Annotated in this window: 99 protein-coding genes and 5 pseudogenes (1 of these 104 running past the window's edge); 63 read left to right on the forward strand and 41 right to left on the reverse strand. The window is 59.0% G+C overall.

All coding sequences use genetic code 11. The features are described 5' to 3' along the window. On the reverse strand, positions 1-156 hold a 156-nt coding region (locus KHO41_RS21500; RefSeq protein WP_211955400.1), incomplete at its 3' end, for an IS4/Tn5 family transposase DNA-binding protein. Positions 157-483: 327 nt separating this feature from the next. Between KHO41_RS21500 and KHO41_RS41285 the strand changes: the two genes are divergently transcribed. Both KHO41_RS41285 and KHO41_RS21510 read left to right on the forward strand, forming a co-directional pair. Then, positions 484-1,125, forward strand: a complete 642-nt coding sequence (locus tag KHO41_RS41285) for a methyl-accepting chemotaxis protein (protein WP_407065383.1) — start codon at positions 484-486, stop codon at positions 1,123-1,125. Between the two features lie 1,172 nt (positions 1,126-2,297). Continuing rightward, positions 2,298-2,522 carry a hypothetical protein gene (locus KHO41_RS21510; protein WP_211955316.1) on the forward strand — a complete coding sequence of 75 codons (225 nt, stop codon included), beginning with the start codon at positions 2,298-2,300 and terminating at the stop codon, positions 2,520-2,522. 511 nt (positions 2,523-3,033) lie between these two features. Here the strand turns inward: KHO41_RS21510 and KHO41_RS41700 are convergent. The 3 genes and pseudogenes from KHO41_RS41700 to KHO41_RS41300 all read right to left on the reverse strand — a co-directional run bounded on the left by KHO41_RS41700 (position 3,034) and on the right by KHO41_RS41300 (position 3,794). After that, complete coding sequence (locus KHO41_RS41700; protein WP_280519709.1) at positions 3,034-3,285, reverse strand: SDR family oxidoreductase; 252 nt, start codon at positions 3,283-3,285, stop codon at positions 3,034-3,036. 67 nt (positions 3,286-3,352) lie between these two features. Next, a pseudogene (locus KHO41_RS41295) lies at positions 3,353-3,583 on the reverse strand (biotin carboxylase); the annotation flags it as partial. After that, on the reverse strand, positions 3,471-3,794 hold the full coding sequence (locus tag KHO41_RS41300) for an ATP-binding protein (RefSeq protein ID WP_244873955.1): 324 nt from the start codon (positions 3,792-3,794) through the stop codon (positions 3,471-3,473). The gene KHO41_RS41300 and the pseudogene KHO41_RS41295, both read right to left, overlap by 113 nt. Before the next feature lie 61 nt (positions 3,795-3,855). Between KHO41_RS41300 and KHO41_RS21525 the strand changes: the two are divergent. Together KHO41_RS21525 and KHO41_RS21530 are read left to right on the forward strand one after the other, a co-directional pair. Further along, positions 3,856-4,618 (forward strand): annotated as a pseudogene (locus tag KHO41_RS21525) (integrase); the annotation flags it as partial. A gap of 361 nt (positions 4,619-4,979) precedes the next feature. After that, a complete protein-coding gene (locus KHO41_RS21530) occupies positions 4,980-6,623 on the forward strand; it encodes an ISL3 family transposase (protein WP_211955317.1) in 1,644 nt (547 codons plus the stop codon). A gap of 370 nt (positions 6,624-6,993) precedes the next feature. On the opposite strand, the gene KHO41_RS21535 is transcribed toward KHO41_RS21530, so the two are convergent. Beyond that, positions 6,994-7,905, reverse strand: a complete 912-nt coding sequence (locus KHO41_RS21535) for a LysR substrate-binding domain-containing protein (RefSeq protein WP_211955318.1) — start codon at positions 7,903-7,905, stop codon at positions 6,994-6,996. A 96-nt stretch (positions 7,906-8,001) separates the two neighbouring features. Between KHO41_RS21535 and KHO41_RS21540 the strand changes: the two genes are divergently transcribed. Next, the gene (locus tag KHO41_RS21540) at positions 8,002-9,078 is read left to right on the forward strand and encodes a tartrate dehydrogenase (protein ID WP_211955319.1); all 1,077 of its coding nucleotides are present in this window, start codon (positions 8,002-8,004) and stop codon (positions 9,076-9,078) included. Positions 9,079-9,160: 82 nt separating this feature from the next. On the opposite strand, the gene KHO41_RS21545 is transcribed toward KHO41_RS21540, so the two are convergent. Next, complete coding sequence (locus KHO41_RS21545) at positions 9,161-9,931, reverse strand: IclR family transcriptional regulator (protein WP_211955320.1); 771 nt, start codon at positions 9,929-9,931, stop codon at positions 9,161-9,163. Between the two features lie 240 nt (positions 9,932-10,171). On the opposite strand from KHO41_RS21545, the gene KHO41_RS21550 reads away from it, so the two are divergent. The 11 genes from KHO41_RS21550 (at position 10,172) to KHO41_RS21600 (ending at position 22,921) form a co-directional block, all read left to right on the forward strand. Beyond that, on the forward strand, positions 10,172-12,202 hold the full coding sequence (locus KHO41_RS21550) for a hydantoinase/oxoprolinase family protein (RefSeq protein WP_211955321.1): 2,031 nt from the start codon (positions 10,172-10,174) through the stop codon (positions 12,200-12,202). A 45-nt stretch (positions 12,203-12,247) separates the two neighbouring features. After that, positions 12,248-13,909: a hydantoinase B/oxoprolinase family protein gene (locus KHO41_RS21555; protein WP_211955322.1), complete on the forward strand. Its 1,662-nt coding sequence runs from the start codon at positions 12,248-12,250 to the stop codon at positions 13,907-13,909. 58 nt (positions 13,910-13,967) lie between these two features. Beyond that, positions 13,968-15,104 carry an ABC transporter substrate-binding protein gene (locus KHO41_RS21560; RefSeq protein WP_211955323.1) on the forward strand — a complete coding sequence of 379 codons (1,137 nt, stop codon included), beginning with the start codon at positions 13,968-13,970 and terminating at the stop codon, positions 15,102-15,104. Positions 15,105-15,133: 29 nt separating this feature from the next. Then, complete coding sequence (locus KHO41_RS21565) at positions 15,134-16,009, forward strand: branched-chain amino acid ABC transporter permease (protein WP_211955324.1); 876 nt, start codon at positions 15,134-15,136, stop codon at positions 16,007-16,009. Between the two features lie 31 nt (positions 16,010-16,040). Further along, on the forward strand, positions 16,041-17,015 hold the full coding sequence (locus tag KHO41_RS21570) for a branched-chain amino acid ABC transporter permease (RefSeq protein WP_211955325.1): 975 nt from the start codon (positions 16,041-16,043) through the stop codon (positions 17,013-17,015). Next, positions 16,988-17,767: an ABC transporter ATP-binding protein gene (locus KHO41_RS21575; protein ID WP_211955402.1), complete on the forward strand. Its 780-nt coding sequence runs from the start codon at positions 16,988-16,990 to the stop codon at positions 17,765-17,767. Before KHO41_RS21570 ends, KHO41_RS21575 begins: the two co-directional genes overlap by 28 nt. Then, positions 17,754-18,464, forward strand: a complete 711-nt coding sequence (locus tag KHO41_RS21580; RefSeq protein ID WP_211955326.1) for an ABC transporter ATP-binding protein — start codon at positions 17,754-17,756, stop codon at positions 18,462-18,464. Before KHO41_RS21575 ends, KHO41_RS21580 begins: the two co-directional genes overlap by 14 nt. A 69-nt stretch (positions 18,465-18,533) precedes the next feature. After that, on the forward strand, positions 18,534-19,850 hold the full coding sequence (locus tag KHO41_RS21585; protein ID WP_211955327.1) for an aspartate aminotransferase family protein: 1,317 nt from the start codon (positions 18,534-18,536) through the stop codon (positions 19,848-19,850). Between the two features lie 93 nt (positions 19,851-19,943). Then, positions 19,944-20,888 (forward strand): cupin domain-containing protein, encoded by a 945-nt coding sequence (locus tag KHO41_RS21590; protein WP_211955328.1) that lies wholly within the window; start codon positions 19,944-19,946, stop codon positions 20,886-20,888. 129 nt (positions 20,889-21,017) lie between these two features. Continuing rightward, a complete protein-coding gene (locus KHO41_RS21595; RefSeq protein ID WP_376989718.1) occupies positions 21,018-21,908 on the forward strand; it encodes a BKACE family enzyme in 891 nt (296 codons plus the stop codon). Between the two features lie 71 nt (positions 21,909-21,979). Continuing rightward, complete coding sequence (locus tag KHO41_RS21600; RefSeq protein ID WP_211955329.1) at positions 21,980-22,921, forward strand: DMT family transporter; 942 nt, start codon at positions 21,980-21,982, stop codon at positions 22,919-22,921. Positions 22,922-23,031: 110 nt separating this feature from the next. Here the strand turns inward: KHO41_RS21600 and KHO41_RS21605 are convergent, their stop codons facing one another. The 6 genes from KHO41_RS21605 to KHO41_RS21630 all read right to left on the reverse strand — a co-directional run bounded on the left by KHO41_RS21605 (position 23,032) and on the right by KHO41_RS21630 (position 29,072). Next, the gene (locus KHO41_RS21605) at positions 23,032-24,006 is read right to left on the reverse strand and encodes a 2-dehydropantoate 2-reductase (protein WP_211955330.1); all 975 of its coding nucleotides are present in this window, start codon (positions 24,004-24,006) and stop codon (positions 23,032-23,034) included. A 113-nt stretch (positions 24,007-24,119) separates the two neighbouring features. Next, complete coding sequence (locus tag KHO41_RS21610) at positions 24,120-25,142, reverse strand: DctP family TRAP transporter solute-binding subunit (protein WP_211955331.1); 1,023 nt, start codon at positions 25,140-25,142, stop codon at positions 24,120-24,122. 20 nt (positions 25,143-25,162) lie between these two features. Beyond that, complete coding sequence (locus KHO41_RS21615) at positions 25,163-26,452, reverse strand: TRAP transporter large permease (protein ID WP_211955332.1); 1,290 nt, start codon at positions 26,450-26,452, stop codon at positions 25,163-25,165. Between the two features lie 10 nt (positions 26,453-26,462). Beyond that, positions 26,463-27,008: a TRAP transporter small permease gene (locus KHO41_RS21620; protein ID WP_211955333.1), complete on the reverse strand. Its 546-nt coding sequence runs from the start codon at positions 27,006-27,008 to the stop codon at positions 26,463-26,465. Positions 27,009-27,046: 38 nt separating this feature from the next. Then, positions 27,047-27,838, reverse strand: a complete 792-nt coding sequence (locus tag KHO41_RS21625; protein WP_211955334.1) for a class II aldolase/adducin family protein — start codon at positions 27,836-27,838, stop codon at positions 27,047-27,049. Positions 27,839-27,932: 94 nt separating this feature from the next. Continuing rightward, positions 27,933-29,072: an ABC transporter substrate-binding protein gene (locus KHO41_RS21630; RefSeq protein WP_211955335.1), complete on the reverse strand. Its 1,140-nt coding sequence runs from the start codon at positions 29,070-29,072 to the stop codon at positions 27,933-27,935. Positions 29,073-29,574: 502 nt separating this feature from the next. On the opposite strand from KHO41_RS21630, the gene KHO41_RS21635 reads away from it, so the two are divergent. Together KHO41_RS21635 and KHO41_RS21640 are read left to right on the forward strand one after the other, a co-directional pair. Beyond that, positions 29,575-30,339, forward strand: coding sequence for an IclR family transcriptional regulator (locus KHO41_RS21635; RefSeq protein WP_211955336.1), 765 nt, complete (start codon positions 29,575-29,577; stop codon positions 30,337-30,339). A 78-nt stretch (positions 30,340-30,417) separates the two neighbouring features. Beyond that, positions 30,418-31,231 (forward strand): annotated as a pseudogene (locus KHO41_RS21640) (putative hydro-lyase). A 61-nt stretch (positions 31,232-31,292) separates the two neighbouring features. Here the strand turns inward: KHO41_RS21640 and KHO41_RS21645 are convergent. From KHO41_RS21645 to KHO41_RS21670, 6 genes are all read right to left on the reverse strand, one after another. Continuing rightward, the gene (locus KHO41_RS21645; protein WP_211955404.1) at positions 31,293-32,408 is read right to left on the reverse strand and encodes a porin; all 1,116 of its coding nucleotides are present in this window, start codon (positions 32,406-32,408) and stop codon (positions 31,293-31,295) included. A gap of 467 nt (positions 32,409-32,875) precedes the next feature. Beyond that, positions 32,876-34,195: an MFS transporter gene (locus tag KHO41_RS21650; RefSeq protein ID WP_211955337.1), complete on the reverse strand. Its 1,320-nt coding sequence runs from the start codon at positions 34,193-34,195 to the stop codon at positions 32,876-32,878. 98 nt (positions 34,196-34,293) lie between these two features. Beyond that, positions 34,294-34,770: a RidA family protein gene (locus tag KHO41_RS21655; protein WP_211955338.1), complete on the reverse strand. Its 477-nt coding sequence runs from the start codon at positions 34,768-34,770 to the stop codon at positions 34,294-34,296. After that, the gene (locus KHO41_RS21660) at positions 34,767-35,834 is read right to left on the reverse strand and encodes a DUF4392 domain-containing protein (protein WP_244873943.1); all 1,068 of its coding nucleotides are present in this window, start codon (positions 35,832-35,834) and stop codon (positions 34,767-34,769) included. Before KHO41_RS21660 ends, KHO41_RS21655 begins: the two co-directional genes overlap by 4 nt. A gap of 32 nt (positions 35,835-35,866) precedes the next feature. After that, positions 35,867-36,865: a threonine/serine dehydratase gene (locus tag KHO41_RS21665; RefSeq protein WP_211955339.1), complete on the reverse strand. Its 999-nt coding sequence runs from the start codon at positions 36,863-36,865 to the stop codon at positions 35,867-35,869. A 229-nt stretch (positions 36,866-37,094) separates the two neighbouring features. Next, complete coding sequence (locus tag KHO41_RS21670) at positions 37,095-38,009, reverse strand: LysR family transcriptional regulator (protein WP_211955340.1); 915 nt, start codon at positions 38,007-38,009, stop codon at positions 37,095-37,097. Positions 38,010-38,290: 281 nt separating this feature from the next. On the opposite strand from KHO41_RS21670, the gene KHO41_RS21675 reads away from it, so the two are divergent. Together KHO41_RS21675 and KHO41_RS21680 are read left to right on the forward strand one after the other, a co-directional pair. Continuing rightward, positions 38,291-39,694: an FAD-binding oxidoreductase gene (locus KHO41_RS21675; protein WP_211955406.1), complete on the forward strand. Its 1,404-nt coding sequence runs from the start codon at positions 38,291-38,293 to the stop codon at positions 39,692-39,694. A 472-nt stretch (positions 39,695-40,166) separates the two neighbouring features. Next, positions 40,167-40,739, forward strand: coding sequence for a reverse transcriptase domain-containing protein (locus KHO41_RS21680; protein ID WP_376989717.1), 573 nt, complete (start codon positions 40,167-40,169; stop codon positions 40,737-40,739). 14 nt (positions 40,740-40,753) lie between these two features. Here KHO41_RS21680 and KHO41_RS21685 read toward each other — a convergent pair whose 3' ends face one another. Together KHO41_RS21685 and KHO41_RS41305 are read right to left on the reverse strand one after the other, a co-directional pair. Further along, positions 40,754-42,970 carry a recombinase family protein gene (locus KHO41_RS21685; protein ID WP_244873944.1) on the reverse strand — a complete coding sequence of 739 codons (2,217 nt, stop codon included), beginning with the start codon at positions 42,968-42,970 and terminating at the stop codon, positions 40,754-40,756. Further along, on the reverse strand, positions 42,960-43,124 hold the full coding sequence (locus KHO41_RS41305) for a hypothetical protein (RefSeq protein WP_244873945.1): 165 nt from the start codon (positions 43,122-43,124) through the stop codon (positions 42,960-42,962). The genes KHO41_RS21685 and KHO41_RS41305 overlap by 11 nt, the downstream gene beginning before the upstream one ends. Positions 43,125-43,436: 312 nt before the next feature. Here KHO41_RS41305 and KHO41_RS21695 point away from each other — a divergent pair, with 312 nt between their 5' ends. After that, positions 43,437-44,285, forward strand: coding sequence for a reverse transcriptase domain-containing protein (locus KHO41_RS21695; RefSeq protein WP_244873946.1), 849 nt, complete (start codon positions 43,437-43,439; stop codon positions 44,283-44,285). 412 nt (positions 44,286-44,697) lie between these two features. Here KHO41_RS21695 and KHO41_RS21700 read toward each other — a convergent pair. The 12 genes and pseudogenes from KHO41_RS21700 to KHO41_RS21755 all read right to left on the reverse strand — a co-directional run. Continuing rightward, a pseudogene (locus KHO41_RS21700) lies at positions 44,698-44,940 on the reverse strand (IS701 family transposase); the annotation flags it as partial. A gap of 778 nt (positions 44,941-45,718) precedes the next feature. Next, entirely contained in the window at positions 45,719-46,564 is an 846-nt protein-coding gene (locus tag KHO41_RS21705) for an alpha/beta fold hydrolase (RefSeq protein ID WP_211955342.1), read from the reverse strand. Between the two features lie 120 nt (positions 46,565-46,684). Then, entirely contained in the window at positions 46,685-47,590 is a 906-nt protein-coding gene (locus KHO41_RS21710) for a Bug family tripartite tricarboxylate transporter substrate binding protein (RefSeq protein WP_211955343.1), read from the reverse strand. A gap of 123 nt (positions 47,591-47,713) precedes the next feature. Further along, the gene (locus tag KHO41_RS21715; protein WP_211955344.1) at positions 47,714-48,703 is read right to left on the reverse strand and encodes a tripartite tricarboxylate transporter substrate binding protein; all 990 of its coding nucleotides are present in this window, start codon (positions 48,701-48,703) and stop codon (positions 47,714-47,716) included. 211 nt (positions 48,704-48,914) lie between these two features. Beyond that, positions 48,915-49,718 carry an enoyl-CoA hydratase/isomerase family protein gene (locus KHO41_RS21720; RefSeq protein WP_211955345.1) on the reverse strand — a complete coding sequence of 268 codons (804 nt, stop codon included), beginning with the start codon at positions 49,716-49,718 and terminating at the stop codon, positions 48,915-48,917. Between the two features lie 16 nt (positions 49,719-49,734). Beyond that, positions 49,735-50,508, reverse strand: coding sequence for an SDR family oxidoreductase (locus KHO41_RS21725; RefSeq protein WP_211955346.1), 774 nt, complete (start codon positions 50,506-50,508; stop codon positions 49,735-49,737). A 37-nt stretch (positions 50,509-50,545) separates the two neighbouring features. Further along, positions 50,546-51,721, reverse strand: coding sequence for a thiolase family protein (locus KHO41_RS21730; RefSeq protein WP_211955347.1), 1,176 nt, complete (start codon positions 51,719-51,721; stop codon positions 50,546-50,548). Between the two features lie 108 nt (positions 51,722-51,829). Then, positions 51,830-52,108: a muconolactone Delta-isomerase gene (locus tag KHO41_RS21735; protein ID WP_211955348.1), complete on the reverse strand. Its 279-nt coding sequence runs from the start codon at positions 52,106-52,108 to the stop codon at positions 51,830-51,832. A 53-nt stretch (positions 52,109-52,161) separates the two neighbouring features. Beyond that, positions 52,162-53,313: an acyl-CoA dehydrogenase family protein gene (locus tag KHO41_RS21740; RefSeq protein ID WP_211955349.1), complete on the reverse strand. Its 1,152-nt coding sequence runs from the start codon at positions 53,311-53,313 to the stop codon at positions 52,162-52,164. A gap of 44 nt (positions 53,314-53,357) precedes the next feature. Continuing rightward, positions 53,358-54,635 carry an MFS transporter gene (locus KHO41_RS21745; RefSeq protein WP_211955350.1) on the reverse strand — a complete coding sequence of 426 codons (1,278 nt, stop codon included), beginning with the start codon at positions 54,633-54,635 and terminating at the stop codon, positions 53,358-53,360. A 76-nt stretch (positions 54,636-54,711) separates the two neighbouring features. Then, on the reverse strand, positions 54,712-55,389 hold the full coding sequence (locus tag KHO41_RS21750) for a 3-oxoacid CoA-transferase subunit B (protein ID WP_211955351.1): 678 nt from the start codon (positions 55,387-55,389) through the stop codon (positions 54,712-54,714). Between the two features lie 5 nt (positions 55,390-55,394). After that, positions 55,395-56,108, reverse strand: coding sequence for a 3-oxoacid CoA-transferase subunit A (locus tag KHO41_RS21755; protein ID WP_211955352.1), 714 nt, complete (start codon positions 56,106-56,108; stop codon positions 55,395-55,397). Between the two features lie 327 nt (positions 56,109-56,435). Here KHO41_RS21755 and KHO41_RS21760 point away from each other — a divergent pair, with 327 nt between their 5' ends. The 5 genes from KHO41_RS21760 (at position 56,436) to KHO41_RS21780 (ending at position 61,057) form a co-directional block, all read left to right on the forward strand. Continuing rightward, a complete protein-coding gene (locus KHO41_RS21760) occupies positions 56,436-57,635 on the forward strand; it encodes an acetyl-CoA C-acetyltransferase (RefSeq protein ID WP_211955353.1) in 1,200 nt (399 codons plus the stop codon). Positions 57,636-57,655: 20 nt separating this feature from the next. Further along, on the forward strand, positions 57,656-58,546 hold the full coding sequence (locus KHO41_RS21765) for an alpha/beta fold hydrolase (RefSeq protein WP_211955354.1): 891 nt from the start codon (positions 57,656-57,658) through the stop codon (positions 58,544-58,546). Between the two features lie 15 nt (positions 58,547-58,561). Next, positions 58,562-59,482 (forward strand): MBL fold metallo-hydrolase, encoded by a 921-nt coding sequence (locus KHO41_RS21770; RefSeq protein WP_244873947.1) that lies wholly within the window; start codon positions 58,562-58,564, stop codon positions 59,480-59,482. A gap of 93 nt (positions 59,483-59,575) precedes the next feature. Further along, positions 59,576-60,496: a LysR family transcriptional regulator gene (locus KHO41_RS21775; RefSeq protein ID WP_211955355.1), complete on the forward strand. Its 921-nt coding sequence runs from the start codon at positions 59,576-59,578 to the stop codon at positions 60,494-60,496. A gap of 102 nt (positions 60,497-60,598) precedes the next feature. Then, positions 60,599-61,057 carry a nuclear transport factor 2 family protein gene (locus KHO41_RS21780; protein WP_211955356.1) on the forward strand — a complete coding sequence of 153 codons (459 nt, stop codon included), beginning with the start codon at positions 60,599-60,601 and terminating at the stop codon, positions 61,055-61,057. A 220-nt stretch (positions 61,058-61,277) separates the two neighbouring features. Here the strand turns inward: KHO41_RS21780 and KHO41_RS21785 are convergent. After that, positions 61,278-61,491: pseudogene (locus KHO41_RS21785) on the reverse strand (type II 3-dehydroquinate dehydratase); the annotation flags it as partial. A gap of 935 nt (positions 61,492-62,426) precedes the next feature. On the opposite strand from KHO41_RS21785, the gene KHO41_RS21795 reads away from it, so the two are divergent. From KHO41_RS21795 to KHO41_RS41915, 17 genes are all read left to right on the forward strand, one after another. Beyond that, the gene (locus KHO41_RS21795; RefSeq protein WP_211955357.1) at positions 62,427-63,641 is read left to right on the forward strand and encodes an ABC transporter substrate-binding protein; all 1,215 of its coding nucleotides are present in this window, start codon (positions 62,427-62,429) and stop codon (positions 63,639-63,641) included. 107 nt (positions 63,642-63,748) lie between these two features. Beyond that, positions 63,749-64,525, forward strand: a complete 777-nt coding sequence (locus KHO41_RS21800) for an ABC transporter ATP-binding protein (protein ID WP_244873957.1) — start codon at positions 63,749-63,751, stop codon at positions 64,523-64,525. A gap of 2 nt (positions 64,526-64,527) precedes the next feature. Further along, a complete protein-coding gene (locus KHO41_RS21805; RefSeq protein ID WP_211955359.1) occupies positions 64,528-65,271 on the forward strand; it encodes an ABC transporter ATP-binding protein in 744 nt (247 codons plus the stop codon). Between the two features lie 9 nt (positions 65,272-65,280). Further along, positions 65,281-66,168, forward strand: a complete 888-nt coding sequence (locus KHO41_RS21810; protein ID WP_280519710.1) for a branched-chain amino acid ABC transporter permease — start codon at positions 65,281-65,283, stop codon at positions 66,166-66,168. After that, a complete protein-coding gene (locus KHO41_RS21815; RefSeq protein ID WP_211955360.1) occupies positions 66,168-67,217 on the forward strand; it encodes a branched-chain amino acid ABC transporter permease in 1,050 nt (349 codons plus the stop codon). The genes KHO41_RS21810 and KHO41_RS21815 overlap by 1 nt, the downstream gene beginning before the upstream one ends. A gap of 377 nt (positions 67,218-67,594) precedes the next feature. After that, on the forward strand, positions 67,595-68,746 hold the full coding sequence (locus KHO41_RS21820; RefSeq protein WP_211955361.1) for an iron-containing alcohol dehydrogenase: 1,152 nt from the start codon (positions 67,595-67,597) through the stop codon (positions 68,744-68,746). After that, on the forward strand, positions 68,743-69,180 hold the full coding sequence (locus tag KHO41_RS21825) for an acyl-CoA thioesterase (RefSeq protein WP_211955362.1): 438 nt from the start codon (positions 68,743-68,745) through the stop codon (positions 69,178-69,180). Before KHO41_RS21820 ends, KHO41_RS21825 begins: the two co-directional genes overlap by 4 nt. A 37-nt stretch (positions 69,181-69,217) precedes the next feature. After that, complete coding sequence (locus KHO41_RS21830; RefSeq protein WP_211955363.1) at positions 69,218-70,762, forward strand: enoyl-CoA hydratase-related protein; 1,545 nt, start codon at positions 69,218-69,220, stop codon at positions 70,760-70,762. 11 nt (positions 70,763-70,773) lie between these two features. Then, positions 70,774-71,652 (forward strand): FAD binding domain-containing protein, encoded by an 879-nt coding sequence (locus KHO41_RS21835; protein WP_211955364.1) that lies wholly within the window; start codon positions 70,774-70,776, stop codon positions 71,650-71,652. After that, positions 71,649-72,170 (forward strand): (2Fe-2S)-binding protein, encoded by a 522-nt coding sequence (locus tag KHO41_RS21840; RefSeq protein ID WP_211955365.1) that lies wholly within the window; start codon positions 71,649-71,651, stop codon positions 72,168-72,170. The genes KHO41_RS21835 and KHO41_RS21840 overlap by 4 nt, the downstream gene beginning before the upstream one ends. 14 nt (positions 72,171-72,184) lie before the next feature. Continuing rightward, on the forward strand, positions 72,185-72,946 hold the full coding sequence (locus KHO41_RS21845; protein WP_211955366.1) for an N-acyl homoserine lactonase family protein: 762 nt from the start codon (positions 72,185-72,187) through the stop codon (positions 72,944-72,946). Between the two features lie 13 nt (positions 72,947-72,959). Next, a complete protein-coding gene (locus KHO41_RS21850) occupies positions 72,960-75,383 on the forward strand; it encodes a xanthine dehydrogenase family protein molybdopterin-binding subunit (RefSeq protein WP_244873949.1) in 2,424 nt (807 codons plus the stop codon). Next, positions 75,367-76,119 (forward strand): SDR family NAD(P)-dependent oxidoreductase, encoded by a 753-nt coding sequence (locus tag KHO41_RS21855; protein WP_211955367.1) that lies wholly within the window; start codon positions 75,367-75,369, stop codon positions 76,117-76,119. Before KHO41_RS21850 ends, KHO41_RS21855 begins: the two co-directional genes overlap by 17 nt. A gap of 63 nt (positions 76,120-76,182) precedes the next feature. After that, complete coding sequence (locus KHO41_RS21860; protein ID WP_211955368.1) at positions 76,183-77,739, forward strand: class I adenylate-forming enzyme family protein; 1,557 nt, start codon at positions 76,183-76,185, stop codon at positions 77,737-77,739. Positions 77,740-77,794: 55 nt separating this feature from the next. Beyond that, complete coding sequence (gene gabD, locus KHO41_RS21865) at positions 77,795-79,276, forward strand: NADP-dependent succinate-semialdehyde dehydrogenase (RefSeq protein WP_211955369.1); 1,482 nt, start codon at positions 77,795-77,797, stop codon at positions 79,274-79,276. An 82-nt stretch (positions 79,277-79,358) separates the two neighbouring features. After that, entirely contained in the window at positions 79,359-79,883 is a 525-nt protein-coding gene (locus KHO41_RS21870; protein WP_211955370.1) for a gamma carbonic anhydrase family protein, read from the forward strand. A gap of 65 nt (positions 79,884-79,948) precedes the next feature. Continuing rightward, the gene (locus tag KHO41_RS41915; protein ID WP_407065384.1) at positions 79,949-80,464 is read left to right on the forward strand and encodes a chorismate--pyruvate lyase family protein; all 516 of its coding nucleotides are present in this window, start codon (positions 79,949-79,951) and stop codon (positions 80,462-80,464) included. Between the two features lie 112 nt (positions 80,465-80,576). Here the strand turns inward: KHO41_RS41915 and KHO41_RS21880 are convergent, their stop codons facing one another. Next, positions 80,577-80,909, reverse strand: a complete 333-nt coding sequence (locus tag KHO41_RS21880; protein WP_211955372.1) for a hypothetical protein — start codon at positions 80,907-80,909, stop codon at positions 80,577-80,579. Between the two features lie 194 nt (positions 80,910-81,103). Between KHO41_RS21880 and KHO41_RS21885 the strand changes: the two genes are divergently transcribed. The 5 genes from KHO41_RS21885 (at position 81,104) to KHO41_RS21905 (ending at position 89,624) form a co-directional block, all read left to right on the forward strand. Then, on the forward strand, positions 81,104-82,927 hold the full coding sequence (locus KHO41_RS21885) for an AMP-binding protein (protein ID WP_211955373.1): 1,824 nt from the start codon (positions 81,104-81,106) through the stop codon (positions 82,925-82,927). Positions 82,928-82,982: 55 nt separating this feature from the next. Beyond that, positions 82,983-84,164, forward strand: a complete 1,182-nt coding sequence (gene bktB, locus KHO41_RS21890; RefSeq protein WP_211955374.1) for a beta-ketothiolase BktB — start codon at positions 82,983-82,985, stop codon at positions 84,162-84,164. A gap of 7 nt (positions 84,165-84,171) precedes the next feature. Further along, positions 84,172-86,493, forward strand: coding sequence for a 3-hydroxyacyl-CoA dehydrogenase/enoyl-CoA hydratase family protein (locus KHO41_RS21895; RefSeq protein ID WP_211955375.1), 2,322 nt, complete (start codon positions 84,172-84,174; stop codon positions 86,491-86,493). 72 nt (positions 86,494-86,565) lie between these two features. After that, on the forward strand, positions 86,566-88,308 hold the full coding sequence (locus KHO41_RS21900) for an acyl-CoA dehydrogenase family protein (protein WP_211955376.1): 1,743 nt from the start codon (positions 86,566-86,568) through the stop codon (positions 88,306-88,308). Between the two features lie 68 nt (positions 88,309-88,376). After that, positions 88,377-89,624, forward strand: a complete 1,248-nt coding sequence (locus KHO41_RS21905) for an ABC transporter substrate-binding protein (RefSeq protein ID WP_244873950.1) — start codon at positions 88,377-88,379, stop codon at positions 89,622-89,624. Positions 89,625-89,686: 62 nt separating this feature from the next. Here KHO41_RS21905 and KHO41_RS21910 read toward each other — a convergent pair whose 3' ends face one another. Further along, complete coding sequence (locus tag KHO41_RS21910) at positions 89,687-90,184, reverse strand: MarR family winged helix-turn-helix transcriptional regulator (protein WP_211955377.1); 498 nt, start codon at positions 90,182-90,184, stop codon at positions 89,687-89,689. Positions 90,185-90,626: 442 nt separating this feature from the next. On the opposite strand from KHO41_RS21910, the gene KHO41_RS21915 reads away from it, so the two are divergent. The 14 genes from KHO41_RS21915 to KHO41_RS21980 all read left to right on the forward strand — a co-directional run bounded on the left by KHO41_RS21915 (position 90,627) and on the right by KHO41_RS21980 (position 107,526). Then, positions 90,627-91,634, forward strand: a complete 1,008-nt coding sequence (locus tag KHO41_RS21915; protein WP_211955378.1) for a winged helix-turn-helix transcriptional regulator — start codon at positions 90,627-90,629, stop codon at positions 91,632-91,634. A gap of 615 nt (positions 91,635-92,249) precedes the next feature. After that, positions 92,250-93,878, forward strand: a complete 1,629-nt coding sequence (locus tag KHO41_RS21920; protein WP_244873951.1) for a flavin-containing monooxygenase — start codon at positions 92,250-92,252, stop codon at positions 93,876-93,878. 350 nt (positions 93,879-94,228) lie between these two features. Next, positions 94,229-95,032: an alpha/beta hydrolase gene (locus tag KHO41_RS21925; protein WP_211955379.1), complete on the forward strand. Its 804-nt coding sequence runs from the start codon at positions 94,229-94,231 to the stop codon at positions 95,030-95,032. Positions 95,033-95,998: 966 nt separating this feature from the next. Continuing rightward, positions 95,999-96,931 (forward strand): branched-chain amino acid ABC transporter permease, encoded by a 933-nt coding sequence (locus KHO41_RS21930; protein WP_211955380.1) that lies wholly within the window; start codon positions 95,999-96,001, stop codon positions 96,929-96,931. Beyond that, positions 96,928-97,962: a branched-chain amino acid ABC transporter permease gene (locus tag KHO41_RS21935; protein ID WP_211955381.1), complete on the forward strand. Its 1,035-nt coding sequence runs from the start codon at positions 96,928-96,930 to the stop codon at positions 97,960-97,962. The genes KHO41_RS21930 and KHO41_RS21935 overlap by 4 nt, the downstream gene beginning before the upstream one ends. After that, positions 97,962-98,660, forward strand: a complete 699-nt coding sequence (locus KHO41_RS21940; RefSeq protein WP_211955382.1) for an ABC transporter ATP-binding protein — start codon at positions 97,962-97,964, stop codon at positions 98,658-98,660. Before KHO41_RS21935 ends, KHO41_RS21940 begins: the two co-directional genes overlap by 1 nt. A gap of 43 nt (positions 98,661-98,703) precedes the next feature. Continuing rightward, positions 98,704-99,402 carry an ABC transporter ATP-binding protein gene (locus tag KHO41_RS21945; RefSeq protein ID WP_211955383.1) on the forward strand — a complete coding sequence of 233 codons (699 nt, stop codon included), beginning with the start codon at positions 98,704-98,706 and terminating at the stop codon, positions 99,400-99,402. 34 nt (positions 99,403-99,436) lie between these two features. Further along, complete coding sequence (locus tag KHO41_RS21950) at positions 99,437-100,132, forward strand: SDR family NAD(P)-dependent oxidoreductase (RefSeq protein ID WP_211955384.1); 696 nt, start codon at positions 99,437-99,439, stop codon at positions 100,130-100,132. Between the two features lie 44 nt (positions 100,133-100,176). Then, a complete protein-coding gene (locus KHO41_RS21955) occupies positions 100,177-101,355 on the forward strand; it encodes an ABC transporter substrate-binding protein (protein ID WP_211955385.1) in 1,179 nt (392 codons plus the stop codon). A 125-nt stretch (positions 101,356-101,480) separates the two neighbouring features. Beyond that, on the forward strand, positions 101,481-103,178 hold the full coding sequence (locus KHO41_RS21960) for a flavin-containing monooxygenase (RefSeq protein ID WP_244873952.1): 1,698 nt from the start codon (positions 101,481-101,483) through the stop codon (positions 103,176-103,178). Position 103,179: 1 nt separating this feature from the next. After that, a complete protein-coding gene (locus tag KHO41_RS21965; RefSeq protein WP_244873953.1) occupies positions 103,180-103,977 on the forward strand; it encodes an SDR family NAD(P)-dependent oxidoreductase in 798 nt (265 codons plus the stop codon). A gap of 291 nt (positions 103,978-104,268) precedes the next feature. Continuing rightward, on the forward strand, positions 104,269-105,036 hold the full coding sequence (locus tag KHO41_RS21970; RefSeq protein WP_211955386.1) for an SDR family NAD(P)-dependent oxidoreductase: 768 nt from the start codon (positions 104,269-104,271) through the stop codon (positions 105,034-105,036). A gap of 69 nt (positions 105,037-105,105) precedes the next feature. Beyond that, positions 105,106-106,026 (forward strand): LysR family transcriptional regulator, encoded by a 921-nt coding sequence (locus KHO41_RS21975; RefSeq protein ID WP_211955387.1) that lies wholly within the window; start codon positions 105,106-105,108, stop codon positions 106,024-106,026. Positions 106,027-106,542: 516 nt separating this feature from the next. Beyond that, the gene (locus KHO41_RS21980) at positions 106,543-107,526 is read left to right on the forward strand and encodes an NADPH:quinone oxidoreductase family protein (protein WP_211955388.1); all 984 of its coding nucleotides are present in this window, start codon (positions 106,543-106,545) and stop codon (positions 107,524-107,526) included. A gap of 66 nt (positions 107,527-107,592) precedes the next feature. On the opposite strand, the gene KHO41_RS21985 is transcribed toward KHO41_RS21980, so the two are convergent. The 5 genes from KHO41_RS21985 to KHO41_RS22005 all read right to left on the reverse strand — a co-directional run bounded on the left by KHO41_RS21985 (position 107,593) and on the right by KHO41_RS22005 (position 113,697). Continuing rightward, positions 107,593-108,366: an SDR family NAD(P)-dependent oxidoreductase gene (locus KHO41_RS21985; protein WP_211955389.1), complete on the reverse strand. Its 774-nt coding sequence runs from the start codon at positions 108,364-108,366 to the stop codon at positions 107,593-107,595. Between the two features lie 310 nt (positions 108,367-108,676). Further along, a complete protein-coding gene (locus KHO41_RS21990; RefSeq protein ID WP_211955390.1) occupies positions 108,677-110,206 on the reverse strand; it encodes an acyl-CoA synthetase in 1,530 nt (509 codons plus the stop codon). A 33-nt stretch (positions 110,207-110,239) separates the two neighbouring features. After that, the gene (locus tag KHO41_RS21995; RefSeq protein WP_211955391.1) at positions 110,240-111,379 is read right to left on the reverse strand and encodes an acyl-CoA dehydrogenase family protein; all 1,140 of its coding nucleotides are present in this window, start codon (positions 111,377-111,379) and stop codon (positions 110,240-110,242) included. A 9-nt stretch (positions 111,380-111,388) separates the two neighbouring features. Continuing rightward, the gene (locus KHO41_RS22000; protein WP_211955392.1) at positions 111,389-112,549 is read right to left on the reverse strand and encodes an acyl-CoA dehydrogenase family protein; all 1,161 of its coding nucleotides are present in this window, start codon (positions 112,547-112,549) and stop codon (positions 111,389-111,391) included. A gap of 179 nt (positions 112,550-112,728) precedes the next feature. After that, positions 112,729-113,697: a Bug family tripartite tricarboxylate transporter substrate binding protein gene (locus KHO41_RS22005; protein WP_342344474.1), complete on the reverse strand. Its 969-nt coding sequence runs from the start codon at positions 113,695-113,697 to the stop codon at positions 112,729-112,731. A gap of 249 nt (positions 113,698-113,946) precedes the next feature. Here KHO41_RS22005 and KHO41_RS22010 point away from each other — a divergent pair, with 249 nt between their 5' ends. After that, positions 113,947-114,906: an IS5-like element ISRta5 family transposase gene (locus KHO41_RS22010; protein ID WP_211955394.1), complete on the forward strand. Its 960-nt coding sequence runs from the start codon at positions 113,947-113,949 to the stop codon at positions 114,904-114,906. A 39-nt stretch (positions 114,907-114,945) separates the two neighbouring features. Here the strand turns inward: KHO41_RS22010 and KHO41_RS22015 are convergent, their stop codons facing one another. After that, positions 114,946-115,343 carry the 3' portion of an NAD(P)H-quinone oxidoreductase gene (locus KHO41_RS22015; protein WP_211955416.1) on the reverse strand. The gene runs 586 nt beyond the window's last position, so 398 of the gene's 984 nt are visible here — the last part of the coding sequence; its start codon lies beyond the right edge, outside the window; it ends in the stop codon at positions 114,946-114,948.

A 115,343-nucleotide genomic window follows, 5' to 3' on the forward strand; every position in this document is an offset into this window, starting at 1 on the left:
CGTCTCGCTCCAGCTATCGCACGCCTCAGGGATACTGGCCTTCGGTTTGGCCGCAAGTCGTTCTATCAATTTCTTCGCCCTTCTGTTGAGGCGGGCGTCGCCCAGATTCAGTCCCGCAAACTCCTGCTCGATCCACTGCTTCGCTGCCTTTGCCACGCGTTCGCCCAAAGTGCCAAAGTAAACGCGATCTCGACGAAGTTTACAAGCGATGCTCGCGAATCACTGAAGGTAAACGCTTCATTGGGGGCCGCGGTGGGCGCTGAGATGTGTATAACGCTATGGGTTAAACTATATAAGGATGACACCTATAGCTTACTATATTCAATGTCAGAGATGCAAAATCGGCTGTCTGGCACTGTAGGAAAAGTGCGGGACGTAGTGGATGTTGTCGGGGAAGCGTCTAGGCTAATAGCGGCAGGGAATATTGACTTGTCATCGCGCACTGAGAGACAGGCCGCTTCCTTAGAGCAAACGGCGGCAAGCATGGAAGAGATGACCACTGCAGTCCACCACAATGCGGAGAGTGCGCGCCAGGCAAGCGACTTGGCGAATGAGGCGTCGGGCATTGTCACGAATGGGACTGACGTAATGGAGCAGGTGGTCAGTACTATGAAAATTATCACTAAAAATTCAGGGCAAGTTGCAGATATAATCGGAGTAATTGAAGGAATTGCTTTTCAAACCAACATACTTGCGCTTAACGCGGCAGTAGAGGCTGCTCGTGCTGGGGAGCACGGGCGGGGCTTCGCCGTCGTGGCATCGGAGGTGCGCGGTCTGGCTCAACGTTCAGCGAATTCGGCAAAAGAAATACGAAATTTGATTTCTACGTCAATAAATCGAATTAAGGATGGTGAAACTCTTGTATCTAAGGCGGAAGATAACATGGGGGAGATAAAGGCAGCCGTTACCCGCGTATCAAGCATTATGTCTGACATCTCCTCGGCGTCCAATCAGCAACGTGTTGGTATCGAACAGATAAGCCAGGCGATCATGCAAATGGATGAGGTGACGCAACAGAATGCGGCGCTTGTGGAAGAAGCGACTGCGTCGGCACATTCATTGGAAAAACAAGCCGTTCGTCTCAAAGAGGCTGTAGATGTCTTTCTTGTTAGCAGTAAAAGCTAGAGAGCGCTGCCATAATGTTCTCTCTCGGAGAGCAAGTTTCCTCGTAAAGCTCGAAGGAATTTTTCATCACACAAGTTCCCCTCCTCCGCACAATAGTCAACGATGAATCTGATCATAAGCCTCGCACTTGAGGACACTGCCTTCTGCGGCCCAGGTGGGCCGGCAGAAGCTGCTCGTAGGATTCGGCAACTCGCTAGTGACATCGAGACTCGCGTACGGGACTTCTCACTTTGTCACGAAGGTACGAGGATTGCCGGTTCTCCGGGTGAGATTGGCTGCATCGCTTATGTCGCCGATCTGTAGTCAACTTTCTTCTTCCGCACGGCCGACCGTGGGTCTTCGAGTTCGGGTGATCGTACTTTTCGTGCATGTCTTGACCCGACGCCTTTTGCTAGCTTCTTGTGAAGTCGAAACGGTTGGTCAAGATTGCCGGCCTGCGCGGCTTCGGCGGGCGCGTATGCGACGATGACGCACTTCCCGAGTGCGGTCCCATAGCGGCTGGCGGCGCGCGTTTCGCGGTTGCAGGCTGCATCTTGGAGATGGAGATCGATCGCGCGTGGTCACCAGTGCGGAACCGTCCTCCACGCGAACTAGCCGTCGTCACTCAAATTGCGGAAGACCCACTTTTGATTTGGACAGGAGGGCCTGCAATTCTTATGGCCGCAGCCCTCAAGCTGCTATCAAATGCAGATTAGCCGTTTCGTTCAAGCCGCCGCGGACTTGGCGGATCTACAGTTGCATCTCACTTCAATCGAAAGGAGACTGGCCATGAACGTTGCCGATAACGTAGCGCAGACCGCCTGCAATTGTCCGGCTTGCCCTGGCGCCGGCTGCGACTGTGTTTGCCAGAAGACAGCCGAACAAGCCGCCTGCGCCTGCCAGTAGCGCTGACTCGACAGTGGACATCTCTTCCATGCTCGCAGCTGTTTGTTCCAAAGCAGTTGCCTGTTTATCAGTCCGCGGGGCAGGTCAAAGCAACAGAACGCCAAACTTGTCGATGAGGCTGCTGTAGCAGCACAGTCGTTAGAACACCAAGCCGTAAGGGCGAAGTTGACGTTTTTCGAGTTTGCGATGCCAGTCATGAGCATAATGGGGGAGAATCGCTGCGGCCATGATGTGGTCTATATGTTACTTTGCGCGCTTTCGTTTAGATTCCTTAACTGACTGATATCGTGATCAATTTTCATCTTCATCTCCATGCCTCAGACTACAAGAATATCTGTTCCGCTGCGGATGCGATTGGATATGATGTTGATGAATTCATTAAACTTGGTGTTCATTTGATGGCAAGGGCCGTGAATAATAGGTGTGCTTCAATTGATTATTATTTAAGTTGGAGTGAGCCGGAGATAATTGTGGCGGGGCATGATGTCAGCGGGGTGGAGGGCCAGCTGTGATTTCCTTGCCGAATTGATGCGACTAGTGGGGCGTGGACAAAGTTTTACGATCGTGGCCTCCAGGGATCAAGATGATCAATTCGCCGTTGGAAACGGGCGGCGTTGGACGCGGAGACTTTGCCGTGGGATCTGAGAACGGTTGCCTCGGGCTGTCCGCCAATTCGCTGGAAAAGGTCCGTGCACCTGCGACCCATGTCGAGAAACGACAGTTCGCATGCCTCAACCGGGTTTGCCGTGATCAAAGAGAGCGTTAGCGAGCCGCAGGGCACCGGCCCCGTGCTCGGCAGGCAATGCATCCATGTCGTCGCCCACGACGGCCGAGGAAGTCGGCTGGCTGGGCCAATCTCGCAGATTGGCCTGCCAATTGTGGTCGATGAACCAAGTCGGTTCCCAGTGGCACGGTGAGATGCTGTGCCTGAACCTCTGGAAGGCTCGGTGAATAGCGGATCGAGCGCGGCTTGCCCGTAGCAGCGCTTACTTCTCTGCGGTAAGCGGCGATGATCTCGCAGCTTCAGACCACCATCGGAGTGGTGGCTCCATCGATCGACAGGATGGAGCCCGGAATATAGCTCGCGCGTGGCGAGGTGAGGAACAGCACGGCGTCTGCCACCTCTTCCGGCGTGGCCAGGCGGCCCAGACCGGTGCGCGCGTTGGCGCGCGCCAGCGCCTGCTCCACTGTCATCCCGCTGATACGCGCATCCACTTCCATGCCTTGCTGCAGGCGCTCGGTATGCGTGGCCGACGGATCTCTTTTGCGAAGCAAGCAGATCATTCACGAGGCCGGTGTGCAGGTCACCTCCCAGCCAGGGACCGTATGCCAACATGCGCTGCAATAGCGGCAAGTTGGTTTTGACGCCAACGATTTCAGTCGCCGACAGTGCCTCTTGCGCCAACGCGATCGCTGCCAGCCGGTCCGGGCCGTGGACGATGATCTTGGCGATCATCGGGTCATAGTAGGGACTGACCGTGTTGCCTTCGCCATAGCCGGTTTCCACCCGGATCGCCGGGCCCGAGGGCAAGCGGAATACCTGCAGGTTGCCGGGGGAGGGGAAGAAGCGCACCGGATCCTCGGCGTAGATGCGCAACTCCAGCGCATGGCCTTTGGCCTGGACCGGGGCAGGCTAGCACCTCATGCAGGTATTCCCCGGCAGCCAGCCGGATCTGCGCCTCGACCAGGTCTAGGCCGGTCACCGCTTCAGTCACGGCGTGCTCGACTTGGAGGCAGGTGTTCATCTCGAGAAAACTGTAGCTGCCATCGCTGCCGCGCAGCATCTCGACCGTACCGATGACGTCGTAGCCAAGCTTGCCCAGGGTGGGCAACCCGGTTGGCTGCCGCGAGTATAGTCGCTACGACGTCATCAAGACCATCGAGTCGGCCCTGGAGCCGCATCGACTGCGCGACTTCACGATTCCTGGTTTGGCCTACGGTCCGCACGACGGCTTTCCCTCACAGCGCCTCCCAGAGCTGGCGTATACAACCTGGGAATGGATGAGGCTGGACAATGCGAAGGCGAATCTCGCCAAGGAGACGCTCAACGCGTTGTGCGAGTTCGTTGGCTGTCGCGCAGACGCAGGGCCAAAGTACAGTCCCGATAATCGCCCCTACATCGAACGCTTCTTCGGAACGATTGCGAGCCGGCTATCTTCCAGATTGCCCGGCTACACAGGTTCGCACCCCCGCGATCTGCGGCGAGCGCTGGCCGATCCGAAGGGAATGCTGCGCTTGTATGTGTCGTTTGACGAATTGGAGGAGTTGGTCGAATACGCTATCGCGAGCTACAACGGCACGCCGCATGCCGGCCTGAACAATGTCACTCCGCTTGAAGCGATGGAGTATTTCATCCGCGGCAAGGAACAATTGGTGACATGGCTACCAGAGCATCGTCGCCGTACGCTTTGTCTGATGCAATCGGCCAAGCGTTGCACAGTGCGAGCATATCTCCAGCACGGCGTTCGACCGCACATACAACTTGTATGGCGTGCGCTACACAAGCAGCGTCCTTGCGTGCAGCACGGATTTGATCGGCAAAAACTTGCTTATCTACCTGAATGCCGATGATCTTCGCTGTGTCCGCGCGTTCCAACCGGACGGATCGATACACGGGAATCGCTCGTCTCGATCCTCTGGAAACTCAAAGTAGCGAATGCCTTGTCAGGTGTCGCTGTGATGCGGTTGGTAAGGTTGGACATCGATCCCTACGAGAGCCTTCCGCTGCAGAGGGGATGCATCGATGTCGTTCGGCTCAACGAAGTGCTGGGCTTGCCAACCAAATCGCTGCACGTCGCACTCATCGAGCAAACCAATCAGCGACGCTATAGCGACGTATTTCGCTTTCCGCGCGAATTGACGACATTCCTTCGGTAACGGAGACACTCTTCCGGGTCTCCCGCACTTTGTGTGACGGCCGAGTCGAGGCCTTGATTTCGGGCTGATCTGGCCCCATGTTAGTTGTTACCATGAGCCAAGTTCTCGGTGGGATCGATCGTATTCTCGCCCGTGTGGGTAAGCGCTTTGTCTCCAGCGACGTGCGAGGGGAGACCATCACGGTCGAAGCCTGCAGTACGGTTCGCGCGGCACCTTGTCCTGCTTGCCATCGTTGGAGTCACCGACTCCACGGTCGCTATGTGCGCAGGCTGGAAGAGCGTCCGATGCTCGAGCAGCGGGTCGTTCTCGCTATTGAGGTGCGTCGCTTCAAGTGTACGAACGCCAATTGCCCCCGTCGTACGTTTGCCGAGAACATCGACGCCTTGGCGGGCCGGCATCAACGTCGTACGCGATCGCAGGCTCGGGCGTTGCACGCGCTGGGCCACGCCCTCGGTGGTGAGGCAGCAGCCAGGCTTGCTGACTTATTGGGCTTGCGCACCAGTGCCGACACCGTGCTGCGCGAATTGCGCAGGGTACCTGAGCGCAAGCGCAAACCACGACCGAGGGTCATCGGCATCGATGACTGGGCGATCGCGCGCGGTCACCGGTATGGGACGATCATCGTGGACCTGGAGCGACGTGAGCCGATCGAAGTGTTTGCCGGCAGGGAGTCCATTGCAGTGGCAGCGTGGATGCGTGCGCACCCTTCGATCGAGATTGTCGCCAGGGACCGGGCCGGGGCCTACTCCGACGCGGTGGACATCGCGCTACCGGCAGCCCAGCAAGTCTCGGATCGCTGGCATCTGCTGAGCAACCTTCGCGACAACGTCGAGAAGCTGCTGTGCCGACTCGGGCCGCAACTGCGCCAGGCCGCGCAGCAAGTCGAGGTCGCTGGCGTGACCCTGGGCCGGCAGCGAGTGCTGAGCCGCGATTCACTGTGGTCATGGCAGCGCGAGAGCGATCAGCGACGCGCCGCGCGCCTGGCGCTGTACGAGCGGGTGATGGCGCTACACGCCCAGGGCGGCACGATGAAAGGAATCGGGCTCGAGCTCTCAATTGACCAACGAACCGTGCGCAACTTCGTCACCGCGGGAGCCTTTCCCGAGCGCGCACCGAGGGCGCGGGGGCCGACGCCTTTGGATCCCTATCTCAGCTATATCGAGGAACGGATCGCCCAGGGCTGTCGCTTTCCTGAACTGATCTGGCAAGAACTCAAACAGCGAGGCTATACGGGCAGTTGCGCCACCGTGCGGAATTGCGTGATTCGCCTTCTCTTTCCGCAGGGTAAGGAGCCGCTTGTCCAAGCACCGGTGCGCACGATGCCGTGTCCATCGGCCGGGCGCGTGTTCGGATGGCTTGTCGGATGGAGGAGGCTCGCGATCGAGGAGCCCAGGAGCGCGGATCATGAGCGCTTCGTGCAGGCGCTGTGCAGGATCGAACCCGTGGTCGGCGAGGTCCGCAGCCTCGCGCGGGAGTTTCTCGGGCTCATGCACCGGCGCAGTCTGCGGCAGTTCGATCGATGGTTGAAGCGTCTGGCGCGCTGTGACGCAGCGGAAATGCGCAGGTTCGCGAAAAGCTTGCGCGCCGACTTACCGGCGGTGCGGGCGGCCTTCAAGCTGCCATGGAGCAATGGCCAGACCGAGGGTCACATCAACCGGCTCAAGCTCCTCAAGCGCCAAATGTATGGCCGCGCGAATGTCGAGCTTCTGCGGCTGCGGGTGTTGAAGCCGAACTAAATGACCGGGCTGCTTGTACTTGCTGGACCCGCGAGTCCGGTCGCCCTCGAAGGCGGGTGAACTCGTACGGCTAGGACGAGCTGGCGAGCTCGCTCAAGCGTTTGTCTACGAGCAGAAGAATGGTGGTGTCGCGGCGGGGACGGCAAGGTCCTCCACACGAATTCGCCGTCGTCACACAAATTGCGGAAGACCCGACTTTCCTTTGTTCTACGGGACGAGCTGGCGGGCTCGCCCACGTTAGGCAGTAAGAAGTATGGTGGTAGTGGGGCGGCGAAGACGACGGCAAGGTCCTCCACGCGAATGTGCCGTCGTCACACAAATTGCGGAAGACCCTCGGTTACTACAGTTCACGATAACCGTGCACCTTGGCCTAGCGCCGCGACGCATTCATCGATGCAAGATGCTCCTTGAGGGATTCGATACACACTTTGATTTTTGCCGAGGAATCCAGGCGCTCCGGGTAGACCGCCCAAACATTTGCTGACTGCACATAGCTTGGGAGCACCTGGACGAGTCTACCGGAGTCCAGCAGAGACCGAATATCCCAAATGGATCGGAGCAAGATTCCGCGCCCTTGAATCGCCCAGTCAACAGCAATCTCTCCATTGTTAGTCGAAAGCTGTCCGCGGACCTTGATTGCTTCCTCACCACGGGGACCCTGCAGACGCCACAGGCCAAAAGGGTGATCGCGTTCTTTAATAACTAGGCATTGATGACAAGGAAGCTCGGACAAGGAGCTGGGCTTCCCGGCACGGTGGAGATAATCCGGCGAGGCGCAAAGAATACGGTGATTCTCGGCTAGCTTCCTGGCGATATGGTGGGGGGCGATGTCATCCCCTACGCGCACGTCCAAGTCAAAGCCCTCCGCCCCCACATCGACCAGTCGATCGAAAACTTCAAAGCGTAAGTTCAACGAGGGATACTTCTCCGCAAGTGCCGAGATCGCGGGAGCGACAATATTCCGGCCGAATCCAAAACTGCTGCAGATACGTAGGCTGCCACGCGGGGTGGTTCGCTTTGAGGAAAGGTCATCGTATAGATTATCGACATCGTCCAAGATGCGTTGCGCCCAGCGGTAAGTCCGTTCGCCATCTTCGGTGATGGCCACTCTACGGGTCGTGCGATTAATCAGCCGTGCCCCAATTGCCTCTTCGAGCATCTTGACGCGCTTGGTGACGTATGCCGGGGACATGCCCAAGTCCGCGGCCGCTACGGCAAAGCTTGCGCGCTGTGCTACTCGCTGGAACACGCGAAGGTCGTCGAGATTGGGAAGATTATTCACGATCTGTAAGTTGAGACTTGATCATTCGCACGATTGTGCATGATTTTTGCGCCCTATACTACGTGCAAAATTACGCGAATACATCGCTACGAGATCATGCAAAGCAAAGTCCACAAGATTGCGGCGTTACCTGGTGACGGAATTGGCAAAGAGGTCCTTCCGGAGGGTATAAAAGCACTCCGCGCTGCGGCGGCCCGCTTCGGGATCGACCTCCAGATCGACGTCTTCGACTGGGCGAGCTGTGACTACTATCTGGCATACGGAAAGATGATGCCCGACGATTGGAAGACAATTCTCACGTCGTATGAGGCTATCTATTTCGGGGCAGTCGGCTGGCCAGAGGCGGTGCCGGATCACGTTTCGCTATGGGGTTCTTTAATCAAGTTCCGCCGGGAGTTTGACCAGTATGTCAACTTGCGACCTGTCCGGCTGTTCGACGGCGTCGCATGCCCCTTGCGGGACAAGCAGCCGGGGGATATTGACTATCTCGTCGTGCGGGAGAATACAGAGGGCGAATACACCGCGGTCGGTGGAATCATGTATGAAGGCACGGACCATGAAGTGGTGCTCCAGCAATCCGCATTCTCGCGGCGCGGAACAGACCGCCTCCTGCGCTACGCATTCGAGCTGGCGCGTACGCGTAGTCGGAAAAAGGTGACCGTGGCCACCAAATCGAATGGTATTGCCGTAAGCATGCCGTGGTGGGATGGGCGTGCAAAAGCCGTAGCTGCCGACTACCCGGAAGTGGAGCTGGAAATGCAGCACATCGATATCCTTTCGGCCCGTTTCGTGCTCCAACCGGATCGCTTCGATGTTGTCGCGGCGACCAACCTGTTCGGTGACATCCTATCGGACCTGGGGCCCGCGACGACTGGCACGATTGGGATTGCGCCATCTGCAAGCCTGAATCCGGAGCGGGTCCATCCGTCACTGTTCGAGCCGGTGCATGGATCGGCTCCGGACATCGCCGGGCGGGGCATCGCCAATCCGATCGCGATGATCTGGTCGGGGGCCCTCCTGCTTGATTACTTGGGATACCGGCACGCCCACGACACCGTCGTCGCGGCCATAGAAACCGTGTTGCGGGACGGGCCCCATACACCGGACTTGCTCGGTACGGCTACCACCCGGGAGGTTGGCCAGGCAGTCCTTGAGATCATTGGCCGCTGCTAAAAGATCGCCGGTGAGCGACCACCCGTCGTGACGGCCGGTGGCACGCGGAAGCTGGGATGCCGTGCGGTATCGCAGACGGGCTTCAGTTGCCTACCATCTCCATCATCCGCTGGAGCTTGTCTGCCGATGCCCTCAGGCGGTCCAACAGGTATTCTTTCGGCCACTTGTTGATGCGAAATTGGGGGCCGGTCACTCCAAGCGAATAGAAAACCCCGCCGGGAGAGAATACGGGGACCGCGTAGGCCATCGTCGAGGGATCGACTTCGCCCATACAGGTTGCATAGCCGTCGCGCTTCGCCTTGTTAATCTCCGCGAGAACCTCGGACACCTTGGTCTTCGTGACGGGCGTGATTTTCTCCAAGGGCCCGCTGAGATACCTTTTCCGAGACCCCTCATCCTGATAGGCGAGCAGCATCTTTGAGGAAGCCGCTGCGTGCAGGGGCATTTCCGAATTTGCAGAGACGTGTAGGCGATAGCTTTGCTCGGTTACCGCGACTGCAATGGTATAAGCCGCCTGCGGAGCGAGCTTAACGACATAGCACGTCTCCTCGAGTTCATTCACGAGCTCGTTGCAAACGACTTGGCAGAAGTTGATCAGGGCGTTCTCGTCACGTCCCAACGTCAGCATCCGCGACATCCGGACACCAACGCGATACGTCTTCAAGCCCTCGTCCACAACCTCCAATGCTTTGGCATTCGCCAGCGCCGAGACAAGTCGATGAACGGTGGGTTTCGGCAGGTCCAGAATTCTGCACAGTTCAGCGACAGTGAGGCCGTCCTTCGAGGCTAGAACCACCTCCAGGATCGAAAGATACCGCTCCAGCGGCCCACTGACGTCGTTCGCTTCTGCCAATTTCATCTCCTTGCATGCAAGTGCGAATGATCGCACAAGCGGCGATCTCCGGCGAAATCCGCTGCCCACTTCTTCGGCACCCCACGACCTCCCTCACCGCTCTAGGGTGCGACGCACCAATGCTGGTCTAGGTAGATACCCCAGTAAATCCCTCGTTGCATTCGCCCATCTTGCTGACCATAATATCACAAACCGAGCCAACTGTCTCGGATTTCGAAACTCAACATGCGAGGATAGAAGGTGAGTGCAATCAATGTAGGCGTGGATGTGGGCGGTACTTTCACCGACTTCATCCTGATTGACAGCGCAAAGGGCGTGTTTAGGACCGCCAAGGTTCCCACTACGGTTGACGATCGTGCGAGGGGGTTCGTAGAAGGGATTCATCAGCTCGACGTGCAACCGTCCGCCATCGCCTGGCTCGTCCACGGTACGACGGCGGGGACCAACGCGGTCCTGGAACATAAGGGCGCGCGCTGTGGCCTCATCACGACGCGTGGCTTCCGCGACGCGCTCGAGCTGGGTCGGCGGACGCGCCCGTTTGCATACGGTCTTTCCGGTACTTTTCGGCCGCTGATTGAGCGTCGTGATCGCATCGAGGTGCGCGAGCGAATGGATGCGGCCGGCAAAGTTATCGAGCCGTTGAATGAAGCTGACGTCATCGAGGCGGTTCGCCAGCTTCGCGAAAGCGGGGTGGACTCGGTAGTCATCCACTTCCTACATTCCTACGTGAATCCGGAGCATGAGAAGCGGGCGGCCGAGATCGTGCGACAACACTGGCACACCGACGATGTCGTAGCCGGCTACGAAACGGTGCGCGAAATGCGCGAGTTCGAACGTGGCAGCACGGCCGCGGTGCACGCAGCCATTCGTCCGGTAGTAACCAAGTATGTCAACAAGGTACAAGACCTACTGCGCGACGAGGGGTTTCAGAAAGATCTGCTCATCATGCAGGCGAACGGCGGGATGATGTCTGCGTCGATCGTAGGTGACCACGCGGCGCACACGGTGATGTCGGGACCGGCGGCTGGTGTCCTGGCGGCTTCGGAGATTGCCAAGGCAGCCGGCGTGAAGAACGTCATTACCGGTGACATGGGTGGCACCAGCTACGACGTCGCGATGATCGCCGATGGGGAGCCGGCAGTAAGTTCGGAAAAAGAGTTGGCCTATGCGCTGCCAGTACGCATTCCGATGATCGACATCCATACTGTCGGCGCCGGTGGCGGCAGCATCGCGCATATCGATGCTGCCGGCATGCTGCGCATCGGGCCGGAGAGCGCGGGCTCCTATCCTGGTCCGATCGCCTACAACCGAGGCGGCGAACTGCCGACTGTCACCGACGCCAACTACGTGCTGGGACGCCTCAATCACGACGCGATTACCGGTGTCGAGCACCCCGTGTCGTTAGAGGTTATCCGTGGCGCCTTCGAAGAGCAGTTGGGCCAGGCGCTGGGGCTGGATGCACTACAGACGGCACAAGCTGTCGTCGGGGTGGCAGTCAGCGAACTGGCTGGCGCCATCCGTCTCATCACGATCGACAAGGGCCAGGATCCGCGCGACTTCGTTCTCATGCCCTACGGAGGCGCCGGTCCACTGCACGCGGTGGCAATTGCCCGCGAGGTTGGCATTCCGAAGGTGATGGTTCCGCGCTTCCCCGGCCTCACGTCTGCACTTGGCTGCGTCCTGTCTGACGTGCGCCACGACTTTGTCCAGACGATCAATACGGAATTCGATGTGCTCGACGCTGAATCCGTAGTTGCCGTGATGCGGGAGCAGGCGGCTTCCGGTCAAGCGCTCCTCGCGCGTGAAAACGTGTCGGTGAAGGAAGTGATCGTTCGCAATGAACTGGACCTGATGTTCCAGGGCCAGTCCCACGTGATGAAGCTTGCGGTCGAGACAGGCAAGTTCAATAAGGAAGCCGTGCGCGCCGAATTCGCTCGCGTCTACTTCGAGCGCTTTGGGCTCGAGCTACCGGAAATGAAGCCAGTCCTGACGAATGTGCGCACGACGGTGATCGGGGTACGGGATCGGATTTCACTGTCGATCTTCAAGCCGGATGCGAAAAACACGCTGGAGGCATCGCTCACCGGTACGCGACCGGCCTTTTTTGAAGGCAAATGGTGGGAAACGAACATCTATCAGCGTGAAAAGCTCCCTGTCGGCGCCGAGTTCGTAGGGCCGGCAATTGTGGAGCAACTGGACACCACGGTTGTGATCGATCCGGGCTGTTCGGCGACCGTAGACGAGTTCGGAAACATCCTGATCCAGGTCTAACACTGAGCCAAATTGAAAAAATGTGAGCACGAAATGAGCACCGCAATGACAGCAACGATCGATCCCGTCACCCTCACCGTGATCGAAAAAGGTCTGGGCCAGGTTTGCAACGAGATGGACATGGTCCACGAGAAGACCTCCTTCTCGCCCGTCATATCGGAAGCCTATGACAGGTCAAATGGCATCTACGGCCTGGAGGATGGCCGCCTTATCGCACAAGGGGCGCTTGGACTCCCGATTTTCGTAGGGGTCATGCAAGAAACGACACGCTGCGTGATCGAAGAGTGCCCGAACCTAGGACCCGGTGACATCATCATCGTGAACGACCCGTACCGTGGCGGCACCCATCTGATGGATGTGAAGATGGTTCAACCGTTCTTCTACAAAGGAAAGCGGTGGTGCTATCTGTCGAATGCTGGTCACTGGCCTGACACCGGCGGCATGGTGCCGGGTGGATTCAGCAGCACGGCCACCGAGATCCACCAGGAGGGTCTCCGTATCCCACCGGTGAAGATCGTAGACGCCGGCACGATGAATGAGGACATGGTCAAACTGATCCTCGCCAACATCCGCATTCCGGACGAACGTATCGGTGATATCAAAGCGCAAATCGCTGCGCTGAATAAAGGCGCAGAACGTCTGACCGCTCTTCTCGATCGGTACGGTGCAGAGGAGGTATCTGCTGCAATCGAAGAGCTCCAGAATCGCGCGGAGCGGATGATGCGCGCCAAGATTCGCTCGATCCCGGACGGCATCTACAAGGGGCTGGCCTATATGGACAGCGATGGGGTCGTCAACGAGCCCCTGGAGATCCACGTTGACATGACGGTCAGGGGTGACCAGGTGTATGTGAGCCTTGCGCGTTCCAGCAAACCGTGCGCCGGTCCCATGAATTCGGTGTGGGCGTCAACCGTCTCGGCAGTGTATCTCGCATTCAAGCATGTCTTCCCCGAGGTGCCCATCAACGCAGGTTGCTTCAGGCCGATCACGGTGGAACAGCCCAAAGGCACCTTCTTGTTCGCGGAATATCCCCGCCCGGTAGCCGGTTGCGCGGCAGAGGTGTCTCAACGAGTGATGGAGTCGATGTTTACTGCCTTGGCGCATGCGGTTCCCCAGCGTCTATTTGGCGCGCCCGCTGGCACCAGCGGCAATCTCAATATCAGTGGCGTGGACCCGGAGACTGGCCATCCGTACGTCATGTACTACTTCTCGGGCGGTGGCTACGGCGGTTGGTGGGACGGCGATGGGATCAGCAATGGTTGCTCGACCATCGGCATCTCCAAGAGCCAGCCTGTCGAGATTCTCGAGCAGCGGTACCCCGTCAGGTTTGAGCATTACAACCTGCGCGAGGGTTCTGGCGGCGCGGGGAAGCACCGCGGCGGCTTCGGCGTCAACTATCGCATCCGTCTGCTGCGCGGTACGGCCAAGGTGTCCTTCCTCATGGATCACGGCAAGTTCGGGCCCCCGGGGATTCTGGGCGGCGAGCCCGGTGCCACTAACCAGATCGTGATTTCGCAGAGCGGTCGCGAGAGCACTCCCGAGCACGCCTCCAAGGCGGACGATATTGCCCTCGTAGCCGGCGACTGGATCGAGGTGCGGACTCCGGGCGGCGGGGGATATGGCGATCCCTCCGAGCGCGAAGAATCCGATGCTGACCGAGATCGGCGCAATGGTTACTTTGACACCGAGGCAACACGTAGCGCCTAAGAAGAAGAGATGGAAGGGGCTTACCCCTTCCATCACGCGGCACCCCACGGAGTTAAGCATGAGAAAGAAGTTCTCGTTAATTGCCTTGTTCACGCTGATCGCGGTACTTTTCAGTGGTCCTTCCCTTAGCCAGTCCGCCATCGAAATCGGTGCGACTGTGCCGCTCACGGGGCCGGCAGCGTTGACAGGTACGCAGTATCACAATTCTTTACGCCTTGCCGAAGAGGAGATTAACAAGTCGGGCGGGATCAACGGTAAACCGCTGCGTTTCATCTTCGAAGATGCGCAATCGTCCAACCCCGCAGCCCTGAACGCGTTCATCAAGCTGGTGCAGGAGAGGAAGCCTGCCTTTGTCTTCCTTTCTAGCTACAGCACGCAAAATCTCGCAGTAGCGCCTGAGGTGTTAAAGGCAAAGATCCCGGTCATGTACGGTGGCGGCGCCGATGCAATCAGCGCGCAAAAGAACGCATACATGTTTCGTATCAGGCCTGAGGACAGTGCTGCCGCACAAGCCATCGCGCGCTTCGTGAAGCAGAATCTGAAAGCCTCTGCGCCAGGAATAATCTACATTCAGAACGACTTCGGACAGGGCGCTGCCAAGGCGGCAGCGAAGAAGCTCGATGGCCTGGGCGTCAAGGTCGCCGGCATGGAGGCGTACGGTGCCAACGACAAGGATATGTCCGCGCAACTGCTCAAGCTAAAGAATAGCGGTGCCGATACGATCGTCGTGATGTGCCTGCCGCAAGATGGAGCGCTAATCCTGCGCCAGGCCAAAACCCTGGGTCTGAAGATGCCAATCATCGCATCATCCGCGGCATTCACCCCGACGGCCATGCAGCTCATGTCGCCCACCGACCTGGATAACGTATGGGGTGTCATCGACGTAATGCTCGACACGAATCGGGCAGCGGCCACGTTTGTCAAGGATTACAAGAACAAGTTCCGCATCGACGCCGACGGCTACGCAGCGGCCTATTACGACGGCGCGATGATTCTTGCGCAAGGCCTTCGAAAAGTCGGTGCCGATCCGCAAAAACTGCGTGACTACCTGGCAAGCGTCAAGCGCTATGAAGGTGCAGCGGGAACGTTCTCGTTCGACGAGGCTGGAAATGGCGTCCATGAAGTAACGGTGGTGACGTTCAAGAAAGGTTCCAAGGACATGGTCTTTGTAACGAAGGTGCCGGCGGAACTGTAGTCGCTGACGCAACACGGAGGATCAAAATCATGCAGGATCTTGTTCAGCTCATTGTCAACGGCATAGCTCTTGGCAGTATCTACGCACTGGCTGCACTCGGCTTTGTAACCGTCTATACGGCAACCGGCATTGTCAATTTCGCCGCAGGTCAGTTTGTCATGTTGGGCGCATTCTTTGGCGTAACGACAATTCTGCAACTGGGATTGCCGATGAGTGTCGCCGTGCCGGCTGCTATCGCACTAATGGCCGCATTCGGTGCACTGTTCTATCTGACCGTTCATCTTCCCCTGCGATCGCAGCCCCAAGTGACGGTAGTGATCGCCACGGTGATGATCGGCTTTTCAATGCTCAACGGGGCGAACCTGATCTGGGGGAGCCTGCCGTTTCGCCTGCCATCGCCATTTGGCGACGCCACTGTAAGCATTCTGAATAGCTCGATCTCCGTACACGCCCTGGCGACTATTGCCATCACTGCACTGCTCATCACCGCGCTTCATGCCTTCATGAAGCACTCCTCTGTAGGGCGTGTCATGCGCGCGGTTGCATTAGACCTTGGGACTGCACGCCTCATGGGGCTTCGTGTCGGCGTCTTTCTAGCATGCTCGTGGGCAATCGGCGCCGTCCTGGCCGGGTGCGCAGGCATCCTCATCGCCCCGATGTGGTTCGCAGACGTCAACATGGGCGATGCCATCGCCTTGAAAGCGTTCGCGGCCACGATCATTGGCGGATTCGGCAGTGTTCCAGGTGCAATCGCCGGTGGAATCTTCGTTGGGCTGACGGAGATCCTGGGCGCCTCGTACATCTCGTCGTCCTATAAGGATCTGCTGTGCTTCGGCGCAATGATCCTCTTCCTGGTTGCACGTCCACAGGGCATCTTTGGTGAACCGGTTTCGGAGCGAGGCTGACATGATTAGCGTACGAATCACTAGCAAAGGAATGCTGATCGGCTACATGCTTGCCGTCGCGCTTGCCTGCATACTGCCTTTCAACGCTGGCGAGTACTGGGTGAGGTTGATGAATGCGGCGCTGATCGCTGCGGTCGCCGTGATGGGTCTCAACTTTGTGTTGGGATACACAGGGCAGATCTCGCTAATGCACGCTTCGGTTGCCGGGATCGGGGCGTACGCGGTCGCGATCACGAGCACCAGGCTTGGGCTCAACCCATGGGTTGGCGTGGTGATTGGTGTGTCCGCAGCGGGACTCTTCTCCTATGCCATGGGCATGCTGCTGCTCCGTCTGAAAGGACATTACTTCGCATTGGCAACCCTTGGCGTGAACATCAGCTTCACGATCGTCGCGGCAAACTGGGTCGAAGTGACAGGCGGCAGTAATGGTATTACTGGCATTCCCGTCTTGTCGGCCTTTGGAGTCGCCGCCGATTCCGAACAGGCGTTCTTCTATGTCGGACTTTTCATGGTCGGCATCTTGGCAGCATTTGCCTACTACATCCGCCAGACTCCGGTAGGCCGCTCGATGATGGCAGTCCGGGACGACGAACTGGCGGCTTCGGTCTCCGGCCTGAATCTCACTCGCGTCAAAGTTGCGGCGCTCACGTTAGGCGGTATCTACGCGGGCTGCGCCGGAGTTCTATTTGCCTTTCATGCGCGATTCGTTGCGCCCGAAGACTTCAGCATCGGTCAATCCATCTTTTATCTGGCAATGCTGGTGGTTGGCGGCGAGGCGACCATTCTGGGATCCATCCTTGGCGCTTTGACGATCACCTTCCTGCCGGAGTGGTTACGGCCGTTGGGCTCGACCTACCTAGTGGTGTTCGGGTTGATTGTGGTGGCAATGCTGTTCGTTGCACCGAAGGGCATGGCCGGCCTGTTTGGTGTTCTGAGAGAAAAATTTGGTTCGCAGTCGTCCGCGGAGAAGGAGGAGAAATGGCGTTTCTCGAAGTCAGGTCAATAAGCAAGGACTATGGCGGTGTTCATGCCCTGTCCGACGTCTCCTTTCAGGTCGAGGATAGTGAATTCCATTCCGTCATCGGACCGAACGGCGCTGGCAAGAGCACCTTGATTAATGTACTGAGTGGCCTTACGCGGCCGTCGTCTGGGGAGGTTTCCCTTAATGGAAGCGTCATCTCGGCGAAGCGGACGCACGACATTGTCGCGATGGGCGTGGGTCGCATCTTTCAGAACGGCCGCCTCTTCGAACGGCTAACCGTTCTCGAGAATGTGATGATGGGGACGTCGGCGATTAGCCCGCCTTCGCTCATGGAACATGTGTTGGTGCCACGCCAGGCGCTCGCCAGGCAAGCGGAGAATCGTAAGCGCTCAATGCAAATGCTTGAACGATTCGGCCTTGCTGCCCATGCAAGCCGCCAGATTGGGGCGCTTTCCTATGGGAGTAGACGCTTGGTTGAGATGGCCAAAGTCATGATGGGTAGGCCCAAGCTGTTGCTGCTGGACGAGCCGGCGGCCGGCCTGAATTCGGGTGAAGTCGAGCGATTGATGGTGCTTCTGCGCGAACTGCGGAAGGAACACCAACTTGCCGTCATCCTGATCGAACACAACATGAGCATGGTCATGCGCCTGGCCGAGAGAATCACCGTTCTCAATTTTGGCAAAAAGTTGGCAGAGGGGACACCCGGGGAGATTTCCCGAAACGACGCCGTACTGTCCGCCTACCTCGGGGAGGGCTACAAGCATGCTGCACTGTGAAAACCTTTCCGCGTACTACAAGGACGTCGCGGCGCTGCGCAATATCAACTTGACGGTAAATCGTGGGGAAGCCGTCGCTCTGATCGGCGTGAACGGGGCGGGCAAGACCACGCTTCTCAAGTCGATATCAGGCGTGCTGAATATCAGCGGTACGGTGCGATACGACGGCGAGGACATTTCTCGCCAGTCCGTGGAGCAGCGGGTGCGCGGCGGCATCGCGCATGTGCCGGAGGGCCGGAAAGTGTTTGCCGGCCTCACTGTGAAGGAGAACTTGCTGGTAGGGGCCCACATGCGGCGTCGCGACGGGCTGGTAAAGGCCGACCTCGAGCGCGTCTATTCGCTTTTCCCTCGACTCGCGGAACGCTCTAGCCAGTTGGGTTGGTCCCTCTCAGGGGGTGAACAACAGATGCTGGCCATCGGCCGCGGGCTGATGGCCCGCCCCAAGGTTCTGCTGTTGGACGAACCCTCTCTCGGGCTCGCACCGCGCTTGGCGGAAGAAGTCTACGCGCGTATCGCTGACATTCATGAGGAGGGGCTGACAGTCTTGCTGGTTGAGCAGAACACGGTCCTTGCGCTGAGCGTGGCATCGAGAGGCTACGTGCTCGAGAGTGGATCAGTAGTCCTGGAGGGTGCTGCTGAGCAACTCAGGTCAGATGATCGTGTCCGAGAAGCGTATCTCGGACACTCGACGCACTAAAGAACTGATCCCGCTGATAGTTCGCGCTGCCGCGTGGCAGCGCCTTTGCAACCGTACCGGAGCATTTAAATGAACACCGCTGCAGTAGTCCGACAAGTTTCTCACGCACTTGCCGAAGCCAAGGAACTCTACCGGGAATCGAATACCGAGAGCTATGCCCAGCACGTGGCGGCCTCCCGCGCGCTGCCAGGCGGCAACACCCGGACGGTCATCTTCGTAGATCCGTTCCCGATCACCCTTACCGAAGGAAAGGATGCCCAGGTGAAGTCGCTCGACGGGCGCTGGTATCGGGATTTCCTCGGAGAATATACGGCCGGGTTCTACGGACATTCCAATCCTCATCTTCGCGCGGCAGCGATGGCAGCGCTTGATCGGGGCTGGTCCATGGGCGGTCATACCGAAGCTGAAGCCGAGATGGCATTTCTGCTTCAGGAGCGCTTCCCTTCGATGGAGTTGCTGCGCTTCGCCAATTCCGGCACGGAGGCCAATCTGTACGCGATCTCCACGGCCATGGCATACACCGGCAAGAAGAAGATCGTCGTTTTCGAAGGTGCCTATCACGGCGGTGTGTTTGTCTTCTCTGGCGCCTCCCGTCACCCGCTGACCGCTCCGTTCGACTTCATTGTCGCGCCTTACAACGACATCGAGGGGACTACGGCACTTCTTGCCCAACACGCCAATGAGATCGCCGCGGTCATTGTGGAGCCGATGCAGGGGTCAGGCGGGTGCATTCCGGCGAGTCTCGAATTCCTCCAGCATCTGCGCGAGTGGACTGCGTTGCACGGAACCGTCCTGATCTTCGACGAGGTCATGACTTCCCGTCTCTCGTACGGAGGGATGCAGGCGGTGCACACCATCACCCCTGACATGACGACGCTAGGAAAATACCTGGGTGGCGGCTTCAGCTTCGGCGCGTTTGGCGGACGGAGCGAGATTATGAACGTATTCAATCCTTTGCGGCCGAACGCCATCGGTCACGCCGGCACGTTCAACAACAACATCTTTACGATGACAGCCGGTGCCGCAGGCCTGAAACATGTCCTGACCAAGTCCCTGATTGAGGAAGTCAACGGCCGGGGCGAGAAACTGCGCCGCCAGCTCAATGAACTGGTATCGGGCAGCTCGCTACCTATGACATTCACGGGACGCGGATCGATGATGAACGTGCACATGACGCGAGCAAACGTTCGTAGTGTCCGCGATCTCAAGGACAACATCGTGCCGCTTCGTGATCTCTTCTACTACGACATGGTGCGGGAGGGATTCTGGATCGCCAAGCGAGGAATGATCAATGTCTCGATCCCGACCACGGACGCGGACTGCGAAGCGCTGCTCCAGGCCGTATCGCATTTCGTAGAATCGCGCGCGGATCTGGTCCTTTCCTGATCCCTATGGCCCGCTGCGGGCTGCACGCAGCGGGGCAAAAATTGGCAGGTTGCTCGTTCTCGTCCCAATCTTTGTCGACCAGGAGATTGCAAAATGTCGGAATCCATGCCGCGGACAATCGCGGATCTGCCCGCACAGCGGGCGGCGACGCCTCGTTCCAAAGCCGAAGCCAGGGCTCGCTACTTTAATAGCGGAAACGCGTTCAACGTAAAACTGTCTCCGATTCCCGGCGATAGTTTTACCGAAGAGGCCGCCCTCGCACTTCACCCGGATACGCGCAGCACACTTTTTGCTTGCGATCGCTCGCGCGAGCTCCAGTGCCCATTCCCAGCAACCACACCATTGGTGCTTGCGCGCTACGCGAGGATCCTCGCCAACGATACGCTATGCACTAACTTCGCCGCCAGTGGTGTTGTGGTGTACGTCATCCGGGGGGACGGATCGACCCGATGCGGCGAGGAGAATGTCGTATGGGCGACCGGCGATCTCCTCGTATTGCCGGGCGGTATTGCTCAAGCGCACACAGCGACTTCGGACTCAGTGCTCTGGATTGTCACCAACGAACCGCAACTATCCTTCGAAGGTGTCAGGCCGCCGGCGGCTGGCGAGGCGCCCACGGACGTGGTGCACTTTACTGGCGCCGAGATGGAGAAGCAGATCGATCTCATCTACAGCATTGGCCGCACCAATGAGATCGCCGGCTCGGCCCTGATCCTTTCCTCGGACCGTCAAGAGGCAAGCCGAAATGTGCTTCCGACTCTCACCGTCGCGATGAACTCGCTGCCGCCTGGTGGAGTGCAGCGGCCGCATCGACATAATTCGGTGGCCGTGGCACTGATCATTCAAGGAGAGAACTGCCATTCTGTCGTTGATGGAAAGCGTAAGGACTGGGCACAGTGGGCAACGACTGTCACGCCGGCGACCGCCACTCATTCTCACGTCAACAATGGAAGCGAACGGGCGAAGTTTCTCATCGTGCAGGACGGGGGAATCTATTACCACACTCGGGCAATGGGCTTCGAGTTCGTGGATCGCTGACAGTCTTTCTTAGTGAACCGATCTCGCCGCCGGTCAATGGCGGCCCACCAACTCAGCGATTAACCCTTTCCGGGCCGCCGAATCATTCGACGACGAGATTCTCTGCGTCATCTTTCGTAATACATCATCATGAGCACACCCACTATCCTTTGCTGCGCAGTAACGGGGAACATTACCACCCGTGCACAACATCCTGGCTTGCCATGCACGCCAGAGGAAATCGCCAATGCATGCGTCGACGCGGCGCGAGCCGGTGCTGCGATCGTTCACATTCATGTGCGGCATCCGGACGGACGACCAAGTATGGAACTGGAGCACTACCGTGAGGTGGTGCAGCGTATTCGTAGCAGCGATGTTGATCTCGTGATTAATCTGACGACCGGTCCCGGCCAGCGATTCATTCCGAGCGAGGATGATCCTAAGATTGCGGCACCCGGAACCACGCTGATGCGCCCCGAGCCACGCGTGGCCCATATCGTTGCGCTGCGGCCGGAAATTTGCAGTCTGGACTTGAACACAATGTTCTCCGGCTCGTCGGTCGTGATCAACACGCCTTCCAACGTGCGGACGATGGCTGCCATGATCCAGGAAGCTGGAACGCTGCCAGAGCTGGAAGTCTTCGATACGGGAGACATCCACCTGGCCCGCGACCTGATCGCGGATGGAACCATCGCGTCCCCGGCGTTGTTCCAGATCGTGCTTGGCGTCAAATACGGCGCCGATGCGTCGCCCGAGACCATGAGCTACCTGAAATCATTGTTGCCCACTGGATCTCGCTGGGCCGCCTTCAGCATCGGCAGGTTCGCCTTTCCGATGCTTGCCCAGGCGCTCCTGTCGGGAGGACACGTTCGCGTGGGGCTCGAAGACAATGTCTATCTCGAGAAAGGCGTGCTGGCGCCGGACAATGCGGCGTTGGTGAGGAAGGGGGCCCGCATCGTACAAGAACTCGGCGGAACACTGGCCTCGGCTGGCGAGGCACGTGAAATCCTTGGGCTGCGAAAGCAGAGGCCGCTGGACTGACACTGGGTGATGTCGGCGGGAACGGCTTCTGAGAAGCTGTTCCCGAAGAATTGCCGCGTTATGGATAAATTGTGATTCAGCCGAAGAGTACTGATGGGTGCGTATCCGGTGGGCGTGCTGACGCCATCGCGGCAGCCAATCGACGAAGCGTCTATGCGCTATCGACGGCGATGCTGAGTTTCGTCGCGAACGACGCGATAGTGAAGCACCTCAGTCAACAGATTCCTACAATCCAGGTCATCTTCGTTCGTGGCTTCATAGCATCGACGCTGCTCTTTTTCATCGTTCACGCGACGAAGCTGGGCTCGCGTCTCGGGGATCTACGTAACGGCCGCGTGGGGTTACGCTCGGCATTCGATGGATTGGCCACAATCGCCTACCTCAGTGCGTTGGCATGGCTCCCGATCGGAAATGCTACGGCGATTAACATGGCAGCGCCGATGCTTCTCGTGTTTCTTGTGGTGTTGCTGACGAAGCAGTCGGTGGACGCGAGGAAGTGGATGGCGATCGGGGCGGGGTTTCTCGGGGTCATCCTGATTGTGCAGCCCCGCCTGGACGGCATGAACCGATACGCGTTGCTATGCCTCCTCGGAACCTTTCTCCACGCCTGCAGAGACTTCGTGACCCGGGGAATCGATCCCGCGATTTCATCCGTGATCGTGACGCTGAGCACCTCGCTGTTCGTGACCGTTCTCGCAGGGCTTTGTCTGTCCCCCTACCCGTGGACACCAATCACCTGGCAGGAGGGGGGGCTCCTCTGCGCCGCCGGGGGATTCTTATGTGTCGGCTACTTGCTGGTTACCATTAGCATGCGAGCGGGCGATGTCACCGTTGTGGCCCCTTTTCGATATACCGGTCTGATATTTGCCATCGCACTTGGCTGGCTCGTCTGGGACGAGACACCGAACGCGGCGGCGTGGACGGGCATAGCGGTGCTATTCGGGGCGGGTGCCTATGTACTGCGCCGGGAGCGGCAGCGCAGCCACTCGCAGCTCGACGCCCAGCCGGACTAGACGGCGAGGACGCTGTACAAGCCATCGTAGAGTCTGTCGCTCCTGCAATGAGTGCCGCCGTAAAGCCGGATACGGAGAGGCCGTCCTTGCCGCCGCCTGGTGGCAAGGTTTCAATACAGGCCCGACACGCGCGCTTTGAGTCGCGTCAGGCCCAATAGTGCATTGATAGACGGGGTCGGGACCCGGGTGAGCTGGCCGAGCTCCTGAACGGCACCGAGAATCGCGTCCAATTCGATGGGCTTGCCGGCCTCTACATCTTGCAGCATCGAGGTCTTTGCCGCGCCCAGCGTTCGCGTAAGGCGGTGGCGGTCGGCAGGCGCCTGGGAGATGGGCAGGCCAAAGGCTTCTCCGATCTGCTTGGCTTCGAGCATCGCGCGGGTAGCGAAATCCATGACCAGCGGGTCGTCAACGATCCGGTCGGTCGTGGCGCCCGTCAGTGCGCTGATAGGGTTGGTCGTCATGTTTCCCCACAGTTTGAACCACACATCGCGCTGGATTTGTGCCGATATTTTGGCTTCAATCCCGGCGCGGTTCAGGATGGCGGCGAGGCCTTCAACGCGCTCGGAGATCCCGCCGCGCGGCTCGCCAATGATCATGTCATTGCCGAAATGCTGACGCACCACGCCAGGCGCCTCAAGGATGCAGCTCGCGTGGACGACGCCGCCTATCACCAACTCGGCCGGGATGGCCTTCGCGATTCGAGACTCGGGGTCGACTGTCCGCAGACGCGTGCCAGACATGCTTTCGCCAAAGCCGTCGAAGAACCACCAGGGGACGCCGTTCATCGCCGTCAATACGGTGGTGTGGGGGCCCAGAAGCGGCCGGAGTGCTTCGGCGATGTCGGGCAGCGCCGGCGCCTTCACGGACACGACTACCAGGTCTTGTTGTCCCAGCGATGCCGGGTTGTCGGTCGCATGCACGGGAAGCGAGAAGACGTCCTGCCCCTGCTTGAGCGTCAGTCCTTTGTCCCGGAGTCGCTGCAAGGTTGCGCCGCGCGCGACAAAAGTGACATCGCATCCCTGCCGCAGGAGTCTGGCGCCGATCCAGCCGCCAATCGCACCGGCACCATAAATCGTGGTCTTCATATGCCTTGATTTCGGAAAAAATAGCGGTCACGGCTCCGAGCGCTGAACCTCATGTCGTATGATCCCCGTTTGCAGAGGACGGTCCAGCGTCGCAACCGCTGGACCGCGTGATCTCAGCCTTGGGAGCGGGCCGATTGCGCGGTGGCGATTAGTCGGTTCGTCCAGTCCCGGCTAATGTTGGTCTCGAGATAGCTTCGCACGGCTGGTTGCGCAGCCTTTCGGAACGCGTCGATCTCGGCGCCCGTCAACGTCGTAACGGACATGCCCTTGTCCGACAGCACTTTCTGCGCCCCGAGATCCAGCGCCCGTGTCATGTCTCGGTGGATCTTCGTCGCGCGGTCCACGCCTTCCTGAACAATCACCCTCTCGGACGAGGATAGACCGTTGAAGAATCGATCATTCGCCAGATAGCCGAACTGTCCATAGATGTGGCCGTCTAGGGTGGCGTATTTTTGCTGCTGGTATAGGCTGGCCGCCAGGATGGTTGAGACGCTATTCTCCTGGCCGTCCGCGGTACCTTGCGCAAGGGCCGCGGGCAACTCGCCCCAGTCAATTGCAGATGGACTCGCCCCCAGTGCCTTCACAAATTCGATATACACAGGGCTGGGCTGCACCCGGATCTTCAGACCCCTGAGGTCGGCCGGGGATTTAATGATCCTTTTCGAGTTGGTGAAATGACGTACTCCATTGTCGGCATAGGACAGGAGTCGTACCCCTGTCTTCTTGCGCATGTCTTCGGCCAGGTCTTTCCCGAATTGCCCATCGAGGACCGTGTACGCCTGCTGATGGCTTTCAAAGAGATAGGGGATACCGAAGATGTTGAAGGTCTTGTAGATCCCTGTAATGGCGCCTTCGTGAAGTACGGCCAGTTCGATGCTTCCCAGGCGCACGCCTTCGGCCGTCTGCTGCGCGGAGCCTAACTGGCCGGCAGGATAGATGTCGACCTTCAGACTGCCATTGCTGGCCTTTTCCACATGCTCCTTGAACGCCAGCGCTGCGGCGTGATTGGGTTGGTCGGTCTTGGCGGGTTGAAAATGGGCGTACTTGATCACCCGCTGTGCCCGAGCGGATGTGCCCCACAGGCCGGCAGTGGCACCGGCCATCAACGTGACGAATCTGCGACGAGATGTTTGCATGGCAGTTTGGCTCAAAGAGGTTAGCGGGCGTAGCCGAGCACGCCCGGCAGCCAGGTCGAGAGGGCGGGGACGTAGGTCAGGAGCATGAGAACGCTCAGCAGCGCTATGAGCATGCCTTTCATCTCACGGACCATTCTCCCCATCGGTACTTCGGATACCACCGAGGTCACAAACAGGAGGCCCCCTACCGGCGGTGTGATCATCCCGAGTGTCAGGTTGACAATGACGACGATCGCGAACTGCAGCGGGGCAATGCCGGCGGCGTCAGCCAGGGGAGCGAGGATGGGCACCATGATCATGACCCCGGGAAGGGGTTCGATGAAGATGCCCACCAAGAGTAGTAACACGTTGACGGCGAGGAGCAGTTCGATGGGCGAGAGGTGAAGCCCGGCAATCCATGTTCCGATCAACTGGGGGATCTGTCCAACGGTCAGCATCCATGCGAACACGGCCGATGTTCCGACGATGAACAGAATGGATGCAGTCATGAGCGCGGTGCGGAAGAGAATCGCCGGAAGCATCTCGACGTGTAGCGTCTTGTAGACGAATCGACCGACGAGCAACGCGTAGAACACTGCAACCGCAGACGCCTCCGTGGGGGTGAAGATCCCAAAGTGAATACCACCGAGAATGATGAAGGGCAACATGAGCGCAGGGAGCGCCCTGAGGAACAGGGTAAACAGCGGGCGCGGATCTAGGAGCTCCGCACTGCTGCGATAGTTTCGCCGCACGCTCACGATGTGATTGACCACGACGAGTGAAGCGGCGATGAGTAGCCCTGGAACGATTCCGGCGAGGAATAGCCCGGTCATCGTGACGCCGTCATCAGTCAAGGAATAGATGATCATGATGATCGACGGCGGGATGATGGGGCCCACGATGGCGGTCGATGCGGTCAGGGCGGCGGCATACGCATCGCTGTATCCCGCGCGCTTCATCATCCGGATAAGCATGGCACCGGGGCCGGCCGCATCCGCGAGCGCGGATCCGCTGATGCCCGAGAAGAAGGTCAGCGTCAGGATGTTGGCATGGCCGAGGCCACCTCGGCGCTTACCGACCAAGCGCGCGGCAAACGTCAGAAGGACGTCCGTAAGTGCGCCACCCGACATTAGCTCTGCCGCCAGGATGAAGAACGGCATCGCGAGCAACGGAAAGCTGTCCAAACCGCTGAACAGGTTTTGCACCACGACCAGGCCGCTGAGGCTCGGCTGCATGGCAACCGCAAGCAACCCAGCGATTAGCATGGCAAAGGCGATTGGGACGCCGAGTCCCATGAGGCCGACAAACGATGCAGCAAGGACTAGATTCATTCGAGTCTCCTTACAGCGCTTGTGGATCAAAGTTGTCGACTTTTTCCCACTCGCCACTCTGGATCCACTGGCGTGCCACCGTGAGCAGGTGGAGCAGCGTGAGGACGGCGCCGATGGGGATGGCCAGATAGACTTGTCCGTAGGACCAGCCCAGTACAGGCGTCTCTTGCTCCCAAGCGAAGTCGGAATACTGCACGCCTAGCACCACCAGAACGATCAGAGCTGCGGCGATCGTTAGCACTATCGCGGCCCGAAGCGTGCGCGCTGCCTTCGCCGGAAAGGCCTTGGCCAGATTGTCGATGGCGATATGGCCTCCAACACGCAGAGCAAAGCCGGCACCGAGAAAGGTCGTCCAGATCATCATGTAGCGTGTCAGCTCTTCCACCCAGACCAATGAGTAGGAGAGCACGTAGCGCGCACCGACGTTTGCGATGACAAGCACCGACATGACCGCGACGAGGGTTATGAGTAACCAGCGATTCGCTGCCAATAGCCAATCTTCCCACGGGCGCTTCGATGAAAATGCGCGGGGGCTTGCATACTGCTCAACACTCATGGGAGGTCTCCGGTGATTGAGGGGCAACGCGCGCCTTGTTAACACTGATATCCAGGGCTCACCCGATCCAGCCTGCGAAGGAGCGCTGGCCACGGCAAGGATCCATCCAGGTGCTTCGGCGTGCCGCGCATCCGCAGGTTGGTCTCTTCAATCATCCGAAGCGTCTTTGCTTCGACCTCCGGTGTCACATGTTCCAACTCCACACCGCTGCTTTGCGCCTTGATCTGGATCTCGCATGAACGCTGCAGCATGTACATGCGGACGAAGGCATCGGCGATGGTTTCACCGCAGGTGAGCAGGCCATGGTTAGGAAGGATGAGGTAGAACTTGTCCCCGAGATCGCGTTGCAGGCGAGCGCGCTCGTCGTCGTCAAGCGCAATGCCCTCATACGGATGGTAGGCCAAGCTGCCCCGGATGAAGATCGCTTGTTGGGAGAGCGGAAGGAGGCCGCCTTTCTGCATGGAGACGGCGATGCCATCGGCCGTGTGCGTGTGAAGTGCACATCCAACATCCGGGCGAGCGTCGTGAATGGCGCCGTGAATCAGGAAGCCGGCGGGATTGACATCGTAGGGTCTGTCCGTAAGCTTGTTACCTTCACGGTCGATCTTGACGAGACTCGATGCGGTAATTTCATCGAACATCAATCCGTAAGGATTGATCAGGAACTCTTCGGTCCCTGGAACCTTCGCGGAGATGTGCGTGTAGACCAGATCTTCCCATCGAAACAAAGTCAGTAGCCGATAGCAGGCTGCCAGATCGACGCGGGTCTTCCATTCCTCGGGGGAAACCTGCTTTTGGAGTGCTGTGGGCGCGAATGCGGGCGAATTCATGGACCTATCTCCTCGATTTCAGGCAATGCAGTTGGAAGACCCCGAAGGGCTCGGGGTCTTGGAAGGAATGCGGTGCGTGGAACGCGATGCGAAATTACTGGGGATCGCTTACCTTGGTTACGAAGTTCATTTCCTTCGTCCCCTTCTTGAAGTTGACGACGGTCACTTCGTGTACGCCATTGCCGCCCGCATCAAAGGAGAACTGGCCGGCAACCCCCTGGTAGTTCTTCACGCTACCGAGATACTCGCGCAGCTTCTGCGGGTCGGTGCCGACTTTGCGTAGTCCGTCGGCGAGGATCATTGCGCCGTCGTAATAGACAGCGGCGTAGCTATCCGCGTCGATCTTGTATTTGGCCTTGTAATCCTTCACGAACTTGGCTGCGTGGGGATTGGTGTCAAGCATGACATCGATGACGCCCCACACATTTTCGAGATCGGACGGTGACATCAGTTGCATGGCCGACGGCAGGAACGTGCCAGAGGCTGCGACCACGGGTTGCTTGAGTCCCAACGTCTTGATCTGGCGAAGCAGAAGTGCGCCGTCCTGTGGAAAGCTCAGGGCAATGATCGCATCCGCACCCTTGTTCTTTAGATTGAGCAACTGGGCGGACATGTCCTTGTCCGTGCCGCCATACGCTTCCATGCCAGCCACTTTGATACCCGAGTCTTCCAGTTGCTTCGCCGCGGCCTTTGCTGCGCCTTGCCCGAAATCGTTCTGGATGTAGATGATCCCAGGCTTACTGGCATTTAGTCCCGTCTTGACGAATCGGGCGATGGCTTGCGCGGCGGTGGTATCCGCCGGCCGAATCCGGAACATATAAGGGTTCTTCAGTGCACCAACTGCTTCTGCACCGCCTGCGTACATCACGGGGATCTTTGCTTTCAATACCTCAGGTGCGACCGCAAGATTCTGCGTGCTGTAGCTGGAGAGAAATACAAACACTGGCTTGCGCTCCTGTACCAGCTTGATGAATGCATTCAGCGCAGTGGGATTGGACGATTGAGCGTCTTCGAAGACAAAGCGGATTGGCTTTCCATTGATGCCACCCGCCTTGTTGATTTCCTCTTCTGCCAGTCGAAGGGAGTTGTGATACTGCGTGCCGGACAATGCGGCTGGTCCGGTCAGCGGGACCGTGGCGCCCACCTCGATCGCCGATTGCCCGAACGAGGATGCACTTGCAATGCTGGCCGTCGCGACAAGAACCAGCTTGAACAACAGGGACTGCGTTTTCATTCGTCGTGCTCCAAAGGGAGAAGTAGGGACTTCGAAACAGAAAAGCTATTGCGTCGATGGTTGCCGCGGCTTCAGACGGTGAATCCGCTGCAGGCGGAAGTGCGGAATGTTCGGGTCGGTGAAGAGCCTTGCAATCGCAGAGCCGTGAACGAGTGTTTGGCGAGGGCGCACATTTTTGCGTCTAAGTCAGAGGATGCCTCGGTGTCGACTTTCTTCCTGATCGGGGCAGTGATCGGCCGGCTGACGTTCCTCATTCCGGCCTCTGAGTGCTTAGTTTCGAAAACCGAGACAGGAGGATCGATTTACGATAGTATGGGTCGGGTGCCGATCGAACGCAATGTCTGGCGTACTAGGGCAACTACTGAGCGCGGCATTGGTGCGTCATAGCGGATGCACGCACCGCCAAGGAGCGGAAGGCTCGCCGTAGTGCACGCGATACCTGCGCTCTCTTGGCGGAGCGCATGGCCTCGGGGATCGGCGTGGTTGGAAGCAAGGAGCTAGGATGAGTGAAGACACAAAGGGTCCGTTGGAACGCTATCTGTCCATCTTGGAAGTCGTCTTGGCATCCGGCAAGGGACTCACGGTAGCCGAGCTTGGGCAGATTCTCGATCTCCCCAAGGCGACGACGCATCGACTGCTGGCGGCCCTGAATGGCGCGAAGGTGCTGGATGTTGCGGAGGAGGGGCGCAGGACGTACCGCGCGGGGGCGCGGCTGGCGCGTATGCTGACGCTGGGCACCGATGAGAATATGCTCATCAACTTTTGCCAGGTGGTCTGTAACGAGCTTGTCAATGAACTGGAGGAAACGTGTTATGTCGTGAAGCTGTCGTCGAAGTCCGCTTATGCGGTAGCGGTCGCCGTTACCGATCACAGCTATCGCCTTCATGTTATGCCTGGCTCTGAGATGCCGCTTCACGCGGCCGCGTCGTCGAGGATCCTGCTGGCTTATCAGGACGACGCTGCACGTCGCCGATATCTCGGTGCGCCGCTTGAAAAAATCACACCGCTGACAAAAGTCAGACTGGCCGACGTGCTAGCAACGATTAACGAGGCACGGCGGAATGGGTACGCCACATGTCTCGGTGAGGTCGATCCTTCGACCATGGCATATGCGGTGCCGGTCTTCTCTCCGGGTGGCGTCATTTATGCCGTAGGCGTAACTGGTCCGCAATTCCGGATCAGCAAATGGCCGCATGATGAGCTCTTGCAGCGACTCCGGAGCGCGGCAGACAAGCTTCGGCGAATGCTCGAAATGTCCACGTCCTGAGACACGGACGCAGACCCCGGTCATATAGAGCTCGAGGTGCTGACTGATGCGGTGCGTAGGGCTCTGGAACACACATCAATGGGGGCATCTATGTCGAAACATCTCGCCGCCTGCCGGACAGAGGCGGCGCCCGCCCGCGCGCGATATCGGGGAGGCGATGTCCAGCCGACCGCCGGCGTGGCGCCAGGCATGACGCAGGTCAACATCATCGCGCTACTGCAGGACTGGGCCTGGGACTTCCTCCTTTTTGCGCAGCGAAGCGCGAAAGCCTGTCCCGTTCTGGATGTCATCGACGCCGGCGGATATCGCAGCGCAATGGCGGAGGGGGCCGACATCCGCAGTGACCTGCCGTTGTATAGCGTCTGGCGCAACGGGACGCTGGTAGAGGAAATCGCCGATGCCACCGGGCTGTGGCATGACCCGACCCCGACGTGGTGACATTTCTTATCGGATGTAGCTTCACATTTGAGAGCGCACCGATCGATGCTGGGATCGGAATCCGGCATGTCGCGAGGAGGCCACGAACGTCCCGATGTATCTCACAAACCGAATGTGCCGGCCGGCGGGCCGATTGCGCGGCCCGATGGTGGTGTCGATGAGGCCGCTGCCCGCGGGCCGAGTTGCTGATGCCGTGGCGATTAGTAGTGGCTATCCTTCGGTGCACGGAGCACCCGTTCACGTCGGTAACCCTGGTGCGCTTGGCATCGCGGACTTGGCCCGCCCGGATTTCGGGGACCCGGTACGCGTACAGGACGGCGAAATTCCCGTGTTCTGGGCTTGCGGCGTAACGCCTCAGGCAGCGGTGATGGCGTCGTTGGTGCCGTTTGCCATTACCCATGCGCCGGGGCACATGTTCATCACAGATGTACCCCATAGTACGTACCACGCCTGACTGACGGACGCCGATCCGTTGATTGATGGCGCCGGATCCAAGGGACTGGCGCCATCTCGGTTCAGAACCGGGTACGCATGCCCATGCCAACGCCGGTTCGGGTCGATGCGCCTCCAAACGGCCCCAGAGGGCTATTGGGATCCGTTACGGAGGCGCCGCTCAACTTGCCGCGGTCGGCTTCCAGATAGACATCCGTGCGCTTCGAGAGGCTATACATTGCAACCAGGTAAGCCGTTTGCAGGATACCCGACGCGCCCTGCGCGGCACCGGCGACGTTGTCACGCATGTATGTCGCCACGAATCGCCAAGCGGGAGTCGGTTGGTAGGTCAGGCCGATTACGCCCATGCGATCGTGGCGACGCGACGTCTGGGTTCCCGGGCCGAGGACGGTGTTTGCATTGCTGCCGATATTGGTGTTGGCCAGCGGCGTGCTGGTACCGCTTGCCCCGACAATGAAACCCGCATCGCGGTGGGAATCGACGTAGTAGGCGTGGGCCGTGAACTGGCCAAAGGAATATTTGCCACCCGCTGTCCACAGCAGGAGGTCATTGCCATTGGCATCGCGAGATTGCTGGCCGGCGCCGCCAAAGAGCAGATTACCCGCTTCATAGGTCGTAGCGAATTGCATGGTTCTGCCACGCGCGGCGTTGCCTGACTGCTCGCCGAACGAGTACTGCGCGTTTACGGCGAGGCCTCCCCACTTGTTCGAGTAGTCGACCGTGTTGTCAAAGCGGATGCCGGTCAGAAAAACCTCCCAATTCTCTTCGGGATAGTTGCCGGTGTTGATGGGGTCGACCTGTGCAAGAAAGGTATAGGCTGCGCCGTATTGGCGCCCGGCCTTCACCGTCCCCAGGTTTGCCGTCGACAGGCCGATCCAGGCCTGTCGCCCGAATAGTTGCCCCTGCTGGCCGATCTTCCCGGCATCCGAGGTGAAGCCACTCTCGAGCGCAAAGATAGCCTTGTTGCCCGCACCTAGGTCCTCGGCACCGCGCAGGCCCCAACGTGCACCGTTGAAGGCCCCTTCCGTTAGTGCGACTTGGCTGCGCGGCCCATTGGCGGTGGGTTGGTTTGTGGTGTAGCGAATTGTTGTATCGATGACCCCGTACAGGGTAACGCTCGACTGAGCATACGCAGTGCAAGCAGACAGCGCGGTGGCCAGCGCCATCCCAGTTTTCATGTACTTCACGAATCTTTCTCCAATAATTTTTCAGTGTAGGAACCGAGCAACGCAGCAACCCCTCAGATGAGCGGTGGGCCAACGGCTCGTTTATGAACGCCGACTCTGGACGGACGGCTTCGCGCTAACGTTTGTCTGACCTTGGTCCATCGTGTCTGCTAGTATCGAAATACGAGACGACAAGATCGATTAATGATATTATGGTGGGCTCCCTTTTCCAAGGCAATGATGCCGGGATTAGGACTAGTACTAATCCCGGCTCTGGTGTGAGTGCCATGGCATGGCTGCGCCCAGGCGTCATCGGCAATGCACCGGAGGGCCCGAGGAAAGAGAAGGGGACTTGCCGTCGTCGAAGACGGCAGAGGGGACAGGGGGGTGGACCGGCGATGGGGGGCGTTATCCGACGATCCGTCGACCGCAAGCAGGCGAGGGCCGGGATTTTCCCGGCCTTGCCCGCGCGGGTGTGGCTAGCGGTTGACCAGCTTTTTCGGCAGCGTAAGCGTGAGCATCGCTCCAATCATTGCCACACAGGCAATAAAGATCACGCCGTTGTTGGTGCTGCCGGTGACATCCTTCACCACGCCCACCACGTAGGGGCTGACGAAGCCACCGAGGCCGCCAAAGCAGTTGATCATTGCCACACCGGCAGCCATGCCGACGCCAGACAGGAACAGCCCGGGGATGGTGAAGAGCATCGAAGTAGTACTGTACGCGCCGACCGCAGCGATCGTGAGGCAGAGCAGTGCCATGCCCATCGAGTCGTGAAACCAGACGCTTCCGATCAAGCCGACGCACACACAAGTGAAGGGGCCTACTAGATGCCACCGGCGTTCCCGCATCCGGTCCGAATTTCGGCCAATCAGAAACATCATGAAGAATGCTGCCGAAAACGGAACTGCGGTGTAGAACCCCACATGCATGACGTCACCGACATTGAGTTGCTGGACAAGCGTGGGAAGCCAGAAAGACACGCCGTACGAGCAGATCGCCGAGCAGAAGCAAATGCTCGTCATCTTCCAAATACGCCGGTCCTTCAGGGTGGCCGCAAGAGACACGGTGGACTTGTCCCCCTTCGAGAACTCGCGATCCGCTTGAAGTTCGCGCGCGATGAGCGTCCGCTCGTGTTCAGTAAGCCACGCTGCCGCTGCGGGGCCATCGGATACGTACTTCAGGCAGAACAGGCCAAGCAGAAAGGAAGGCACTGCCTCGATGATGAACATCCATTGCCATCCCGTAAGCTGGTGTGCACCGTGGCCGAACTCGATGATCGCCCCTGACAAGGGGGCGCCCAGCATGCCGGACAGCGGTACGGCCCCAACGAAGAGCGCTACCATCTTGGCCCGCTTGTCAGCGGGAAACCAATAGGTGAGATAGAGAATGACACCCGGATAGAAGCCGGCTTCGGCCGCGCCCAGGAGAAAGCGCAGCACATAGAACTGTGTTGGCGTTTCGACGAAGGCGAACCCTGCGGAGATGAGGGCCCACAGAAGCATGATGCGGGAGATCGTCTTCTTTGCACCGATTCTCATCATCAGCAAGTTGCTCGGGACTTCGAAGATGAGATAGCCGATAAAGAAAAGGCCGGCACCGAGGCCGTAAATGGCGTCGCTGAAGCCGAGGTCCTTCAGCATGTGCAGCTTGGCGAAGCCGATGTTGATCCGGTCCAGGTATGCTGCCACATAGCACAGCATTAGGAACGGCATGATATGCAAGGCGACCTTGCGATAGACCGCATCGCGCTTGGATTGCAAGCTCGGTACGGCAGATTCGTTGACTGTTGCATGCATGGGCAATTCTCCTCCATCCTTCATCTTTGAACCCGGGAGCAGATTTCTGTCCCGGATGCAGCGCTGTGGCAGAAATCACATACGGTGTGTGATTCCGTCTATTTAGGTCTTACTTGAATTGTGGCTTCGATTTCAACGGCCATTTGCGAGGGCAACGATGAGGCGCCGGTTGCGATTCTTGCGTGACGCCCTTTGTCTCCCAGTACTGCCGCGAAGAGTTCCGACGCCCCATCGAGAACCTTGGAATGTGCATCGAAGTCATCGCCGCAGTTCACAACGCCGTTCACGCGCACAAGTCCCGCGATATTGTCGATATCGTCATCGCACATGCTGGCGACATGACCGAGAATGTTCAAGGCGCAGATTCGGGCGGCGTCCTGACCTTGTTCGATGGAAAGGTCGCGGCCGACTTTTCCTGCGTACTTCAGTACGCCGTTCAAACGAGGCGCCTGACCGGCCACAAAGAGCAGGTCCCCAGCACGCACGATCGGTACGTAGGCCCCGCGCGGCTGATTCGTTTCGGGCAATTCGAGGCCGAGTTCGCGCAGGCGCCCGGATATGGTGGTCTTGCTCATTTGAGTTGCCTCCAATCGCCGCGCTGACCTTGCCAGTTGACGGAGTGCCCGAGCGCGCGCATCACGCTGCCTCGGAGGGCGCGAACCATCCCTTCGTACTCTTCCATGACGATGCCATCATGGGCAGGTTCAGGGGCCATAAACATGCCGTCGACGCCCCCGTGGGCCACACACAATTCGGTACTGCGCGTCTCCAGCTCGGGCGGATGGAATACCGTCGGGTTTTCCAGCAGCGCCGAGAGTGCGGCGACGATACCGGTCGCTCCCCAGTTGGAGATGTTGGCCGTGACCAGCCAGTCTGCAGCCGTGACGGCAGCGACACCGCCTCGCCCGGGGGTGCCAGTGTCCGCCGCTTTCGGGGAGAAGCGCGGAAGGTCCTCGGCAATGACGCCCATGCCAAGTTCGTTGCCGCCGTCGCCGATCCCGATGAACGGAATGCCGGCCCGCTTGACCTGCTCGAACAGGCGGTCGAGGTTAGCGACCATGCCATCTAGGGGGCGGCCTCCGAGGCCGTGGTACAGGCCCTTGGCATTGCAGCCCGGGCGCTCGATGGAGATCGCAGCGCACGGGCGCGTGATCTCGAGCAATTTGTCGCAGATCGCAAACGTTCCTGCCTCATCCTTCGGGACGGTCTTGATATAGACCGGACGCAGGTACTCGATCGGGCGGATGACACCGTCCTCAGGATAGGGCATCGGGGCGAGGCCGGCGCCACGAAGCGTGGCCACCATCATGGTTTCCCAATCTTCGTCGATGACGATGACGGTCTCACGGCGCATGCCGAGAAAGAAGGCCCGTGCCAGCAAGGCGGCGCCGATCGGACCATCGGTTTCCGGTGCGCCACCGCCTTCCGGAAAACCGGTTGCAATAAGGATCGGCCCCGGGTTCTCTTGCGTCGCGGCGACAATTCGCTCGGCCGCGCCCATGCACGCAGGGCCAGGCTGGCGGGACTGCAGCGCCTTGTACAGGTTGCCAATCAGGCCGACGCCGGTGTAGTCGACTTTCATGAAGTCGTCGATGGTGGCGGCGACCCGCCGGTACGTATTGGATTCTCGGTCAAGCATGTTGGGCTTCCAGTTAGATTCGCGGGGCAGACTCAGGCCTTGAGCGCCTCGATATAGACATCCGTGTCGACGTTGCCGCCGCTGAGGACCAGAGCGACGGCTTTGCCTCGGACATCGAGCTTGCCGGCCAGGAGCGCAGCGAGGGGCACGGCGCCCCCGGGTTCGACGACGAGCCTCAGGTGCTGGTACGCAGCTTTCATGGCCCGACGAACGTCGTCATCGTTCACGACGAGGCTGCCGGCAAGCAACGCCTGGTTGACCGGGAAAGTCAGTTTCCCGGGCTTGACCACCTGCAGCGCGTCGCAGATGGATTTCGCCCCAGGGACATTGCTTTCTGGGCGTCCGGACGCGAGCGAGCGAGCGAGTTCGTCGAATCCGGCGGGCTCGCCGGCATAAACGTCAGTGTTGGGCGACAAGGCTTTGACGGCGATCGCGACGCCGGCAACCAGACCGCCGCCGCTGCAGGCGGCAATGACGGCATCGGGGTGCACACCATGCTCGATACACTGTTCCACGATCTCAATGCCGACGGTTCCCTGGCCGGCCATGATGTAGGGGTCGTCGTAGGGGGGGACCGTCACAGCACCCGTGCGCTCGGCAATTTCGGCGCCGATCGCCTCGCGGTCATCCTTTTGTCGGTCATAGAGAATGACGGTGGCGCCATTCGCCCGCGACCCATCAATCTTCGCTCGCGGTGCATCCGACGGCATGATGATGGTGGCCGGGATGTGCAGGCTTCGCGCGACCGTCGATACGGCCAAAGCGTGATTCCCGGACGAGAAGGCCACGACACCGGCGGCGCGTTGCGCGGGAGTCAGTTGCAGAAGCCGATTGCAGGCGCCGCGGAACTTGAACGCCCCGGCGTTTTGCAGGCACTCGGGCTTTACAAGTACGCGACCGCCGACGAGGTCGTTCAACGCTGCACTTTCTAGCAGCGGCGTCCGGACGATGTAGCGGCGGATGCGGTCGTGCGCTTGCTCGATATCGGCAAGTGAAAGTGCGAACTGGTCGGGAAGGGTGGCGGTGTCCACGACGAACTCCTCAATGGCTGCGTTACGATGTTTCTATTACACAGCGATGTCGGAATAACGGCCAATCGTCAATTTCGATGGACTTCGATAAGGTAGCCTTATCGATCACGCTGTTAAGCGTGCGGGCGGGTGGTCAGGGACCAATCGATCTGAGGCACTAGGGAAAGCACTGATGCGCCGTCAGAACAAGAGGAATTCGTGAAACTACGGCCCTCGGGCGCAATTTTCCTCACTTGGTTCGGTGCGCGGGATGGCATTCAGCCGTGGCGACGGAGGCGATTTCGCATGCGAGGGTGGCAAGGGCCATCTTGATGGGTTCATCGCTGCCGCGGGAGTACGCGACCGCAAAGGTCAGGTCACGCAGTTTGAGTTCTGCCTCCCGTACCGTCAGGCGGCCCTGCTCGACCTCCTTGGACACAGCAAGTCTCGGTACGACGCAGAGGCCAAAGCCGTCCTCTGCCATGCGGACGATGGTTGAGAGCGAACAGTTCGTGAATATCCGCGGCGCTCCATGTTCCGGTGTGGCGAGCTCCTGCCTCAGAAAAGTATAGGGGTAGGTGCGTTTGGGGAAGGTGATGATCGGATGCTCGGTCAGGGCCTGCTTCGAAAGCGGCTCTTTGGACACTTTCAACGACGGTGAAGAGAAGAAGTTCAATTCATACTTGCACAGCTCTTTTTCTACGAGTTCTCCGTCTTGCTGGGGCCCTAGTACAAAGGCCATATCGAGTTCTCCGCCCTTCAGCGCCTCCCGCAGCGTCGGTGTGATGTCGACAACGATATCGATACTCAGGTTTGGGTACTTTTGGTGCGCACGTTCTAGAAATTTGGCCAACCAGGTTTGTACGATTGTTTCCGCCGTCCCCAATCGAATGACGCCGCTGTACGAATCGTCCTCGGCCACCTTAAGCATCATTTCCGTGCGCAACGCCATGAAGCGCTCGGCGTAGTCATAGAGCACCCTTCCTTTTGCCGTGAGTTTTATCGTTCTGGGTCCCCGCTCCAGCGCCTTGATCCCCATCTCTTCCTCGAGCGAAGCGACGCGTTGCGAAACAGCGGGCTGCGTGGTGTGCAGCTTCACGGCCGCCTTGTTGAAGCTATTCAGGTTCACCACCCAGTAAAAGACTTCGAGGCTCTTAAAATTCATGTTCGTACAAAGTCCGTTGCGTGGCGTATGCCTGATCAATCTGGGGGATGGCCTCATTCTATCGCCGGTGCCTCCGCAGTGCCGATCGCAGAATCCCGGTGCCCATCCTTCATGAAATGTAAATTCAATGTTCATGCTGTGCGGCACTGCGGGCATGCCGTGTGCCGCTAGACTTGAGGCTTCCAGGCAAGTCGCCCTTTCATCGCGACTTGGTTCCCATGTCAAGGCGTGATATCGATCGGCGGTGAGCAATGCGAGTTCATACAGATATTGCTGAGTTCATGGAGGCAATCGTGGGGCCGCACGGTTGTCTCACCGGCGACGCCGATACTGAACCGTTCGTGACCGACTACCGCCGCATCTATCGCGGCAAGTCGCCGCTGGTGGTGATGCCCACGACCACGGAACAGGTCAGCCGGGTGATGGCCTGGTGCTATGACCACAACGTGCCCGTGGTGCCGCAGGGCGGCAATACGTCGCTCATGGGAGGCGCCGTGCCCGACGGCACCGGCACCGCCGTGGTGATCAGCCTGAAGAAGATGAACCGCGTGCTGGCCATCGATACCGTCAACGACACGATGATCGTGGAAGCCGGCGTTACGCTGTCCGGCGCGCGCGCGGCGGCCGACGATGCCCGGCGCCTGTTCCCGCTGCGCATCGGCTCGGAGGGCTCGTGCCAGATCGGCGGCAACCTGTCGACCAACGCGGGCGGCACGGCGGTGCTGCGCTACGGCAACATGCGCGACCTGGTGCTTGGCATAGAGGCAGTGCTGCCCGACGGGCGCATTTTTTCGTCGCTTAAGGGCCTGCGCAAGGACAACACCGGCTATGACCTCAAGCACCTGTTCATCGGCGCCGAAGGCACACTCGGCATCGTCACCGGCGCGGTACTGAAGCTGATGCCGCAACCGCGCTCGACCGCCGTGGCGTTCGTGGCCGTGGATGGCCCGGAAGCCGCCGTCAAGCTGCTGGGCGAGGCCCGTGCGGTGTCCGGCGGCGCGGTCAACGCGTTCGAGCTGATTTCGGCCCCCGCGCTGGACCTGGTGCTCGAATACCTGGGCGACGTGCCGTCGCCGCTGCCGGGCCGGCATGACTGGATGGTGCTGATCGAGCTGACGTCGGGCACCGACGAGGCAACGCTCAGCGGTACGCTGATGGAAATCCTGGAGTCGGGCCTGGCCAATGAATGGGTCGTCGACGCGGCCGTGGCATCGAGCCTGTCCGACAGTCAGCAGTTCTGGCGCCTCCGCGAGGAAATCTCGGACGCCCAGACCCGCACCGGCGGCAGCATCAAGTGCGATATCTCGGTGCCGGTGTCGCGCATCGCGCAGTTCATCGACAAGGCGTCGGCGGAGGTGCTGGCGCTGGAGCCGGCCACCCGCATGGTGATCTACGGTCACATGGGCGACGGCAACGTCCACTTCAACCCGCTGCGCCCGAAGGACCGCGACGCCAAGGACTTCCTGGCGCAGTGGTACCAGCCGGTGTCGGATCTGGTCGATGGCCTGGCCCATGCCGAGAACGGCTCGATCTCGGCCGAGCACGGCATCGGCGTAGCCAAGCGCGACGACCTGGGTCGCTACAAGTCGCCCGTGGAGCTGGAATTGATGTGGCAGATCAAGCGCGCCCTGGATCCCAAGGAACTAATGAATCCAGGGCGCGTGCTTCCTCAGTCGGTAGACTGAAGCATGGGCAGTGTGTTTCTTCATGTCTGACCTTAGGCCGACTCCTCGTCGGCCTTTTTTTGAGTGCGCCCGGCAGGGCGCATCTACTTGGGGGTGCAAGTCCCCTACACACCCGGCAAGGGGAAGTGTTAGCCAGAGACAAGGGTTTCCCGGGCGACCGGGAGTCTGAAGGAAGTCCGAGGCAAAGCGCTGGCCTGACGAACAGGAAGCGGATATGAGGCGACGTATCGGGGTGAGGTAGCTCAAATTGCCAAAGCCCAATACTTGCACGGAACGATACGGCGTAAATCCGGCGGGCATAAGCGTGAAGGTGGGTGCGTCATACCCGGGGAGATCTGCACCGCTGCCATAGGGCTACCGGCGTCTAGAGGCGCCGGGATGGCGGTGCAGAAGTCAGCAGAGGCCATACTAGGCGAGCCGTTGGCGCTGAAGGGCCGAACATTAACGAGCGCGATTAGGACGACAGACCTCGATGCTTACCGACGAAGCCCAAATGCACGAACGAGTGCAGCCCACAGCGGAGGACGGCGGGCGGAACCTGCCTGGGGCCGATGGGGGTGCGGAGGCTGGCACGGCGGCTGTCGGGCAAACGAAAGCGCGGGCGCCATCGCTGATGGAGGCGGTGGTCGAGAGAGGCAACATGCGGTTGGCGTACCGGAAGGTGGTCGGCAATGGCGGAGCGGCCGGGGTGGATGCCCTGAGCGTGACGGCGTTGCGAGACTGGCTGAAGGTGCACTGGCCGAGCGTCAGGGCGGCGTTGCTGGCTGGCCAGTACATCCCACAGGCGGTACGCGCGGTGGACATCCCCAAGCCTGCGGGCGGGGTGAGGACACTGGGTATCCCGACGGTGGTGGACCGGCTGATCCAGCAGGCGCTGCTACAGGTTCTCCAACCGGTGTTCGAGCCGGGGTTCTCCGAGTCGAGTTACGGCTTCCGGCCGGGCCGCAGCGCGCAACAGGCGGTCTTGCAGGCGCAGCGCTACGTGCAGGAAGGTCGGCGCTGGGTGGTCGACATCGATCTGGAGAAGTTCTTGGATCGCGCATGAGAATGCCCTTTGGTTCATGAAGAGTGTTCAAAGAGGTCGGGTTGCTCGCTGACAGCCTTGATGCGTAAGCCTTTGCGCCGTCCCTGGCAGACCAGGACGGCATCGAGTTCGCCGCGCTTTACACGCTGCAACACAGTTTGGCGGGACACGCCGAGCAGCTTGGTTGCTTCCTGCATGACGACGTAGCCATCGGGGCTGTGCGCGACGAATTGTTGTCGCAGCGCATCGGTGATGCGGATGCGCCAGGGCGCACCGGGCGTGGTCTGTTCGCCGGCGATGAAGCCGTCGTTGACCCAGCGGTGTAGCGTGGACGGCGCGGTACCCAGCATGCGCGCGGCCTGACGGATGCTGAGCAACTCGCCGTCAGGAAGTTCCGTGGGGCGCTCGAAACAAGGGATGTGCCAATGGCGCCGCAAGTTGCCCACCAGGTTCTGGTTAAAGCGCAGACCGCGCGCTGTTACCCGGCCCTGTGCGTTGAGGATGCCGGCGATGGTGGCATCGGGATAGTGCTCGGCCAGACGGCGGACCAGGGCAATCGTGTCTTCGTCGGTGCGAATGGTCGCGGGTCGCGAGCGCGGCAACGCGACCTCGCAATCGGTAAGCTTGCCGCCGCGCCAACGCAGCTTCAGATGCGCCCGGTATTGTTCGCGATGGACGGTAATACTCACTTCCTCAAGCAGCGTGCGCAGCAATTGCTTCCTGTCGCGCAGTGTGAGGGTCGGCGCGTCCCACAACCGTTTGAGGTCTTTACCGATAGCAAGCAGACTCTTGCGCTGTTCAGCGCTCAGCGTGCATGGACGAAGGTGTTCACGCCGAGCAAGTTCTGCCTGAGCCTGTTCGAGCTCACGCAACTGCTGCTCCCACTGCGTTTCGAGACCTCGTGCCACCAGGCGGTTCTCGGGGTCGACGGCGTGGTACCGCCGTTCGGCGCGCTGTGCCTCGTAGTGGGCCCGTTCAACGTTTAGTCGCCACTGTGCAAGCGCCGCGTCGTGATCGGCCTCGAGGCGTTCGGCCGCACGCACGGCTGCTGCGATGCCGGCCGGCTCCACCGCTTGCAAGAAGGCCTGCGCAACGGCGGCATCGATTTGCAGACCCCCAACATTGAGGCAGAAGACGCCGCGGCCATTCTCGATCCCTTTGTTGGAGCAATGGTACCCGGGCGTCTGATTGGTTCCGCGATAGTGCGTCTTGAGTCGCCGGCCGCAGTGACCACAGCAGGCCAGGCCTTGCAGCAAGGCGGCTCCCTCTCTCACGGCGCCTCCGGCCTGATGAGGCCGGGGCTTGGTATTGGCCCCCAGGCGCAGTTGATTGGCTTCATAGGTCATCCAATCGAGATATCCCTCGTGGTGGTCCCGGATGAGCACGGCCCATTGCGACTGGGGCAGCCGGCGCAATCGGGTCTTGAGCGCGCCATGCTCATCGACGTAGCGCTCCTGCCGGGTCTTGCCGTAGCAGTAGGCGCCAGCATAAACGGGATTGGTGAGGACATTGTAGATGGCGGTATAGGTCGGGGCGATCCAGCGGATCTGCGCGGTGTGGTTGAGCTGCAGCGGAAACGGTAGATTCTCGGCGCGGAACCACAGCCAGACGCGGCGAGCAGAGCCGAATTCGCTAAAACGTTCGAACACGGCGCGCAGCGCACCGACAACGGCTTCGTCCGGATGCAGTCTGACTTCGCCGTCTGCCTCGCCCCACACCAGTCCGGTGGGCAGGCCGCGGCGCAACTCGCCCCGGGCAGCCTTGTTGCGGATGCCGCCGTCCAGACGCGCGCGCAAGATGTGCAGTTCGGCCTCGCTCATGGTGCCCTTCAGACCGAGCAACAGGCGGTCGTTGAACAGCGCCGGGTTATACACGCCGTCGGCATCGCCGATGAGCGTATCGGTCATGCTGCACAGGTCCAGCAGCCGGTACCAGTCGGAATTGTTGCGCGCCAGGCGGGAGACCTCCAGTCCGAGAATGATGCCGACGTGCCCGAGCGCGACTTCGGCGGTCATGCGGGCGAACCCGCCACGGTTCGCGGCGCCGGCGCCCGAGAGGCCCAGATCCTCGTCGATCACGCTGACCTGCTGCGCGGACCAACCGAGGGCGGTGGCCCGTTGAGCGAGCGCGTACTTACGCTGCGTCGATTCCCGATTGTGCTCGACCTGGCTGGCGCTGGACTGACGGATGTAGACGAAGGCGGTGCGTTGCAAATGGCTGGGGCCGATCTTGTTGGTGGTGTCAGTCATCATTGTTCTCCCGTGGCAGCCGGTTGTTGTGGGTCACGAGCTTCGCAATCGCCTGAGCGAGACCGTTGATTACCGCCTCTTGTGTCGTTGGATCGAGTTGTTCCCACAGGCTGTCGTCGCCGGACGGCAGATCCGCAAGGGGTAGGTTCAGTTGCATCGTCGCTCTCCTGTTCCGTCTGGCGCAGCAAAGCGTCAATGATGAGGCGAGCGTGGAGCAGGTCGGCAATCGAGCCCAGCGCGTCGGATGTTGGGGCGCCGGTACCTGTGGGAACGCTGCCGGAGGCGGCAGCGAAATCGGTCCAGTCGGCGGGAATCAGCCCACGTGATTGGTCGGGAAGCGTCAGCAGAAGGTGCAATCGGCCGGCCCGTTGCTGTCGGCTGAGGACCTGGAGGCGCCGGCCCTCGAACGGGTGGCCGGATCGTGTGATGACAACAGATTCAGGAACGTGGTGGAGAGGGGTAGTCTGTGGTGGTTTCCTTCGACCGGGTCAACCACGACATCCTGATGTCGCGGGTGGCACGGCAGGTGAAGGACGCGGAGGTGCTCAAACTGATCCGGCGGTATCTGGAAGCGGGGCTAATGCGTGGCGGGGCGGTTGAAGCAAGGAGGCAGGGCACGCCGCAAGGCGGGCCGCTATCACCATTGCTGTCGAACATCCTGCTGACGGATTGGGACCGTGAACTGGAGAAGCGGGGGCTGGCGTTCTGTCGCTACGCGGACGACTGCAATATCTACGTCCGAAGCAAGGTGGCGGGACAACAGTTGTTGGCACGTATGACGGCGTTCCTCGCGGAACGGTTGAAACTGCAAGTCAACGATGGCAAGAGTACATGCGCACGCCCGTGGGCGCGCAAGTTCCTGGGTTATAGCGTGACAGCACATCGTCAGGCGAAGCTGCGTATTGCGCCGGAAAGCCTGCAAAGGCTGATGGGGCGAATCAAGGAACTGATGCGTCAGGGACGCGGGAGGAGCCTGACTCACACGATTGCAGTGCTGAATCCAGTGCTGCGCGGGTGGATGGGTTACTTCCAGCACACGCAGAGCAAGAGGCCACTGGAGGATCTGGATGGGTGGGTGCGACGGCGGCTTCGGTGTCTTCTATGGCGCCAAGCCCGCAGTCGTACTGCCCGGACGACGATGCTGCGTCGACAGGGACTGGAGGAGAGGCGCGCCTGGCACTCGGCCCGCAATGGGCAAGGCCCATGGTGGAATGCCGGAGCGAGCCATATGGGCGCCGCCTTCCCGAAACGCTACTTCGACGCCTTGGGGCTGATCTCGCTGCTGGACACTCAGCGGCGCTTGCAGTCTCGTTCGTGAACCGCCGTATGCGGAACCGCACGTACGGTGGTGTGAGAGGGCTGAGGGGGTGACCCCTCACCCTACTCGATTTGGCCGCCGCAGGATGGCGCGGACGCTGCTTCGGCAGGCCAGAAGCCCCGACTAAGTGTCGGAAGACTGAGCGGTGGCCGTCAGATTGTCTTCTCGCGAGCGTTCAAAGTTCAGTCGAAGGGGCGCTGCGCGTGGCAGCGAAGTGTCGACCGCCGCGATCGGCCAGCGTCTGGCCCTAAGGAGTACCCTATGGTCAGAATGGCGATATGCCGTAATTGCGTTTGCAGCATAATCTTACTGTGTCACAAATGTGATAGATCAGCCGGACGTGCAACATGGGCAAATGCCAAGGCTGAGCATCAGGTGGAAGCTAAATTGATGGCGGAGTGTGGTGATTGAGTTAGTCACGTGTCGCTGCGCGCGCTGGGCTGCCACGGCGGATGTAATCTGCGGGAAGCGGAAGTATCTGGCATTCGAGGGAGTTTTTTTATTCCCTTCGGACTTGACCGCAACGAGTCGTTCGGCCATCAGGAAGCCATAGGGGCATTTTGGTTACGAACACCAGTTGTTCGATAAGCGCATCGGCAGGCGCAGTAGACAGGAAGTAATTGGTAAGCTCCGGCTCGCCATTTCGGCGCTCGAGCTGTTTAGTTCGGGACTTTTCGCCGCTTTGACGATCCTGGACGAAAAGGAGTTACACCGTCGCTGCACAACCGGATTTCTCCAGCACCACCGCCACCACCTTCCTCGACTGTCTGATGCACCGCTCCAAACTCCTCGAGTTCGAAGGTAAAGCTATCGCCTCAAGGAAGCGGTCACCTAGCTTGTTGTATCAGAGAAAGCCGACTCATAATCAGCTCGCCTAGCCTGGGGGAATCTACCCGACCAAAAGTGGGGGAGTTTGAAGTGACCATCGGGGGCCAAATCAGCGGAGAATTGACCCGGTCCTCCACGTGACCTCGCGCATCTATGCCTCACGGCCCATACGACTCCTCGAAGATCAGGTTGCCCGGATGCATGAACCTTTGCGGTGCAGCGTTCCATTACATCGCTCGGGGGGAACATTTGTAGCTCGGCCCCGCAGGCCAATGCGACAGCGATGTCGTAAGGAGAACCGACGGACAGTGCTTGATTCAGCAGCGTGGCGAGGCGATCTTCCGTGCTTTCGTTTGATGTAACCGGACGCGATAGGAGTGCGCGCACAGATGCCCGGATGTGATGGAGCAACTCAGTGGAACAGCTGCCTCGATGCATCGTTTTCACTCGTGGATTCCATTGGTCCGAATAACTCCGGATGAAGTCGGGCTCAATTGGCTCATCGAATGGCCATGAATATGTCTCGCTTTTGGTGAATTTGTGGCAGCAAGGACGATCGCGATCCCCTGTCTCGGCGTGGCATAGGCGCGGAATCAGAAACTTCCTTAGGTCTGTTCGACTCGCTTGCTGCCGAGCGGGGCAACCCGTGGCGGCGCGAGCAGTTGCTTGACCCAGTCACCAAGCGCAATCGCTACAGCCTCCGGCTGCTCGGGGATCAGCGCGTGGCCTGCACCGTCCACATGTACAATGGTTAGGCGATTGCCCAGGGCATTCTTAAGGATATTTGAGAATTCTCTCGGTGCCACAGTGTCCTGAAGTGCCTGAACGTCCAATACTGGCGCAGAACCGGCCGCAAAGTAGTCATCCACCGGAGTCGCCCTCCAGGCCGAATCCTGGAGCGCTTTGAGTTCCGGATGCCATCCATGTAGCCAAATCTTCGGATCATTTCCAGGTGCAAAGAATGCCCTCCGAAGATGCTGCAGCCGTAATGATTGGGGTAGAGAGAGGTCGCCGCTCTGGTACACCGACGCTAGTACGTCTGGAGGAATGGTGCTTTGTCCATTTGGTGCCTTGCCTGCCGACGCTGCTAACAGTGCCACTCCGCGCACATACATGGGAAAGTCCGCTGCGGTGGTGCGTGCGATAAAGTTCCCAAGGGCGTGACCCGCAATGATGGCATCCGGTTCGCCTTCCTGCTGGATTACTGCGGCCACATCCTCGGCGAGATCATGCAGAGTCAAGTTCTCGGTCGGTCCTTGGCTCTGGCCAATGCCACGAGGATACGGAAGAATGACCTTCAACCCAGTGTCTGCCAACAACTCAGCGAGTCGCTCGAAATCACTCGGGCCTCGGCCTAGCGAAGGCAAAATGACAAGGGGGTATCCTTGCCCCTGCGTTAAATACTCAATAGAGCATAGACCGTAGGCCACAGTCTTGGATTGACAGAGCATTATTTGAGGGTTTTCTGGTATCGAACGAGGGGGCTTCTGGTATCGAAGCGGTCTGCAAAATCGTGCCCTCGTTTGCGAGGGCCAGTCGACACGCGCCGTGTCGGTATCGACTGATGCCAGCTAGTCAATCGGAAGATTCATGTCTCGGATGACTTTTCCGTGTGCCTCCAACTGCGTGCGCAGCACATGCGCGGCAGCTTCTGGGGTGGACGGTCTGGGCTCGACATTGATCATGCGCATGCGCTTGATAACCAATGGGTCTTTGAGAGCCTCCGTCACCGCCAGGTTGATCTTCTGCACCACTGAAGTTGGCATGCGGGCAGGCCCCATAATGCCGAACCAGGACTGAATTGGAATTTCCGGAAAACCTGCTTCCGTCATGGTCTGCACGTTGGGGACCTCGGAATTGCGCTCCTTGGCGAGTAAAGCAAGGATTCTGAGCTTTCCGGCTTTGACCATTGGCAGGCCCGTTCCTAACGTCGCGATGATGGCGTCTGCATGGCCACCGACGATATCGTTCATTGCACTGGTCTCCCCCTTGTAAGGGACATGCGTCATATCAATGCCTGCCGCCTTGGTAATATGGGCGAAGGATAGCTGCCCAGTCAAATTTCCAGAGGCATAGTTCAGTTTTCCCGGATTGGCCTTGGCATAGGCAATGAACTCGCGCAGGGACTTGGCAGGCGTACGGGAGCTGACATAAACGGCGAATGTGGCCCTGCCAATATCAGAAATCGGCGTCAGATCCCGCAAGACATCGTAGGGCGGATTCTTCTTGAGATGCTGTCCAGCCGAAAGTGGACCGTTAGTGGCTACCAGTAGCGTATAGCCATCCGGCTTGGCTCGAACGACGTCCATCAATCCGATCACGCCATCTGCCCCTGCTTTGTTGTCGACGATTACTGACTGTCCTAGCCGGACAGTCAGCGCGTCCGCCAGCGTGCGCGCGACGATGTCCGTGCTCACACCTGCTGGAAACGGTGTGACGATCCGTATGGGCTTGTCGGGATAGTCGGCGGCAGTCACGCCAGAGACTGCCGCAGCAAGAAGAAGGCCACATAGCATGCGTCCCAGCCGAAATGGTACGTGCAAATCTGGTCTCAAGTTCGTGCCCCAAATATTCTAATAGAATGCCAAAGTTGGCACATGTCAGTCGATGGTAGCGCCGGATGTCGAGACCGCCTTTGCCCAACGAGCGACCTCGCTCTTGAAATACCGATTGGCTTCCGCGGGGGAATTCGACCGAATATCGAGACCCTGTTTTACTAAGGCATCTCTCACATCCTGGGACTGCAAGGCAGCGACAAGCGCGACATTGAGCTTTTGCACAATGGCAGGCGGCGTCGCTGCCGGCACTGCCACCACGTGCCACGATTCGACTACGAAATTCTTGTACCCTGACTCCTGAAGTGTTGGGACGTCAGGGAGCAGTGGCGAACGTATTGCGCCGGTTTGCGCGAGTGCGCGCGCTTTGCCGGCCTCGACATAGGGGCGTGTCAGGAACAATGTGTCAAACATCGCGTCCACATGCCCGCTAATCAAATCGTTGACCGCTGGCGCACTACCTTTGTATGGCACGTGGTTCATCTTGATGCCGGCGTCGGCCAAGAACATAGCCGTGGCGAGATGCGCGGATCCGCCCACCCCGGAGGAACCATAGCTCAGGGAGTTCGGCTTTGCCCGAGCAGCCAGGACGAGGGATTGAATGGTCTTGTAAGGTGATGAGGGAGGAACGATCAACACCAGAGGGACGGCAGCAACGTTCCCCACCATCGTCAGATCCCTCACCGTATCAAAGGGAAGCTTCCTGACCAAGGAAGCGTTAATCGCCAGCGGGGTTGCAGTCCAGAGCAGGGTGTACCCGTCGGGAGCGCTATGAACAACATCATGCGTGCCAATCACCGTTCCCGCGCCACCCTTGTTATCTATGATCAGGGGCTGCCCAAGTTGGTCGCGCATTTTGCCGGTCACGATGCGAGCGACCTGGTCGGTCGTCCCGCCCGCCGGAAATGGAACAACGACGCGTATGGGTTTGGAGGGAAACTCCGTGGTCGCTGCTGACGCGGCGGCGCCTAGCGACAGCGCCAGACACAGCCCAATGGTCGTGCGAGCCGTGGTTTTTCTTGGCAAACAATTCATTGTTCTCTCCGCAAAAAATTGGGCGCCCTTCAGTACGTTGTGCAATCTAAGGGCTTATGATTGTGACGTCGACGTTGCAGTCGATGATGACGAGCATATGCCGAACGTCCGATACGCAACTTGTTCGGTTGCTTGGCTGCGCTCGCTAGTGTGTGCGTATGTTGGCGAGGGCACCGGGAACCACAGAAAGTCGCGGCAAGTTCCTTCCGGATCAAGCGCCGCGATAGCTTGGTGTGCGCCTCTCAGCAAATGCGCGCCTACCCTCGATGCGATCGGCGCTATCGCGCAGAGCGCCCCAAGCGATATTTGAGTGGGCGACGAACTGTGCGGGCGCCATATGGGCTGTTTCGAGAGCAAGCTTCTTGACCATCTGAACCGCGAGCGGGCCGTTAGCCGCAATTCGATCGGCGATCTCAAGCGCCTTGGTGCGTAGCGTCTCCGGGGGATAAAGATCGCTGACCAGGCCGATCCGCAACGCCTGCTCGGCGTCGATGCGTTCGCCGGTAAGAGCAAGCTTCATCGCGTGCGCCGCGGGCACGGCTCTGAGCAGGTACTGCACGCCACCGACTGCCGGTACGCTGGCTACCTTAACTTCGGGAAGCGCGAAAGACGCATTGCTGCTACCGATGCGCAGGTCGCATTGCAAAGCCAGTTCGAGCCCGCCGCCAAGGCAATAGCCGTTCACTGCGGCAATGAGGGGCTTCCACAGTTGAAGGTCGCTAATGTCGATTAAGCGGGTATAGCCGCCTTGCTCGGCCTCTTTGTCGCGACTGGCGAGAAGGCCTCGCGCAAATGTCTGATCTGGCGGGAAGGTCGCCTTAAGGTTGGCGCCCGCGCAAAACGCTTTGTCGCCGGCACCAATGATGACGATAGCGCGAACCGTATCGTTGTCCTGCGCTTCACGTAGTTGCTGCCGCAGGCTGAGAAGGTCTGGAATCGTCAGTGCGTTTAGAGCCTCTGGTGCGTCAAGTTCAAGCACAAGTACTGCGCCAGATTGCAGTGATTGAATGGGCATGTGATCAATCCTAGCTTCAAACGCTTTGACTGGATAGAGAGCGGCCGCCGCAGACATACAGAGTCTGACCCGTTACGTATGAGGCTGCATTGCTGGCGAAGAACGCTACTGCTGCAGCGACGTCATCGGGCGTGCCCATTCGGCGTGCGGGGACGCTTGCCTTGAGTCGATCTCGCACCTCATCGTCGTAACTCTGAAGCAATGGCGTGTCGATAATTCCCGGTGCAATGGCATTGACGGTGATGCCATCTCGCGCCAACTCGATGGCCAGCGAGCGGGTGAGGCTCACGACGCCTCCTTTTGCCGCGGAATAGTTGGCCTGCCCAAATCCGCCCAACCAAGCGCGGGAAGAAATGTTGATAATGCGCCCGTATCCCTGTGCGACCATCTCTGGCACCAGGCTGCGTGTGCACAGAAACTGGGATTTCAGGTTGACGGCGATCACTGTGTCCCAGTCGTCCTCGCTCATCTTAAGAAAGCGCTTGTCGCGCGTCATTCCGGCGTTATTGACAAGGATATCGGGGCATTTCCAGTTGGCACCCACGCGCTCTCGTGCGGCGTCCACCGCGCTGCTGTCGGTTACATCGACCGCCAACGCCATGAAGTGCTCGCTGTCGCTGCCTATGGAGGAGTCCAACTCTGCGTCAAGGCGGGCGCCTGCGGACGCCACCGCCTCGTCACTGCGATCCCAGACCGCCACCCGGTATCCGGCTGCCAGTAATGTACGAGCGATGCCGAACCCGATGCCGCTTGCACCCCCTGTGACGATTGCCACCTGCTGTGTGTTCATTTTTTGACCAGTGGTTAAAAGAGAGAAGGGCGTATGCTTAGAGCGACAAGATGGTGACCACCGCCGCGGCGGAGTCCCCGGCAAGCTGGCCGCCGTTGTTCTCGGCCAGCGCGACACGCGCTCCAGGGCGCTGGCGCGAGCCAGCACGACCGCGTAGTTGCTGCGTCAACTCGATAATTTGGGCGGCGCCAGTTGCGCCGATCGGATGGCCGCGGCTGAGTAGCCCGCCACTGGGATTGACACTAACGCTGCCGCCAAGGTCGGTAGCGCCGGAGCGCAGTAGCTCAACCGCACCTCCGCCAGCCTCACACAACCCGAGGTTTTCATAGTGAATGAGTTCCGCCGGCGCCGAGGCGTCATGCAGTTCGATCACATGCAGGTCTTCTGGACCGATGCCGGCCATCTCGTAGGCTTTGCGGGATGCCGTTACGGCAACAGGTTCGCGCTCACCAGCTGCCTTGGCGGATACCACTGCGCTAGCTCGCACATACACTTTGGGAACGTCGAGCGTTGCCGCACGGGCTTCCGAGCAAAGTACGATAGCCGCTGCGCCATCGCCAATCGAAGAACACATGAACAGGGTCAGCGGATCGCTTACCATGCGGCTGTTTAGCACCTCCTCGACGGTAGTGGGCTGGCGGAACTGCGCTAACGGATTGAGCGAACCGGCTAAGCGGCTTTTGACGACGACGCGTGCAAAGTCTGAAGCCTCGCAACCGCTTTCGCTCATCCATTTGCGTGCTTTTGCTGCATACAGATCCATGAACAAAGATCCTGTGCCGGCGCGATAGCCCTCTGGTAACGGCTCCTCCAGGTCCACAGCACGCGTGAAGGCACCAAAGGAGACGGCCTTGTCCTCGTGGCTAAGCTTCTCGGCGCCAACTACAATGGCTGTCTCGCAGGCGCCGGATGCTACCGCGAGCCAGGCGAGATGGAAGGCCGTGCTACTGGATGCGCAAGCGTTCTCGACGTTGAACATGGGTTTGCCGTCGAGTCCAGTGTTACGCAGCGAAGATTGTGCGCGGATCATTTCCTGACCGGTAACTACCCCGGCAGCCGCGTTGCCGAAGTAGACTTGGTCGATAGTGTCCGCGGCGAGACCGGCATCGGTCAGAGCTAGTGAGACGGCTTGCTCGCTTAGGGACTTCAGATTGCGCGGCAGGAATTTGCCGAATGGCGTCATGCCAACTCCGGCGACTACTACGTTTCTCATAATTTCGATCTTTGATTAAAGTGGTGCGGGCGGAGAAGGTGCCAGCAGCCTCCATGGTCCGCGGACAAGTGGGCGCGCGCATGGCACGCACCCGGTGCGGTACCAGGGTCAGTCAAGCGCGCTCGGATGCCTCGCCAGTGGCAGCACCTCGATTTCAAGATAGGGGAAAAGCGGCAGTGCGCTGACAGTGGCGTGGAAGTCGTCCGCGTCGGCGCAGTCCCAGACAGATACGTTGGCGGTGCGACCGGCGACGCGCCACAGATGGCGCAGCTTTCCCTGGCGCTGGTAGTCTTGTGCCAAGGCGGTTTCTGCTGCACGCAAGGTTTGGACTCGCTCGGCTGGGAGGTCAGGAGGAAGCTTGACGGTCATAAGGGTACAGAAGAGCATTTCAGTTCCTTGCGGGATTGATGGAAGTAGGCAGGGGGCCGCAGCAGAGTGCTTCAGCCGAATGCCGCCTGGCCGGTCAGCTCGCGACCTTGAATCAGGGCCAGGATGCCATTGGTGCCGTCTGGCACCTGGAACATGCGCGCATCGCGCCACAGGCGCTCTACGCCCATTTCTAGGCTGATACCCATACCACCAAGTACTTGCATGGCGAGGCGGATGGCGTCCTCGCATGCCTGAGTGGCATAGCGTTTTGCCATAGCCGAATACCCGTTCGCCCGCACACCGCGGTCCACCGCATCGAGCGAATGTAGGCAGATCAGACGCGAGGTGATGATGGCCGTCTCGATGTCGGCCAGGTCCTGCTGGATCAGCTGGTGTGCCGCCAGCGCTTTGCCGAACTGACGTCGATCGAGTGCATGCTCACGGGCGAGCGCGAACGCTCGCTGAGCGAGGTGAACACACATCAGCCCTATCAGCGGACGGTTGACGTTCCAACCTAGCGTAAGGTACTTGGCCGCGTCTCCTTGTTCCCCGATCAGGTGACTGAGCGGTACTCGGCAGTCATCAAAGTGCAGTTCGCCAAGATGGCCGTGCTGCAGTCCCATCACTGGAATCTCCCGGACTTCGAACGGGGACATGGCACGGTCGACCAACACGCGGCGAGCCTGCGGCTTGCCGCTGCCATCAGCGCTGTCGATACAGGAGACGTTGAATACATCAGCGACTGCTGCGTTGGTGATCCAGATCTTGTTCCCTTGAATCGCGGCGTAGTCCCTGCTGACGGCGACGCGAGTGCGTACAGCACGGGAATCGGAGCCCGCGCCTGATTCAGTGTTTGCAGTGCAGCAAATCTTTCTACCGGCGATCAGATCCGCCAGATAGGTTTCACGGATCTCCTCGGATGCCCCGGCATATAGGCGAGCGACGGTGCCTTCGTGGGACAGCAGCGAGAGTGCCACCACTGGTGGCAATTGTTCGACGATCAAACCGTAGTCGACCATCGAAAGGCCGGCGCCACCCGCTTCCTGAGGAAGTCGGGGTGCGGTGATGCCAAAGCGTGCCAGCACAGAGTAGATCTGCAACATGGCGTCTTTCGGTAGCGGAAGGTTTGCAGGATGTGCGGCAAGTACCGGAGCAATGTCCTGTTCGACCATGCGTTGCGTCGAGTCGATGAGGGCGTGTTGATCGTCGGTGAGGCGAAACATAGCGTGATCCCAGTCAGTTGATATCAGGTGGGCGGGCAGGGCACTCAGGCCAGTGGACGTTCCAACCCGTCGGTAAGGCTTGCTCCCGGCGCAGAGACGCTGTCTAGCCTTACTCCTTTGGTTTCAGGCAGGCGCAGCAGCGCAATTGTCGAAATCAGATATGAGGCGAAACAACAGGCGCCAATTGCCGTAGCCAAGCCTGTGTGCGCTGAGACAACACCCACTCCCGTGATGGCGAGGGCGCCCAGCGTCTTGGCCACGTTGTAGGAAAATCCCATGCACGTTGTTCGTACTTCTGTCGGGAACAGCTCGCTGAGAAAGGGGCCGACGGCAGCAAACATGCCGATCACAAAGAAGCCGACCAGCAAACCAAGTATCTGAACGAGCCATGGCGAAAGCAGAACGAAGCAGTAGGCGAGGGTTACGATCCACGAGCCGGCGGTCATGGCCAGCAGGGTATTGCGCCGGCCCCACCGATCGCTGAACGAGGCAGTGAAGGCGAAGCCGAGGAAGGTGCCGATGGCCATCACAACGATCGTCATGATCATCGAGCTGGAGCGAAGACCGCGATCAGCCAGCAGGGAAGGAACCCATACCGTGACCACATACGAGGACGCTTGCAAGCCGAATACAACAGCGCTGGCGGTCAGACAGGTGCCGAGATGTTCGCGCTGGAAAACGGATTTGAAGCTGGCCTTCGGAGTTCCGCGAGCGCGTGCTGACTGCACGTAGATCTGGGAATCCGGGACGCCCAGGCGCACCAGCACGATGAGAAGGCCAGGCAGCGCGGTAATCCAGAACGCGATCCGCCAGCCGAGCTCGGCGGGGAAATGAGCCAGTGCAAAAGTTGCCACCAGCACCGCGCCGATCCAGCCGAGACAGAAGCCAGACTGTACAAAGCCCATGGCGCGTCCGCGGTATTCCGGGCGCGTCACCTCTGCCATCAGCGCTGCGCCGACAGCCCATTCGCCACCAAACCCGAGCCCCTGCAACGCGCGCGCGACCAACAGTTGTTCATAAGTACTAGCGAAGCCAGCCACCACTCCGAATAGCGTGAACCAAAGCACCGTAAACATCAAAACCTTTACGCGGCCGATACGGTCGCTAAGGATGCCTGCTAGCCAACCGCCCAGTGCGGCCGCTAGTAGCGAGGCGGTGCCGATGGCCCCAGCTTCTCCCTTACTGAGGGACCACGCGGCCATCAGTGTGGGTACGAGGAAGCTATAGATCTGAACGTCGAAACTATCGAGCGCCCAACCGAAATAGCAAGCCCAGAAAGTACGTTTTTCCTGACGACTACCGCCGCGATACCATGCAAACATGTCTCCACCTCTCTTTTTTTGATGTATTGCCCTCCCGCGCGGGGGGCAGGAACTGCCGCGACTTCAGCAGGTAGCGTCAGCCCAGCGACGAATCCGTATCGGACGGCATTTCAAGCGCGGTGAAATCCAGCTCGATATCGGTGAGGCGGCGCAGCCTCTCGATGTCGATGCCATCTGCGAGCTCTCGCACCAGCACACCATCTGGCGTGATGTCGAACGTGGCTAAGTCGGTGTAGATGCGGCTAACGCAGGCTAGGCCTGTTATTGGGTAGCTGCATTGCTCGCGCAGCTTGCTGCGGCCGTCTCTATCGAGATGCTCCATCATGACAAATATGCGCTTGGCACCAATTGCCAGGTCCATCGCGCCACCGACGGCGGGTATGGCACCTTCGGCACCGGTGTGCCAGTTCGCGAGATCACCATGGCGCGACACTTGAAAAGCCCCGAGCACGCAAATGTCGAGATGGCCGCCACGCATCATGCCGAAGGAGTCAGCATGGTGAAAAAATGCCGCCCCTGGGGCCGGGACGATCGGCTCTTTGCCGGCGTTGATCATTTCCCAATCTTCCTCGCCTGGGGCTGCACTGCGCCAGCGACCAAGTACGCCGTTTTCGCTGTGTAGGAAGATTTCTTTGTTGGCCGGCAAGTGGTTGGCCACCAGCGTTGGTAGTCCGACGCCGAGGTTGACGTAGGCGCCTTCTGGGATGTCACCGGCGACGCGCGCCGCGATCTGATTGCGGGTATCGATTTCCATACGGGTCAGCTCATTGCTTCGGGAGACATCGCGCTTGCGGTATGCGGCGCGTCAGTTGGAGGGCGCGGCACCACAGCATCAACGAAGATGCCAGGGGTGATGATGGATTCGGGGCTGAGCCCCCCCAGGTCGCGAATCTCTGCGACGGTGGCGATGGTGTGTCGTGCTGCCATTGCCATAATCGGCCCGAAGTTTCGTGCAGTGTTGCGATAGACGAGGTTGCCCCAGCGATCGCCAACCTGGGCGTGGATCAGTGCATAGTCGACTGCCAATGGCCTCTCGAAGACGTGGGGGCGCCCGTCAAGGATGCGAGTTTCCTTTCCCTCCGCTAAGGCTGTGCCGTAGGCGGTCGGAGTAAAGAACCCACCGATGCCACAGCCGGCTGCGCGCAGACGCTCGGCGAGAGTCCCTTGCGGCACCAGCTCGAGCTCGACGGCGCCTTCCCGGTAGAGAGTCTCAAACACGTGCGCTCGCGCCATGCGGGGGTAGGAGCAGACAATTTTTCGGACACGTCGTGCCTTCAGTAGGGCGGCAATTCCGGTCTCGCCTTGGCCAGCATTATTGGTGACCACGGTGAGGTCACGCGCGCCCTGATCGAGCAGCGCCACAATCAGTTCCTCAGGCATGCCGGCGCCGCCGAATCCGCCGATGGCGATGCTCGCACCGTCGGGGACGGAGGACAGGGCGTCAGCGCAACTTGGCACTATCTTGTCGATCATCTTGCTTGTCTCTCATTGAGGCCGGGCTGCCGGATTGATTTGTCCGATGTGGACTGGCGGCGTTGGATGGCACGTGTTGTGGGAGACAAGGTTGCCGAATACGCCTGCTCGGCGCAATTTCGCAATGGACAACATCAAATTAGCTTGCGGTTAAAGAGCGGTGCACGACGTTATGGTGGGCGGGAAATCCCCTGCTCACCTCGCTAGTGGTCCACGTTTGCGCCGCTGTAATGCCATCTTTCGCATTCGAAAATTGAGCTGCCTCACCATTGCCGCCATCCTGACGCCGCAACACCAATGCCATCGATACAGCGAGAGAGAAGAGTTATGACGAGACATGCACTGATCGCCCACCCCGTCCGCACACCCATCGGGAAGTTCGGTGGTGCAATGCGACCGCTTGAAGCCGAGCAGCTTGCCGTGCGGGTGATTCAGGCGGTACTGGAGCGTTCCGAAATCGCGGCGGAGACGATCGATGAGGTCATCGTCTCGCAGAGCTATGCGTCTAGCGAGGCCCCATGTATGGGGCGCTACGCGGCGTTGTCCGCAGGGCTGCCGGTTGAGGTGCCTGGCTATTCACTTGATCGGCGTTGCGGATCTGGCCTGCAAGCGCTCGCCAATGCGGCAATGAGCGTCCAGACCGGACAAGCAGACGCGGTGCTGGTCGTCGGCGTCGAGAGCATGAGCAATATCGAGTACTACAGCACCGACATGCGCTGGGGCAGCCGCAGCGGTAATGTCGCCTTCTACGACAGGCTTGACCGTGGTCGTGAGCGCTCTCAGCCGCAGGCCCGCTTCGGACGCATCTCCGGCATGCCCGAAACGGCAGAAAACCTCGCGCGCGAGTATGGGGTGACGCGAGCGGACGCAGACGCCTTTGCCTTGCGCAGCCATCGTCTGGCCGCCGCGGCATGGGAAGCGGGACGCTTTTCGTCAGAAGTTCTAAGCATCAAGGTGCCGCAGCAGCGTGGGGAGCCGCTGCTGGTCGATCGGGACGAAGGGGTTCGTGCTGACACCACGATGGAGAGCCTCGCTGCATTGCGCCCGTTGCTGCCTGGTGGCGTTACTACTGCTGGAAACGCCAGCCAGCAAAATGACGCAGCGGCCGGCTGTCTTGTGGTCTCGGAGTCTTACGCCGAACGACATGGCCTCGCGCCAATGGCGCGCTTTGCTGGCTGGGCTTCGGCCGGTTGCGAGCCTGCTCGTATGGGCATCGGTCCTGTCCCGGCTGTGTCGAAACTTCTCGGACGCCAAGGCATGGCCCTCGCCGATATTGATCTCATCGAACTCAATGAAGCCTTTGCGGCCCAGGCGCTCGCTGTATTGAGGGAATGGCATATCGACGGCGACTCACGCGTCAACGTAAATGGCTCTGGGATTTCGCTGGGGCATCCAGTCGGCGCCACGGGGTTGCGAATCATGACGACCCTGTTGCATGAGATGCAGCGACGGGAGGCGAAGTACGGCTTGGAGACGATGTGCATCGGCGGCGGACAAGGCATAGCAGCGTTGTTCGAACGGATCTAGCGGACGAAGCGAGGAAAGGAATGAGTACCGATATTGCTGTCCCTGCTGTGATGGGCGCGAATTGTCCAGCTGCAGAGAAAATGGATTGGTTGGAAGTGAACGGCGTCAGCCTCCGCTATTCAAGGCACGCAGGGGCGGGACCGCTGTTGGTCCTGATCCATGAGATGGGTGGAACGCTGGAGTCCTGGGATGCTGTGTGTAAGTCTCTCGGCGAGAGCGTCAATTGGTTGCGCTACGACACGCGCGGCGCGGGCGGCTCGGAGAAGTTGAATGGCTCTGTGGCGCTCGACGATCACGTGGACGACCTTCACGCGTTGCTGGAGGCGCTTGACGAACGACGCCCTTTGATTCTCGTGGGCGTCGCGGTGGGCGCTGCGATTGCACTACGCTTTGCGGCACGCAACGCGGATCGTGTCGTGCGTGTTGTCGGCTTGGCGCCGGCCTGCGGTGTCATTCCCGCGAAGCAGGCTAGCACTCTGGCGCTGGCAGCTCGGCTTCGTGAGTACGGTATGCGTACGGCATATCCGGCCCTGTTTGAGCTTGGCTGGCCATCGAATTTCGCTGGCGAGGGCGCACAAAATTTGCTGCAGCGCACGCGATATTTGCGCCGTAGCCTAGCCAATGATGCTTCCAGCTTTGCATACGTGCTCGAAATGCTTGCTGGAACCGACTTGGCAGGAGATCTTGCGGAGCTGTCTACTGAAGTGACGCTGATTGCCGGGTATCACGATGCGTTGCGCCCGCCTGGGGATATTGCCAAATTGGCGGCGCTCGGAAGGAGTATCGCGTTCGGTACGGTGGCCTCGGGACATTTCATGCCGGTGCAGAGTCCCGGATTAGTGAGCACGCTCCTGCGCCATCGTGCGCTCGGTGGCGCACCGCTGGCACAGGTGCTGGCAGCATTAGGTTAACACTTGGATTGAGTGTTGAAGATCAAGGAATTAGGAGACAAGGAAATGATGCATTCAAGAATGGTTGGGGACGTTAAGGTTACGCAGATCCTCGAATACAGTGGTCCGACCCACGATCCGGCCTTCCTTTTTCCTGACCTATCAGCCGACTCTCTAGAGTCGGCGCGCGCTACGATGGCACCGCACCATTGGGTGCCGCACATGAACAAGCTGATTGTTACCATCCAACTCTGGGTGGTGCATGCCGGATCCGAGATTATCGTTGTCGACACCGGAGTCGGCAATTTCAAACCGCGGCCAGGCATCCCACGCATGCACATGCTCAACACTTTAGTGCGCGAATGGCTAACCGCGGCGGGAGCGGCGCCGGACAAGGTCACGCACGTGGTATTGACCCACCTGCACGCGGATCACGTTGGTTGGAATACTTCCTGGCAAGACGATCGCTGGGTGCCGACATTCCCCAATGCAACGTACCACCTGCCAAAACAGGACTTCTTGTTCTGTAAGGAGGGGCGCAATCGGGAGTCCGGGGTGATTGACGTTTTCGGCGATTCGTTTTTCGACAGCGTGTTACCCATCGTTGACGAGGGGTTGGCCCAAATGATCGATGGGCCGGAGGAGATCGCCGGTGTGCTCAGCGTCGAAGCTGCACCAGGACACAGTCCCGGCCAAGTGGCATTGCGCGTGCGTTCGCGCGGCGAAGAGGCAATATTCTGCGGCGATATTCTCCATAGTCCGTTGCAGATTGTGTACCCGGAGATCAATTCCGGCTATTGCATCTGGGCGGACAAAGCGAGGGAGACGCGCTGGAGTTTCCTGGAGCGCGCGGCCCAGCGGGAGGCGCTGGTACTGCCAGTGCATTTTGGCGCACCTTATTGCGGCTATGTCCGGCGGGAAGGGGAACGCTTTCGGTTTGAGCCGGCGACGTGGTAAGTTTGGGCGGTTTCCCGCTTTCCAATTCAGGAGGTCGTGGGCGGCGCATGCCGAGCGCGGCCTCTTACGGAGCAAGGCGCACCCGTGGCAAACATGTACTTCGACATCACTGACTTTCGGCTTTTCGTCAATGTGGCCGACACGTCCAGCCTCACCCGCGGAGCGGAGCGAACGTTCCTGTCAGTGCCCGCGGCAAGCAACCGTATTAAGCATCTCGAAGAGCGGTTGCAGTTGCGGTTACTTGACCGCTCCCCCCAGCGAGTGGTCTTGACCGAGGCGGGTCGTGCCTATCTGAACGGGGCACGCCACGTCCTATCTCAGCTCGATGTGCTCAGTGCCGAGTTGCAGCAATTCTCTAATGGACTCAGTGGGCAGCTGCGGTTGCAAGCGAACACTACTGCAGTCACGGAGTATTTGCCGCCGGTCCTTGGGCGCTTCTTGAAAGTTTTTACAGACGTGCATGTGGACATGCGCGAGCGCATGAGCGATGAGATCGTACGCAACGTGCGAGAGGGAATGGCCGAAATCGGCGTGATCTCGGGCAGCGTCATCACAGACGGCGTGGAAAGTGTGCCGTTTGTGTCGAGCCAACTCATGCTGATCACGCCACCGGACCACCCGCTATTGTCGCGTGAGCACGTCTACTTCAAAGATACTTTGGACTACCCGTTCGTTGCGCTGATGGAGGGGGCGGCGTCCAACGGCTTCTATGCGAGAGCGGCTGCCGCATTGAACAAACAGATTACCATCCGTGTCCAGGTCGCCGGGACGGACGCGATCGTGCGCATGGTCGAAGCAGGTGCCGGTATCGCGCTGGTGCCGAAGGCCTGCATCGCGCGGTTAACCGCGCATATTTCCATTGGGGTGCGCGACCTCAGCGACCCATGGTCGATTCGTGAGTTCCGCGTATGCGCCCGCGAGTTCGCAGAACTGTCACCGATCGCGCGCGAATTCGCCACGATGCTCGTGGACGAATACCGTCAGACACCAAACGGTGCACCGGCGAATTTCTAGCGGAAGTCGCTCCCAAACAGAACAGCCCTATAGGAGGCAAGGTTGTCGTACCAAAATTCCAGTACGATCGGGAAAAGTGAGTCCAATGTTCCGGACGAAGTAATGTTACGCCTGCAGCGGCTGGCAGATGAGCTCGAAATTACGCAGTTGCGTGGTCGCTACTGCGACTTGCTTGACTCGCGGCGGTGGGAGTCTTTCGTTGGACTATTTACTGAGGATGGGGTGTTTGAAGGGATAGACCGTGCAGTAGGCCGTGAGGAGATTCACCGCTTCTTTTCAGAGGACGTGCCGGCATTAGCAGAGGGCTTTTGGCATTTCTGTACCAATGGCACTGTGTCGATCGACGGAGATATTGCAACGGGACGGATATCGATGCTGTATCTGTCGGTCAGCAGCGGAAAGTCCTATGTATCTGCAGGACATTACGACGATGTGTTAGTTCGTACGCCGCAAGGCTGGCGATTTCACTCCCGAAAGATCAGCTTCTACTTTTATAGTGAGTTGAAAGACGGCTTTAGTGGAAAACCGCCAATGCCGTTGCTGGACAGAGCTGGCCCGTAGTATCTGCGGTTCCGAGAGACAAGCGCGGTGCGTGCAGGCAGTGGATGAGCGCCAGCAATCCGCGCGTGCGAGCGGGCCGCTCCCTCGAGCAATGGATGATTCGCCGCCTCTGCCAAGACCCTGGGAGGTGGTCGGGCAAGGGAGCGAGGACATTCCGGTCTCCGGCAGATTCAGAGGACTCCTCCCGGAGACTGCATCCCTCAGAAATGAAAGGGTGGGGTCAACTCTGATTACCCCGGAGATCTTCAACCGCGCGGATCGCCAGAGCCGTTCGCCGTAGCCCCACAGATCACAGCGGTGGCGGCCACCGAGATCGTCGAGTGGCGGTATTCCTCGGAGCGACGATGGATGTTGGTGATATGCACTTCCACCACCGGCCTGCGGATAAGCTTTACGGCATCGAGTACTGGAATCCGTCCGAACGAGAAGCCCGCCCCAGCGCGTGTAACGCCCGAGCCTGCGATCGCGTACGACGTTGATACCGATCGGCCAAGGCGTGGATGTTCTCGGCAAACGTACGACGAGGGCAGTTGGCGTTCATACACTTGAAGCGACGTACCTCAATGGCGAGAACGACCCGCTGCACGAAAATTGGACGTTCTTCCAGCTTGCGCACATAGTGGCCGTGGAGTCGGTGACTCCAACTATGGCAGGCCGGGCACGGTGCCCTGGGAACTGTACTGCGGGCTTCGACAGTAATGGTCTCCCCTTGCACTTCGCTAGAGACGAAGCGCTTCCCCACACGGGCGAGAATACGTTTGATCCCACCGAGAACTTGCCTCATGGTAACAATCAACGTAGACCAATTGGCCGGAAATCAAGGCCTTGACTCGGCGTCACACAAAGTGCGGAAGACCCATCTTTACTACAGTTCACGACAGCCAGTCCCATCGGGCCAGCATCACCGAATTTGCACTGGCCATCGAACCGCATAAACCTCGACATGCTCGCGGAAAGTTGGCGCGCCTAACGAAATCGCCTCCCCAACATTTGCACGCTCTCCTTCACGGGAGCCTTGGACCGCCCTTCACGCAGGATTGTAGCTTGCATAACACAATTATCCGCGCCGGGGCAGTTGCCTTGTGTTCCGAGGATGGCAGCTTTTCGCTGCTTCCGTTCTGAATGATCGATCTTCCGCCGCTGCTGATCTCTGCCGCCTGCTTCATAGAGTACCTGGACTGCGGAATGCCCATACTCCCCGTCCTCGCTCGAATGGCCCCGTGCCCTTGCTCGAGTCGCCTCGCTATGAAAAAAGTTACTTGCATAAGTGGATGTAATTGGCTACGCTGCGTCCAATAAATATGAATTCACGGGCCGTCGGCGCCAACGTTGGCGGTTGCATCGCGGGATTTCAGTGAAGGAGACAAAGATGAACAAAAGTGCTGTATTGGCCTCGTTTATGGCGCTGTGTGTCAGCGGCGGTAACGTACTTGCTCAGTCCAAGATATCGGACGACGTTGTGCGGATTGGTGTGTTGACTGATATGTCAGGCCAGTTTTCTCACGAGTCGGGAGAGGGCTCGGTGACGGCCGTAAAGATGGCGGTGCAGGATTTCGGCGGAAAGGTCCTTGGGAAGCCGATTGAGGTCATCGTTGCCGACCACCAGAACAAGCCAGACGTTGCCGCTACCCGTGCGCGCGAATGGTTTGACACACGTGGCGTGGACATGGTGACGAACCTCATCAATTCCGCCGTGGCACTGTCCGTTGTGAACGTTGCGAGAGAGAAGAATCGCATTGCAATCGTGAACGGCTCTGGCTCATCCCGCCTGACCGGCGACGGATGTACCCCAAATAGCATTCACTATGCATATGACACCTATGCTCTTGCCACCGGCACTGCAAAAGCGCTAATCGGGCAGAAGCTCGATTCCTGGTACTTCCTCACCGCTGATTATGCTTTCGGCCATTCACTTGAGGCGGATGCGGTTCAGGTGGTCAAGGCTGCTGGTGGGAACGTTGTCGGCTCGCTTCGCTATCCCGTTGACGCGAGCGATCACTCGTCATTCCTTCTCCAGGCGCAGGCTTCCAAGGCGAAGGTGGTTGCCATGGCAGGTTCCGGCAAGGGCTTCGTCAATGCGATGAAGGCAGCTTCAGAGTTTGGTTTGACACAAGGTAAGCAAACCATTGCCGGTCTGCTGGTATGGGATACCGACATCCACGCGCTTGGCTTGAAGGAGGCACAGGGGCTCGTCCTCACAACGGCGTTCTACTGGGACCGCGATGACGCGACGCGCGCATGGTCGAAGCGATTTAACGAAAAGATGAAGCGCATGCCTCATATGGGAGACGCTGGCGATTACTCATCGACCATGCACTACCTCAAGGCGGTGCAAGCAGCAGGTACTGACGAGGCCGGCGCTGTGATGACAAAGATGAGAGAGATGCCAATCAATGACTTCTTCGCGACCAACGGTCACATCCGCGCCGACGGAAGAATGGTGCACGACATGTACGTTTATAAGGTGAAGAAACCCAGCGAGTCCAAGTACGCTTGGGACTATATGACGTTACTGAAGACCATCCCCGCTGACCAAGCCTTCCGCCCACTTGCCGAGAGCAAGTGCCCGCTAGTCCGGAAGTAACCACCTCTCAATAACTTTCTCCTCGGCGGCAGGCCTGCCGCTGCGGAGAAAGACGCTGAATGCATTGCGCATTCTGGCGGGGCGAGGCGCACCTTCAAACATGACGAATTGCGATGTCATCCTCCATCCTGGTAGTTCGAAACCTAAGCAAATCCTTCAAAGGATTTACCGCTGTCAATGACGTCAGCTTCTCCGTGCAGCGCGGTTCGATTCACGCATTGATTGGACCCAACGGAGCAGGGAAGACCACGTGCTTCAATCTGCTCACAAAATTTCTGGAGCCCTCTGCGGGAACCATTCACTTCAACGACATTGACATCACCCACGAGGCTCCCGCCAGAGTCGCCCGCCGGGGTGTCATCCGGTCTTTCCAAATATCTGCAGTTTTTCCTCACCTTACTGTGTTGGAGAACGTACGTGTGGGGCTGCAGCGCAGGTTAGGTACCGCGTTTCAGTTCTGGCGATCGGACAAATCACTCAAGATGCTCGATAACGCAGCGATGGAGTTACTAGATGAAGTGGGGCTTGCAGAAATGGCCGACACGATAACTGTCAACCTTGCATACGGACGTAAGCGCGCACTTGAGATTGCCACGACGCTCGCCATGGAGCCGCAATTGATGCTGCTGGATGAGCCGACCCAGGGAATGGGGCATGAAGACGTCGACCGAGTCGCGCGGCTCATCAAGAAGGTCTCGACCGGGCGTACGGTCCTGATGGTCGAGCATAACATGAACGTTGTTTCGTCCATTGCGGACAGGATTACGGTGCTGCAGCGGGGAGCAATTCTGGCTGAGGGTGCATATGCGGACGTTTCGAGCGATCCACGGGTAATTGAAGCCTACATGGGTTCGACCGAGGCCGACTTGGGGGGGGCGCACTAATCATGGCCGCTACAACACCAAAATCCAGTGGTACGGGTGGTTCGCCTGTGCTGGAAATCCGAGACCTGCATGCCTGGTACGGCGAATCCCACATCCTCCATGGCGTAGACCTGACAGTTCGCTCTGGCGAGGTGGTGACGCTACTCGGTCGCAATGGAGCGGGCCGTACCACGACGCTTCGCGCCATCATGGGGATGACCGGTGCCCGTCGCGGTTCGATTAAGGTCAACGGCACCGAAACCATACACTTTCCGACGCACAAGATTGCCCATTGTGGTATTGGCTACTGCCCCGAAGAGCGCGGCATCTTTGCCAGTCTTTCTTGTGAGGAGAACCTGCTGCTGCCACCGCAACTGAAGACCGCCGGGACTGGCATGGGGGAGGACGAGATATACGAGATGTTCCCCAACCTAAAGGAGCGTCGGCAGAGTCAGGGCACACGTTTGTCCGGTGGGGAGCAGCAAATGCTGGCGGTGGGGCGCATCTTGCGAACCGGTGCGAATCTGCTGCTGCTTGATGAAATTTCCGAAGGCCTGGCGCCAGTCATTGTACAAGCGCTCGCACGCATGATTCTGATGCTCAAGAAGAAAGGTTACACCGTCGTCATGGTCGAGCAGAACTTCCGGTTTGCAGCACCACTGGCTGACCGGTTCTATGTGATGGAGCACGGCGGCATCGTCGAGCATTTTGAATCGAAGGAACTTGAACAGAAATTGCCGAAGCTCCATGAGCTGCTTGGCGTGTAAGGAGTTGTCGTGCCTGAAATTTTTGGAATTCCGTTGCCCGCCATCCTGTCGCAGTTGCTGTTGGGGTTCGTGAACGGCGCCTTCTACGCCATGCTCAGCCTGGGCCTGGCGGTTATTTTTGGCCTGCTAAACGTAATCAACTTTGCGCATGGTGCCTTGTTCATGCTGGGCGCGGTGTTGGCTTGGATGGGCATGCAGTATGCCGGACTAAGCTATTGGGTGATGCTGCTGTTGGCACCGCTCATCGTGGCTGCCATCGGCGTAGCTATTGAGCGGTCGATGCTTCGCTGGATATACAAGCTCGATCACATCTACGGTCTACTCCTGACACTGGGCATTACGCTGGTCATCGAGGGCATCTTTCGGTCCGCATACGGGGTGTCCGGGCTCCCGTACTCAACGCCTGACCTATTGACCGGTGCCACTGACATCGGCTTCATGATTCTGCCGAACTACCGCGCCTGGGTCGTTGGTGCGTCCATCAGCGTATGTCTGGCGACTTGGTTCGTCATTGAACGCACAAAGCTGGGCGCATACCTGCGGGCCGGCACGGAGAACCCGAAGATTGTCGAGTCCTTTGGTGTGAATGTTCCACGCATGATTACTCTGACCTATGCCTGTGGTGTTGCTTTAGCTGCGCTTGCCGGTGTCATGGCGGCGCCTGTCGTCCAAGTGTCGCCGCTAATGGGGCAGAACCTCATCATCGTTGTGTTTGCTGTGGTGGTCATTGGCGGTATGGGCTCAATTCTTGGCTCAATCATCACCGGGCTTGGGCTTGGGGTAGTTGAGGGAATTACCAAGGTCATCTATCCGGAGGCGTCCTCCACGGTCGTGTTTTTCATTATGGTCGTTGTGCTGCTGCTGCGCCCGGCTGGGCTTTTCGGGAGGGATAAGTGATGAATGGTCAGTCCGTAGTTGGTGCGAACGCAGAACATCAGGGCTCGCCATGGCTCTTTGGTGCGAGGCTGCCGGCCGTGCTTTACGCGGGGCTCTTGGGGGCACTGCTGGTGGCCCCGTGGATCGGCGCTTACCCTGTGTTCTTGCTGAAAGTTCTGTGCTTTGCGCTGTTCGCATGTGCCTTCAATCTATTGATTGGATACACGGGATTGCTTTCGTTTGGGCATGCGGCCTTCTTCGGTGCCGCCGGATATGTTGGCGGCTACGCTATGAAGGCCTGGGGTGTCACACCGGAACTCGGCTTACTCATCGGCCTTGCTGCTGGCGCGGGACTTGGCTACGTCGTTGGCTCGCTCGCAATTCGTCGCCAGGGCATCTACTTCGCCATGATTACGCTGGCACTTGCACAGATGCTATTTTTCTTCTTCCTGCAGACTCCGTTTACAGGTGGCGAGGATGGCTTGCAGGGTATTCCTCGTGGAAAGCTCTTCGGTCTGCTACCGCTATCCGACGACACGACCCTCTACTACGTCGGACTAGTGATCATCGTCGCGGCGTTTGCATTGATTGCACGCATTGTGCATTCGCCATTTGGGCAAATCCTTCGGGCGATTAAGGAAAACGAACCGCGCACCATCTCACTAGGCTACGACACCGCACGCTTCAAACTTGTCGCCTTCGTTCTATCTGCTGCGCTCTCCGGACTCGCGGGTGCCCTCAAGGCGTTAGTACTTGGCTTCGAAACCCTGACTGATGTCCACTGGTCGATGTCTGGCACGGTCATCTTGATGACGCTCGTGGGCGGTCTCGGAACCATGGCAGGACCAATCGTTGGCGCGTTTGTAATCGTTGCACTCGAGAACAAGCTTGGCGACATTGGCGACTTCCTGGCTAGTGCCACTGGCATAGCCTGGTTCGGCTCCCTCGGCGAATCTGTTTCCATGGTGATCGGCGTGGTCTTCGTTGTCTGTGTGCTGACGTTCCGCAGAGGCATCGTTGGTGAGGTGGACGGTTGGTGGAAGACGTTCGCCAGTCGGCCGCCGAGGTAAGAATTCAGCTTCTTCCGGGGGAACTCCTCCGGAATCGCAACACCCGAGGTTGCGAACTGATCGCAGACGTCTGACCACGAGGACGTTTTTTAGTCGGGGTTTTGCTGCCGCCAGGATGTTTCTGGCGGCGCTTTTTTCGTTCGTACCGTCCGGCGCAGTCTGGACGCCTAGCGCCCGAATAAATGTGATGTAATCGTCATATTACGGTTGGGCTACGCACGGCTGAGCGACGCGTACGGCTCTTTTAGAAGGGAGGCGCTTGCCCCAGTAACGCAAGTGGCTTTTCAGTCCACACCACCCTTTCGTCCCCAAATTCTCCTTGCATCACGCTCTGAATAGTCTAATAATGCAAGTGACAAACGTACTTGAATCTCGCCATGAAGAACTTCGAATTTCACAATACCCGGTCAATGGTTGTCGAACGTGGCGGCGCGGCGAAGCTGCACGAGCGCGTTGCCGCAATGGGCTGCCGCAGTGCGCTCATCGTCACTGATGCCGGCTTGCTCGCTACGGGAATCCTCGAAAGTACTCTCGCGGGATTTGCTCAGCATGGTTTGCGCGCCACGGTCTTTTCGGATGTCCAGGCGGATCCGCCGGAAGCTGTGATTCAGTCCGCCGTGGCTGCCGCTCGTGCTTGCTTTGCCGACTGCGTGGTGGGCGTTGGTGGGGGAAGTTCGATGGATGCGGCCAAGTTGGCTGCCTTGCTGGCTTGTAGTGATGAGCGGCTTGATGAGATTTACGGGGTCAATCAAGTGAAGGGGCCGCGCCTGCCGCTCATTCTCGTTCCAACGACCGCTGGAACGGGCTCAGAAGTTACTCCCATCTCCATCGTTACGACGGGTGTGGGGGAAAAGAAGGGGGTGGTTTCCCCGGTTCTGCTGCCTGATGTGGCGCTGCTCGATGCTGAATTGACGTTGGGACTTCCCTCGCATATCACAGCCGCAACCGGCATCGATGCGATGGTCCATGCGGTGGAAGCGTTCACCAGCAAGCGGTTGAAGAATCCGATTTCCGATTGTCTTGCACGGGAGGCGCTTCGTCTGCTCTCCGGTTCCATCTATCGTGCATGCGCCGAGGGTTCTGACCTGGCGGCACGAGAGAACATGCTAATCGGCGCCTGTCTAGCGGGCATGGCGTTCGCGAATGCTCCGGTAGCCGCGGTGCACGCTCTGGCCTACCCGATTGGTGCAAGGTTTCATGTGCCACACGGCTTGTCGAACGCGCTCGTTCTGGCACCAGTTATGCGATTCAATCTGCATGATGCCGCAAGCTCATACGCAGAGCTTGCTTCCATCGTAGTGCCTGGCGTAATGGGCGATGATCAGCAAAAGGCTTTAGCGCTCGCCCACTACCTTGGACGGCTAAGCGGTGATTTGGGGCTGCCCACACGTTTACGCGACGTTGGGATTTCCGCTTCAGATATTCCTGCCCTTGCAGAGGACGCGATGAAGCAAACGCGATTGCTTGTCAATAATCCGCGTGAAGTCACTTTGAATGACGCGGCGGCCATTTACGAGGAGGCACTGTGAGCGATAAGGCTGTCCCAACTCGCCGCGGCGCGTATCGGTACTTCTGCGCCTTTCCCACACGCTGGGGTGACAACGATTCATACGGGCATGTCAACAACGTTGTCTATTACGCCTTCTTCGACAGCGCGGTCAATAAGCACCTCATTGAGCACGGCGTTCTTGACATCGCAAAGAGCGAAGTAATCGGCTTGGTCATCGAGACTCGCTGCACCTTCTTTTCTTCGATGGGCTTCCCAGACATTGTCAATGTAGCCCTGAAGGTCGTGCACCTGGGAAAGAGCAGTGTTCGATATGAGATCGCATTGTTCCGCAACGATTCTGAAGAGTGCTCAGCTCTCGGGCAGTTCGTTCATGTCTACGTAGATCGTGCCACGAACCGGCCAGTTGCGATTCCCGACACAGTGCGGGTGGTACTCCAGTCACTGGCCGATTGATTGCATCAGATAGAACAGGTGTTAGGAGGGACAACAGATGGAAATGGTGGGTGAAGCCCGGCTCGAAGCGTCGCGTCAGTTGGTCTGGGATGCGTTGAACGACCCGCAGGTCTTGCAGGCGAGCATTCCTGGATGTGAAACACTGGAGAGGACTGCCGAAAATGAGTTTACCGCGACGGTGGTTTCGAAGGTCGGCCCAATCAAAGCGCGCTTTGCCGGCAAGGTGTCTTTGTCGAACATCAGTCCGCCCAAGAGCTATACGTTGACCGGAGAAGGGTCTGGCGGAGCTGCGGGTTTCGCGAAGGCGGACATTGAAGTTTCGCTGGACGCTCTTGAGCCTACGGTCACGCTTCTGCGATATGGCGTCAAGGCCAATGTCGGTGGCAAGCTGGCCCAGCTTGGTTCGCGGATGATTGACGCCGCAGCGCGAAAGTCGGCCGACGATTTCTTCGAACTGTTCGGCCAGCAAGTGAATGAGCGCGCCAAGAGCGCGTCGACTGCAACGAATGGTGTGACATTCGACATTCGGGCGCTGGCGGGCAACGTTCCCGAAGAAGCTGTTGTCGCGCCGACTGAAGTTGCTGGTCGCCAGACCACCACACACGCCACATTCGTCGAGCCGGTCGAGCAAGGTCAGACGGCACGTACTGACAAGGCTGCAGCCAAATCGCAAACGGAGTCGACTGCGCCGACCCCCGGCATTGCAACGCAGGCTGAGGTCATGGATGTCCTGATAAGCGAGATGGTCAAGGTTTGGATTTCCGACCAAATCGCTGTGGTCACCCTGAACCGTCGGAAAAGCCGCAATGCCATGACGTATGCAATGTGGCTTGCAATTCCCGCAATCATGAGCGCTTTGGATCGAAATCCGGATGTGCGGGCGGTGCTACTTACCGGGGCGGAGCAGGATTTCTGCGCGGGAGCAGACATCCCAGAGTTTGAAAAGGTGCGCGCGGACATCGCGCAGGCGACCGCTTATGAGGTTGCCGTAGATGCATGCTGCGACGCGATTGCAAAGCTTTCTAAGCCAACGATTGCAGTACTCCGCGGGTATTGCTTGGGAGGCGGGGCTCATCTCGCGATGTCGTGCGATTTCCGATTTGCTGCCGCGGACGCCATGTTCGGCATCCCGGCTGCGCGACTGTCAATCATCTATGGTGTGAGGGGAACGCGCAAGCTTCTCTCACTGGTCGGCCTGTCGGAAGCCAAGAGGATTCTTTTTGGTGCGCAACGATTCGACGCCGAGACGGCGCACCGCATTGGCTTCGTAGACCAAGTTGCGGGAATGAAGGCCGAGAACCCAAGCCTATCCATCTGGGAACGGCTACTGGGTGCCAAAGCTCGCCAAGCCCCAGGGGACCCGATGGCTGAGGCCCGGGCGTTTGCTACCTCCCTCGCCGGGAATGCTCCGCTTAGCATTGCAGGGGCAAAGTATTTGCTCAACGGCATGGCGATGGGCACCGGAAGCTTGGATTTAGCGCGCGCTGAGGCGCTGATTGCCGCTGCGGCTGGCAGCGACGATTATCGTGAAGGGCGCGAAGCATTTGCGGTTCGGCGAGAGCCAAAGTTCCAGGGCCGCTGAGGAGAGTAGACATGAAACCCGCTCCCTTCGACTATTGCGCTCCGGACTCAGTTGAGGAAGCACTGGACATTCTTGCCACCCACGGTGGGGATGCCAAGGTGATGGCCGGCGGGCAAAGTCTGACGCCCATGCTGAACTTTCGCGTGGTGCGACCGAACCTCATTGTCGATATCAGCAGGCTGATTGAACTCGACTATGTGCGGAGTAGCGGTCAAGGCGGACTGACGGTCGGCGCGCTCACGCGTCATCGGGAACTGGAAACGTCCTCGTTAGTTGCTAGCCGGTTTCCGGTGATTCCCGAGACGATGGTGAACGTGGCGCATCTCGCGATAAGGAATCGCGGGACCATCGGCGGCAGTCTGTCCCATGCCGACCCGGCTGCCGAACTTCCGATGCTCACTCGACTGCTCGACGCAGAGATTGTGGTGCGCTCCACGCGCGGTGAAAGGGTGATTGCGTCCGAAGATTTCTTCGTCGCCCCTCTTACTAGTGCACTGGAAGATGACGAGATAGTCGTCCGTGTGGATCTTCCGGGCTTGCCGACTGGCATGGGCTGGTGTTTTCAAGAGTTCGCACGCCGCGCCGGTGATTTTGCGCTCGCTGCCGTCGGAGTGTTACTCGATGTTCGCGACGGGATCATCCACGAAGCCAGGGTGGCGATGATGGGGGTGGGAGATACGCCCTTGCGGCGTCCGGAGGCTGAGGCCGTGCTTACGGGGAGTGCGCTATCAGATGCTGTCGTTGCCGAGGCGGTACAGGCAGCGTGTGTCTCCCTTGAGCCGAATGTTGACCTGCATGCTTCGCCCGAATTTCGCCGTCATCTGGCTGGCGTGCTAATGGAGCGTGTACTGCGAAAGGCGTGGCAGCGTTCTGCAGGAGTGAAAGCATGAGCGAATCAAAAATTCCCCTGAAGCCTGTTTGGATGGTGGTCAATGGCGAGGTTTGCGAGCGAGAGGTCGAACCACGGCTGCTGTTGTCGGACTTTTTGCGTCACACCCTAGGACTGACAGGTACCCATGTTGGGTGTGAGCACGGCGTTTGCGGAGCCTGCACTGTAATCGTCGATGGTGACAGTGTCCGGTCCTGTCTGATGCTGGCCGTGCGGGCAAACGGCTGCGACGTCAAGACGGTTGAAAGCATGGGGAGCATCGACGCACTTAGCCCGCTTCAGGAAGCTTTCCGGGAGCAGCACGGTCTGCAGTGTGGCTTCTGTACTCCAGGAATGCTCGCGACCTGCTCGGACGCTCTTCAAAAGTACCCACTGGAAACCGACGAGGAGATTCGCGATGTCCTGTCGGGAAACCTGTGCCGCTGTACCGGCTATCAGGGAATCGTGAACGCGGTTCGCGTATGCGTGGCGAGCCGAGATGCTCTGCGTGACGCGGCAGCCGACTCCAAGAAGGTGTGAAGGAATCTACTCCCATGAAGATGCATATTTTGAGTGGCGGCCGGTTGCGCATGCGCAAGAGCGTATATCTGCCCGAGGCAGATCGGAGCGAAACCATTGACCTTCCCGTTTCCTGCGTTCTGCTGCGGCACAGTCAAGGAAATGTCCTTTTCGACACCGGTTGCCACCCCAGCACGGTCGAGGACAGCGTTGGTCGCTGGGGCACAATGGCAAAGGCCATGACGCCCATCGGAGGACCGCAGGAGAACGTTGTTTCGGAACTCGCCAATGTCGGGCTGGTTCCAGAAGATATCGACGTTGTGGTCAACTCGCATTTTCATTCGGACCATTGCGGCTGCAACGAGTTCTTCAAGCGTGCAACGATCTTCTGTCATCAGGAAGAGCTACGTGCAGCGCAGAGTAGCGACGCTGTCCAAAAAGGATATATCCCCGCCGACTGGCAGCATCCAATGCCTGTCGTTGCAATCGATAGAGAGCGCGACTTCTTTGGCGATGGCAAGCTCACGCTACTGCCTCTCCCGGGTCATACACCCGGCACACTTGGTGCGGTAGTCAACCTGGCGCGCGATGGCAGCTTCCTGATGGCGGCTGACGCAGTTGCTCTGCGTGAAAACCTCGAGCGCGAAATCATGCCGCGCAATACGTGGGATCCGGATAAGGCGATGGGTTCTCTTCGCGAAATCCAGCGACTCGCACGTGCCGGGACGAAGGTTTTGTTTGGCCATGACGCCCGTCAATGGGAGGAAGTCCGAAAAGGACTTGATGCGTATGAGTAACCGAGGCAGCCGCTTGGACCAGTCGGATGCACCTGATGTCGATGTCGACGCGCAGGTCGGGCGAAAGCTGGTCGGACAACCTGTACGTCGCGTCGAAGATGCCAGACTGCTGACGGGCTTGGGTCGGTATGTCGATGATCGCCCCGCCGGACACGCTCTTCATATGGCCATTGTGCGCAGCGACCAGCCGCACGCGCGTGTCGTCGACGTCCGCGCAGATGCGGCTCGCGCCATGCCTGGAGTGTTTGGAGTCTACACGTGGTCCGATATCGCAGGTCTGATTAAGCCTGCGATCGCCACTTCGCGAATGAGCGGCTACCAGCCGACTCCAATTCATGCATTGGCTAATGGCGTCGTGCATTTTGTTGGCGAACCCGTCGTGGCAATCCTGGCGCGGTCTCGTTATGAAGCGGAAGATGCCATGGATGGCGTTGAGGTCATCTATGAAGCGCTTCCGATTGCAACAGACGCCGAAACGGCTGCACAGCCAGAAGCTCCGATTCTCCATGAAGGCTTTGAAAGCAATGTCCTCGTAGAACGCGCCTTTGTGCGCGGCGAAGTCGACAAGGCATTCGCTGACGCTCCTTTGGTCGTCTCGGGAAAGTTCCGCTTTCATCGCAAGACCTCCGCAGCGATGGAGCCTCGTTGCTACATGGCAGAGGTCGATTCAGGCCGAGATTCGTTGACGTTATATACGTCAAGTCAGGTACCGGGCATCGTACGAGACGCAATCGCCGACTTGCTCGATATGCCAGGGAATCGCCTGACCGTCATCGCACCGGACGTTGGTGGCGGATTCGGTGGGAAGACCTCGCTTTATCAGGAAGAGATGCTGGTCTGCACGTTGGCGCGGAAAGTCGGTCGCACGGTCAAGTGGACAGGTGACCGGCTTGAGGACCTGCTTTCGACAAGCCAGGCTTTCGATGAGCGTGTTGAAGGGGAGCTGGCTCTTTCGGCGGACGGAGAAGTCCTCGGTTTGCGCGCAAATGTCATCGGAGATGTAGGCGCGTACTCGATTTACCCTTGGACCGCTGGCATTGAACCGGTCCAGGTTATCAGCTTCCTTCCGGGGCCCTATCGCGTGCCTTGCTACCACGGACACGTCCGTGGCGTGGCAACACCAAAATCGCCCACTGGGCCGTACCGTGGCGTTGGCCGACCGACTTCTACGTTTGCCATGGAACGGCTGATGGACATGGCCGCCAAGCGGCTGGGTATGGACCCGACCGAGCTGAGGCGCCGCAATCTGGTGCAGCCGGACCAGTTTCCTTACAAGACTGCGGTCGGCATCGTATGGGACCAATCGGCGTTCACCGAGGGCCTGGAAGCAGCCAAGGAGCGGTTTGAGTACTCAAAGGCCAGGTTGGAGCAGGCCGAAGCCCGTGCGGAAGGTCGTTGGGTTGGCATTGGGGTGGCCTGCTACGCCGAACTCTCTGGCATTGGGTCTCGAATCTCTGCTTCACCGGGCATGCCGATTAACACAGGGACGGACACCTGTGTCATCCAGCTCGACTCAACAGGCGCCATTACGGCGTCCTTCGGCTGCGCATCTCATGGGCAGGGGCATGAGACCACCTTGGCGCAGGTGCTGGCCGACGAACTTGGGGCAAGGCTCGAGGACCTTCGCGTTGTGACCGGAAACAGCGCCGCGGTACCACATAGTACAGGCAGCTTTGCAAGCCGAACGGCGGTGATTAGCAGTGGCGCCGGCATGTTGGCAGCCAGAGAACTGCGCCAGCGCATGCTACGGGTCACAGGATATCTGTTGAATGTCACTGCCGACGAGCTCGAGATTGTCGACAGCGTTATCCGCGTCCGATTGGGCGATGGCAAATTGACCTTTCCGGAACTGGCGCGCGCGTTGTATTCGCAGATGGGCCGTGTTCCGCCGGAGGTGCGCGAGGAAATGTGCGTAAGCCGCGCCTACGACCCAGTGGTAGGTACGACGAGTTCGGCGACGCATATAGTGCAAGTCGAAGTCGACCCTCAAACCTACGCTGTTCATATTCAGCGATATGTCATTGCAGAAGACTGCGGCCGCATCATCAACCCGTTGATTGTCACCGGACAGACCCGTGGAGCTCTTGCGCAGGGAGTAGGTGCGGCACTCCTTGAGGAAGTCGTCTACGACAGCGACGGCCAGCTCCTAACCGCAAGTTTCGTTGATTACCTCTTACCTTCTGCGCCAGAGGTGCCAGAGCTCGAGATGGTCCACCTTAATACCGAGGCTCCGAACACGCTGGGTGGCTTCCGTGGCATGGGGGAGGGCGGAACCATCGGGTCGCCGGCGGCCATTGCGAACGCGATCGCTGACGCCCTGTCACCGCTTGGTATCGAAATTGTAGAACTACCCGCTACACCGGAGCGGCTATTTCAGCTGGTCCGCCAATCTAAGCTTGAATCTATGGAGGAGTTTGGGAATGGAATTCGCACTTGAAGGGAAGGTTGCGCTGGTCACGGGCGGCGCACGGGATGTCGGCCGCGAGATTGCCTTGGGACTGGCAGCTGAGGGTGCCAGTGTCGTCGTGAACTATCACGGATCGAAGGCAGGCGCTGAAGCAGTAGTTGCAGAGATTGAGGGGCGCGGTGGCCGAGCACTGGCGATCCGGTGCGATATTTCCGATCGTGTGCAAGTGGACGCCATGGTCGCTCAGACGGTGGAGACCTTTGGGGGTCTCAATATTCTTGTCAACAACGCGGGACTCGTTATCCGGAAGCGCTTTGTCGAGACCACCCCGGAAGAATGGCGTAAGCAAATCGACGTTTGCTTGTATGGGACTTTGAATTGCACGCATGCAGCCCTTCCCCATCTGGAAGCCCAAAAGGGAAGCGGTCGCATTATCAGCATCATGGGCGACTCCTCGCGGGTTGGTGAGTCCGGTCTGGCAATCGGCGCGGCGGCACGTGCGGCAAACATCGCGCTGATGAAGTCCGTAGCGCGTGAGACTCGCTCCGGCACCACGGCAAACTCGATTGCCCTGGGCCTTATCGAGACCGCCCACGACCCAGAGTTCATTGAGGCGAACCGAGAAAAACTTACGCGGTTTTATCCTCTGCGTCGACTTGGTCAACCGGCGGATGTGGCGCCCATGGTCGTATTGCTCGCATCCGCCCGGGGTAGTTGGGTGACGGGCCAAGTGATCAGTGTGAGTGGCGGCTTCAGCATGGTCTGAGCGAAAGGTGGCGGCCTCCCGGTCACGCGCTGGGATGGCTGCCGCAGCTATGGGGAGACAAACATGATTCATACGGATTTGATTGTTCCGGTGTCGGAACTGTTGGCGCGGCACGCGAAGCAACGGGCCGAGAAGGTGGCGTTCCAGGATGCCGGAAAATCGGTGACGTATGCAGAACTGAATGCAGCCACTGCGAATCTCGCCGCTCACCTTGAGCGGCTTGGCGTTGCGCAGGGGGACCGCGTCGCAATCCTTCTGCCTAACTCGGTCAACTGGGTGATTAGCCTGCTCGCCATCTGTCGTGCCGGTGCAGTAGCGGTGCCCATTAGCATTGACGCCACAGATGCCGAGATTGCATATCGGCTCACGGATGCACAATGCGTCTTGACTATCACCATGTCGAGTAAGCTCGGTCAACTGGAGAACGTGCACCGTGAACTGCCTATCCGACCACTTATGGTGGTCGTGCAAAGCGGTGATGCACCACTGGCCGAGCACTCCTTCGATGAACTGACGCAGGAAGGAATTGGGGCATCGCCGCGCGACCCGGGGGATATCGACGCACCGGCATTCGTGATTTATACGTCTGGAACCACAGGCAAGGCCAAGGGCGTACTTCTGACCACGCGCAGCATGCTGTGGGTTGTCGGCGCTTGCTGGGTGCCGATAGCCGGACTGAATGAGAATGACAAAGTGCTGTCGTTCCTTCCGCTCTTCCACTCATACGCGCTCAATTTGAGCGTTCTGGCTGTCCTTGCAGTGGGTGCCACTGAGTACGTTGGAGGAAAGTACTCGACCGCAGAGACGTTACGTCTTCTGCAGACAGGGGAGTACACGGTGCTCCCTGGCGTTCCAACGATGTTTCATTATCTCCTGGAGGGAACGCGGGATATGCAGTCTCTACAGTTCCCAAGCCTCCGTGTTTGCCTGTCCGCAGGTGCCATCTTGCCCGCCGCAGTGAATGAGCAGTTTGAGTCTCGCTTCGGCGTGCACTTGCTTGACGGATACGGTATCACCGAGACCTCAACGATGGTCACCATGAACTGGAATTCCGGGACGCGGGTAATGGGGTCATGCGGACTCCCCATACCGGGCGTAGAGACTCGCATCGTTGACCCCACAGACGGAAGCGATGTGGATGTTGGAAAGGAGGGCGAACTCATCGTACGGGGGCCCAATGTCATGAAAGGCTATCTGAACAAGCCGGAAGAAACAGCAGCCGCATTGAAGAACGGCTGGTATCACACCGGAGATTTGGCCAAACATGACTCAGCTGGCTATCTGACCATCACGGGACGACTCAAGGAGGTCATTATTCGCGGAGGTCAAAACATCGCACCGGCTGAGGTCGAAGAGGCAGTGATGGCGTTTTCGGGTGTGGCCGACTGCGCAGTCGTGGGCGTACCGCATACATTGCTCGGGGAAGTGCCAGTCGCATTCGTGGTTGTGCGGGCTGGTGAATGCATCGATATCGAGGACCTGCTGAAACACTGCGCCAATCGGCTATCGGCATACAAGCTACCGCAGACCGTTCAGATTGTCGAAGACATTCCGCGCACCGGTTCCGGCAAGATTATGCGCTTCAAGTTGCGCGAACTAGTCGTCGCATCGGCCGCATAACGCCCGTACATTTTTGTCCGCCGCCGGGTTCGTCCGGCGACTACTGGAGTCATGAATGCAACAAACTGCCTTGGGCACCTTGCTCGGCCTGAAAGATGCGGCACTCTTCCGACAACAAGGCTATGTCAACGGCGAATGGGTGGACGCCGATGATGGTGCGGTGCTTTCCGTGGACAATCCGGCCACCAATGAGACTATCGGGACGGTGCCGCGGATGGGGAAGGCCGAAACGCGGCGAGCCATTGAAGGTGCGAATCGAGCGTTGAAGCCGTGGTCTAAGATGACAGCCAAGGCTCGGTCGCAGATTCTGCGACGTTGGTATGAACTCATGCTTGTGCATCAGGAGGACCTCGCACTCCTGATGACTTTGGAGCAGGGGAAGCCCTTGGTGGAAAGTCGTGGCGAGATTGCATATGCAGCTAGCTTCCTGGAGTGGTTCGCCGAGGAGGCGAAGCGGGTATATGGCGATACCATCCCTGGACACCAACCCGACAAGCGCATTGTTGTCATCAAGCAGCCCATCGGGGTCTGCGCGGCAATCACGCCCTGGAATTTCCCGGCCGCAATGATTACACGCAAGGTTGGTCCCGCCCTGGCAGCGGGTTGCACCATGGTGCTAAAGCCCGCCAGTCAGACACCGTATTCGGCGCTCGCCCTCTGTGTGCTTGCCGAGCGGGCGGGCGTGCCGGCTGGGGTGTTCTCGTGTGTGACCGGTTCAGCGACTGCTATCGGGGGAGAGCTCACCGAAAATCCGATTGTCCGAAAGCTGTCTTTTACCGGTTCGACCGAGATCGGCAAGGTACTCCTGACGCAGTGTGCGGCAACGGTGAAGAAGGCTTCGATGGAACTTGGCGGCAACGCACCCTTCATTGTGTTCGACGATGCGGACATTGAGGCTGCAGTAAAGGGGGCCTTGACATCCAAGTTCCGTAACGCTGGTCAGACCTGTGTTTGTGCAAACCGCCTGCTCGTTCAAGATGGCATCTATGACCGCTTTGTAGCGCGTCTGGCCGAGGAGGTGAGCCGCATGGAGGTTGGCGACGGACGACGGGCGGGAACAGTTATTGGCCCTCTGATCGACGCGGCTGCAGTGGCAAAGGCGGCAGAGCATGTCGCGGACGCCGTTGAGCGCGGAGCAGAGTTGATAGTGGGCGGAAGGCGTGACCCCGCTGGCGCTAACTTTTTCACGCCGACTGTTCTGGCGAACGCCAAACGTGAGATGCGCATCTTCTCGGAAGAGACGTTTGGTCCGGTAGCGCCGGTGTTTCGCTTCAAGACCGAGGAGGAGGCTATCGAGATGGCGAATGACACGCCGTTTGGACTCGCCTCCTATTTCTATGGTCGGGACATCGGTCGAGTGTGGCGTGTTGCCGAAGCGCTGGAGTATGGGATTGTCGGCGTGAACGAAGGGCTCATCTCGACAGAGGTTGCGCCGTTCGGTGGTGTTAAGGAGAGCGGGCTTGGGCGTGAAGGCTCCAAGTACGGCATTGAGGATTACCTCGAGGTGAAGTACGTTTGCATGGGCGGAATCGTCTGAGTGGCTAGCCAAGCGGGCAGGTCTTTACCTGCCCGCGTCTGGTATTTGGGGCCGTGGCATGGGCTGCTATGGAGGGCCTGGTATGGCAATCTATGAGTTCAACGGTGTGGCGCCTCGAGTCCACCCGACCGCATTCATTCATCCACTCGCTTGCCTCATCGGCCAGGTTGTCGTCGAGGCGTACTGCTTCATTGCGCCATTTGCCTCGCTGAGAGGCGATTTCGGGCTAATCAAGGTAGGTGAGGGGAGCAATATCCAGGATTCCTGTACGCTACATGTCAAGCATGGGGAAGTGTGCGAACTTGGCGGGAACTCCCACGTCGGCCATGGTGCAATAGTTCATGGTGCATATCTTGAACCAGATTGCCTGATTGGCATGAATGCTGTCGTCATGGACGACGTGCGTATCGGTGAGAAGTCGATAGTTGCTGCTTCGGCGTTCTTGAAGGCGGGTCTCGTGGTGCCGCCTAGGTCATTGGTGGCGGGGCTACCTGCGGCAGTGGTTCGCGAACTGACAGATGCGGAGATCGCGCAGAAGCTCGCGGCGACGGGGCGTTATCAAGAATTGGCGGTGGATTGTCACCACTCACTACGGAGTGTTGTGTGACGGTTCATGGTCTCTGAGTGTGAGGAGACGTCAGAGTGCTGGAGGTCCGTAGGGAGCGTCCGAATGTGTGGCGCGAAGAGCGAGAATGGTCCAGGCGGCGAGCGCCTTGGGAATGGCTGCGCAAGTCCGGTTCCTTGACCGCACACCTGCGCCAGCTGGGTGACGTCCAAGTCGATGTTCTGTACGAACATCTCATAGTTGTCGGACCTCACGCAAGTACCATTGGTCGCCAACGTTCAACTGCGATGTGGACTCGCGATGTCACGTTGCGCGTTGAAGGACGACCTGCAATTGTGGCGAGAACCTTGGTAGAAGCTGCAGATAGTGACGCAGCATGGCGAGCTATCAAAGGTCTCCAGGACAAGCCATTGGCAACGATCCTATACGACGACGCAGCGGTGCGTCGCTCGCCATTCGAGTATTGTCTGTTGGGCCCGGAGCACCGGCTGTATCGCCTAGCACGCCGCGTTGAACCAATCACCGGGCACCAGCGGTTGTGGGCGCGACGATCGGTGTTCGAACGTCGTGGCGCGCGCCTTGCAGTGGCCGAGTGCTTTCTACCGTGGCTGTACAGGCCATAGTCTTACCAGGCCTCAGTGGCCAAATCCTGAGATTCGGGACCCCCTCGGCGCTGCCCGATCTTGGCTAATCAGATGCCACCGTAGTGGGGGGCGGAGCTGCTTCAGCGACTGCTTACATCATTGGCTTGCCGTTGATTTCGGCGTACTCAATGCCGCAGACGTCCCGAATCTTCCAAGCTGCTCCGTCCGGGACGTCCAACACATGGAACTGTACGTCCGGCCCCCCGGCGTCCAGACCAAGCTTCTCGACCACTGCAATGAGGTCTGAATCGGCCCTGTCAAGTTCTCGTAGGCAGTGAGGCCGAAAGCTTCGCACCCCTCCTTCCAACAATTTCTCCGTCCATTGCGTGGGGAGTTGTTGTTGCATCCGGAGTGCGGAATACAGCTCAAACGCCCGCGCACTTAGCGAAAAATCGCCATCACCTGCGTTCAGAACAATCTTCACAGTGCAACTCCCTTTTGACAGGAACCAGGAACCTGGGGCGCTAACGGCCGAAGGCAGTCATCAGCCACAAGAAGAACTCTACTCGATCGCATGTCGCTTAGCGGCTGGGGGCTGCCCTCCTTGACAAAGGTAATGGTATTACCTATCGTTTGCGTACACATATGCAAGCTAGTGAAGCGAACAAGGAGACAGACGTGCTTGAAAAGGACAGCTTTCCGCCGGTGGAGGTTGAATTGGTACATCAGCGGGCGGACGGGGCAATTGTCTTGCGAGCCACCACGCCCGAATGTCGCCGGTTCACGACGTTGATCGATATGCTTTCGTACCAGGTAGCAGTGCGACCAGATGCAGTGTTCTTGAAGGAAAGAAGTCCCGATGGTTGGCGCGAAGTGCGCTACGGAGATGCGGCGGCACTCGTGACCACCTTGGGTCACGCGCTAGCAATGCTCGGGCTCACAGCGGAGCGTCCTCTGTTCGTCCTCTCCGGCAACAGCATCAATCACGCGTTACTTTCCCTTGCGGCGATGTCGATTGGCGTCCCCGTCGCGCCAATCTCCACGGCTTACTCCCAGTTCGATGACCTCTCGCGACTGTGTACGATTCTGGAGACGGTAACGCCTGGGTTGGTGTATGCGGACGATGGAGTTGCCTATCGGCGCGCGCTTGATGTCGCCGCGCAGTTTGGCTACTCGAGTTTTGTGTCCACTGGTGCAGCGGCAGGGGAATTGACGCTCGACGCTCTCATGTCGAAAGGACAGTCTGGAGTGGCGACCGCGATCCGGCAGGAAGTCGGGCCGCAGACGATCGCAAAGATTCTATTTACGTCGGGTTCAACAGGAAGTCCGAAGGGCGTTGCAGTAACCCAGGAAATGATGTGCTCAAACCAGGATGCGATGGCGCAAGTGTGGCCGTTGCTCGAGGACGAGCCACCAGTCATTGTCGACTGGCTACCGTGGAACCACATTTTTGGTGGCTCGCTGGTTTTCAACTGCGTACTTCGCAATGGCGGGACCCTTGTCATTGATGATGGCAAGCCTTTGCCAGGTCCGATGCAACGGTCAGTTGAAGCACTGCGAAGCCATCCGCCGCACTTCTATCTGGGTGTTCCCAAGGCATTGAACGAGCTGGTACGCGAGTTCGAGCGTGACCCGTCGTTTGAGAAAGTCTTCTTCAGCCGTTTGAAGGCGATGTTCTCTGCGGGCGCAGCGCTTTCCGAACAAACTTGGCATGCTCTACGTGCGGCGTGCCTACGCGCCACGGGGCAAGAACTCCCCTTGTTCATTGGATGGGGGGCGACCGAGACCGCGCCGGTTGTCAGCATTACGCGGGTGGATTGCAACTGTCAGGACTCTATCGGTCTGCCTCTGCCTGGCGCAGAAATCCTGCTCGTTCCGAACCAGGACAAGCAGGAGTTGCGTGTCCGAGGACCGATGGTCATGCCCGGATACTGGCGTATGCCGGAGGCGACCAGTAAGGCCTTCGACTCTGACGGCTTTTACATCATTGGAGATGCTGGCTATCTCGATCCGGAATCATGGAGACGCGATGGCATCCGGTTCGACGGTCGGGTCGCCGAGAACTTCAAGTTGTCCAACGGTACTTGGGTCAATGCTGCGCAGGTGCGCCTGACCGTCCTTGCAATCACTGCGCCTCTGTTCGACGAGTGCGTGGTGACTGGTCATGACCGTGACGAGCTCGGGGTCCTTTTGTTCCCAAACCTGGCGGCTTGCCGAGATGCAACGGGAATGGAGCAAGCAACCTTGCGGGATTTGGTTGGACATGAAGTTCTGCATGCTGCAGTAACGCGTGCAATAGACACGCTCTGTGCCAATGCAGGCGCCTCCACGAGAGTGACGCGAGCCGTTGTGCTCGACTGCTCGCCTTCGGTCGAGGCCGGCGAGATGACGGATAAGGGATACCTCAACCAGCGGGCTGCCCTTAAGCGTCGCGCTAATGAGGTAGAGGCGCTGTACACAAATCCGCGCCCCTCCCACGTCATCGTTGGCAGTGCGCGGTAAGCCGCGGAGCGCAAATAATCCAAGTTATCTGAAACAGCATAAGAGGAACAAGACTATGAAGGACGTATTCATTGTAAGTGGCGCCCGCACCGCCATCGGCACGTTCGGCGGCAGCCTCAAGGACTTGTCACCTACGAAACTCGGCGCAATCGTCGTTCGCGAAGCGGCACGGCGTGCTGGTGTCGAGCTCTCTGAGATTGACCACTCCGTCTTCGGCACCGTCATTCCCACCGAGGCAGCCGACCTGTTCCTCGGTAGAACCGTTGCCATCGAGGCGGGCGCTCCGGACAGTACGCTTGGGCTGACGCTCAATCGGTTGTGCGGCTCTGGCGCCCAAGCTATCGTGACAGCCGCACAGCAAATTCAGCTAGGCGAGTCCAGTATCGCAGTTGCGGGCGGTGCGGAGTCTATGAGCCGAGCTCCGTACGCCGTCGAGGGAATGCGCTACGGACAGCGCATGGGCGATGGCAAGCTGTATGACTGGCTGACCAATACGTTGTCCGACCCCTTTGGCCACGGTCACATGGGCTGCACAGCCGAAAACGTCGCCGAAAAGTTTGGCATCAGCCGCGAGCGCCAGGACACTTATGCGCTAGAGAGCCATAGCCGTGCTGCGCGCGCTATTGAAGCCGGACGCTTTTCCGAGCAAATCGTTCCAGTCGCTCTGAAGACGCGAAAAGGCGTGGAACTGTTCGTCACCGATGAGCACGTGCGTGCGGACACAAATTTGGAGGGCCTTGCAAAGCTGCGACCCGCGTTCCGGGAAGGCGGCACGGTAACCGCAGGAAACGCTTCTGGCATCAATGACGGTGCCGCGGCAGTGCTGCTGGCCAGCGGCGACGAGGTCGACCGAAGGAAGTTGACACCCATCGGACGGATTGTTTCGTGGGGTCTCGCCGGCGTGCCTCCCGAGATTATGGGCGTCGGCCCCGTACACGCTGTTCCCGTCGCGCTCGAGCGGGCCGGTCTCGCCATCGCCGACATCGATGTCATTGAGTCGAACGAAGCATTCGCTGCCCAGGCAATCTCCGTTATCGATGGGTTGGGGCTTGATACAACTAAGGTCAATCCAAACGGTGGAGCGATTGCTTTGGGCCATCCGTTGGGTGCAACCGGCGCAATCCTGACTGTCAAGGCACTGTACGAACTCAAGCGTGTGGGTGGTCGCTATGGCCTTATCACCATGTGCATTGGCGGGGGCCAGGGTATCGCGCTGATCGTCGAACGTTTGAACTGATACGACCATGCTGACAAAAACACGAACCAAGCTCTTGAAGGCCGCGGTCATCGGGGCAGGCAATATGGGTGCTGGCATCGCAGCCCATCTGGCAAATGCCGGCGTTCCGGTACTTCTTCTCGACATCGTGACAGACCCAAGCGCCAGAAATGCAGTAGCCGAACGGGCATTGCAGCGCCAGTTGGCCGGCGGTGGCTTCATGCGGCAAGAGCTCGCGGATCTCGTCACGGTGGGCAATCTCGAAGACCACCTGAAGAATATCGGTGACGCGGACTGGATTGTGGAAGCTGTTGTGGAGGATCCTGAAGTCAAGCGAGACCTCTACCGTCGCATTGACGAGGTGCGCAAGCCGGGCTCAGTCGTTTCCTCGAACACGTCCACCATTCCCCTTGCTCAGCTAACCGAATCGCTTCCTGCGAGCTTTGTCTCCGACTTTGCCATCACCCATTTCTTCAACCCGCCTCGGGCAATGAAGCTGATGGAACTGGTAGCGAGCAGTGACGCCAGGGAGGGACTGACTGCCGATATCGCCGACATCTGCGATCGCCTGCTGGGAAAGACGGTGATTGAGTGTCGCGATACCCCTGGCTTCATTGCCAACCGCATCGGAAACTTCTGGATGTCGGTCGCGACCCTTGAAGCGATGCGGTGCGGGCTGGGTGTCGAGGAGGCCGATGCGGTTATGAGTGCACCGTTCGGCATCCCTCGCACCGGCATCTTCGGATTGTTTGACTACGTAGGAGTGAACCTTGTGCCGTTGGTGTGGGGAAGCTTCATGCGTACGCTTGATGCCCACGACGCGCACCGTCGCTATGACCTCACTGCTGACGCGTTTATCCATCGGATGCTGGAGCGTGGGCAAACCGGCCGCATTGCGGGCCAAGGGTTCTACCGCACACAGCTGGTTGATGGCGTGCGATCACGCCAGGTGATTGACTTCGTCACTGGAAGCTACCGAGGGTTGAGAAACATCGACTTCGTTAGCCTAAGCGAGGCAAAGGGCGACCTGCGCAAACTATGCGAAGGGTCGGATACGGCCGCCAATTACGCATGGCGGGTATTGTCCGAACTGGTTTGCTATGCAAGCGAAGTTGGCCCGGAAATCGCGGCCGACGTCGGTGCAATCGATACTGCGATGCGGCTTGGCTACAACTGGCGATACGGACCATTCGAGCTCGCTGACCGAGTGGGGTTGTCATGGTTGACAAAGCGTCTCCTAGTGGAAGGCAGGGCAGTTCCTCGCTTGCTCGCAATGGCAACCGACCGTGGAGGCTTCTATCCGAGCGGTAAGCTGCTCAATACTAAAGGGACACCCATCGCTCCCACTCGTGCCGAAGGTATCGGGGCACTGGCGGACCTCAAGACGTCGGCCTCACCAGTGTACGGCAACAAGGCAGCATCCCTGTGGGACATCGGTGACGGCGTGCTTGCCTTTGAGGTGCATACCAAGATGAATGCCGGCAACCTTGAGATGCTTGATGTGCTTGAGGCAGTGCCGAGCGTGGTGAAGTCTGGATTCCGCTCGCTTGTCATCGGTAACGACCATCCACGAGCTTTCTCTGCCGGTGCGGACATCGGTCATTTTGTAGAGTTGATTCGGCGCCGAAACTGGGCGGGGCTCGAGGCGTTCGTCGTACGAGGCCAGAATGCGCTTCGCGCCTTGCTGCATGGGCCATTTCCTGTCGTGGCAGCGCCATTTGGCTTAGCGCTGGGAGGAGGCTGTGAGATCCAACTGCATGCGAACTACGTTGTGGCGCATGCCGAGCTGAATGCCGGTTTGCCTGAACTACGCGTCGGGATTGTCCCCGGATGGGGTGGGTGCACGCGACTGTTGGAGCGCTTCACAGAAGAGTACGCTGCGGACTCAATCCGGGCGGCAAAGCGGACATTGGAAGCCATTGTGGCAGCGGTGCCGTCGACGTCTGCAATGGACGCAGCTTCCATGGGGCTCCTATGCAAGCAGGACGCAATCTGCATGAACCGTGATCGGCTTATGATGGAAGCAAAGGAAAGAGCAGTCGTTGCCTCCGGTGAATACATCCCCGCGGCGAATGCCCGCATCCCAGTCGCTGGACGGCAAGCGGCAGGTAGCTTGCTCTCGGCCATTGACGAGGCGGTTGAGGCTGGTCAGCAATCCGAACATGACGCACGCGTAGCGCGAGCGCTGGTTCGCATCGTTACCGGCGGGGATGTCACCCATGGGACGCTCCTTTCGGACCTGGACATCCTGGTGCTTGAGCGAGAAGCCATCCTCGCTCTGGGTGAGGCGCCGAACACCCTCGCACGGATGGAACATATGCTGAACACGGGAAAACCTCTCCTGAATTGAATCCGAGAGTGGGGGGCGTGTTTGCCCCCAAGCCATGGAATGTCTTTTCGTCACTATTGTCGGAGTGTAAGTATGCAGTACAGACCCCCGATTCGGGATATTCGGTTCGTCATCGAGAAGGTCCTTAAGGCTCCCGAGATGTGGGCGGTCTGCCCTCCGCTCGCAGACCTCGACATGTCACTGGCCGGACAGCTTATCGACGAAGCGGGAAAGTTTGCCACCGAGCTACTGGCCCCGACCAATGCTGCCGGCGATAGGGAAGGCTGCAGACTGGTCCAAGGCAATGTTCAGACGCCCACAGGCTTTGCAAGTGTCTATCGGGAGTTCGTCGCTTCGGGTTGGCCGACTCTAGGGTGTGCGCAGGAGCATGGTGGTCAGGGGCTACCTCAGTTGGTCCATACAGCTATTTACGAGATGCTCCTGTCGGCCAATCATGCGTGGTCGATGTACCCGGGGCTTCTTCAAGGAGCCTACGAGGTAATTGCTGCGCATGGATCGGACGCCCTACGACAGCACTATCTGCCGCGATTGGTGAGCGGGGAATGGCTTGCCGCAATGGCATTGACGGAGCCTCAGGCCGGTAGCGACTTGGCGCAGGTCAAAACTAAAGCTCGGCCGCTGCCAGATGGCTCCTATGAGCTTGATGGTAGCAAGGTGTTCATCTCGGGGGGCGATCACGATTTGACGGATAACATCGTGCATCTCGTCCTTTGCCGGGTGAATGGCGCGCCGGAGGGCATCAAAGGGCTTTCGCTAATGCTTGTTCCGAAGCTCCTGCCCGACGGCGGGCGGAACGGCATTTACTGCGAAGCGCTCGAAGAGAAGATGGGCATCCACGGTAGTGCAACATGCTCGATTCGCTACGAGGCAGCGAAAGGGTGGCTGATTGGCGAGCCTGATCAGGGCATGGCTGCTATGTTCATCATGATGAATTCGGCCAGACTGCACGTGGCAATGCAAGGCCTAGGCCACCTGGAGTACGCACGGCAGACCGCCCTGCGATACGCGGCAGACCGTCGGCAAATGAACGCGCCAGGACGGCAATATAAAGCAGCTGGAGGCGACCCCATCGCATGCCATCCGGCCATACGGCGCATGCTAATGACCATTCAGGCGCGCACAGATGCGGTACGCGTGCTGGCATACCAAACCGCGATGATTCTCGATGAGGCGCGCCACGGGCCGGTAAGTGTAAGGGAGGAGGCTGCGGCAAGGGTTGCAATCTTCACGCCCATCGTCAAGACGTTGCTGACCGAGTACGCATTTCAAGGAACAAGCGACGCACTGCAGGTACTGGGCGGCTACGGCTATGTCCGGGAATACGGCATCGAACAGCATTTGCGTGACTCCCGCATTGCCATGATTTATGAAGGCACGAACGAGATTCAGGCGATTGATTTGGTGCAGAGGAAGGTGCTGCGAGACGACGGAAGCGCGTTGAATGCGCTGCTGGAGTCGGTGCTAGAGGATGTGAAGGCCTGCCCTGAGGGCCTCGCCGGTATTGCATACGCGGTGAGACGGCAAGTGGCGAACGCCTACCTGGCGACCACGACAATAATCGTGCGCGCAAAAGCCGACGCCGAGTACCCCTACCGAGTCGCGGACGACTATCTCCGAGCCCTAGGCTACGTTCTGCTGAGCTGGGCATGGCTACGACTGGCACGTGCGGCCGGTGAGGAAGCTGACCTTACCTATGGTCGCGAGAAGATGGGAATGGTCGAGTTTGCATTGGACTGGCTCTTGCCGGACAGCGTCGCGCACTGGGAGCGCGTGATGAACGACCAAGCCCGGTTGCCGGAGGCCCCCTTGGCGTAACGACGGGTGGCGTGGGGTGCCGGGAGTGTCAACGCAGTGATTCATAACAAGACGAAGGAGACAATAATATGTTGAAGACGAAGAGGGTGAGCCCCAAAGCTTGCTTGACGAGCATGGCCATGTTGGCAGTACTCGGAACTGCGTCCGGGAAGGCTTTCGCGCAAGCCAACGCGTACAGCGGTGGCGCGGTCAAGATCGGGGTGCTTACGGACATGAATGGCATTTACTCAGACTCGGGCGGCCAGGGGTCCATCATTGCTGCGCGTATGGCAATCGAGGACCTTGGTGGCAAGGTGCAGGGGGTGCCCGTCCAGCTCGTCACCGCCGACCATCAGAACAAGGCTGACTTCGGAGCCACAAAGGCTCGGGAATGGTTTGACGTCGATGGCGTCGACATGGTGACCGACATCATCACCTCTTCAGTGGCGTTGGCCGTTGCGCGCGTGGCGGACCAGAAGAAGCGCATCAATATTAACGTTGGCGCAGGCTCGACTCGACTGACAAACGAGGAGTGCTCGCCTTACACCGTGCACTACGCATATGACACCTATGCGCTTGCCAATGGGACGGCACGAACGGTGGTGAAGAACGGCGGAAAGACTTGGTACTTCCTCACGGCCGACTATGTATTCGGGACAGCTCTCGAGTCCGATGCTGCAGACGTTGTGCGTGCTAGCGGAGGCAAGGTCCTCGGTTCTGTGAAGCACCCACTGAATGCCTCGGATTTCAGCTCCTTTCTGGTGCAAGCGCAGGCATCCAAGGCTAACGTCATTGGCTTGGCGAACGCCGGTACGGACATGATGAATGCCATCAAAGGCGCGCGCGAATTCAGGCTCGGAGCGTCGGGGCAAAAGCTGGCCGGACTGCTAGTCAACATCAATGACGTCCATCACATGGGCTTGGAAGCTGCCCAAGGTATGTTTCTCACCGAAGGTTTCTATTGGGACCGGAATGAGGAGAGCCGCCAGTTCAGCAAGCGCTTCTTTGCCAAGGCAAAAGCGATGCCGAACATGATTCATGCCGGCATATATTCGGCGGTCACGAACTACCTCAAGGCGGTCGAATCAGCTGGAACCGACAACGCGGACGTGGTCATGAAGGCAATGAAGTCCAGAGAAATCAACGACTTCTACGCGACGCATGGCAAGATTCGACAGGATGGCCGGATGATTCATGACATGTATCTCGTCGAGGTCAAGAAGCCATCAGATTCGAAATACCCATGGGATTACTACTTCGTTCGCGAAACGATTCCGGCAGCCGTGGCTTTCAAGCCGCTGTCTGAGTCGAAGTGCTCCCTTGTTCAGAAGAGCTAATGTTTGCAATAGTGGCGGGCCGTAGCCTATGGTCCGCCATATCAAGCCAGATTAGCCAACGCTCACGCGTCCCCGGCAAGTCGCCAGAGTTCGGCCAAGAGGGCGTCCGTACCGCTGTTCAATCGTGCGGCTACCCGCCTTTGATGTTCGGCGAACCGCGACTTCAAAGTCTCTAGGAGCGAGGCACCTTCTGCCGTCAGATAAATTTCCCGCGCCCGGCCATCGGTTGCGGAACGTACGCGTGTTGCGAGGCCACGCTTTTCGAGTTGGTCAATGACTGGAACGATGCGGGGGCGCTCAACACCAAGCGCCTCCGCTATCGTCGACTGAAGTGCGCCAGGATTGTCCGCAACGAGTGAAAGCACCGAGAACTGGGTTGGGCTAATCTGGTACTTTCCGATGGCGTCTTGAAGGTCGTCGAACACCGCCATTTGCGCCCGACGTATCGCGTAACCAATAGTGCCTCGGAGATAGGTCATGTCTAGGCTTTCGTCACCTATTTCCGAGAAGTCGCTTTCATAGTTGTCTGATCTTGCGGCTTTAGCCTTGGCATTGCGCATGTGAAGGGTGTGTCGACGTTCTATGGGAATGGTAACACCGCAGGATGCGTGGCAGTGCGCTGGCGGCAAAGTCACATACTCCTGTCGCGAGAAGGCTAGTAACGAATTTCACCTGATTGTTCTCGCGCTATTTCTCGCGTCGGTAAATTAGCAGCCCGGGGACAGACCCGTTGGAGTCTCTCAGCCATCCCCATTGCACACCGCTACCAACTTTGTATCTCCGGATCCAGGGCACGGGGCCAAAGGCCAATTACGGCTTTGTTAGCAGATGTGACTACGCGGTCGCTCCTATTTCCGAATCTGACTGTGCTCGATGATCCCACGTGACCTATTCGATCCGCAGAGGGCCTCCAAGAGAAGCTTGCAAAAGCGAACTATAATTATAACAGTGAGGTGGCATTGGGCCGCACGGCAGGTCAACGGAAGTAGTTGCAGGAGGTTCATGGAACAAGCGAAAGCAGGAAGGTCCGGTGAGAGCGAGCATCAGTCGGGAGACCGGAAGTTTGCATCCACGGAGCGGTACTCATCGGTTGCACGGACCGTCGAGATTCTCTCTGACGCCTGGGGGTTCTTAGTCCTGCGCGAAAGTTTCTTCGGCGTTCGCAGGTTCGAGCAGTTTCAGTCGTTGCTCCAGGTCCCGCGGACAACGCTTGTACAGCGACTCAGCAAGCTAACTGAACTCGGCATACTACGGAAGGTACCTATTGGCGGTCGACATGAGTACCGATTCACGGACAAGGGGAGGGACCTCTACCCGACGATGCTTTCCTTACTTGCGTTCGGCGACAAGTGGCTCGCCGGGGGGAAGCCACCGCCGTTGCAGTTGTTCCATAACTCCTGCGGTTCGGCTTGTTCGCCACGAATTGCCTGTTCTCATTGCAATGACGACATCGACGCCCGACGCGTGCGTTATCGGGACGGGCCGGGTGCCGGTGTGGAAGTTAGAACTGAAGCCAGAAAGCGTTCGCGGCGTGCGTCGGACCCGGGCGTGCTGCAGCGTGTACGTCCATGCTCTGTGGCAAGGACGCTGCAAATCATCGGCGACCGCTGGTCATTTCTTGTGATTCGGGAATTCTTTTACGGGGTGCGCCGCTTCGATGAGTTTCAATCGCGCTTGGGGATTGCCACAAACATTCTTGCGGACCGACTCCAGCGGTTGACCGAAGAGGGCGTTATCAACAAGCGACAGTACCAGGAGCGTCCAGCTCGTTTCGAATACATGATGACTGAGATGGGGCTAGACCTCTATGGCTCGATGCTGGTGATGATGCATTGGGGGGATAAATGGCTCTCCGGGGGCAAGCCACCGCTGACGCTCCGACACAGCAAGTGCGACCACGATTTCCATGCGGTGGCTGTGTGTAACCAGTGTGGCAAGGAACTTGACCCGCGAGATGTCTCGTATAGTCTGCGCTATGACCTCGAAGCTTCTGCCCAGGCTGCAGCTTGACGCCGAAGTAATATAGCCGTTCCGTACGACAATTCGAAGCGGTTGCGCGCGATAACTTGGCTCTTGGTGTCAAGTTCATATTCGGAGCATCGACATTGAAATGGTACTGCTGGGCCTCGAACCCTCAGCGCTGCATGGCATTCCTAATCTGGAGGACGGTAACCGTCGCCGTCACGGCAACCCGAAAAGCCACGCGGACTGCTCCACTTGTCATATGGGAAACATTTGTGGAGTAGTTCGCAGTCATTGAAGTTGATGTTGGACACGGGCTTGGAATCACGCGCGGGCCGCTGCGCGATGGCAAAGGTCAGTGGGGTTCGTCATGTTGTTGTCCTGTCGTGGCCAAGTGGTCTTGGACTCTTTTTCAGGCAGTCGCACTTATTGATGGCTTGTATCCGGCCGAGGCGCATGTTCATCGTATCCCGAATGCAAAGTCTGCTCGTTGTCGAAGGTATCACCGCCAGTTCTTCTGATTCAGCGCGCTAGACGTTGCTGCATTCATATCGATTTGTTGTCGCTCCAGTCAAAACTGTCGCTTCTCGAACCCCGCTGCAGCGTATTCAATACGCTCTTAACGCGGCTCTTTGTGAGCCGGACGAGAGTGAAGGAGATGCAGTGGTTCGAAACAGCGAGCTGGAGAGTGCGGACAAGGTACCCGCGCAAGTTGATGTGGTCATTGTGGGCGCCGGTTTCGCCGGTTTGTACGCGCAATGGCGCCTGTCCAAGCTTGGACTGGCGGTGCAGGGGTTCGAGGCCGGCTCGGACGTCGGGGGCACGTGGTACTGGAACAGGTATCCGGGCGCTCGGTGCGACGTCGAGAGCCTGGAATACTCGTACTCTTTTTCACCCGAGCTCCTGCAGGAGTGGGAGTGGACCGAGAAGTACGCAACCCAGCCGGAGATCCTGAGCTACATCGAGCATGTGGCGACCCGCTTTAACCTGCGTCGGCGCATCCGCTTCTCGACCCAGGTCTCCTCGGTCGAATACCAGTCTGCCGAAAGCCGCTGGGTGGTCAGGACAGACCGGGGAGACGAGGTCTCAGCGCGATTCTGCATCATGGCGACCGGATGTTTGTCCCTGCCGCGAAGGCCTGATTTTCCCGGACTGGATAGCTTCCGGGGACGCGTTTTCCACACAGGCGACTGGCCACACGAGGGAGTCGACTTCAGCGGACGACGTGTCGGCATCATCGGCACGGGCTCGTCTGGCATCCAAGCGATCCCGCCCATCGCCGAGCAGGCTGGCCAGCTTTTCGTATTTCAACGCACAGCCAATTACAGCGTTCCTGCGCACAACCAGCAGCTCGACCCTAGCCACCAACGCTGGTTCAAGAACAACAGCTCAGACCTGCGTGATCGGATGCGGCGGTCATCCGTGGGGACCCTAACCGACCGCAATCCTGTCTCGGCGCTGGCAGTCGAGCCCGAAGAGCGCGAAAGAGTCTTCGAGGCTGCGTGGCTGCGCGGCGGGGCGGGATTCACTCGGTGCTTTTCGGATCTATTGACGAGCGCCAAGGCGAACGAGTTCGCATCAGAGTTCGTGCGGAACAAGATCCGCTCCATCGTCCAGGACCCGCAAGTGGCCGACCTCCTCTGCCCTCGCGATTACCCGCTCGGCGCGAAGCGCATTTGCGTCGACACCGGCTACTACGCTACTTTCAATCGGCCAAACGTGCGGCTTGTGGACGTTCGGCGGGCGCCCATCATTGGCGTGGTCGAGGACGGTCTTCGCACCTCCGCGCAGTCCTTTGAATTGGACGACCTTGTGTTTGCCACCGGCTACGATGCGGTCACTGGCGCCTTGTTGGACATGTCTATCCGTAGGGACGATGGCATGAGCCTGAAGGACAAATGGTCCACTGGCCCGGAGACCTATCTGGGTCTGATGACCGCGGGATTTCCCAATCTTTTCTTCATCACGGGACCAGGCAGCCCGTCCGTGCTGAGTAATATGGTCTTGTCCATCGAGCAGCACGTGGACTGGATTGCCAACTGCGTAGGATTCCTGACATCCAGCGGCAAGCGGTACATCGAGGCCACCCAGCAGGCCGAAGGCGAATGGACGCAGCACGTTGCAGCAGTCGCAGACAAAACCCTGTTTCCTCATGCCGCTTCCTGGTTTCTGGGAGCGAACGTGCCGGGCAAACCACGCGTCTTCCTGCCCTACGCGGGCGGGGTCGACGCTTACGGCCACAAGTGCCGTGAAGTCGAGCAAAGCGGCTATCCGGGCTTTCAACTGAGCTGACAGGGCAAGGTGAAAATCGTCACTGGGGCTGCGGGCGCGGTCGGCATTGCCATCACTGAAGTTCTGGCGATCGATCGCGGCCTTACTTCATCTCCTGTCAGGAGCCTTGATGCGCTTCGGGAAGGACATGGAAGCGTTTGTGACGAACGTCGTCTCGCGCCTGATTCTGTCGATGGATGGGGAGGAATGGCGGCCTGACCGCTGAAACAGAGGATGCATACATGTCACTAGACCCTGAAGCCCAGAGTTTCCTATCAAGGTTGGCCGATGCGGGGCAACCTCGCTACGACGCCCTCTCACTAGCGGATGCCCGCGAAGCCATGCGCGCGGCGCGCAGAGCGCGCCCTCCCATGCCCCCGTTCGCCGGCTCGCGCTACGAAACAAGGACCGGCCCCACTGGCGTGCCGCTGAGGCTGTACCGGCCGGCGGGAATGGGCCCTGAGCCGGCTGCGGCAATCCTCTATTTGCATGGGGGTGGCTGGGCCCTTGGCGAGTTGGACCATTTCGATCCCCTCTGCGAATCCCTCGCAGGGCAGGCGGGGTGCATCGTCGTCGCGGCGGACTACCGCCTGGCGCCAGAGGCGAAGTTCCCGGCCGCCGTAAACGATGCTTGCGAAGCCTTTGCCTGGATGGCTCGCAGTTCGGTAGAGCTAGGCCTCGATCCGACCCGTCTCGCCGTCGCTGGCGACAGCGCTGGCGGAAACCTGGCGGCCGTTGTGGCGCTGTCGGCTCGTGACGGTGAGTTGCCGCCCGTGAGACTGCAAGTCCTGCTGTACCCATCCGTCGACATGGGGATGGATTGGCCCTCCTATGCCATCAGCGAACCTGGCTTGCCGGTGGATGGGAGGATGCTGAGGTGGTTCCGCGAGCACTACCTTCGCCAACCCTCTGACGCAATGAACTGGCGAGCTTCGCCGCTGCAGGCACCAAAAGCCGGTCTCGCGCCCGCCTATGTCCTCACCGTCGGCTACGACCCTCTCGTCGATGAGGGTGCTGCCTACGCCGAGGCGATGCGCGAGGCCGGCGTGGAGGTCATCCACCACCACTATCCCGGTCAGTTCCACGGCTTCCTTTCCGTCACGCCCGGCAGCGTAGCGGCCCGGCGTGCCTGGAACGAGATCGGCGCCGCCGCAAAGCTTTTTCTTTCCGCGTGAGATCAGGCAATAACTTGAGGCACCGGATCCAAGTCCGCCGCCGGTTTCGCCTTGCTGTCGCAGCGAGCGCCGCGACAGCGAGGCAGCGGTCGCGTTGGCGCAGCTAACCCCCCAAGATCCGCTGGAGGCTTCCCTCGAGCTTCGGCAAGAGCATCAACATCGTCAATCGGAGGGCTACACATACATTGACGCCGTGCGCGAGATGACTGGCGGCAACTTCTGACTATGCAGTGGTTCGGACGGGATGAACTCGTCTCTCCACTAGGTTTGATCGATGCAGTCTCGGGCTGCGTCGTGAAGGCCAGGTATCTGGCCTTCACGACGCCGTGGCCATCAGATAACCACGGGCCGGAAGGGGGAAGTCCCAACCTGTAATTTGCACTTGGCGGACGATCATGAGACGAGCAGTAATAACACTAACGCATGGTCTCCTGTCTGTCGTTCGGTAGCGCACGATCGTCACTCTCGAGGGCAAACATGAATTGTTCGAACCGTCTGTGCAGTTCCCCTTGTACCGGTAAATGTCGATCAACAGGGCTGGGCGAGCCAGACGCATGCAGCACCCTCGACCCGCTCAGGGCGGGTTAGCTTTCTTCACAGTCGGGGGTTTTCCCTTGGTGTAATCGATAATATGGCTACCTACACTTAGTATACTTATGCAAGTAAGCAACCGGCCGCAGGTCTTTATTCGAGAGCAAAGGAGCAACGGCCGGTGGGTACATCTGATATTACGTAGTGTCTTTCGCCCGACGAGGAAATGCGTTCGCGTTGTCTCTTTTTTTCAAAGACTGAAGTGGTAATACCACACGCTCTTAGTGCCTAGTGACGGCACCTCCCAGCACTGGGCGCAGCCCACGCCGCCCCGTAGCAGCGCCCTTCGCTCCCGTCAGGGGGTTAGCTTTCCTCACAGCCGGGGGTTTTCCCCTGGTGCAATCGATAATAGTGTTATCTATACTAAGTGCAGATGTGCAAGTTAATAAACAAGGCAAGTCTTTCGAGAGCAAAGGAGCAACGGCGGTGGATATGCCTGATATTTCCCACGTAGTGTCATTCGCCCAATTAGGAAATGCGTTCGCATTGGCCTCTCTTCTGGCAATCCTCTCCAGCGGCCTAGCGCTCATCTTTGGGCTGCGAGATGTCATGAACCTCGGCCATGGAGCGCTCTATATGCTTGGGGCCTATCTTGGCTACTCTGCGACTTCGTTCGTCGGCTTTTGGGGCGCGCTTCTGGTGGTGCCGCTGCTGCTTGCGGTGGCGGGAGCCGTCCTGGAGCTTGCCATCCTCAGGCCGCTGCAAGCACGGCCTCACATGGACGTGGCGTTGGTGACCTTCGGCCTTGGCCTGGTTTTGGCTTCAATCATTGCCCGTTTTTGGGGGAAGCTTCAGCTTGATGTCAGAACACCGAGCGGGCTGGACGGTACTGTCGCAATATTCGGAGAGTCCTTTCCAAGCTATCGGTTGTTCTTGATCGCGATCGGGCTCGGTGCTTGTGGCGCATTGGCGATCTGGCTGCGCTGCACGCGGGCCGGCATGTACACGCGTGCCGCCAGCCAGCAACCGGAAGTCGCCAGGATGATGGGCGTCAACACGGATCGGCTGAGCTTGCTCGTCGTATGTCTCGGATCCGCATTTGCCGGGCTGGCAGGGGTCGTGGCAGGACCCTACCTGGCGGTCGAACTCGGTATGGGGCATGCGATCCTCCTGAGCACACTGATCGTTGTCGTTGTCGGCGGGCTTGGCAGCATCAGCGGTGCAATTGCGGCGGCGCTTCTCTACGGATTCGTCCAAGTCATCGGTGCCGTGCTCTTTCCCGCGGCGGCGGCAGTGGTGCCCTACCTTCTTTTGGCCGGCGTTCTCCTATGGCGCCCCCAAGGGCTGGGCCGAGGGAGGGTCGCATGAACTCGCCAGAGGCTGCACCCATGAATGCCGACTTTCCTTTCTCGAAGCAGAGCATTGCTACCGCTCGCGGAGCCTTCGCAATCGCTCTCGTTGCCATCGCTCTTGCGGGGTTCTTCACACCTCTTCTCGTAACGCAGACTTACCACCTCAACCTGCTATTGCGTGGAGTGCAGTTGGCGGTTGCCGCCGTCGGCCTCGGATTTCTGATGCACCAGAGTGGATTGGTGATGATCGGCGCGTCCGCATACATTGGATTGCCAATGTATCTGGTGGCGATCGGGTCCAATCTCCTGCACTTGGGGACGGCAGCCGCAGTGGCGTTCGCGCTCATGTGCACTCTGCTTTTCTCGGTCTTGAGCGGAGCGCTGATCATCAGGGCGAAACCCTTGCCGTTCGCAATGATTTCGCTGGCACTCACGCAGATGCTCAAGACGATCGCATCGCTCCCGTCGTTGCGCCCTACCTTGGGCGGCGACGACGGTCTCCAGGTTGCGCTGACCGGCGATTTTTTCGGGATGTCGCCAGCGGTCTTCTATGACCCGGCTCACTTCTGGCCCCTCACATGGGGAACGCTTTGCATCGTGTCGTTGGCGGCTTGGGCGGTCGGCAAGTCGCGGCTAGGGATCATCCAGCGGGCCATCAAGGCCAATGAGGAGCGGATGGCATTCGCTGGCTTCAACACCTATGCGCCACGTCTGGCCGGGTTTGTGTTGGCCTGCTTCTTCATGGCTGTAGCCGGCATCCTTATGGTGCTCAATACGGCCTTCGCCTCGCCCGAAGTCCTGGACTTCATCGGTGGAAACAATGCCCTGCCCGCAATGCTGCTTGGCGGCACGGCCAATGTCTTCGGGCCTGTGCTGGGAGCGCTGTTCTTCACGTGGATGCAGGATTACTTCGCTGCCGCAGGCGACCTTGATTTGCTGATGGGCCTGTCCGTCGTCATCGTGCTGTCGATTTGCCCCAAGGGGGTGATCGGCCTGCTTGTCGGAGCCTTCGGAGGGCTCAAGCTTCAGATCCGGGAGAAGCGCTAATGTTGTGTGTAGAAGACCTGAGCGTCAGTTATGGTGCATTCAAGGCGCTTGACGGTGTCAGCTTCAAGGTCGCCAAGAGTGGGACCCTGCACGGGATCATCGGCCCGAACGGGGCAGGCAAGTCGACGCTGATGGATGCATTGACCGGCCGCCGGTTGCCTACGCGTGGAAAGGTTTTGCTGGAAGGGAAGGAAATCACGCGCCGCTCGGTTGTGTGGCGTCGGCGAAACGGCATTTCCCGATCGTTTCAGCGAACAAGCATATTTCCAGGCCACACGGTTCGCGAACAGATCGAGTTGGCGGCGTGGCGCATGGGTGCAGGGGATGCGGGAGAGATTATCGAGGCGATGGGCTTGGAGCCGGTGGCGAGCCTGCATGCCGACACCATTGCCTATGGTGACCAGCGACGCGTCGATATCGCGCTCGCTCTGGTCGGGCGGCCCCGGCTCATGTTGCTCGATGAGCCGGCGGCGGGTCTCTCGAAACGCGAAACCATGGCGCTGTTCGACCACCTTCAGTCGCTCGTGCAGGATCGTGGCGTGACCGCACTGGTGGTCGAGCATGACGTCGATGCCGTCTTCGGCTTTTGCTCAGAAGTAACCGCACTAGACCTCGGGAAAGTCATCACCACCGACTCACCGGCGGCGGTCCGGCGAGACGCGAGGGTCGTGAGCGCATATCTCGGCAGCGCAGCGTGACTCGCATGCGAGTGGGGACAACGACGCCAACCAATAGAAAATTATGAGTTTCATCACTGTCAATGACCTCGAAGCGGGCTATGGCAAAGCTCTGATCATCCGAAATGTCGACATCGAGATCGATGCGGGTGAAACGGTAGCCGTGATCGGCCGAAACGGAGCCGGCAAGTCAACCCTGATCAACTCGTTCTTCGGTGGGACAAGAATCTTCGGGGGGCGCATTCAAGTGGCCGGCACCAATCTACAGGGCCGGCCGGGCTACTTGGCTCCCAGCTTGGGAGTGACGCTCGTACCTCAGGGACGGATGATCTTGTCGCATCTAAGCGTGCAGGAGAACCTGCTGTTGGGAGCCGCTTCTCGAAGGCCAGGCGATTGGGGACTGTCAGCCGTATACCGCCTTTTCCCGATTCTCTTGGAGCGACGAAATCATTCGGGTACCGCCTTGTCTGGCGGCCAGCAGCAGATGCTGGCGATCGGAAGAGCGCTGATGGGCAATCCAGCAGTCTTGATGTTGGACGAGCCAACGGAGGGATTGTCCCCGGTGTTGGTTGACGAACTTGCCACGGTCATCCAGCAGATCAACGACACGGGCGTCGGGGTATTAATCGTCGAACAACACCTCAACTTGGTAAAGCGAGTCGCACAGCGCTTCCTCGTTATGTCCAAGGGGGAGATCATCGATCGAGGCCGAACCTCGGAAATTGAGGAGCCGAAACACCAGTCCTCGGTTTCTTTTCATTAGGCGACGTGTACCGCGCCTTCAAAAGGAGATAGGTATGACCAAAGTAGTCTTGATCACAGGTGCCAACGGCGGCATCGGGGCGGCGACATGTTCCATGTTTCAGAAGCAGGGACATACGGTCATAGGGCTCGATGTCGGGCAGCAGAAGTCCGGCGACTGGGAGCATGTCAGTTGCGACCTGTCTGACAGCAAGATGATTGAATCGGTGTTCGCTGAGATCCACCGTGAGCATGATGCGATCGACATTCTGGTGAACAACGCGGCTGTGTTCCAGCCGCGCAGGTTCTTCGATATCTCGCCCGGCGATTTCGAGCAGACGATGCGCGTCAATGTGGAAGCGGTGTTCCTGACTTCGAAGCTGATGTCCGCCCGACTTATCGAACGGAGGCGCCCGGGAGCCATCGTAAACATTGCGTCCATGGCAGGCATTGGCGGTGGCGCCTACACGGACTATGGAACTTCGAAGGGCGCTGTGATGGTTCTCACGAAGAGTATGGCGCGAGATCTTGGTCCCCGCGGCATCAGGGTGAATGCCGTTGCACCAGGCCTGATCGAAACCGGGATGATGCGCAGCAACCCTTCGACGCTGACGGAGAAACTTCTCGAGCGGACACCGCTGGGCCGCGTTGGCAAGCCTGAAGAGATCGCCAACGCGATCGAATTCCTCGCAAGCGAGCGGGCCAGCTATGTGCATGGCGCGATCGTCGAAGTCTGCGGCGGTTTCCAGTAGCCAAAACTTCCGAACCAAATACCCGAACACTTCAAGGTCTTGCGATGAAAAAGTGCCTTATCCCCTTGGGCATTGTCCTGTGCCTTCAGAGCCAGGCCGGCGCTGCCGACACTCTCAAGGTTGGACTTCTCGCCGTCGACAAAGGAGTCTTTGCTCCAGTCGACGAGTACTATCACGTCGCGGCGAAGCTGGCCGTGGAGACCCTCAACGCGCAGGGTGGCATATTGGGAAAGCAGGTCGAACTTGTCCGGCTCACCCACGCGGGAACGCCAGCCACTGCGCTGGCTGCCGCAACGCGTTTGGCGCAGCAGGAAAAGGTCAGCGTGATGACTGGCTTCAACAATTCGGCGATGGCGCAAGCCATTGCTCCACGGCTGTCCAGTTTGAACGCAGTGCTGATCGACGCGTCGACACTCAACGACGAACTAATCAACACTACCTGCTATTCGCACTATTTCCGTGTCACCGCGCCTGACTCGCAAGCGGTCAACATGCTGGGCCAGGTGATCAAGGAATCCAATCTGAAGAGCTGGAGCTTCATAGCCTCGGAGTCCGCACAAGGGCGTAATCTCGAAAGTGCCTTCAAGGTGATGGTCGAGAAAGCGGGGGGTACCGTGGGCAAGTCGATACTGGTCCCATACAACACGGCAGACTTCGGCAGCTATATCACACAGCTCGCGACAAGCCCCACCGAGGGTCTGATGATTGGAGTCCAGTCGGGCGATGCAATAACGTTCTCGAAGCAGCAGAAGCAGTTCGGGTTGTTCGATAAATTCCGGAAGGTATTGTCAACCTACGGCTTCACCAATGATATGGCACTGCGGTTCCAGGGTGATGCCACAGTAGGTGTTACGTTCGCTGGGGACTATCTCCCTGGTGTGCCATACGGAGCTAAGAACGACGCGTTTGTGAAGCTGTACAAGGAACGCATTGGACGCGAGCCGAACTATCTCGAGGCAAATACATGGGTGAGCTTTGAGCTTATCAAGGCTGCCGCGGAGCTTTCCGGAAAGAGTGATGCGAATGCGCTACGCGCCGCATTGGCGAAGTTAAAAACAAACACGATCTACGGCGATGTTTCCATGCGACCTGATCATCAGTTGCTGCGTCCAACCGTCGTCGCGAAGATCGAAGCGCAGCCCAGTGGCAGAGCCAAAGCTACCTTGATCCGCTCCGAGGCCGGCAATGGAATGGCTCCTCCAGTGAGGATCAATTGCAATTGACTGACAAATCTTTTGACCGTGCAGTGCGTGGAAGCGACTGCGAAGAAGGTCCCGCCCTAGAGTCTGGATCATGGCAATCCGGGTCTAGACCCTTAGAAAGAGTTCTACCTGAATTGGAGGCGTTAATGTCCGCGAGTAAGTCATCGGTGTCGATGGATCAACACGAGGTAGATGTAATCATTGTCGGTGCAGGGTTCGGTGGCCTCTATTCCATCTACAAGCTGCGTGAACTCGGATTTCGGGTGCAGGCATTCGACGCAGCTCCTTCAGTAGGCGGAACTTGGTTCTGGAACCGATATCCGGGAGCACGCTGCGACGTCGAAAGCCTGCAATACTCCTTTTCATTTTCCGAGCAACTGCAGGCCGAATGGCGTTGGACCGAGCGCTACGCAGCCCAGTCAGAGATTCTGCGATACCTGGAGCATGTAGCGGACCGCTTCGACCTGCGGCCTTACATCCAACTCAATACCCGCGTCAAGTCCGCATGCTTCAACGAGGCGACCGGACGCTGGGACATCCAAACCGACGACGACAAGCGATGGTCAGCTGCCTTCTGCGTCATGGCAACCGGGCCTCTGAGCCAACCGCAACTGCCGGACATTCCAGCTATCGCGACCTTTGAAGGACGGGCATTCCACACTTCCCGCTGGCCTGAAGAGCAGGTCGACTTCACGGGACAGCGTGTCGGGGTGATAGGGACTGGCTCCACCGGCGTACAACTCATCCCGGCGCTTGCCGAGAGCGCGAAGGAAGTAGTGGTCTTCCAACGGACTCCGAATTTCGTCGTGCCTGCGGTAAACCGCGCACTGAAGGACAATGAGCTGGAGTTCTGGAGAAAGCATTACCCCCAGATCCGGCATGACGAGCGTTTCAGCCGCACTGGGGTTTGGGATCCGCTTCGTGGAACCCGTAGTGCCATGGAATTCAACGACGCGGAACGTGAGTATCTCTATCGCGCGGCCTGGGACCGGGGCGGCTTCGGCTTCCAGGCGACATTCCCTGACTTGCTCACCAACATGGAAGCGAACAAGACGGCAGCGGATTTCGTCCGAGCGCGCATCCGTGAAGCAGTGAAAGATCCTGAAACTGCAGAGGCACTCTGCCCGAAAGACTACCCTTTCGCAGCAAAGCGTCTTTGCGTCTATTCAGGATACTACGAGACATTCAACAAGCCGAATGTACGTCTCGTGGATTTGCGGCGCGAGCCCATCAAGAGGGTGACGCCGCAAGGGGTGACCACGGACAAGAGCGATATTCCGCTAGATGTATTGGTCTTTGCCACTGGCTTCGATGCATTGACGGGTGCGTTGAAGAACATCGACATCCGGGGTCGGAAAGACAAGTCCTTGAGAACTCTCTGGTCAGACGGCCCGGTTTCCTATCTCGGCCTGTGCGTCGCCGGCTTTCCCAATCTTTTCATGCTGAGTGGTCCAGGCAGTCCGGCCGCGTTGAGCAATGCCGTTGTCACGATCGAACACCATGTCGATCTTGTCGCGCGATGCCTTAACGATCTTCGAACCAAGGGCATGACTCATATCGAGGCCACGGGTGAGGCGCAGCGTGAATGGTGCGATGAAGTGCGCGCCTTGGCGGACCAGACGCTCATGACGCAGGCGAAGTCCTGGTACAACCGTCCGCCGCAGGAAGGCAAGCCCAGGATCTTTGTGCCTTTTGTCGGTGGAGTAGGCGTCTACAGGGAGAGGTGCGACGACATCATCACCAGTGGCTATGAAGGGTTCGACCTCTACGCGCACGGCGTCGAGGCAATGCGCGCTGCGGCACAGACTGCAACGCCTTCTGCTTGCATAATCGCCGGAGAATGAAGTGGAATCGCAGCAATTGGCACGTTCTTCCCATCCTCGATTGGCAGAAAAGGTCGCGCTCGTCACGGGTGCCGCCTCCGGTATCGGCGAGGCGATTGCGCGTCGCTTTCTCCAGGAGGGCGCGACCGTATATGCGCTCGACATGCGTTCCGCCGTAACACCGGCAGGTGTCACGGTGCGTGAGTGCGATGTCACTCAGGAGGAACACGTTGTCGGCATCGTGACTGAAATGGCAAGGAGCCACGGCCGGATCGACATCGCAGTGAACGTCGCCGGAATATTCCAACCTGACGGGGGGCATGACATCGAGACGGGTGTCTGGGACAGGATTCTCGACGTCAACCTGTCGGGAACCATGAGAGTCTGTCGGGCGGTCTTGCAGGTCATGGTTCCGCGGCGTTCCGGTGCAATCGTCAATGTCTCGTCAGTCGCGGCTCACAATGGTCCCGCCGGGCAGGCCTCGTACTCGGCAAGCAAGGGTGGGGTAGTAGCCTTCACGCGTTCCATCGCGAACCGATACGGCCCCGAGGGCATTCGAGCCAACTGTCTTTGTCCCGGATGGGTGCGTACTCCCGCCACGGAGCGCGAGATGGGCGTGTTGGCCAGGGCTTCGGGCATCACATTGGACGAGCAGTTCATGTCCATAGCACCTAGCATCGCTTTGCGCAGAGTTTCAACTCCAGATGAACTTGCTAAGGCTGCGCTCTTCTTGGCCTCCGACGACGCCAGTTACGTCACAGGGGTTTCACTGATGGCGGACGGTGGCCTTCGCTCGAACGCTTCAAGCAGGGCAACTTGAACGCTGTCACCAGCAGTTTGGACTACGGGATTCTTACGCGAGCGTTCACCGGCCCTGATGCAAATAGGCTTGGCTCGTCCCCGCGCGAGTTTCCGGCGCGACATCACATTCACGCGCGATGGGTGAGTTGCAGCCCAAGCAGTCCGTCGCCTGCGTTACCGGCGATGGTGGAGGGGGCATGCAGGAAGCCAGTGCCTGATCGATGCCCACGGCTGGCGCACGGCGAAGGTCAAGTAGGGCGAGACGTCCCAGAGCAGCACCCTCTCAACCCCACTCTCAGGAAAAAGAAGTATGGATAGGAAAGACCACAGATTGGACGGCCGCGTGGCCATTGTCACGGGTGCGGCGCAGGGCATCGGCCGCGCCTATGCACTTGCCTTGGCCGGCGCGGGCGCCCGAGTTTGCGTCAGCGACGTGACGGAACCGACAGAGACCCTGGCGCAGATCAGGGAACTGCATGGCGAAGCCATCGGCGTGGTGGCCAACATCACCGATCAGCCCTCGCTCGAGGCGATGGTAGCGCGCACGATCCACGCTTTCGGCCGCTTGGATGTGCTCGTCAACAACGCAGCGCTTTTTGGCAGCCTTCGGATGCGGCCGTTCCCCGAAATCAGCAATGAAGAATGGGACCAAGTGATGACCGTCAACGTTCGTGGTACGTGGCAGACAATCAAGGCGGCGCTGCCGGCGCTGCGCCAGGCCGGCGGCGGCAGCATCGTCAACATCTCTTCGGCCACGACCTTCAAGGGCTCGCCCCTGCTGGCGCATTACGTCGCATCCAAGGGTGCTATCGTCGGCTTGACGAGGGCGTTGGCGCGGGAGCTGGGCCCCGACAAGATTCGCATCAATGCGATCGCCCCTGGACTTGTCATGACTGCGAACGTGCAGGAGCACGCCGACTGGCGGGAGGCCAAAGGAGGGATCGTCGCGACGCGGGCGCTTCAGCGCGATTCGGTGCCGGAGGACATGACCGGCGTGATGCTGTTCCTGGCATCCGACGACAGCGGCTTCATGACCGGCCAGACCATTGTGGTCGACGGCGGGGTGGTGATGCACTGAGAGAGCCTCACGGCACTGGCCCCCACCCAGCGGCGTGGGGCGCGGGCCGGCTTCCAGTATCGGATCGTCATGAACGTCTCCACCCGACAACTGCGTGCCTTCCTAGGTGTGGTGAAGTATGGCAACTTCACCAAGGCGGCTGACCGCCTGAACATCACACAAGCGGGCTTGAGCGCGATGATCCGTGAACTGGAGGGGCAACTGCAATGCCGGCTTTTCAACCGTACCAGCCGGACGGTCGAGTTGACCGAGGCCGGCGGCCACATGCTGCCATTCGTCGAGAGGGCACTCGAGAATCTGGACGCTGGAGTAGAAGGCCTCGGGTACGTCAAGTCGCTTCGCAAAGGCCGGCTCCGGGTCGGGGCAACCCCCTACCTCGGGTCCACGATGATGCCTGCCGCGATCCGCAGGTTCAGCAGCGAGCGACCCGACTTGCAGTTGGAACTCGTGGATGCCGAACAGCCCATCGTGCAATCCCTCGTCGATAGCGGCGAGCTCGACGCCGGCTTCGGGTACCTTTTTAACCTCACCTCCGGGGTGAAGATCCGCCCGCTTTTCGCCGATCCGCTGGTTCTCGTGTGCCCAATCGACCTGGCGCCGGATTGCCGATTCATTGCCAAGCCTGCGGACTGGGAGCCACTTCGGGGCGCCACACTGCTGGTTCTGGGCCGGACGAATCCCCTGCAGAAGCTTTGCAATGACTTTCTGGCCGACAGCGAAGCTCCCGCATTCCAGCGCCGCGAAGCGCGGCACTTGGCAACACTGATAGGCATGGCGCGCAAGGGCCTGGGCATTGCTCTATTGCCTGTGTCCGTTCTGGAGCCCGAAGAGCATCGCGAGCTCCGGACGATCGAGCTGCGGCTCCAGGTTCCGGTAATCGAGCACTGCGTTCTAACGAAGGCCGGGGCGGAACTCGCAGACGGCTTGGACGTGTTCGGGCAGATCTTCGCCCAGGTCTGTGTCGCGGCCACTCGTCACTTGCTGACATAGGCTTGATGGCGCTACCACATTCATTACCGATTGGTTGTCGCTCCTGTCAGAACTCTCGCTTCGGCATTGTCACGTAGGGCCCTGATATGTGGATGCACAGCAGCTACTTTTCGCCAATACCCGGCACCGATATCCGCAATTTCCGGGACTTTCATCCAGAGGGTCTTGTCTATCCTAAGCCAACCTTCATCTCAGAATATCGGAACGAAAGAAACAGCGACAGCCATATGCTTTCGGAAACGTACAGGGTACGATGCTACGTCTTGCAGTGGGCCATCGGCGCAGGTTCTAATCATGCACAAACCGTGGAGCGACAGTGGGACGATTGCCAGCTAGCTGCGCCACCACTCTCCGCAAAGGCCCTTGAGTTTAACCCTACCGTCGGTTAAGTTTTATCTGGCCGAGGAGTACCCCGCTTCAAAGTTATCCGGTTGGGGCCGATACATTGTTTCGATGCCGTGAGATATCTGCCCTAGGCCGCAAGAACATCCCGCTGATTGATGAAGGATTAGGACGATGAAAGCTCTACAGGTACACCATTACGGCGGCGACGACGCTATCCAGCTCGATGAGATCAATCGACCAGACCCAATGCACGGCGAAGTCCGGGTACGTGTCGAAGCTAGCGGCATCTCCTTCGTGGACATGCTGATTGCCCGGGGTGGCTATCAAATCAGGCTCGCGCCCCCATTCATCCCCGGTTCGGAGTTCAGTGGGATTGTCGACGCCGTGGGTCGGGGTGCGACGACAGATCTAAAGGTCGGTGATCACGTGTGTGGCACCGGTCGCGGGGTATGGGCCCAATACCTCTGTCTTGCCGCCAACCAGTTACACCCGATACCCAACAACTCGGACATGGTGGAGGCCGCAGCGCTCCCGGTCTCCTTCGGTACGGCACTTTACGGGTTGCGCGAGCGCGCGCACCTCATTCCGGGAGAGACACTTCTGGTGTTAGGCGCGGCCGGTGGTGTTGGATATGCGGCGGTCCAGATGGGCAAAGCGCTCGGCGCTCGCGTCATTGCTCTTGCCTCCACGGCAGAGAAGCGAAGGACATTGCAGGATGCAGGCGCTGATGAAGTTGTAGACAGCGGAGTTGACTGGAAGGATCTGGTGAAGTCGCTGTCTGGGCGACGCGGCGTTGACGTAGTATTCGACCCCGTTGGCAATAGCACAACGGACACGGCATTCCGCACGCTTGGCTGGGGTGGGCGTCACTTGATGGTCGGCTTCGCCGGCGGTGAGATTCCCTTGTTGAAAGCCAATCTCACCATAGTTAAGGGGGCGTCCCTGGTCGGGGTCGACTACCGGAAATTTGGAGAGCGCAACCCTGGACATCGGATTCGCTTGGAGCGCGAGGTCCTCGCGATGTGGCGCGACGGTAAGTTAAAGCCACTGGTCGCACAAACGGTCCCGTTGGACCACTTCGATATGGCATTGAAGCAGGCCCAGAACCGAGCGACAGTCGGACGTGTCGTTCTTACGATCGGACAGCCACGTTGAACGGCCAGGCGAGCGGCCTGGCTCAAGGCGTCAGACAGCGCGGCTTTGCATATCAAAATACGCTCGCTACAGGCTAATATGGAAGCCGCCGTTGACGCCGATGTGCTGGCCTGTGATATAGCTCGATCCATCGGAGAGAAGGAAGCACACACTTTTGACGACCTCTTGTGGCGTCGACCAGCGGCCTAGAGGAATTTGCGCCAGCACGTTGTCACGGAACTTCTCTCCCCGAACAACTTCGGTCATTGGTGTCTCGACCACGCCGAAACATACGGAATTGGCTCGGATATTGTAGCGCCCCCACTCGCGCGCTGCAGTCATGGTCATGCCGAGGAGACCAGCCTTGGCAGCAGCATAGTTGATCTGACCGATTGAGCCCTTGCGGCCGGCATCGGATGAGATATTGACCAATGCTCCGCCCGTTTTATCCCCTCCCTTTGCACGTTCCAGCATGTGCTGGCCAACTGCCCGGGTCCAGTAGAACGATCCGGTCAGGTGGACATCAATCACGTCTTGCCACTCCTGATCGGTCATCTTTTCGATCATCGCAGGGCGGATGATGCCGGCATTGTTGACCAGACCATGCACCGCACCAAATCGGCTCGCAGCTTCGGTGACGGCGCGCGCCGCCAGAGCAGAATCGGCCACATTACCTACCACTGCCATGACGCGGTCTGCGTTCAACGGTGCCAAAGCTGCATCAAGCGATTCACCGGTCAGATCGACGGCAACAACATTGCCACCCAACTCGACACAAAGCTCAACAATTGCTTTGCCGATGCCTCGAGCTGCACCGGTGACAACGATAGTACGGCCCTCAAGGGAAATGATTTGCGACATAATCCTCTCTGATTTGGTTAAATAATTATTTGGCACGCCGCGACCGCCAATGCCTGAAGTTACGCGCCGGATGGTGGGGTGTTCGTCGCGATCACGGTAGCGCTTGGCGAGAACCCGTGATCGACTAACCGAACACCCATCGATACTGAGATACTGGCTTTATCACGATCAACGCGTTCGAGTGCGGCTGCGCAGCGATGCAAGGGCCCTTGATTGGCCTGACTTCGATTGGCAGTAGGCGCTGCGCCGAAACAGCCGATCAACCTCTGTGGCCAGAACTAAACAGCGTTGAACCATTACGAGACCACCATCAGATTTTCCGGGCTACGTCCTTCCAGAATGGCTCCCGCAATCTACGCTTGAAAATTTTTCCGCTGTCCTCACGGGGTAGCGAGGCATGAAAATCAACGCGCTTCGGTACCTTGTACTTTGCCAGATGGGATTCCAAGTACTGCTGAATATCCCGCACAGACAGTTTCGCGCCTGGCACGAGTTCAACTGCAGCTGCCAATGACTCCCCAAAATCTTCATCTGGAATACCGAAGACGGCACAGTCTTGAACGCCAGGGCACTGCGTAAGAACCATCTCGATCTCGGCGGGATAGATGTTTGTCCCGCCGGAGATCACCATGTCCGATCGCCGATCACACAGGTACAGACGTCCATTCCTCAAATAGCCCACATCGCCCACGCTGATCAGACCGTCTTTCTCGGCACTCCTTCTCTTCTCGGCGTGATTCAGGTAGGTGAAATCAGCATATGCGGGCACGCGCATATAGATTTCTCCCGGTTCGCCCTCCGGCGCTGGCTTCCCATCCTCGCCATAGAATGCGATACGAGTCCCCGGCGTTGGTACACCAACTGAACCTGGGTGCTCCAGCCAATCCTGAGGGGTAGCCAGCGTAGCTGTGCCAACTTCAGTGCCACCATACGTTTCATAGATGATGGGTCCCCACCATTCCATCAACGCTTGCTTGACCTCTTTCGGACAAGGAGCGCCGGTGTGCGTGACCCAACGTAGCGAACTGACGTCGTAGCGCTCGCGCACTTCTTTTGGCAACTTAAGGATTCGGACGAACATCGTTGGCACCATTACGGCATTCGTAATCCGGTGCTTCTCAATTAGAGCCAGCGTTTCCTCAGCGTCGAACTTGGACTGGAGTACCAACTCTTCTGCCACCATGAAAGCCTGCCGTCCGTATCCGTTTGGTGCTGAGTGATAGAGCGGTCCGGTAACCAAGGCGCGGACGCCGGGTGTGACCCCGTAGACACGCTCGATCAATTGCACGTGCGCCTGAGTCTGCTCGGGCGTTGCCGGGTCGCGCTTAACGCCCTTGGGATGCCCGGTGGAGCCCGATGTATAGATGATCGTCCCCCTGGCACGCTTCGGCGGCGCGCTCCAAGGCTCGAATGCCTTGCACCAATCTGGCCACGATGTTTCACCGACACCAGGTGGTGCAGCGTCGTCGGCAATTCCGTAGCGCGCTGTCACTTCCGGCGGCGTGGGCACAACGAGTACTTGGACGCCGGCGGGTATATGGGCCCTTAGCGGTGCTAGCAGGTCTGCATGCGCAACCAGCACCCTAGGTTTCGCGTCGTTAAGAACATAGCAAACTTCTTCGATCTTGCCGTGCCAATTGATAGGAACAGAGTACGCCCCAATTGCGGCCGCCGCGTGCTGGACCTCAAAGAACGCGAAGTCATTGCGCAGCAACAACGCCACCGTTTCGCCCTCCTGGATACCCATTTGGTCGAAGCCCGTTGCTGCCCGCAGACTCTGCAGTAGCACATCGTCGCGCGGGATGCCGCGGCCATCGAGATAAATCATTGCTTGGTTCATGTAATTGTCTCGCTCCGGAAGTCTTCTATCTCTTCACGCGTAGGCTAATGACGCCAGCCTTGTCGTGTGCGTGTCGCCATCGCCGAACAATTGGTCCAGCACGTGGATCCGGCGCAGGTAGTGTCCGACGGCATACTCCTCAGTCATTCCAATGCCACCATGCAGTTGGATCGCCCCGTGGGCCACGGCACGAGCGTGCCGTGCCACCGAGTACTTCGCGCGATGCAGATCGAGCTTCGCGCTCTCGTCTGTATGATCGTCGACGGCAATGGCAGCTGCAATGGCCATGCTTCTTGCAAGCTCCACACTTACAAGCATGTCGGCGGCGCGATGACGTAGTGCCTGGTTTTCGCCAATAACCCGTCCAAACTGCTTGCGGGTGTTCAAGTACTCTATGGTCAGCCCGAGGGCGGCCTGGGAAGCACCAACCATTTCCGCACACACGGCCGCGATGCCGAAAGCTTGGGTTCCTTCAATGGCAGAATGCGCTCGCTTGCAGTCCATAGGGTCCGTTAGTGGTACGGCGTCCACATCCTGCAAGTAGATGTCACTGGCGGAGGTGTCATCAACAAGCCTGTAATGCCGGGAATCAACGCCGTCCGCGTTGGCATTCACCATGAAAAGCGCGCAACCATCGTCCTCATTGGGAGCCCCTCCAATGCGTGCGCTCACGATGAGTTGGTCGGCAAAGATGGCGCCGATGACGCTCGCCTTGTTACCGTTGATCCGCCACTGCTTTCCCGTGTTGGTCGCCGTCGACTCAATCCACAAGGCTGAGTGACGACCAGCCCTCTCATTGTGGGCCCACGCCAGACGCCTCTCGCCCGTCGCAACCCGTGGCAGAACTTCGGCGCAAATAGCGTCGTCGGCGGTCAGCCGCAATGCCGCCGCAGCCAGCACATTTGACGCGAGGAGCGGCTCCAAAGAGAGCGCTGCGCCAAGTTCCTGCATCACCGGAAGCAAGTCACGCGCCCCACCTCCGAATCCTCCGAATGCTTCGGGCACCAGGAGCGCCGTCAGGCCTAATTCAGCGAATTTTCCCCATGTGTGCTCGTCGTGCCCCGTCGTTGATTCGGCATAGGCTCTCCGCTTCTCGAACGTGTATTGCTTAGCCAGTAGTCGGCGTAGGCTTTCCTGCAGTGCACGTTGTTCGTCGTTTAATTCAAAATTCATTTTCAATCCTTATCCGACAAGGGCCCTGGCAAGAATGTCCTTCTGCACCTCATTGGTCCCACCGTAAATACTCGTTGCGCGCGAATAGAAGTAGCGCGGCGTGAGAGGTCCATGTGTTGTGTCTTCGGCGTCCCTGCGTTCTAGCCCGTCGATACCTGCCAAGCGAGCCAAGAGCGCATTGATCTCCTGCTGCAACTCCACCCCCTTGAGTTTGAGCACAGAGGGGAAAGCAGGGAGTTCCTGTTGCGCGCTCGGAGTCAGCAGAAAGCGCAAGTTAGTCACTTCCAAGGCCCGGATCTCAGCATCTAATCCGGCCAGCTCATTACGCAACTTAGGGTCGTCGATTAGACGATCTCCCGCCTGCCTCGTTAGCGTCGCCACCTCTCGCGCTCTGTCCAAGCGCTCGCGGCACAGGCCGATGTTGGCAATCCCGGCGCGCTCGTTGCTCAACAAAAACTTGGCGCAGTCCCAACCCTTGTTTTCCTCGCCCACCAAGTTGGCGAGTGGTACGCTGACTTCCTCGAAGAACACCTCATTGAGGTGGTGTTCGCCATCAATCGAATAGATGGGGCGAATGGTGATGCCCGGCGATTTCAAGTCGATGAGCAGGAAGGAGATCCCCTCCTGTTTTCTTGCCTCTGGATCGGTCCGAACGAGTGCGAATATCCAGTCTGCCCAGTGGGCCGTTGTTGTCCATATCTTCTGACCATTTACTACAAATTTGTCACCCTCAAGTCGCGCCGTTGTGCGAAGGGAGGCCAGATCGGAGCCAGCCCCTGGCTCGGAGAATCCCTGGCAGAACCAGAGGTCGAGGCTGGCGAGCTTCGGAAGAAAGTATTCGCATTGCTGCGCCGTGCCGAATTTCATTAGCAGCGGGCCCAGCATCATCACATTGAATACTTGTGGCAGCGGTGCCGGCGCACGATACAACTCATCAAGGAGGATCAGGCGCTCAAGCTGCCCAAGCTCCGCGCCTCCGAATTTTCGCGGCCAGTGCGGCGCAGCCCAGCCCCGCTCATTGAGGATGCGCTGCCAGATTACGGTGTCCTCTTTGCGTGGTGGGTGACCAGCGCGCAAGCGAGCTCGGATGTCGGCTGGCAATCGCTCGGCAATAAATGCGCGCACTTCAGCGCGGAAGGCCTTTTGTTCGGGCGACAACTGAAAATTCATTCTATTGCTCTTCCTATGTACATGTCGCGAATATGCCCGCCTGCAACTACGGCCGCTGGCGCACGTTGGAGCGGTGCCGGCTAACTCGGCTGCCTGCCTTTCATTTCAGTGGAATGGTGATTTCTAAAGGCGCTTTCTATACCCGCTTACACGGCGGGCGCCGAGGCGGCAACGCTGCGTCAGTCCAGGTGGATATTCGACGCCGCAATGATGTCCTTCCAGAACCTTTCGTCGCTCTTCACCGTTCTGGCGAATGAAGCGGGCGTCCCACCGACCAGGACGTAGCCGATTTCGGCCATGCGCGCGCGGATGGCGGACACCACCATCAGCTTGTTCACGTCGGCGCTGACCTTCTCGACAATGGATGCCGGCGTGCCAGCGGGGGCAAGCAATCCAAACCAGCCCTGCCGCTCCAGTCCAGCATATCCCTGTTCCTTGAACGTCGGCACGCCCGGTAAGAGGGGCGAGCGGCTCACGCCGCTGACGGCGATGGTACGCAGCCGGCCCGCGTGCTGCTTGGCGTTGGCCGGACCGATGATGCCGATTTGCACTTGGCCACCGAGCATGTCGTTGACCAGCGGCGCTTCGCCCTTATAGGGCACGTGGACGAGAGGCACATCGTTGGAGCGGCCGAAGGACTCCATCAGCAAATGTCCGGTACCGCCTACGGCGTAGGTGCCGTAGGGTAGCGGCTGGCCTTGCTTCTTCGCGTATTCGATCAGGCTCTTGACGTCGACAACGGGGAGGTCTTTATGCACGACCCACGCGAGGTTAAGCGTAGCCAACTCGGTGATCGGTGCGAAGTCGCGTTGCGCGTTATAGGGCGCCTTACCGAAGAGCGCCGGTGCCATAACCAAGTTGGTCAAGGTGGCCAGTAAGGTGTAGCCGTCGGGGGCGGCCTTGGCCACTGCGTCGGCGCCGATCATCCCGCCAGCGCCCGGACGGTTGTCCACCACGACCGGTTTGCCCCAAGCCTTGGACAGGCCATCGGCCAGCACGCGGAACGCCACGTCACTGGAGCCACCTGCCGAAAATGGCAATACAACTCGGACCGCGTGCGTTGGATAGGCGCTATCCTGCGCAAAGGCCGGTCCAAGCCCGATACCGCCAAAGGGGCTCGTAGCTAGTCCGAGTCCGAGTTGCTGCAATACGCGACGCCTGCTCTGATTCATGTTTCAGTCCCATTTATCATGCCAGAAACTGACATGCATTGGTTGTTACTCTCTGAATTCTTTCGAAGCTTTCCGACGCAGCGAAAGTGGCTTGCTCTGGCATTTTTAGGGCGTTGTTGCATAAATCCGGGGTCGGCTGGGCTGACGTTTACGCGCAACGGCTGGCACGCTGGCTCTGTTAACTTCTGACGAAGCGGCGTAGTGTCTCGGACTTTTTCCGGGACGATGCGCAAGGACAACCGACAGCAAGCCGAGCCCAAGGGGGCCTACCGCGTCAAGAACTGGGCGCAGTACAACAAGGGATTGATAGCCCGAGGAGACGTGACGATGTGGGTCGAAGAGAGCTTGCTCGTGCCACCGGCTAAAGCCCAGTCGCCCAAGCGTGGCCACCCGCTCGTCTATACGGATGCGCTGATCCAGGGTCTGCTCGGTCTCAAGCAGGTGTTCCACCTGCCGCTGCGCGCGCTGCAAGGCTTCGCGCAGAGCTTGCGCACCCTGGCCTTCCCAACGTTGCCAGTGCCGAATTACACGACATTGAGCCGCCGCGCGCAGAATCTGAACGTCGTGCTGCCCGCCTCGCGGGCCGGCGAGCCGCTGCATCTGGTGATCGACAGCACTGGGCTGAAGCTTTACGGCGAAGGCGAGTGGAAGGTTCGCAAGCACGGTTGGTCCAAGCGCCGGACTTGGCGCAAGGTCCATCTCGCTATGGACGCGGACACCGGCCAAATCCGTGCCGCGCTGATGACCCATCAGGACGTTGGCGATGGCGAAGTGTTGGCCGACCTGCTCGATCAAATTCCCGCTGATACACCGATCGATACAATCGGAGGCGACGGCGCTTACGACAGCAAGCCGTGCCACGCGGCGATTGCCGCGCGGGATGCACAGCCCTCGATTCCACCACGCGATGGAGCGAAGCCATGGTCCGAAAGTACGCCGGGTGCAGCCTGGCGTAACGAGGCCATCGAGGTCATCGAGAAGAGCAGTCGACGCGAATGGAAAGCCGCCAGCGGCTATCACCGGCGCTCGCTGGCCGAGACCCTGATGTACCGCCTCAAGACGCTGACAGGACACAGTCTGTGGGCACGCGAAATCGGGTCGCAGGCCACCGAAGTGGCCATCCGTGCGGGCGTGCTCAACCGCATGGTCGCACTCGCTCGCCCGCAATCCGTCTGTATCACCTGAGTTCAGCCTCACCGGGGAGCCCCTGTTTTCAATCTCGATTTATGCAACAACGCCCATTTTTAGTAAGATTTTTCCTACTTGCTTTCCCGCATCAAGATAGTCATGTGCTTGCGCTGCATCATGAAGATCAAATACACGGTCGACGACTGGATTAATTAATTTTTTTTCTATCAATGGCCAGATATGAGCATGCACTTGTCTGGCTAGGTCGCCTTTGTACTCATTCGACCGGGATCTTAGCGTCGAGCCCATTAGTTTGAGCCGTTTGTGCATCATCGCGCGGATGTCGATACTGCCATTTTTGCCACCAAGGGTGGCAATAAATACGATGCGACCACCCTCGGCGAGGACACTAAGCTCGCGGGCTACATAGTCTCCACCAACCATGTCGAGAACCACGTCAACTCCGCGTGGAATGGCATCTTTGATGACCGTCT

Origin of the sequence: Cupriavidus numazuensis (assembly GCF_905397435.1) — a bacterium.
Lineage (GTDB): Bacteria > Pseudomonadota > Gammaproteobacteria > Burkholderiales > Burkholderiaceae > Cupriavidus > Cupriavidus numazuensis.

Excerpts from the sequence above, each read along its gene's own strand:
- KHO41_RS41285 (WP_407065383.1), top strand. The coding sequence starts at position 484 with ATGGAAGAGATGACCACTGCAGTCCACCACAATGCGGAGAGTGCGCGC.
- KHO41_RS41300 (WP_244873955.1), bottom strand. The coding sequence starts at position 3,794 with ATGCTGCGCGGCAGCGATGGCAGCTACAGTTTTCTCGAGATGAACACC.
- KHO41_RS21530 (WP_211955317.1), top strand. The coding sequence starts at position 4,980 with ATGAGCCAAGTTCTCGGTGGGATCGATCGTATTCTCGCCCGTGTGGGT.
- KHO41_RS21540 (WP_211955319.1), top strand. The coding sequence starts at position 8,002 with ATGCAAAGCAAAGTCCACAAGATTGCGGCGTTACCTGGTGACGGAATT.
- KHO41_RS21555 (WP_211955322.1), top strand. The coding sequence starts at position 12,248 with ATGACAGCAACGATCGATCCCGTCACCCTCACCGTGATCGAAAAAGGT.
- KHO41_RS21560 (WP_211955323.1), top strand. The coding sequence starts at position 13,968 with ATGAGAAAGAAGTTCTCGTTAATTGCCTTGTTCACGCTGATCGCGGTA.
- KHO41_RS21565 (WP_211955324.1), top strand. The coding sequence starts at position 15,134 with ATGCAGGATCTTGTTCAGCTCATTGTCAACGGCATAGCTCTTGGCAGT.
- KHO41_RS21570 (WP_211955325.1), top strand. The coding sequence starts at position 16,041 with ATGCTGATCGGCTACATGCTTGCCGTCGCGCTTGCCTGCATACTGCCT.
- KHO41_RS21575 (WP_211955402.1), top strand. The coding sequence starts at position 16,988 with ATGGCGTTTCTCGAAGTCAGGTCAATAAGCAAGGACTATGGCGGTGTT.
- KHO41_RS21580 (WP_211955326.1), top strand. The coding sequence starts at position 17,754 with ATGCTGCACTGTGAAAACCTTTCCGCGTACTACAAGGACGTCGCGGCG.
- KHO41_RS21585 (WP_211955327.1), top strand. The coding sequence starts at position 18,534 with ATGAACACCGCTGCAGTAGTCCGACAAGTTTCTCACGCACTTGCCGAA.
- KHO41_RS21590 (WP_211955328.1), top strand. The coding sequence starts at position 19,944 with ATGTCGGAATCCATGCCGCGGACAATCGCGGATCTGCCCGCACAGCGG.
- KHO41_RS21595 (WP_376989718.1), top strand. The coding sequence starts at position 21,018 with ATGAGCACACCCACTATCCTTTGCTGCGCAGTAACGGGGAACATTACC.
- KHO41_RS21605 (WP_211955330.1), bottom strand. The coding sequence starts at position 24,006 with ATGAAGACCACGATTTATGGTGCCGGTGCGATTGGCGGCTGGATCGGC.
- KHO41_RS21610 (WP_211955331.1), bottom strand. The coding sequence starts at position 25,142 with ATGCAAACATCTCGTCGCAGATTCGTCACGTTGATGGCCGGTGCCACT.
- KHO41_RS21615 (WP_211955332.1), bottom strand. The coding sequence starts at position 26,452 with ATGAATCTAGTCCTTGCTGCATCGTTTGTCGGCCTCATGGGACTCGGC.
- KHO41_RS21620 (WP_211955333.1), bottom strand. The coding sequence starts at position 27,008 with ATGAGTGTTGAGCAGTATGCAAGCCCCCGCGCATTTTCATCGAAGCGC.
- KHO41_RS21625 (WP_211955334.1), bottom strand. The coding sequence starts at position 27,838 with ATGAATTCGCCCGCATTCGCGCCCACAGCACTCCAAAAGCAGGTTTCC.
- KHO41_RS21630 (WP_211955335.1), bottom strand. The coding sequence starts at position 29,072 with ATGAAAACGCAGTCCCTGTTGTTCAAGCTGGTTCTTGTCGCGACGGCC.
- KHO41_RS21635 (WP_211955336.1), top strand. The coding sequence starts at position 29,575 with ATGAGTGAAGACACAAAGGGTCCGTTGGAACGCTATCTGTCCATCTTG.
- KHO41_RS21645 (WP_211955404.1), bottom strand. The coding sequence starts at position 32,408 with ATGAAAACTGGGATGGCGCTGGCCACCGCGCTGTCTGCTTGCACTGCG.
- KHO41_RS21650 (WP_211955337.1), bottom strand. The coding sequence starts at position 34,195 with ATGCATGCAACAGTCAACGAATCTGCCGTACCGAGCTTGCAATCCAAG.
- KHO41_RS21655 (WP_211955338.1), bottom strand. The coding sequence starts at position 34,770 with ATGAGCAAGACCACCATATCCGGGCGCCTGCGCGAACTCGGCCTCGAA.
- KHO41_RS21660 (WP_244873943.1), bottom strand. The coding sequence starts at position 35,834 with ATGCTTGACCGAGAATCCAATACGTACCGGCGGGTCGCCGCCACCATC.
- KHO41_RS21670 (WP_211955340.1), bottom strand. The coding sequence starts at position 38,009 with ATGAATTTTAAGAGCCTCGAAGTCTTTTACTGGGTGGTGAACCTGAAT.
- KHO41_RS21675 (WP_211955406.1), top strand. The coding sequence starts at position 38,291 with ATGGAGGCAATCGTGGGGCCGCACGGTTGTCTCACCGGCGACGCCGAT.
- KHO41_RS21680 (WP_376989717.1), top strand. The coding sequence starts at position 40,167 with ATGCTTACCGACGAAGCCCAAATGCACGAACGAGTGCAGCCCACAGCG.
- KHO41_RS21685 (WP_244873944.1), bottom strand. The coding sequence starts at position 42,970 with ATGATGACTGACACCACCAACAAGATCGGCCCCAGCCATTTGCAACGC.
- KHO41_RS41305 (WP_244873945.1), bottom strand. The coding sequence starts at position 43,124 with ATGCAACTGAACCTACCCCTTGCGGATCTGCCGTCCGGCGACGACAGC.
- KHO41_RS21705 (WP_211955342.1), bottom strand. The coding sequence starts at position 46,564 with ATGCTCTGTCAATCCAAGACTGTGGCCTACGGTCTATGCTCTATTGAG.
- KHO41_RS21715 (WP_211955344.1), bottom strand. The coding sequence starts at position 48,703 with ATGAATTGTTTGCCAAGAAAAACCACGGCTCGCACGACCATTGGGCTG.
- KHO41_RS21720 (WP_211955345.1), bottom strand. The coding sequence starts at position 49,718 with ATGCCCATTCAATCACTGCAATCTGGCGCAGTACTTGTGCTTGAACTT.
- KHO41_RS21725 (WP_211955346.1), bottom strand. The coding sequence starts at position 50,508 with ATGAACACACAGCAGGTGGCAATCGTCACAGGGGGTGCAAGCGGCATC.
- KHO41_RS21730 (WP_211955347.1), bottom strand. The coding sequence starts at position 51,721 with ATGAGAAACGTAGTAGTCGCCGGAGTTGGCATGACGCCATTCGGCAAA.
- KHO41_RS21735 (WP_211955348.1), bottom strand. The coding sequence starts at position 52,108 with ATGCTCTTCTGTACCCTTATGACCGTCAAGCTTCCTCCTGACCTCCCA.
- KHO41_RS21740 (WP_211955349.1), bottom strand. The coding sequence starts at position 53,313 with ATGTTTCGCCTCACCGACGATCAACACGCCCTCATCGACTCGACGCAA.
- KHO41_RS21745 (WP_211955350.1), bottom strand. The coding sequence starts at position 54,635 with ATGTTTGCATGGTATCGCGGCGGTAGTCGTCAGGAAAAACGTACTTTC.
- KHO41_RS21750 (WP_211955351.1), bottom strand. The coding sequence starts at position 55,389 with ATGGAAATCGATACCCGCAATCAGATCGCGGCGCGCGTCGCCGGTGAC.
- KHO41_RS21755 (WP_211955352.1), bottom strand. The coding sequence starts at position 56,108 with ATGATCGACAAGATAGTGCCAAGTTGCGCTGACGCCCTGTCCTCCGTC.
- KHO41_RS21760 (WP_211955353.1), top strand. The coding sequence starts at position 56,436 with ATGACGAGACATGCACTGATCGCCCACCCCGTCCGCACACCCATCGGG.
- KHO41_RS21765 (WP_211955354.1), top strand. The coding sequence starts at position 57,656 with ATGAGTACCGATATTGCTGTCCCTGCTGTGATGGGCGCGAATTGTCCA.
- KHO41_RS21775 (WP_211955355.1), top strand. The coding sequence starts at position 59,576 with ATGTACTTCGACATCACTGACTTTCGGCTTTTCGTCAATGTGGCCGAC.
- KHO41_RS21780 (WP_211955356.1), top strand. The coding sequence starts at position 60,599 with ATGTTACGCCTGCAGCGGCTGGCAGATGAGCTCGAAATTACGCAGTTG.
- KHO41_RS21795 (WP_211955357.1), top strand. The coding sequence starts at position 62,427 with ATGAACAAAAGTGCTGTATTGGCCTCGTTTATGGCGCTGTGTGTCAGC.
- KHO41_RS21805 (WP_211955359.1), top strand. The coding sequence starts at position 64,528 with ATGGCCGCTACAACACCAAAATCCAGTGGTACGGGTGGTTCGCCTGTG.
- KHO41_RS21815 (WP_211955360.1), top strand. The coding sequence starts at position 66,168 with ATGAATGGTCAGTCCGTAGTTGGTGCGAACGCAGAACATCAGGGCTCG.
- KHO41_RS21820 (WP_211955361.1), top strand. The coding sequence starts at position 67,595 with ATGAAGAACTTCGAATTTCACAATACCCGGTCAATGGTTGTCGAACGT.
- KHO41_RS21830 (WP_211955363.1), top strand. The coding sequence starts at position 69,218 with ATGGAAATGGTGGGTGAAGCCCGGCTCGAAGCGTCGCGTCAGTTGGTC.
- KHO41_RS21835 (WP_211955364.1), top strand. The coding sequence starts at position 70,774 with ATGAAACCCGCTCCCTTCGACTATTGCGCTCCGGACTCAGTTGAGGAA.
- KHO41_RS21840 (WP_211955365.1), top strand. The coding sequence starts at position 71,649 with ATGAGCGAATCAAAAATTCCCCTGAAGCCTGTTTGGATGGTGGTCAAT.
- KHO41_RS21845 (WP_211955366.1), top strand. The coding sequence starts at position 72,185 with ATGAAGATGCATATTTTGAGTGGCGGCCGGTTGCGCATGCGCAAGAGC.
- KHO41_RS21855 (WP_211955367.1), top strand. The coding sequence starts at position 75,367 with ATGGAATTCGCACTTGAAGGGAAGGTTGCGCTGGTCACGGGCGGCGCA.
- KHO41_RS21860 (WP_211955368.1), top strand. The coding sequence starts at position 76,183 with ATGATTCATACGGATTTGATTGTTCCGGTGTCGGAACTGTTGGCGCGG.
- gabD (WP_211955369.1), top strand. The coding sequence starts at position 77,795 with ATGCAACAAACTGCCTTGGGCACCTTGCTCGGCCTGAAAGATGCGGCA.
- KHO41_RS21870 (WP_211955370.1), top strand. The coding sequence starts at position 79,359 with ATGGCAATCTATGAGTTCAACGGTGTGGCGCCTCGAGTCCACCCGACC.
- bktB (WP_211955374.1), top strand. The coding sequence starts at position 82,983 with ATGAAGGACGTATTCATTGTAAGTGGCGCCCGCACCGCCATCGGCACG.
- KHO41_RS21895 (WP_211955375.1), top strand. The coding sequence starts at position 84,172 with ATGCTGACAAAAACACGAACCAAGCTCTTGAAGGCCGCGGTCATCGGG.
- KHO41_RS21900 (WP_211955376.1), top strand. The coding sequence starts at position 86,566 with ATGCAGTACAGACCCCCGATTCGGGATATTCGGTTCGTCATCGAGAAG.
- KHO41_RS21905 (WP_244873950.1), top strand. The coding sequence starts at position 88,377 with ATGTTGAAGACGAAGAGGGTGAGCCCCAAAGCTTGCTTGACGAGCATG.
- KHO41_RS21910 (WP_211955377.1), bottom strand. The coding sequence starts at position 90,184 with ATGCGCAATGCCAAGGCTAAAGCCGCAAGATCAGACAACTATGAAAGC.
- KHO41_RS21915 (WP_211955378.1), top strand. The coding sequence starts at position 90,627 with ATGGAACAAGCGAAAGCAGGAAGGTCCGGTGAGAGCGAGCATCAGTCG.
- KHO41_RS21925 (WP_211955379.1), top strand. The coding sequence starts at position 94,229 with ATGCCCCCGTTCGCCGGCTCGCGCTACGAAACAAGGACCGGCCCCACT.
- KHO41_RS21935 (WP_211955381.1), top strand. The coding sequence starts at position 96,928 with ATGAACTCGCCAGAGGCTGCACCCATGAATGCCGACTTTCCTTTCTCG.
- KHO41_RS21940 (WP_211955382.1), top strand. The coding sequence starts at position 97,962 with ATGTTGTGTGTAGAAGACCTGAGCGTCAGTTATGGTGCATTCAAGGCG.
- KHO41_RS21945 (WP_211955383.1), top strand. The coding sequence starts at position 98,704 with ATGAGTTTCATCACTGTCAATGACCTCGAAGCGGGCTATGGCAAAGCT.
- KHO41_RS21950 (WP_211955384.1), top strand. The coding sequence starts at position 99,437 with ATGACCAAAGTAGTCTTGATCACAGGTGCCAACGGCGGCATCGGGGCG.
- KHO41_RS21955 (WP_211955385.1), top strand. The coding sequence starts at position 100,177 with ATGAAAAAGTGCCTTATCCCCTTGGGCATTGTCCTGTGCCTTCAGAGC.
- KHO41_RS21960 (WP_244873952.1), top strand. The coding sequence starts at position 101,481 with ATGTCCGCGAGTAAGTCATCGGTGTCGATGGATCAACACGAGGTAGAT.
- KHO41_RS21970 (WP_211955386.1), top strand. The coding sequence starts at position 104,269 with ATGGATAGGAAAGACCACAGATTGGACGGCCGCGTGGCCATTGTCACG.
- KHO41_RS21975 (WP_211955387.1), top strand. The coding sequence starts at position 105,106 with ATGAACGTCTCCACCCGACAACTGCGTGCCTTCCTAGGTGTGGTGAAG.
- KHO41_RS21980 (WP_211955388.1), top strand. The coding sequence starts at position 106,543 with ATGAAAGCTCTACAGGTACACCATTACGGCGGCGACGACGCTATCCAG.
- KHO41_RS21985 (WP_211955389.1), bottom strand. The coding sequence starts at position 108,366 with ATGTCGCAAATCATTTCCCTTGAGGGCCGTACTATCGTTGTCACCGGT.
- KHO41_RS21990 (WP_211955390.1), bottom strand. The coding sequence starts at position 110,206 with ATGAACCAAGCAATGATTTATCTCGATGGCCGCGGCATCCCGCGCGAC.
- KHO41_RS21995 (WP_211955391.1), bottom strand. The coding sequence starts at position 111,379 with ATGAATTTTGAATTAAACGACGAACAACGTGCACTGCAGGAAAGCCTA.
- KHO41_RS22000 (WP_211955392.1), bottom strand. The coding sequence starts at position 112,549 with ATGAATTTTCAGTTGTCGCCCGAACAAAAGGCCTTCCGCGCTGAAGTG.
- KHO41_RS22010 (WP_211955394.1), top strand. The coding sequence starts at position 113,947 with ATGCGCAAGGACAACCGACAGCAAGCCGAGCCCAAGGGGGCCTACCGC.